This window comes from Arenibacter sp. F20364 (assembly GCF_023015905.1).
Taxonomy (GTDB): Bacteria; Bacteroidota; Bacteroidia; order Flavobacteriales; family Flavobacteriaceae; genus Arenibacter.
The window spans coordinates 57672-143287 of the sequence record NZ_JALKBD010000015.1; the positions used below are offsets into that span (position 1 = coordinate 57672).

62 protein-coding genes and 1 tRNA gene (1 of these 63 only partly in view) are annotated in these 85616 nt (G+C 40.2%); 35 read left to right on the top strand and 28 right to left on the bottom strand.

What is annotated here, in order from left to right; all coding sequences use genetic code 11:
• Both MWU84_RS13610 and MWU84_RS13615 read left to right on the top strand, forming a co-directional pair.
• Window positions 1-71, top strand: the end of a protein-coding gene (locus tag MWU84_RS13610; RefSeq protein WP_246902165.1) for a protein adenylyltransferase SelO. The gene continues 1498 nt to the left of window position 1, outside the view; 71 of the gene's 1569 nt are visible here — the last part of the coding sequence; its start codon lies off the left edge, out of view; the stop codon is at window positions 69-71.
• A gap of 28 nt (window positions 72-99) precedes the next feature.
• Window positions 100-351, top strand: coding sequence for a peptide methionine sulfoxide reductase (locus tag MWU84_RS13615; protein WP_246902167.1), 252 nt, complete (start codon window positions 100-102; stop codon window positions 349-351).
• Between the two features lie 72 nt (window positions 352-423).
• Here MWU84_RS13615 and MWU84_RS13620 read toward each other — a convergent pair whose 3' ends face one another.
• Window positions 424-2592 carry a carboxy terminal-processing peptidase gene (locus tag MWU84_RS13620; protein WP_246902169.1) on the bottom strand — a complete coding sequence of 723 codons (2169 nt, stop codon included), beginning with the start codon at window positions 2590-2592 and terminating at the stop codon, window positions 424-426.
• A 355-nt stretch (window positions 2593-2947) separates the two neighbouring features.
• Between MWU84_RS13620 and surE the strand changes: the two genes are divergently transcribed.
• From surE to MWU84_RS13645, 5 genes are all read left to right on the top strand, one after another.
• Complete coding sequence (gene surE, locus MWU84_RS13625; protein ID WP_246902338.1) at window positions 2948-3727, top strand: 5'/3'-nucleotidase SurE; 780 nt, start codon at window positions 2948-2950, stop codon at window positions 3725-3727.
• Complete coding sequence (locus MWU84_RS13630) at window positions 3720-4001, top strand: hypothetical protein (protein ID WP_246902172.1); 282 nt, start codon at window positions 3720-3722, stop codon at window positions 3999-4001. Before surE ends, MWU84_RS13630 begins: the two co-directional genes overlap by 8 nt.
• 48 nt (window positions 4002-4049) lie before the next feature.
• A complete protein-coding gene (gene lpxB, locus MWU84_RS13635) occupies window positions 4050-5174 on the top strand; it encodes a lipid-A-disaccharide synthase (protein ID WP_246902175.1) in 1125 nt (374 codons plus the stop codon).
• A 186-nt stretch (window positions 5175-5360) separates the two neighbouring features.
• Window positions 5361-5921 (top strand): C40 family peptidase, encoded by a 561-nt coding sequence (locus MWU84_RS13640; RefSeq protein WP_246902177.1) that lies wholly within the window; start codon window positions 5361-5363, stop codon window positions 5919-5921.
• Window position 5922: 1 nt separating this feature from the next.
• Window positions 5923-7944: a ComEC/Rec2 family competence protein gene (locus MWU84_RS13645; RefSeq protein ID WP_281502558.1), complete on the top strand. Its 2022-nt coding sequence runs from the start codon at window positions 5923-5925 to the stop codon at window positions 7942-7944.
• Between the two features lies 1 nt (window position 7945).
• Here the strand turns inward: MWU84_RS13645 and MWU84_RS13650 are convergent, their stop codons facing one another.
• The 3 genes from MWU84_RS13650 to MWU84_RS13660 all read right to left on the bottom strand — a co-directional run bounded on the left by MWU84_RS13650 (window position 7946) and on the right by MWU84_RS13660 (window position 13611).
• The gene (locus tag MWU84_RS13650; RefSeq protein ID WP_246902182.1) at window positions 7946-9730 is read right to left on the bottom strand and encodes a peptide MFS transporter; all 1785 of its coding nucleotides are present in this window, start codon (window positions 9728-9730) and stop codon (window positions 7946-7948) included.
• A 151-nt stretch (window positions 9731-9881) separates the two neighbouring features.
• Window positions 9882-11414, bottom strand: coding sequence for an oligopeptide:H+ symporter (locus MWU84_RS13655; RefSeq protein WP_246902184.1), 1533 nt, complete (start codon window positions 11412-11414; stop codon window positions 9882-9884).
• Entirely contained in the window at window positions 11404-13611 is a 2208-nt protein-coding gene (locus tag MWU84_RS13660) for a S9 family peptidase (RefSeq protein WP_246902186.1), read from the bottom strand. Before MWU84_RS13660 ends, MWU84_RS13655 begins: the two co-directional genes overlap by 11 nt.
• Before the next feature lie 220 nt (window positions 13612-13831).
• Between MWU84_RS13660 and MWU84_RS13665 the strand changes: the two genes are divergently transcribed.
• The gene (locus tag MWU84_RS13665; protein ID WP_246902188.1) at window positions 13832-15154 is read left to right on the top strand and encodes a hydroxymethylglutaryl-CoA reductase, degradative; all 1323 of its coding nucleotides are present in this window, start codon (window positions 13832-13834) and stop codon (window positions 15152-15154) included.
• Complete coding sequence (locus MWU84_RS13670) at window positions 15151-16074, top strand: GYDIA family GHMP kinase (RefSeq protein WP_246902190.1); 924 nt, start codon at window positions 15151-15153, stop codon at window positions 16072-16074. The genes MWU84_RS13665 and MWU84_RS13670 overlap by 4 nt, the downstream gene beginning before the upstream one ends.
• A 112-nt stretch (window positions 16075-16186) precedes the next feature.
• On the opposite strand, the gene MWU84_RS13675 is transcribed toward MWU84_RS13670, so the two are convergent.
• The 7 genes from MWU84_RS13675 to MWU84_RS13705 form a co-directional block, all read right to left on the bottom strand.
• A complete protein-coding gene (locus MWU84_RS13675) occupies window positions 16187-18304 on the bottom strand; it encodes a peptidylprolyl isomerase (RefSeq protein ID WP_246902192.1) in 2118 nt (705 codons plus the stop codon).
• 105 nt (window positions 18305-18409) lie between these two features.
• Window positions 18410-19702: a hemolysin family protein gene (locus MWU84_RS13680; RefSeq protein ID WP_281502559.1), complete on the bottom strand. Its 1293-nt coding sequence runs from the start codon at window positions 19700-19702 to the stop codon at window positions 18410-18412.
• A gap of 2 nt (window positions 19703-19704) precedes the next feature.
• Window positions 19705-19908 (bottom strand): hypothetical protein, encoded by a 204-nt coding sequence (locus MWU84_RS13685; protein WP_187581110.1) that lies wholly within the window; start codon window positions 19906-19908, stop codon window positions 19705-19707.
• Complete coding sequence (lptC, locus tag MWU84_RS13690; RefSeq protein WP_246902194.1) at window positions 19901-20509, bottom strand: LPS export ABC transporter periplasmic protein LptC; 609 nt, start codon at window positions 20507-20509, stop codon at window positions 19901-19903. The genes MWU84_RS13685 and lptC overlap by 8 nt, the downstream gene beginning before the upstream one ends.
• 1 nt (window position 20510) lies before the next feature.
• Window positions 20511-21881 carry a hypothetical protein gene (locus MWU84_RS13695; RefSeq protein WP_246902196.1) on the bottom strand — a complete coding sequence of 457 codons (1371 nt, stop codon included), beginning with the start codon at window positions 21879-21881 and terminating at the stop codon, window positions 20511-20513.
• 37 nt (window positions 21882-21918) lie between these two features.
• Window positions 21919-23181 carry a hypothetical protein gene (locus MWU84_RS13700; protein ID WP_246902199.1) on the bottom strand — a complete coding sequence of 421 codons (1263 nt, stop codon included), beginning with the start codon at window positions 23179-23181 and terminating at the stop codon, window positions 21919-21921.
• Complete coding sequence (locus tag MWU84_RS13705) at window positions 23182-23910, bottom strand: type III pantothenate kinase (RefSeq protein WP_246902202.1); 729 nt, start codon at window positions 23908-23910, stop codon at window positions 23182-23184. It abuts the gene before it with no gap.
• A gap of 101 nt (window positions 23911-24011) precedes the next feature.
• On the opposite strand from MWU84_RS13705, the gene MWU84_RS13710 reads away from it, so the two are divergent.
• Window positions 24012-24084: transfer RNA gene (locus MWU84_RS13710), tRNA-Phe, on the top strand.
• Window positions 24085-24215: 131 nt separating this feature from the next.
• Here the strand turns inward: MWU84_RS13710 and MWU84_RS13715 are convergent.
• From MWU84_RS13715 to MWU84_RS13735, 5 genes are all read right to left on the bottom strand, one after another.
• Entirely contained in the window at window positions 24216-25355 is a 1140-nt protein-coding gene (locus MWU84_RS13715) for a sialidase family protein (protein ID WP_246902209.1), read from the bottom strand.
• Window positions 25356-25439: 84 nt separating this feature from the next.
• The gene (locus MWU84_RS13720; RefSeq protein ID WP_246902211.1) at window positions 25440-27110 is read right to left on the bottom strand and encodes an FAD-dependent oxidoreductase; all 1671 of its coding nucleotides are present in this window, start codon (window positions 27108-27110) and stop codon (window positions 25440-25442) included.
• A 47-nt stretch (window positions 27111-27157) separates the two neighbouring features.
• Entirely contained in the window at window positions 27158-28840 is a 1683-nt protein-coding gene (locus tag MWU84_RS13725) for an FAD-dependent oxidoreductase (RefSeq protein ID WP_246902214.1), read from the bottom strand.
• Window positions 28841-28941: 101 nt separating this feature from the next.
• Window positions 28942-29967, bottom strand: a complete 1026-nt coding sequence (locus tag MWU84_RS13730; RefSeq protein ID WP_246902216.1) for a metallophosphoesterase — start codon at window positions 29965-29967, stop codon at window positions 28942-28944.
• Window positions 29968-30012: 45 nt separating this feature from the next.
• The gene (locus MWU84_RS13735; RefSeq protein ID WP_246902218.1) at window positions 30013-31578 is read right to left on the bottom strand and encodes a glycoside hydrolase family 32 protein; all 1566 of its coding nucleotides are present in this window, start codon (window positions 31576-31578) and stop codon (window positions 30013-30015) included.
• A gap of 160 nt (window positions 31579-31738) precedes the next feature.
• Between MWU84_RS13735 and MWU84_RS13740 the strand changes: the two genes are divergently transcribed.
• Complete coding sequence (locus MWU84_RS13740) at window positions 31739-32461, top strand: energy transducer TonB (protein ID WP_246902220.1); 723 nt, start codon at window positions 31739-31741, stop codon at window positions 32459-32461.
• Between the two features lie 61 nt (window positions 32462-32522).
• Here the strand turns inward: MWU84_RS13740 and MWU84_RS13745 are convergent, their stop codons facing one another.
• Window positions 32523-33425 carry a metallophosphoesterase gene (locus MWU84_RS13745; protein ID WP_246902227.1) on the bottom strand — a complete coding sequence of 301 codons (903 nt, stop codon included), beginning with the start codon at window positions 33423-33425 and terminating at the stop codon, window positions 32523-32525.
• Between the two features lie 210 nt (window positions 33426-33635).
• On the opposite strand from MWU84_RS13745, the gene MWU84_RS13750 reads away from it, so the two are divergent.
• Complete coding sequence (locus MWU84_RS13750; RefSeq protein ID WP_246902229.1) at window positions 33636-36005, top strand: GAF domain-containing protein; 2370 nt, start codon at window positions 33636-33638, stop codon at window positions 36003-36005.
• A gap of 16 nt (window positions 36006-36021) precedes the next feature.
• On the opposite strand, the gene MWU84_RS13755 is transcribed toward MWU84_RS13750, so the two are convergent.
• Entirely contained in the window at window positions 36022-37212 is a 1191-nt protein-coding gene (locus MWU84_RS13755) for a Pycsar system effector family protein (RefSeq protein ID WP_246902231.1), read from the bottom strand.
• Between the two features lie 54 nt (window positions 37213-37266).
• Here MWU84_RS13755 and MWU84_RS13760 point away from each other — a divergent pair, with 54 nt between their 5' ends.
• Window positions 37267-40974: a metallophosphoesterase gene (locus MWU84_RS13760; protein ID WP_348647873.1), complete on the top strand. Its 3708-nt coding sequence runs from the start codon at window positions 37267-37269 to the stop codon at window positions 40972-40974.
• Between the two features lie 31 nt (window positions 40975-41005).
• Here the strand turns inward: MWU84_RS13760 and MWU84_RS13765 are convergent, their stop codons facing one another.
• The 5 genes from MWU84_RS13765 to MWU84_RS13785 all read right to left on the bottom strand — a co-directional run bounded on the left by MWU84_RS13765 (window position 41006) and on the right by MWU84_RS13785 (window position 50925).
• Window positions 41006-41863 (bottom strand): hypothetical protein, encoded by an 858-nt coding sequence (locus tag MWU84_RS13765; RefSeq protein ID WP_246902236.1) that lies wholly within the window; start codon window positions 41861-41863, stop codon window positions 41006-41008.
• Window positions 41864-41926: 63 nt separating this feature from the next.
• On the bottom strand, window positions 41927-42823 hold the full coding sequence (locus MWU84_RS13770; protein WP_246902239.1) for an AraC family transcriptional regulator: 897 nt from the start codon (window positions 42821-42823) through the stop codon (window positions 41927-41929).
• Between the two features lie 71 nt (window positions 42824-42894).
• Complete coding sequence (locus MWU84_RS13775) at window positions 42895-44241, bottom strand: vanadium-dependent haloperoxidase (RefSeq protein ID WP_246902247.1); 1347 nt, start codon at window positions 44239-44241, stop codon at window positions 42895-42897.
• 83 nt (window positions 44242-44324) lie between these two features.
• Complete coding sequence (locus tag MWU84_RS13780) at window positions 44325-47576, bottom strand: VCBS repeat-containing protein (RefSeq protein WP_246902249.1); 3252 nt, start codon at window positions 47574-47576, stop codon at window positions 44325-44327.
• Complete coding sequence (locus tag MWU84_RS13785; RefSeq protein ID WP_246902251.1) at window positions 47569-50925, bottom strand: VCBS repeat-containing protein; 3357 nt, start codon at window positions 50923-50925, stop codon at window positions 47569-47571. The genes MWU84_RS13780 and MWU84_RS13785 overlap by 8 nt, the downstream gene beginning before the upstream one ends.
• A gap of 424 nt (window positions 50926-51349) precedes the next feature.
• On the opposite strand from MWU84_RS13785, the gene MWU84_RS13790 reads away from it, so the two are divergent.
• Complete coding sequence (locus tag MWU84_RS13790; protein ID WP_246902259.1) at window positions 51350-53002, top strand: solute:sodium symporter family transporter; 1653 nt, start codon at window positions 51350-51352, stop codon at window positions 53000-53002.
• A gap of 787 nt (window positions 53003-53789) precedes the next feature.
• Here MWU84_RS13790 and MWU84_RS13795 read toward each other — a convergent pair.
• Together MWU84_RS13795 and MWU84_RS13800 are read right to left on the bottom strand one after the other, a co-directional pair.
• Complete coding sequence (locus MWU84_RS13795; protein ID WP_246902267.1) at window positions 53790-55361, bottom strand: RagB/SusD family nutrient uptake outer membrane protein; 1572 nt, start codon at window positions 55359-55361, stop codon at window positions 53790-53792.
• Between the two features lie 10 nt (window positions 55362-55371).
• Window positions 55372-58494, bottom strand: a complete 3123-nt coding sequence (locus MWU84_RS13800) for a SusC/RagA family TonB-linked outer membrane protein (RefSeq protein ID WP_246902269.1) — start codon at window positions 58492-58494, stop codon at window positions 55372-55374.
• 429 nt (window positions 58495-58923) lie between these two features.
• On the opposite strand from MWU84_RS13800, the gene MWU84_RS13805 reads away from it, so the two are divergent.
• From MWU84_RS13805 to MWU84_RS13830, 6 genes are all read left to right on the top strand, one after another.
• Complete coding sequence (locus MWU84_RS13805; RefSeq protein WP_246902271.1) at window positions 58924-59943, top strand: LacI family DNA-binding transcriptional regulator; 1020 nt, start codon at window positions 58924-58926, stop codon at window positions 59941-59943.
• A 160-nt stretch (window positions 59944-60103) separates the two neighbouring features.
• Window positions 60104-60757 (top strand): beta-phosphoglucomutase, encoded by a 654-nt coding sequence (gene pgmB / locus MWU84_RS13810; protein ID WP_246902273.1) that lies wholly within the window; start codon window positions 60104-60106, stop codon window positions 60755-60757.
• Between the two features lie 107 nt (window positions 60758-60864).
• On the top strand, window positions 60865-63180 hold the full coding sequence (locus MWU84_RS13815; protein ID WP_246902275.1) for a glycoside hydrolase family 65 protein: 2316 nt from the start codon (window positions 60865-60867) through the stop codon (window positions 63178-63180).
• Window positions 63181-63380: 200 nt separating this feature from the next.
• Window positions 63381-65171, top strand: coding sequence for an alpha-amylase family protein (locus MWU84_RS13820; protein ID WP_246902277.1), 1791 nt, complete (start codon window positions 63381-63383; stop codon window positions 65169-65171).
• Between the two features lie 17 nt (window positions 65172-65188).
• Window positions 65189-65941 carry a glycerophosphodiester phosphodiesterase family protein gene (locus tag MWU84_RS13825; RefSeq protein ID WP_246902279.1) on the top strand — a complete coding sequence of 251 codons (753 nt, stop codon included), beginning with the start codon at window positions 65189-65191 and terminating at the stop codon, window positions 65939-65941.
• On the top strand, window positions 65941-67230 hold the full coding sequence (locus tag MWU84_RS13830) for an NAD(P)/FAD-dependent oxidoreductase (protein ID WP_246902281.1): 1290 nt from the start codon (window positions 65941-65943) through the stop codon (window positions 67228-67230). The genes MWU84_RS13825 and MWU84_RS13830 overlap by 1 nt, the downstream gene beginning before the upstream one ends.
• 7 nt (window positions 67231-67237) lie before the next feature.
• Here MWU84_RS13830 and MWU84_RS13835 read toward each other — a convergent pair whose 3' ends face one another.
• Window positions 67238-67966 carry an MIP/aquaporin family protein gene (locus tag MWU84_RS13835; protein ID WP_246902283.1) on the bottom strand — a complete coding sequence of 243 codons (729 nt, stop codon included), beginning with the start codon at window positions 67964-67966 and terminating at the stop codon, window positions 67238-67240.
• Window positions 67967-67979: 13 nt separating this feature from the next.
• Window positions 67980-69479 carry a glycerol kinase GlpK gene (glpK, locus tag MWU84_RS13840; protein WP_246902285.1) on the bottom strand — a complete coding sequence of 500 codons (1500 nt, stop codon included), beginning with the start codon at window positions 69477-69479 and terminating at the stop codon, window positions 67980-67982.
• Window positions 69480-69683: 204 nt separating this feature from the next.
• On the opposite strand from glpK, the gene MWU84_RS13845 reads away from it, so the two are divergent.
• A complete protein-coding gene (locus MWU84_RS13845) occupies window positions 69684-70235 on the top strand; it encodes a DUF1697 domain-containing protein (RefSeq protein WP_246902288.1) in 552 nt (183 codons plus the stop codon).
• Between the two features lie 64 nt (window positions 70236-70299).
• Here MWU84_RS13845 and MWU84_RS13850 read toward each other — a convergent pair whose 3' ends face one another.
• A complete protein-coding gene (locus tag MWU84_RS13850; protein WP_246902290.1) occupies window positions 70300-70773 on the bottom strand; it encodes a TspO/MBR family protein in 474 nt (157 codons plus the stop codon).
• Between the two features lie 94 nt (window positions 70774-70867).
• Here MWU84_RS13850 and MWU84_RS13855 point away from each other — a divergent pair, with 94 nt between their 5' ends.
• From MWU84_RS13855 to MWU84_RS13920, 14 genes are all read left to right on the top strand, one after another.
• Complete coding sequence (locus tag MWU84_RS13855; RefSeq protein ID WP_246902292.1) at window positions 70868-71950, top strand: diphosphomevalonate decarboxylase; 1083 nt, start codon at window positions 70868-70870, stop codon at window positions 71948-71950.
• A gap of 266 nt (window positions 71951-72216) precedes the next feature.
• Window positions 72217-73155 (top strand): mevalonate kinase, encoded by a 939-nt coding sequence (locus MWU84_RS13860; RefSeq protein WP_246902294.1) that lies wholly within the window; start codon window positions 72217-72219, stop codon window positions 73153-73155.
• Between the two features lie 11 nt (window positions 73156-73166).
• A complete protein-coding gene (locus MWU84_RS13865; protein ID WP_246902298.1) occupies window positions 73167-74072 on the top strand; it encodes a geranylgeranylglycerol-phosphate geranylgeranyltransferase in 906 nt (301 codons plus the stop codon).
• A 74-nt stretch (window positions 74073-74146) separates the two neighbouring features.
• Window positions 74147-74989 (top strand): pseudouridine synthase, encoded by an 843-nt coding sequence (locus tag MWU84_RS13870; RefSeq protein WP_246902300.1) that lies wholly within the window; start codon window positions 74147-74149, stop codon window positions 74987-74989.
• A 641-nt stretch (window positions 74990-75630) separates the two neighbouring features.
• A complete protein-coding gene (locus MWU84_RS13875; protein ID WP_246902302.1) occupies window positions 75631-76107 on the top strand; it encodes a GNAT family N-acetyltransferase in 477 nt (158 codons plus the stop codon).
• The gene (locus MWU84_RS13880; protein ID WP_246902304.1) at window positions 76104-77516 is read left to right on the top strand and encodes a BNR-4 repeat-containing protein; all 1413 of its coding nucleotides are present in this window, start codon (window positions 76104-76106) and stop codon (window positions 77514-77516) included. Before MWU84_RS13875 ends, MWU84_RS13880 begins: the two co-directional genes overlap by 4 nt.
• A gap of 26 nt (window positions 77517-77542) precedes the next feature.
• Window positions 77543-78517, top strand: coding sequence for an NAD(P)-dependent alcohol dehydrogenase (locus MWU84_RS13885; protein WP_246902306.1), 975 nt, complete (start codon window positions 77543-77545; stop codon window positions 78515-78517).
• 10 nt (window positions 78518-78527) lie between these two features.
• Window positions 78528-79064, top strand: coding sequence for a Crp/Fnr family transcriptional regulator (locus MWU84_RS13890; RefSeq protein WP_246902308.1), 537 nt, complete (start codon window positions 78528-78530; stop codon window positions 79062-79064).
• Window positions 79065-79121: 57 nt separating this feature from the next.
• On the top strand, window positions 79122-79673 hold the full coding sequence (locus tag MWU84_RS13895; RefSeq protein ID WP_246902316.1) for a DinB family protein: 552 nt from the start codon (window positions 79122-79124) through the stop codon (window positions 79671-79673).
• A 322-nt stretch (window positions 79674-79995) separates the two neighbouring features.
• Window positions 79996-80469, top strand: a complete 474-nt coding sequence (locus MWU84_RS13900; RefSeq protein WP_246902318.1) for a (2Fe-2S)-binding protein — start codon at window positions 79996-79998, stop codon at window positions 80467-80469.
• A 35-nt stretch (window positions 80470-80504) separates the two neighbouring features.
• The gene (locus tag MWU84_RS13905; protein ID WP_246902320.1) at window positions 80505-82679 is read left to right on the top strand and encodes a molybdopterin cofactor-binding domain-containing protein; all 2175 of its coding nucleotides are present in this window, start codon (window positions 80505-80507) and stop codon (window positions 82677-82679) included.
• A gap of 118 nt (window positions 82680-82797) precedes the next feature.
• Window positions 82798-83229, top strand: a complete 432-nt coding sequence (locus tag MWU84_RS13910) for a putative quinol monooxygenase (RefSeq protein WP_246902321.1) — start codon at window positions 82798-82800, stop codon at window positions 83227-83229.
• Between the two features lie 426 nt (window positions 83230-83655).
• On the top strand, window positions 83656-84231 hold the full coding sequence (locus tag MWU84_RS13915; protein WP_246902324.1) for a DJ-1/PfpI family protein: 576 nt from the start codon (window positions 83656-83658) through the stop codon (window positions 84229-84231).
• 151 nt (window positions 84232-84382) lie between these two features.
• The gene (locus tag MWU84_RS13920) at window positions 84383-85183 is read left to right on the top strand and encodes a penicillin-binding transpeptidase domain-containing protein (protein WP_246902325.1); all 801 of its coding nucleotides are present in this window, start codon (window positions 84383-84385) and stop codon (window positions 85181-85183) included.
• Window positions 85184-85616: the final 433 nt, after the last annotated feature.

The following is an 85616-nucleotide window of genomic DNA, read 5'->3' on the forward strand; positions in this document are numbered from 1 at the left end:
AATGGTTCGCGAAACGACCGGAATGGGCAAGACACAAAGTAGGGTGTTCCATGCTTTCCTGTAGTTCCTAAACCCGGATACCATTAACTTCTTGGCACTATGCTATCAACAAAAATTAAAGCCATTCCATTGGGTTACTCCTCCGTCCTATTTCGGAACAAAAAATATGCCCTTACCCGTACCGATTTTAATAAGGGCAAGAGTATCAAGATTTATGCAGAGGAATTGGGCGGCAACGATTTTATAAGTTTTAACTTTTATCATTCGGAAAAGGTAGAAAAATTAAACCCCTGTGAAATGACGGCAGAAAAGGTGATCGACTTTTTGAATAATCACCTCTTGCTACAATAGGCATCACCAAAATGAACTTCATAAAAAAACCTGCTCTATGAGCAGGTTTTATCTTCTTATTGCTATCCACAATTAACCTTTTACACTGGCCAATTTAGAGTTATTTATATTGCTAATTTTTAAATCCTGTAAAACGTTAACAGCTTCCTCTACATATACATCCTTGGCCAAATCCTTATGCCAACGGTCGCGCTTTTCCCTTAAAACAGAATCCTGTGTGAATAATTCTTTTTCATACTGCAAGGATTCAAATGTCAGATGGGAATCATAATCCGATATCTTTTTGAAATACTTGGCCTTTTCTTTATCCAGTTCCAATCCCTTCTTATATTCCTCATATTTCAAAGAAACTACAGTTTCATCCTGCGCTTTTTTGATCCATTGTGCATTTTCTTCGATTAATCCTATCTGAGGATTCTGTGCCATTCTTTTAGTGCTGCTGGCGATGGTAGCCTCATAATCAATATAGCCTTCCCAAGGGGTGTACTCCGCCGGGGAGATTTTATCCCAGGTTAGCGGATTTTCCTGATCCCTTTCCCCAAGATCAATATAACTATAACGATCTGGAACAACAACATCGCTCTTAACACCTTCCAATTGGGTTGACCCCCCATTAATTCTATAGAATTTTTGGGTAGTAAGCTTTATAGCTCCAAGATCTCCGTGCTCATTGCCCCTTACAATATTCTCCAAGGGGATAACATTTTGAACCGTTCCTTTCCCAAAGGTCTGTTTACTACCGATAACCACACCTCTTTTATAATCTTGCATGGCTGCGGCCAAAATCTCAGAAGCAGATGCCGATAATTCATTAACCAAAATTACCAAAGGTCCATCCCATTGTATACGTTCATCCTTGTCATTATAAACCTCAGGTTTTTTATCGGTAGACCTAACCTGTACAATTGGTCCGTCCTTAATAAACAAACCAGCCATTTCAACAACTGTTTTAAGAGACCCTCCACCATTATCACGTAGATCTAGGATTAGTCCCTCGGCTCCGGCCTGTTTTAATCTTTCCACTTCTTGGGCCACATCCGTAGCGGCATTTCTTTCATTATAGTCCTCAAAATCCACATAAAATTTAGGTAAATTTATGAGTCCATATTTTTGATTGCCCTTTATGATGGCGGCAGATTTGGCATAAGACTCCTCCAATTCAACTACATCACGGGTGAGGGAGATTACCACAAGGGAACCATCCACCTTTCTAACCGTCAAATCTACTATAGTACCTTTGGGGCCTTTAATAAATTTAATGGCATCATCTAAACGCATACCTACAATATCGACGGGTGTTTCGCCATTTTGTCCTACTTTCAAAATCTCATCACCAACTTCCAACTGCTGATCTCTCCATACCGGCCCACCGGATATAATCTCTACTATTTTAGTCTGATCTTTTTTCTTTTGCAATCGGGCTCCAATACCTTCAAATTTACCGGACATACTGGTATCAAATTTTTCCTTGTCATCTGGAGCAAAATAGAATGTATGAGGATCAAACACCTCAACTATAGTATTCAGGTATTGTACAAACCAATCTTTACGTTCAAGGTCATCCACAAAATCGAAGTAATCATCCAAGGTATTTTTGGTAGATTCCCTGGCAGCCTTTTCAGCTTCTGCAGGGGTTAATGGTTCCGCAGTGCTGTTTTCCTCGGCCACGGCATCAAATTCATCACCCTCTGTAGCGGCTATGGCAGATTCTTTGTTCAAATTCAGTTTGGAATCATAAGTTCCCAAAGTGGCATATTTTAACTGCTTTCTCCAGCGCTCCTTAAGATCTTTACGGGAGTCCACATATCCTTGTCCATCATAATTGATCTCAATGGTCTCATCCACTTTGTAGTCAAAAGGTTCCTCCAAAACCTCCTTATAAATTTCTTTGGCGTCGTCCATTCGCATCAATAAGCGCTGGTAGACCATATCAAAAAAAGTTATATCTGTATTCTTTATCTGATCATCCAATTGAAACTTGTATTTTTCAAATTCCTGAATGTCACTTTCCAAAAAATATCGTTTGGTGGGATCCAAAATATCCAAAAAGCCTTCGAAAACATTAACGGAAAAATCATCGTTAATATCCTTTGGCTGATAATGGCCTCGTTCCAAAACATAAGTGATAAGGTCCAATAACAATTTGTCCTTATCATCGGTTTCAAATGATTTGTTTGTAAAACTGCATGAAGCTACTGCAACAAGCATTACAATTAATGCGTAGGCTAAATTTCTTTTCATCTATTCTTTTTTATTATTTTTCCACATTTGGGGTGTTTTTTAAAACAAAAATCACCCCTCCCTTTTGTAAACTTGTAATCATCTAAAATTAATCAAACCACCACTGCAATCCAAGTTTTGCCATATAAAAGTGGTCTAACATGCCAATTACCCTAAGATAACGAAAAAATCGTGCCATATTATACCTATATGTCATTAATCTTTTGTTAATATCTCAATTGTCCAGGACAATCCCAAAGGTTGGAGCTAAAGTTCAATTTCCATAAATTCAGGGCGAAATTCCAATATTTACCCTTCTTAATTGAAAAAGCGATAATAGATTAAAAACGTATTTTTGCAGCATAAATTATATACCATGACGAAACCTTTGATCCTAGTCACGAATGACGACGGAATTACAGCTCCCGGCTTAAGGGCATTGATACGATTTATGAAGGAATTGGGAGATGTGGTGGTAGTGGCCCCGGACAGTCCACAATCGGGAATGGGGCATGCCATAACCATAGACAACACCCTCTACATAAAAAAGCTCAATGCAGATTTGGACAACGGCTCCATTGAAGAATACAGTTGCAGCGGAACGCCGGCCGACTGTGTAAAACTCGGGCTGCAGGAACTCTTGGGCAGAAAACCAGATCTTTGTGTAAGTGGTATTAACCATGGATCCAATTCCTCTATCAACGTGATTTATTCGGGCACCATGAGTGCAGCTATAGAAGCCGGTATCGAAGGAATTCCCGCCATAGGTTTTTCCCTATGTGATTATTCCTGGAATGCTGACTTTGAAGCCAGCAAGGAAGCAGTCCAAAAAATAGTCCGGGAAGCCCTATTAAATGGTATCCCCAAAGGGGTTGTACTCAATGTAAATATTCCCAAAACCGACAATATGACACCCAAGGGCATAAAAATATGCAGACAGGCACGTGCTAATTGGAAAGAAAAATTTGACAAAAGAACCAACCCCAGTGGCAAGGAATATTATTGGCTAACCGGAGAGTTTGAACTGTTGGACAAGGGAGAGGATACAGATGAATATGCCCTGTCCCAAGGATATGTTTCGGTAGTCCCCACCCAATTCGACTTAACGGCCCACCATGCCATTCAACACATAAACAATTGGACACTAAATGATTAAAAAAGAAATATTTATCGGATTAATTGTTGGTATCATTGCCAATACCATTGGAACCTTACTGTATATAATAATCTTTTCGGATTTAGGCATTGTAGAAACATACCATGCTGCAGTTCAGGAGGGACACGTAGGCAGTTTATTAGCCTTAGGGGCCATCCTAAATTTGGTTGCTTTTTTTGGTTTTTTAAGATTACGTCGCGATTATAGGGCCAGGGGTGTTATGATAGCCACCCTTTTGACCGCTATGTTAATATTGTATTATAAAGTTTTTTAGGTTCCCGATAATGGCGGCACAACACAATAAACCACAGAAACTAAACGGATGAAATACTATATCATCGCTGGGGAGGCATCAGGGGACCTACATGGGTCCAACCTCATTAAAGCCATCAAAAAAAAGGACTCGGAAGCGGATATACGTTGTTGGGGTGGCGATTTAATGAAAGCCGCAGGAGGTAGCCTGGTAAAACATTACAAGGAAATGGCCTTTATGGGCTTCCTCGAAGTCATAACAAATATTAATCAAATTTTCAAAAATATCGCCTTTTGCAAGGAAGATATTAGCGATTTTAATCCAGACGTAATAGTCTTTATAGATTATTCCGGGTTTAATCTTAGAATAGCCTCTTGGGCAAAGAAAAATCATTTTAAAACCAATTACTACATTTCTCCACAAATATGGGCCTCTAGGGAAGGAAGAATCCATAAAATTAAAAGGGATATCGATGCAATGCACGTAATTCTTCCTTTTGAAAAGGAATTTTATGAAAAAAAGCATCACTATCCCGTTAATTTTGTTGGCCATCCGCTTATAGACGCTATCGGGGATATTCCCAGGACAGCCGATAAAAAATTTAGGGAAGGGAATAATTTAGATTTGCAAAAGCCTATTATTGCTTTATTACCGGGGAGCAGAAAACAAGAAGTTCAAAAAATGCTTACCCTCATGTTATCGGTAACCGAATCTTTCCCGGAATATCAATTTGTAATTGCAGGGGCACCCAGTTTGGATGTGGAGTTTTATCAGCCTTTTCTAAAATCGTCCCAGGTAAGTTTAATTTCCAACAAGACCTATGATCTATTAAGTCTGTCCTATGCTGCCTTGGTTACCAGCGGGACCGCCACCTTGGAAACGGCACTTTTTAAGATACCCCAAGTAGTCTGTTACCGGGCCAATTGGATCTCCTACCAAATTGCAAAAAGAATCATAACCCTAAAGTTTATTTCACTAGTAAATTTAATAATGGACAAAGAGGTTGTGAAAGAGCTTATCCAAAACGATCTGAATACCAAAAACCTGACCAAGGAGCTCGACAAAATTTTGAACGGCCCCGAAAGAAAAAAGCAGTTTGAAGCCTATTACGAATTGGAAAAAAAACTTGGAGGCAAGGGCGCCAGTGAGAAAGCAGCATCTTTAATTGTCCAAAGCGCCCAATTGGATCATTAAAATAATTTACACTTGAAGGTACATTTGCCCTCCATTTTGACTATAATGAAACTGCCGACCCAAGCTTGAAAAAAAGGAATCAATGGCGATTTAACTTGAGGTGATTATAAGGGTTTTCCGAAAAAAATGACGGATTTGAAATTAATTATTTAAATTTGATATCCAAGAGCACTAACTTTTACTTGGATGATTCAAAGATTTCTTTCTTTATTCCTAATTATTTTGCTGGTTGGCTGCGGTGCGGCCAAGAATAAAAATGCCTCACGCGAAGAAAGGAAAATAACTGTTGAAGCTTCGGAAAAACCAACCGAGATAAAAGGTGAAACGCCTTTGGGCAGGGAGTCAATAAGTAAACCACTTGCAAAAAAAACCCAACAAATCATAAATACAGCCCTTACATTTTCGGGCACACGCTATAAATTCGGAGGTACTACCAACAATGGCATGGATTGCTCGGGCCTGTTATACGTAGCCTTCGGTGAACACGATATTCAATTGCCAAGAGCCTCTTATCAAATGGCAGAGGAAGGTCAAAAAATAAATTTGAAGGAGGTTGACAAGGGCGACCTACTTTTTTTTGGAACCTCCAGAAGAAAAAACAACATAAACCATGTAGGCCTGGTGGTCCAGGTAGATGGGGATGATATAAAATTCATTCATTCCACCTCGTCCCGAGGTGTTATAGTTTCCTCTTTGCAGGAGGGTTATTGGAACTACGCCTTTATCAAGGCGGCCCGGGTCCTGTAGCATGCGATTGCTGCAGTTTACGGCCGTAAAGCTCACCTTATGCCTAATCTGTGGAATTTTAATTGGATATTACCTACGTCCGCCACTTCCACTATCTTTTTCCATAGTTTTTGTTTCAATAATCCTATTGGGAATTATTTTTGTAAATAACAAAAAAGCTCCCTCACTACTTTTCGGAATTTTAACCGGATTTTTAACTATAGCCATTGGCATATTTAGCCTAAGCTTAAGTGAATCCAAAAACATTGGCCAGCATTACAGCCAACAATTGTCGGAAGAAAATAGGCTCTTTACTTTAAAAATTAGAGAAGTTTTAAAACCTAATAGCTATTCAGATAGATATGTAGTCCATATTAAAAGCATGGACAGCTTACAGGTTTCAGGCAAAGTACTATTGAATATAACGGCGGATTCCTCTGTTAGATCTCTTATGGCCGATGACGAAATAGTAATTTTCACCAACCTCCAAACCATTCACCCTCCATTAAATCCACATCAGTTCAATTATAAAAAATACCTGTCCAACATAGGAATTGAACATCAGGTAAAACTTGCAAGGGACGAGTACTATGTAAAGCCCCATGCTACCACTACCCTCTTTGGAATGGCTTACAAAATAAGGGATCGCATCATTAAAAAACTAAAAAAAGAGAATTTTGGCGCCGAAGAATTGGGTGTTATACAAGCCCTTCTCCTTGGCCAGCGAAATGAGATTACACCCGAAATTGATGCGGATTACAAGGAGGCGGGAGCTTATCATATCTTGGCACTGTCAGGTTTGCACATTGGGATTCTTTTGGGATTGCTCCATTTTATATTGCGGCCCTTGGAATTCCTTCCAAAAGGAAGAACCATAAAGTTAGTTGTTATTGTCTTGCTTTTATGGGCATTTGCCCTCTTGGCAGGACTTTCCGCTTCTAATCTAAGGGCAACAACCATGTTTACCTTTGTAGCCTACGCCCTTTACCTAAACAGGCCTACAAGTCATTTTAATATCTTGGCATTGTCCCTATTCTTTATTTTATTACTGTTGGATCCTTTACTTATATTTCAGGTAGGATTTCAACTAAGTTATGCCGCAGTTTTTGCCATTGTTTGGATATACCCCTTATTACAAAGACTCTGGACCCCACAATACTGGTTTACAAAAAAAGGATGGGAGTTGGTTTCCGTAAGTATTGCGGCCCAACTGGGAGTATTACCAATTAGCCTATATTATTTTCATCAATTCCCAGGATTATTTTTGGTTTCAAGTCTGTTGATACTTCCTTTTTTGACCTTTATTTTAGGGTTCGGAATATTGGTTATAGTACTGTCACTGACCAACAGTTTACCCTCTGTACTGGTAACTATATACGATACGGTTATACGCTGGATGAATTCAATCATTGGGCTGGTTGCCCGGCAGGAAAACTTCCTTTTCAGGAATATTTCTTTTGATGCCATTCAATTAATTCTCAGCTATGGTATAATCATAACAATGGTCTTGGTTTTCATTAAAGCATCCTACCAAAGGGTCATCGTATTCCTGGTAATTATCCTTTGTTTTCAAGCCTATGTTTTGAATATTAGGCACCTCACTCAAAACAAAGAATCCCTAGTAATAGGACATATTGCAAGAAATAGTGGTATAATCCATCAATCAGGACAAAAAATTACGGTTTTTGCCCACGATCCAAAAGCCACAACTAGAATGGCCAGCGATTATGCCATTGCCCAAAACACCATAGAATTGGAGCATCGACCTATAATAAACAGCTATCTAATTGGAGGGAAGAGAATGGTTATTCTGGATAGTACCAATATGGAACTTCCAATAAATTATGAGGTATCTACCTTAGTATTGACCCAATCCCCAAAAATAAATTTTGAAAGGCTATTGGATTCAATTTCGCCAAAAATTGTTATTGCTGATGGCAGTAATTACAGAAGTTATATAGAATTATGGAAAGCGACATGCTATAAGAAACAGCTCCCATTTCACTATACGGGCGAAAAGGGTGCCTTTCTATTTGAATGGTAAATTATCTAATGCCGTGCATTAATTTTTTTAGGAGTGGGTTTAAAATTATCGAAATAAGACCAACTCCTACGGGCACTAGGGTAAAAATTAAAAAGAACGTCCCCATGGAATATTGCTCGGAAATCCTATCGATCATTCCGCCCATAGTTCCTGCCGCCTTGTTACCAATGGCAATGGCCAAATACCATATCCCAAACATAAAACCTATCATACGTGCCGGCACAAGCTTGCTTAAATAAGAAAGCCCTACCGGGGAAATACACAACTCCCCCATGGTATGTAACAAATAGGCCAAGATCAAAAATATCATACTCACAGAAGCGGTCTGTGCACCAGAAGGGATCCCAGAGGCGCCATAGGATAACACAGCAAAGCCCAATCCCAATAAAATAAGGCCTATTCCGTATTTCATGGCAGCACTGGGATTAAATTTACTTTCCCACCATCTGGAAAAAAAAGGTGCCAGGGTAATAATAAAGAATGAATTTAGAATGGCAAACCATGAAGCGTCTACCTGATTTCCTTCTTGGGAAAACTTATCGACCAATCTAAAAATGACTAATACCCAAAGCCCAAGAAATGCGACGGCCAAAGTAATATTGGATAAGCCTATGCGATTAAAGGTCTTTTTGGCCAACAATACCAAGACCCAGCTTATAATCATCAAGGGAACCGTTGTCAACAAAGCATCCACTATCTTAAAGATCATGGCCGACTGGCCAACGAGGTCCCTGTTGGTGTAATCCCGTGCAAATATGGTCATTGAACCCAATGACTGTTCAAAAAAAGCAAAAAAGAATACCGTAAAGAACCCAAAGATAGACACGGCAATAATTCGGTCCCTTACCACCGGAAGGTATCTAGCTATCCTAGCAACCAATAGTATTAGAAACAAGGCCAGGGAGAACAAAATAACTACATTGGTGCCACTTAGGCCTCCTAGACTAAACGGGGCCAAACTGCTTCCTTGTATTTTTTCAAAGGGATCGTTAAATAAATAGAGTAGCCCGCCAACAGAGGATAAAACCATCAAAACCTTATCGAAAGGGCTAAAGGGATTCAATTTGGTTTCTACCTCTGTTTCCACTTGCTTCCCTACACTATTTTCCGCTTCATTCACAGATAGTACGGTTTCCTCTTTTTTATGGGGTTTACCTCCAATATCACCAAACAGATCCTTTGCCAGCCAAAATTGGAGCATGCCAATTAGCATAAAAAAACCTGCCAAACCAAACCCCCAGGACCAACCATAATTTTCGGCCAAATACCCACATAGCATCATTCCAAAAAAAGCCCCGGCGTTAACACCCATATAAAATATGGTATAGGCCCCATCCTTTTTGGACTCTTTTCCATGGTACATTTCGGAAATAATGGAAGTAATATTGGGCTTAAAGAACCCCGTTCCAACAATCAGAAGTAAAAGGCCCAGATAAAAAGATGTTGTAGTTTCCAGCGCCATAGCCACATGGCCCAAGGTCATTATTAAACAACCAATGACCACTGCCACCCTATACCCGGTAATCTTATCCGCTATATACCCACCGATTATAGGGGCCAAATATAGAAGGGAAGCATAGGTTCCAATCAAAGCCAGGGCGTGTTCCCTAGGCCATTCCCATCCAGGATTATCACTTATAATGGGAGCCGTTAAAAACAATACCAGTAAAATTTTCATCCCGTAAAACGAGAAACGCTCCCACATTTCAGTGAAAAATAATACAAATAGCCCCGCAGGATGCCCTAGTACCTTATCCTTAAAAAGATTTTCAATATCGGTATTCATATAAAGGATGATTTTAGTATTAATGGATTGGCTATTCCAAATTAAGAAAGACGCCCATTAGGCTAACCAACCATAGAAATGCTTTATAAATAGCTAACACAATACCTGCCTAATATACATAAAAATCGCTGGTTAACCGGCGATAATATTCTTAGTGCACATTGCCCATAAGGCGCTTCATCAACGGTGCTGTGACCAAAACGATCAAAGCCGCTCCCAGTGCATATTCGGCTATAAGCTCAAAACCGTTAATATAGGTTTCAAGTGATTCAAAGCCGCCAACATTAGCGTCATCGCTTTCAACAGCCAACTGTTTCCCAATAAAACCAACCACCTGAAAAGCAAACGCCGAGGATAGAAACCAAACCCCCATCATAAAAGCTACAATTCTTTTTGGCGACAGATCCGTAATTTTTGATAAGCCTACTGGCGACATTAACAACTCACCCACGGAGATAAGAAAATACATAATCAGCAGATAGCTAAAAGGAACCATACCATTCTCATCTGCACTACCTCCACTTAGTGCCAAAATGTAAAAACTGATACCGGCAAAAGCCAAACCCAATCCAAATTTATAGGGAGTACGTGGATTTAATTTCTTCTTGGCCAAATAAGTAAACAATAAGGAGATGGGAATGGACAGGATTATAATGTACATAGAGTTAAGCGCATTGGTCTGTGCTGCATCCACAATACTGAGGTTCACATTACGTTCTGCAAAAAGAGTAATCACACTTCCCGATAATTCGTGAAAACCCCAGAAAATAGTCATAAAAAATGTAATCAAAACTGCCATAAAAAGTTTCTTACGTTCATCCAATGTGGCTTTATACATAATATACCCCATATAAAACAAGATGGATATCCCCACCATTTTAAAAATGACATTCACAATATTCTGATCCCCAAAAAAACTTCCTTCTTCGCCCAAAGGACGATAGGAAGACAAGAGGATAGCGATTACTGGTGCCGCGAGACAGGCCAATAAGGGAACCAATACTTTTTGCTTTACTCCAACAACTTTCCTCTCCAATATTTCCTGGCTAGGAGCCATCCCCTTGTCACCGAAAACATTTTTACGAATCCCGCTCCAGAAGAAAATCAGTCCCGTCAACATCCCTATACCGGCAAGACCAAAACCATAATGCCATCCGTACTCGCTGCCCAGCCACCCACAAAGTAAGGGAGCAGCAAATCCGCCAATATTAATCCCCATATAGAAGATGACGAATCCCGAATCCTTTCGGGTATCTCCTTCTGGATACAGTGAACCCACAAAGGTTGAGATGTTGGGCTTAAAAAACCCATTGCCCACCACTATTAGAGCCAGGGCCAGATAGAAAGCCACATTGTGTTCCACCGCAAGTACAAAATGTCCAAGGGCCATTAAGATACCTCCAAGAAAAATTGATTTCCGCATTCCGAGAATAGTATCCGAAATGCGACCTCCCACTACGGTAGAAGCATATACCAAGGAGCCATAAGAAGAATAAACAGCGGCGGCGGCATAATCACGTTGTGCCAATGCTTCAAAAATCACATTGACCATATAAAGTGTAAGCAGGGCCCGCATTCCATAAAAACTAAATCGCTCCCAGAGCTCGGCAAAGAAGAGGTAAAACAATCCTTTGGGATGTCCAAACATCTGTTGTTCCTCCATAAATTCGGCTTTAGTTTCCATTTGTCTGTTGTTTTTTGTTGTTATTGGTTTCTTCTAAATAATCTATCAAAAAATTGGTCATTTTTGTATACAGATGCAGGCGGGTGTTGCCTCCAAATATGCTGTGATTTTTATCTGGGTAAATCGCCCAATCGAATTGCTTGTTGGCCTGTACCAAAGCTTCTACCATCCTCATCGTATTTTGAACATGCACATTATCATCCGCTGTGCCATGAACCAATAAATACTTGCCTTTTAAAAGTTCGGGATAATTAAACGGGGAGTTTTCATCATAACCCTTAGGATTTTCCTGAGGTGTACGCATAAAACGCTCCGTATAAATGGAGTCATAGAACCTCCATGAGGTCACTGGTGCCACAGCAATGGCCATTTCAAAGGTATCATTCCCTTTTAACAAACAATTGGTAGACATAAATCCTCCGTAACTCCAGCCCCAAATCCCAGTCCTTGACTCGTCAATATAAGGCAATTCACTTAATTTTTTGGCCGCAGCTATTTGATCTTCCACCTCGTACTTCCCTAATTCCATATAGGTCACTTTTTTAAAATCTGCTCCTTTATATCCAGTGCCCCTTCCATCTACACATACCACAACATACCCTTCATTGGCCAACATCTGAAACCAATAGTCGTTAGTGCCCATCCAGGTATTGGATACAGATTGCGAACCCGGACCACTATATTGGGTCATAAACAGGGGGTATTTTTTAGTAGGATCGAAATCATATGGTTTTATCATCCACATATTCAGCTCATTGCCATTAATGGCGATGGTAGAAAATTCCTTTGAATTAATCCTATAATCTTCCAATTTAGATATTAACCCTTGGTTATTTAATATATCCTTTACTTTTTTACCATTCAGGGCATCATGTAAGGTATATTCCGGGGGAGTGGATGCATTGGAGAACGAATTGATGAAATAGGTGAAATCATCACTAAAATCGGCAGTATTCTGCCCTAATTTGATAGTCAGACGCCTTTTATTCTTTCCATTACTACTTACACTGAACACATCTCTATTTATAGATCCATTTTCAGTAGATTGATAATAGATCAAATCTTCTTTTTGATCATAACCATAATACTTGGTTACTGCCCAAGGGCCTTTGGTAGCTTGATGCATTAATTTGCCGTCTACATCATACAGGTAAATATGTCTAAAGCCATCCTTCTCACTAGTCCAGATAAAGCTGTCATCCGCCAAAAAAGTAAGATCATCAGTAACGCTAACATAGGCATCATCAGTTTCCTCCAGTAAAATACTACCGGTATTATTCTTTGCATTTACAGTATACAACCTTAGTTTGTTCTGATGGCGGTTCAAGGTCTGAACACTTAGATAGTTGGGGTTGTTCTTCCATTTTATTCTAGGGATATAGTATGGATCGTCCAAATCAACCTCGGTCTTACCGTAAGTGTCCATATTCACTATATGCAGTGAAACCCGGGAATTGTCCTCCCCTGCCTTAGGGTATTTAAACACCGTCTGGGTCTGATAAAGATTACTGCCGTAAACATCCATGGAAAATTCCGGAACTTTGGTTTCATCGAAACGTATGAAAGCCAATTTGGACCCATCTGAGTTCCATTCAAATGCCCTTACAAAGGCAAATTCCTCTTCATATACCCAGTCCGTTATCCCGTTGATGATCTTATTCTTTTCCCCATCCACAGTTAGCTGTTTGGTTCTATTGGCTGCTATGTCCAAAACGTAAATATTGTTATCCTTAACGTAGGCCACTTTGCTACCATCGGGAGACAGGGTGGGTTCTTGTATTTTAAAATCGGAAACACTGGAAATTTTTTTTGATTTGAGATCGTAGACAAAGAAAAAACCTAAAGTTGACCGCCTAAAAATAGGTTCAACTTCTGTGGCCAAAACTATTTTGGATTCATCTTCACTAAACTCATAAGAAGTAAAATATGGCACCGAACTTGAAGAAGAAACTATGGTTTCCAGTTTTTTTTGGGTTTTGTAGTCATACTTTTCAATAGAGGAAGTAGCTCTCTCCCTGTCCACACTTAAAATGGTATAGTATTTTCCATTTTTCATGGATCGTAATTTATCCAAGCCGTCAACACGAAAGGTGCCGTCATAAATCTCTTCCAAAGAGATCTTCTTGTTTTGGGCCAAAAGCAATGAAAAACTGTTAAGGATAAATAGCAACAGAAATAATAAGGGGGTTTTTCTCACAAATACTAATGTTTAATTAATATATAATAGATTGAAAACACCTGAAAACATTTCAGTATTTTCAAAAATTTATTCAAATCTCCAAGATTACTAAAAAATTCACATAAGTGAGTTCTATAAAGTAAAAAAATAGCATTTTTCACTTCTTTTATGGCCGTTTTAAGATATCCAATGTTTTGACGCCTTATTACTATCTTTGCACAAAGAAACCAATAGTTCAATGACCGCACCTATAGAAGGATTTTCCAAACTGACCAAAGAGGACAAAATTAACTGGATTGCCCAACATTACACCCAAAATAGTGAGCGAACCGTTGCCATCTTAAAACAGTATTGGAACCCTGATGAAAAATTACAAAATTTACATGATGAGTTCATAGAAAATACCATCACCAACTTTTATTTACCCTTGGGTATTGCCCCCAATTTTCTCATAAACAACAAACTTTATGCCATCCCAATGGCAATTGAAGAAAGCTCCGTAGTTGCAGCTGCAAGCAAGGCCGCAAAATTTTGGCAGACCCGCGGTGGATTTAAGACTACCGTTTTGGGTACTGAAAAAGTAGGGCAAGTACATTTTATGTATCATGGCAGTGTAGAAAAACTTACCGGCTTTTTCAAGTTTGTGAAGCCTAAATTGATCAATAGTGTTGCTTCCATTATTAAAAACATGGAAAAACGAGGTGGCGGAATCAAGAACATTCAACTTCGGAATAAAACTTCGGAATTGGAGGGCTATTTCCAATTGCACTGCACTTTTGAAACATTGGATGCCATGGGTGCCAATTTCATAAACTCTTGTTTGGAAGGGTTCTCCCAATGCTTAAAAGAGGAGGCCCAACATTATGGTCCATTTACGGCAGGGGAGAAAGATATGGAAATAGTCATGAGTATTCTCTCCAATTACATCCCAAACTGTGTGGTTAAGGCAGAAGTTAGTTGTCCGGTTACAGATTTGAAGGGCCACCACGGAATTTCCGCAGAAGATTTTGCAAAAAAGATGGTGCGTGCCGTAAATATTGCAAAAGTTGAACCCTATAGGGCGGTTACCCATAACAAAGGAATCATGAACGGAATAGATGCCGTAGTTTTGGCTACAGGAAATGATTTTAGAGCCATAGAAGCAGGGGCACATGCGTATGCCTCCAAGGATGGACGTTATACCAGTCTTACGCATGCGAGTATAGAAAATGGGATTTTTAAATTTTGGATAGAGATTCCCTTAGCCCTGGGAACTGTGGGTGGCCTAACCAATTTGCACCCACTGGTAAAACTCGCCTTGGAAATCTTACAAAATCCTACGGCAAATGAACTCATGCAAATAGTAGCCGTAGCCGGACTGGCCCAAAACTTTGGCGCAGTGCGTTCCTTGGTAACAACGGGTATCCAACAAGGGCATATGAAAATGCATTTATTGAATATATTGAACCAATTGGGGGCTACGGAAGAAGAAAAAATAAGCTTGGTGGACTATTTTAAAAAGCATACGGCCTCCCACAGCGCAGTAGTGGTCGCTTTTGAAGAGTTGAGAAATAAAAAATGACAAAACAATATTACAGCAATGGCAAGCTCCTTATAACGGGAGAATACTTGGTTTTGGATGGCGCCCAAAGTTTAGCGGTACCCACCCTATACGGACAATCCCTATCGGTAAAAGAGAATGAGGACACTCTGCTGACTTGGAAAAGTTTGGACGAAAAAGGAAAGCCCTGGTTCGAAAGTATTTATTCATTGGAGGGGTTTAGTGATGTTTCCAAAATTTCTGTTTCTGATGAAGCATCAACTATCTCGGGTATCCTCAAAAAAATTCTTTTGGAAGCTAGAAAATTAAACCCAAGTTTTTTATCAGACTCCCAAGGGTATGAAGTTACCACGGCATTAAACTTTCCAAGAGAATGGGGCTTGGGATCATCATCCACTTTGATCAACAACATTGCCCAATGGGCTCAGATAGATGCCTACGCACTACTTTGGAATGCCTTTTCTGGTAGTGGGTACGACATAGCCTGTGCTCAAAACAACAGCCCTATTATTTACCAATTAAAAAATAACGGCCCTAATGTACAGTCAGTAACCTTCAACCCCCCATTTAAAAACGACCTATACTTTGTACATCTGAATCAAAAACAGAACAGTCGGGACGGTATTGCCCAATACCGCAAAAAAGACTTCAATACTTTTTCCTCCATATCCCAAATTAATAGCATTACCCAACGCATATTGACCTGTACACGCCTATCCCAATTTGACAAGCTCATTAAAAAACATGAGGCAATTGTAAGCGAGATCCTGGGAATGCCAACAGTTAAAGAACGATTGTTTCCAGATTACAAGGGTGCTATTAAAAGTCTAGGGGCCTGGGGTGGCGATTTTATACTGGCAACAGGTAACAAAACTACTCCAGATTACTTTAAGGAAAAAGGGTATACCACTGTTATCCCTTATGTAAAAATGGTCAAATAATCCAAATACCCAATGGGCAAGACCAATATTATTGCCATGAAACCATTTAACCAAAAACAATAATGCCTCCCAAAAAAGGAGGCATTATTGTTTTTGGAGCACTAAGGTTCCACTAATAAAATGTTGCTCTTTTATCTTCTATCGTAGAAGATTCCTTTAAGGCATTGTAAACCGCGAAGTTTACTCTTCCAGCAGCACCAGCCTGTAAATTCTTGGCATAAGTACTGTAGTTATCCAATTTAGCAGCTTCTTCTTTTTTGGCGACAGTTAACATATACACCCCACTATCTCCCTTTATTAAATCAGAGGTAGCTCCTTGCTCCATCGCAAAGGCAGTACCAACAACAAAGGCCTCGGATCCAGCACCTGGAATAATAGGTGACTTCATTGTCAAAGCCGTAGCTGTAGAAGCTATAACATTATTATCCGTGGCGAAACTATCCATAGTTTTACCTTTATTGGCTTCTATGATCTGTGCCGCCTTTTTTTCCTTTCTCAATTTTGGAAGAACCAAAGCCGATGCATCTTCAACGCTCATAAGTCCTTCAGCATACTTCGCAGTCAATCGCACAACGGCATAACCATTATTTATATTGAACCTTTTAACCTCTCCCAATTTAGTATCTTCGTTAAAAGCCCATTGAACAATGGCACGCTGGGCAGAAAGTCCTGGAAGATTTTCATCCATTTCCTTGATCTTATTTACCGGTCTAACCACAAAATTACTTTCCTTGGCAGCTACCGCAAAATCCTTATCCGAGATAGTTTCCATTTCAAATTTGGTGGCCTCGGTGAACAAGGTATTGATAGTTTCTTCGGAAGGCTCTATTTCCCTTGCCAAGGTGGCAATTTTTACAATATCCTGTTTGTCATCTATCTTAACGATATGGAATCCAAAATCTGTCTCTACCAAACCTATGGCACCCACTGGATTACTAAAAGTGAAGTCGTTAAATGGCGCTACCATTACCCCTTCTTGATTATATCCAAGGTCACCACCTTGGGGCGCTGAAGGTCCGTCTGAATTATCCCTGGCCAATTCTGCAAAAACAGTATTCGCTTTCTTTGCCTCAGCCAACAATTCCTTTGCTTTTTTCTCGGCCTCCTCCTTGGTTCGGGCAACCTCCGGATTGGCACGTTGAGCACCTACATAGGATATTAGGATGTGACTGGATTTTACAGTACCATTTGCCTTTCTATCCATCATTTTGGAAACCTTAAAGTAATCCCCATCACGATAAGTACCAAAAATACTTCCCTTTTCCAAAGACATAAGCGTATCTGCAAATTTGGCGGGCAAATCTTTCTTGGCTTTATAAATAGTGTCAAATTTTGTATCCGAATTTCTATCCAAAAAGGCCATCATATCAGTAGTACTGGTAAAACCTCTAATGGTATCGTTTGCGTCCTTTTGTGCATTGTATTCCACACGGTCCTCCAAAAGTTTTGAAATTTCTTCCTTTACCGCATTTTCATCTTCCAACGAAGCTTTTTCTTCAAAATAGACAAATTCTACATCCCTAGCCTTATCTTGTTTATAGTCTTTCTTATGTTCATTGATATAAGCCTCAATCTCTTTCTTGGTAACCGCTATGGAAGAATCGGCTATTGAAGTGTAGGGCACACGTACATACTTGATATCAACTTTATCATTCGCCAACTTATAATCCAATTCCCCCTCTTTCAATGTTGAGCCAACACCTGCTTTTATAAGATTAAAATAAGTCTGCTCCTTTGCATTTTGAATGATGGCCTGCTCATCCTGTAACCATAAAGCGTAGCGATTTGGATTGTTTGCTTTCCAATCTGCTACGGCTTCCCTAAACTTATTCTCATCAAAAACACCACTCGCATTCTGAAATTCAGGATTTTGAACATAAGAAGGAATCGTCTTTATATAGTTTATTATCTGATCCTGTTCTATATTGATACCCAACTCCTCAAATTGCTGACCAAGAATGGTATTTCTGACTTCCCTATCCCAAACCTGATTGACCAATTGCATAGAAGAGGCTGTAGGGCCGGCCATTCTAGAATAGGCCTCCACATCCCTTCTAAATTGATCTATGGAAATTTCATCCCCATTAATCTCTGCCACGGAAGAACCAACCTTTCCACCACCCAATTCATTACTACTGAACACACCTGAAATTACAAATGCGAACAAAGCCAAACCAATGATTAAAATTAAAACGGTAGTTCGTTTCCTTATATTCTCTAAAATTGCCATTATGTAAACTGTTTAAATTTATCCCGTTACTATCGGGAGGCGAAATTACTACTTTCTTTTGAAATAATAAAAACTAAAAAAAACCAAAAAAAATCCCTCAAATGCCTATTCATCGTCCAGCACTACCAAGGATACCATATCTATTTTATTACTTGAAACTTCCAACACTACAAAAAGGAAATTCCCGATCTTAATTTCGGAGTTTTTTTCTGGAATCTCCCCGGTTTCATTAATGATCAAGCCTCCCAAGGTTTCGTACTCATCACTTTCTGGAAGTTCCAACTTATATTGTTCATTAATATAATCTACTTCCAACCTCCCAGAAAACTTAAAGGAATTTTCATTCAGCTGCTCCTCATGTAAATCGGTAGTATCATGTTCATCCTCTATATCGCCAAAAAGCACCTCCACAATATCCTCCACGGTCATAACCCCCGAAGTACCCCCATACTCATCCAGAACAACGGCAATACTTTTCCTTTTTTTGGTCAGAATATTAAGAATATCATTTATGAGCATTGTTTCCGGAACAAACTCCACGGGAAGTAGGATACTTTTTACGGTCTTAGGCTTTTTAAAAAGTTCATAGGAATGCACATATCCAATAATGTTGTCTATGGTATCTTTGAACACCAATATTTTGGAATAGCCCGTTTCGGTAAAAAGCTTTGCCAAATTTTTTGGTGTTTCATGAAGTTCTACCGCGGCAATCTCCGTTCTAGGAACCATTACTTCCCTAGCTTTTACCCCTGAGAACTCCAGAGCATTCTGGAAAATTTGTATCTCGGAATCCACCTCATCTTCCTTTTCTACAGCTTCCATTTGCTCGGTAATATAATCTCCCAATTCTATTTTACTAAAGGCCAATTGCACCTCATCCCCATCTGTCTTAAAGAGCACCTTAAGAATTATATCGGAAATCCAAATAACGAAATCCGATATTACTGAAAATAATACATAGAAAATATAGGCAGGTATTGCCAACAACCTTAGCATTGTGTTGCTATAAATCTGAAATAATACCTTGGGCAAAAACTCAGCGGTCAACAAAATAATCAGGGTAGAGATAACCGTTTGGGTCACCAGGCTAAAATCTGTAAGCATTAAACTTAAAAAGCTGCCGGGGGTCGACTCGATTCCCTCAAATAGGCTCATAAGAAGATCTCCCATAAAAAGTCCGTAGACCACCAAGGCAATATTGTTCCCAATAAGCATGGTTGCGATGAACTTTGAAGGTTTCTTGGTAAGGCGGGTCAGCACTTTCGGCATCAAACCGTCCTGCTTTTTTTCTATCTCTATGTGAATTTTATTGGCAGAAATAAAGGCGATTTCCATTCCCGAGAAAAAAGCGGAAAACAGCAAGGAAATAACAATGATAATGACAATATATGCCTCCAAGATTACTGTTTATTGTTTTTTTGACGCTCTTCGAACCTTTTTCTATAGGTTTTTTTAAAAATGAACATCCCTATGGAAACTATCCCAAAGAAGACAAATAAATAGGCCCTTTGCCTATCTATGTTCCATTGCTCGTAAATTTCAAAAGCCGACACTACGGCCACTGCCAAATAAAGGTATTCGGTATATCTTAAAATCTTAATCATTCGTCTTTTCTTTTATACTCATATAACCATAGGTCTTATTAGCGTTAAAAAAACTAAAATCCCTATTAAAGTCCATTCCCTCACCGTCCATTATGGTTCCTTCCTCCGGATTGGTGTATTTAAATTTCTGTTGCGTAAAAATCCAATCATTGGTTCTATCCCAATATAATTGCGGTGCCTCCAATTTTTTACCGTCACTGGTTTCAATGACCACATTACCTTGCAAATCTATTAAATTAGTACTTGAATAAATAATGCCGTAATCTGCAGTAACCGTACTTTTTTCTCCTTTTTCATCAAAAAACTCTACAAGGAGTCCTTCCGGGAAGGCATAATAAGGAAAGACCAAATTATTAAAATCATCACAAATTGGACCTTTTAGTACGGCAATTACACGCGCAGAAACAACACCTTCATTTTTTTCAAGTTCGTCGGTCTCCGTATAAGTTAAGGTAAAATCCTCTGCAATAGCACCTGGAAATATCTTTTTTATTGCTTCGTCACCGACTCTCTTATAATTGTCGGCACAGGAATAAAAAAGCATTGCCATAGAAAAAACTATGGCAATGCTCCTTAAATTATATAAACCTTTTTTTTTCATCTTATAGGTTGGGCACTTTTACACTACCTCCTACCCAACAAGAGAAACTAACTGTTTTACCGGCCATACCGGAATTAAATATATCCGTTTTGGACGGTGCCTTGGCACTGTAACTTGCCGCAGCCTGACCAGCCCTACCACTTAGGGCGGGATCTACACGGCCTGCCTGGCGAGCCAAATCAGCAGCTTTCCAATAGATAGCCCTTTTCTCAAAAGGAGTGCTACCACATTCATTGGCGCTACCGGCATACAAACTTGCAATCAGCAAATAAGCCTTACCATTGGACGGGTTGGCATCAATTGCCTTTTGGGCATAACTTCTGGCAGTGGACTTACTACCTCTTCTATAGCTTGTAGCAATTTTATAAGCGATGTTCGACTTTTTTCTGGAATCTGTCTCCAACTCCAATGCCTTATTGAAATCTGCAAGAGCACCACTATTATCCCCTGCATTATTCTTAAGGGCACCAGCATACATATATGCACTGGCGGAAGGCTCCATGGCCAATTGTACTTCAAAAAGCTTTTTGAACATTGGATCTTCGGTACACTCTTTACTGTACATTCTTCCAACAGCTCTCTTAATCCAGGTTAAATCTCCTTTTTTTGAATCAAAATTCTTTTCATACAAAGGAATTAAGTTTTCGCAGTTTGCCAATGCACCTAATTTGCTATCTATACTTTCAGCTATTTTACCATAGCTTTCAGAATAACTATTGTAAGAACTCAGCTGTCTCTTCTCTTTGGAAGTCAAAGTACCGGCATCTTCCTTAGGTAGAAGCTTATTGATAACCTCAGTAAGTTTCTCGTTTTCTTCATCGATCTTTTCGGTGATATTGTCGTATTTTTCAAATACCTCCTCCAATTCTTTTTTACCTGCACTATTTAAATCAACCAAGCTGGAGAAATATAAATACAAGGCTTTAGGGTTTTTAAAATTCGCCCTATCCTCTGTAAAGGCTTTGTCTAGCTGAGAATAGATTTCATCATCGGTAATCATCTTCTCGTCATACTTCAACAATACCTTATCAATAATGGTCTCCGCAACATCTGTCTTTGCAGGAAAGTATTTGGCCCTATTATCGTATAATTCCATTAAAGCATTGATATTCGCAGTTTTATCGGCTCCTGTTGCTTTAGCCAGCCTATCTTTTAGTATGCGCTCACCATATAATATATTGGCCCAGTTTAATGTAGGGCAATTGTCATATACCATTTTCCATGGTGTATAAGCAGCCTCATAATTCTTAACTTTTACATGCTCTGTGTAAATGGAAAGATTGGTCATACACTCCGGGTTTTGAGCTTGAGAATGCCCTAAACCCACAAATCCCATGGCGGCTATCGCTGTGATGTAGAGTTTCTTTTTCATCTGTCTGTTTATTTTAAGGTGGTTAAAGTAATAATTTTTAATTAATTTTTCTTGGTATGAACCATTTATCGTTTAAAGATAGGCCCACATTAACTTTGAAATAACTTTCCTCTACTAAATCCCCGTATTTGGTTCCTCTTTTTCCAAGTTCAAAGCCAAGGTTAATATTTGAAAGATTACGACCCAGTGGTAAACCCATTCCAAAAGTTATGCCAAAATCATTTATCTCCCTATTATCTACCACTATTCCCGATTTGGAGACCTTTGCTCCTGCCCTAAAGGTCACTCTTTTTAAATAACTTGTAAAAGAGGCATAATCAGGGATATAATATCCCCCCAGTCTAAAGGTCTCGGCATTTTGGTACTCCAAATTACTGGCAGGCGAAAGCTCATTTTCAAAAGAGCTTAATTCCTGAAAACTGTACTCTGCCCCTAAAAACCATTTCTTATCCTGGCCATAACCCACGCCCAATGTGGCGGTCGTTGGTATTTGTACTCCTGTGCGCGCCAAACCCTGTGCTGCCAAATCCACTTCAATAACCTCAATATCAATGCCACTCACTGTAGAAAAAGAACCTATTGACCTAGTATTCTCAGATACCAAATTGGCCTGAGTATTTACTATAACACTGGTAAAAAGAGTATGTTTTTCGTTGATGGCCGGTGTAAAACTGGCTCCAAAATTAAAATCGAAGCCTTTGATCCTAGATTCTATCCTATTGAAAGAACCTAATTGTACGTCTTCAATAGTCTGGTAACTATTGATATTCTGATTCCCAAAATTAAAATTACTGGTAACTCCTAAACTCAAATTCTTAAAAAGTTCATAGCCCAAAGAGAAATAAACTCGGTTTAACCCTCCTTCACCATTGAACGATTCCGAAACTAGTCCTTGATCGGTAGTTCTTTCCGATTGAAAATTATACCCCACGGAAGAATACGGCATAATTCCAAAACCCATTCCAAAACCTTTGCCCAAATTAAAGCCCAATGACAAATAGTCTAAATTTGAAAGGGAGGCATTTTCTTTGGAATCGTTGGTTTCAAACCTGTACTCTTTACGGGAAAGTCCCGCTGTGTAGGTTGTTAACCGCAGCTTACTATATGCAGCTGGATTATTAAGGTTGATATGAATACTATCCGTATAAACACTCAACCCACCCATCATTTGATTCTCCACTGTGCCGGTAGCCTTTAAATCCCCAACACCGAAATAAGAATATGGGGAAGCAGTACTATTCTGAGCATATATGCTTACCGAAGTTACGCATAAAATTGCAATAATAAAATTTTTGATCATCTAGCGCTTGTTGTATTCTAACAAATGGTATAACCCCAACAGGAGAAATTTAGAATGCGCAAATATGGTATTTTTTAATCGTTTTGACAAAAATTGAGCATCACCTCCTGTTAAAATAACTGTTAAATCGACAAATCTACTTCTATATTGATCAATAACCCCGTCAATTTCATTGCAAATACCATTGATCACACCACTATGCATACTAGTTTCAGTAGTGTTTCCAATAATATCCAAAATTGGTTTTTTTTTCAACAAAGGCAATTTGGAGGTTTGCTCGTGCATGGCCCTATACCTCATTGCTATTCCGGGCGAAATGGCACCGCCCAGATATTCTCCATAATCGTTAATGGCATCATAGGTAACGCAGGTACCTGCGTCTATGACCAGGGTATTTCCTTTGGGATTATGATAAAAGGCAGCTGTTGCCAGGGCAATCCGATCTACCCCAAGAGTCTGTGGGGTAGCATAGGAATTTTTAAAAGGGGTTTTAGAATTGTAACTAAGTACATGAACTTCACAAAACACGCATAACATGGCTATTTCCTCATGGCTCATCCCTCCAACATTGGAAACAATGGCATTTTGAATACGGAAGTAGTCCTCAAAAATAGATTTCACATTTTTTGCAAAATCCGTTTTAGGAATTTTTCGATAGGAAATAATTTTACCATTTTCGAAAACCGCCATTTTTACTAGGGTATTACCCACATCTACGATCAAGTTCATACTGTAAAGATCAAAAAACTAAAAAAAACAAAAGCCTTTTTTTTCATTTTTGTTTGTATATCATAAAATTGAAATTATATTTGCACCCGCTTACAGCGTTTGGTGCCTTAGCTCAGTTGGTAGAGCAATGGACTGAAAATCCATGTGTCCCTGGTTCGATTCCTGGAGGCACCACCTCAAAAGCCCTTGATTTTCAAGGGCTTTTTTTATTTTCACCCCTTTTTATAGCATTTCCGTTATAGCCGATTGCCTCAATTATAAAAACACATTTGTATTATCGGACTAAAATTGACCCAAGAAGATGTTTACGGCCCTAAGAGTTCCTTTATGCCGAAGGACTCCCAAACTATCCCTTCATAGGCGCTTTCACGCCCACCTTCGTATAAGATACCAATATTTTCCCCATCAATTGGGGTTAAATCGGAATAAGCGGAAGGCCCTGGGAATATTTGTTTTTCAATAGGCCAAGATTTCCCATCATCCTTACTTAGTCTGAGTGTCATATTCACCCTATTTTTATCATCGGCCGGATTGGCAAAAAGGGAATATACCCGATCTTCCACACCAAAGCGCAGAGTGCTGGCCTGACAGATAGGCTCCACCAAAGTCTCATGATGACGCATATCTTTCCATGATTCGCCACCATCACTACTGTAGGCCAATTGCCTACTGTCCATATTTCTATCATAATTCCGCATGTTTAGCATAAGGCTATGATCGGAAAGTTCTACCACTTCACATTCGTTAACCTGATCACGCGGGCTGACACCTCCCAGTTCCCATGAAGCACCATGATCATCGGAATAAATGGTGTGCGAGTAATACTTTTTGCTAACGGCCTCGATATGATCGCATGCTATAACCAACCTGTCCTTATACTTACCTCCAAGAATTTGGATTCCAGACCCTGGTCCCGTAGCATACCATGTCCAATTGGGCAATTTTACATCCGAGGTGATTTCTTTGGGACGACTCCAGCTTTTGCCATCATTGCTAGATTTCATCAGAAATACCCTTCGCGTATCCTTACTCTTTTGGGCAATAATGTCCGGTTCATGATCCGACCCCAGATTCCATGTGGATAGCAAAAAAATAGCACCGGTAGTACGATCTACAACTGGAGAAGGGTTTCCGCAAGTATTGCCTTCATCCTGCCAAAGTACTTCCAATTTGCCCCAAGTTTTTCCTCCATCCGTTGATCGCTTCATTACCAAATCTATATTGCCCGTATCACTACAACCATTTTTTCTACCCTCCGCAAAAGCCAGCAAAGTGTTACTATTTGTTTTAACTACAGCGGGAATACGAAAACAATTATAATTTTCCTGGCCTCCTTCAAAAATATAATTCAATGGTTGTGCACCCTCCAACTTTTCTTTTGTGGATTGGGCCAACAGGGAATGGACCCATAAGGCAAACATGACGCAAACTAAAAACCGTTTCATTAATGTGTTAGAATAAATCATTCCTTTTTTTTAAATTCAAAAAATTAGCATCAAAATTATGGCCCATGCATACATGGCCCAACTTTATTCCAGAATTTGACCCTTAGCCAATAAAAGGCCCCTCAATTTATCATAGTCCACTTCCTGTACCGTAGTCTGAGCATCAATTGCCAATACAGCTGCAGTAGCGGCCGACTGTCCCAATATCATAAACACTGGCTCCATACGGATAGAACCAAAGGCAATATGGCTCGAAGATACACATACTGGAACCAGTAAATTTTTACATTCGTCCTTTTTTGGAACCAAAGAGCCATAGGAAATGGTGTAAGGCCCATTGGTACTTACCCCTATATCCCCTTCATTCTGAACAAACCCATCCGGCTTAATATAGCGTTGCACATTGTGCGAATCCATGGTATACGATCCCATACCAATAGAGTTTGGAGTTGGACTTTTCTTAAGAAGTTCGTTTTCGGTCATCACAAATTCCCCGATCATGCGTCGCGCCTCCCTAACATAGATCTGATGTGGCCAGTTGCCATTATCAGTAAATTCATCCTTTGCCAAGCCCCATTTCTGCATTTCGGTCTGCAAATCCCCGGGCACCCTAGGGTCGTTGGCCACAAACCAAAGTAAGCCCTTTTGGTAATTTTCATGCTCCATTATGATTTCCTTTCTTCTTTCGTAGCTTGCCTCTGGATAATCATAGTTCATACCTATATTATCGCTGCTCAAGGGTCCGTGGTTGTTGGTATCCGTTTTATGGTTGGGGACCGCATCAAATTTCTCGAACCAATCCTTTCTTCCTGTTTCGAAGACCCTCGCCAAGAGTTCATAATTCAAGGGATCATAGTCGTCCGGTTTTGGAAAAGGGATTCTATTTTCAGGATGATTGGTCATGCACATACGGAAACAATAGGCCTGGATTTTATCATCTCCGCTATACTTTTCACCTGGGTCCTCTCCCGACACCCTAGGCAGGAGGCCGCTGCTTGGGTCGCCCGGGACTCTATAAGGAGATATATCGGATTGAAACCAATGCTTATGGTGCAATACCCCCGTTTGTACCCCGTTCCACTCCTCACCATAGACTTCTTTACCTTCACGGCCAACGTGATAACTTACGCCAGCCGCAGCCATAAGATCCCCTTCATAGGTAGCGTCTAAAAATATTTTGCTGGAATAAGTCTTCCCGGACAAGGTAGTTATAGATACAATCTTACCGTCCTTCATCGCTACCCCCTGCTCCCTATTAAGCCATTCATTCCGGTCTACCTGTATCTCTTCTTCCCTTACCCAGTCCTCGAACACCTTTTCGGCAACATGTGGTTCAAAGATCCACATGGTCCTATTCTCGCCGTCCATGGCAGGAGTACCCTGACCTTTATTGCCGTACTCCTCTTTTTTTTGCCAAACCCAAGCCTCATCTGTGCTATAATGATTCCAAACCCTTTGGTAGAACTCGCGCGCAAGTCCCCCAATAACACTCTTGTCACCTGTATCGGTAAAGCCCAAGCCCCCAGAAGACAATCCTCCCAAATGCACATCAGGGGATACCACTATTACCGATTTTCCAGATCGCTTTGCTTCCACTGCCGCGGATATCGCAGCGGAGGTGCCCCCGTAAATAATGATATCAGCAGTAGCGATAGGTATCCTATTTTTTTCCGATTGTTTACAACCCATTGGCCCCATAAATCCCATTATTACCAAAAGGAGGGTCAAATATTTAATCTTACTGCTTTGCGTCATTATATTTGGTCTTTGAATTTATTATCTAGAAAATAGGAAGGTTAATTTTATTTTAATCTTTGTCCATCTTTTAAGAGCTGCTCCTTTAGTTTAACATATGGCACATCCTGAACAGTGGTATTCCCATTAATAGCCATGGCTGCTGCCGTGGCCGCTGACTGTCCAAGAACCATAAACACTGGCTCCATACGAATAGATCCAAAGGCAATATGGGTAGAACTAACACATACTGGGACAATTAGATTGTTACATTCCCCAGTTTTTGGAACCAATGCACCATAGCTTATGGGATAGGGCTTAAAGCCGTGGGCCTCCACATTGCCCTCGTTCTGCACATATCCGTTAGCATCCACATAGCGCTGCACGTTGTGCGAATCCATACCATAGGCAGCCAAACCTATGGCGTCCTCGGCCACTTTTAAGGCCTCACAATTGTGTTGTGTCATCACATAATCACTGATCATCCGTCTGGCCTCGCGGACATAAAGCTGTTGTTGCCACCCGTCCGCTCTCTCAAATTCATCCTTGGAAGTTCCCCATCTGGAGGCTTCTTCACGCACCTCTTCCGGTATTCTTGGATGATTGGCCAAAGTCCACATCAAACCCATCTGATAATTCCGGTGGTCTTCGATGATTTTTTCCCGTTCGGCATAGGAAGCATTGGGGTAGTCATAATTCTTACCGATATAGTCTGTAGAAAACCCAAACTTGTTGTTCGTATCCGTTTTTCTATTAGGCATACTGGAGTTGATCCAGGGCAGTAACGAATTGCCATAGCTGTACATCTCCCTTATAGGCCCCTTTCTAGCTTCGTAATTCCTGAACAGCAGTTCATAATTCACCTCATCATAATTTGCCGGCTTTTGGAATGGAATACGGTTTTCTGGGTGGTCCGTTAGGCACATTCTAAAACAGTAGGCCTGAATTTTATCATCCCCTGCCCCCTCAAGCCCTGGTTTTTCGTTCACATTTGGTAAAAGCCCAGATGAAGGATCGCCCTTTACCACATACGGATCTACCCCTGGAATAAAATTGTGGTTGAACGCATTTCTGGAGACAAGACCTGTCAATGATGTATTTATGCTATTGGCCTGTACCCCGTTCAAGGTCTCTCCATACTGATCATTGCTTTCCCGACCCACGGCATAGGTAACCCCTGCTGAAGCCATCAAATCTCCCTCATAAGTGGCGTCCAAAAACACCTTTCCTTTGTAAGTCCTACCACTTTCCATGGTAATCGATTCAATCTTGCCATTTAGCTTTTTAACCCCGGATTCCCTGTTCAACCTTTCGTTGTATACCATTTTAATTTTCTCCTTGTCCATCATGGCCTTATAGACAGAGAGTGCCGCTGAGGGCTCGAAGGTCCACATGGAAGCCTCTCCGGCCTCGGTACGTGTCTGACCGCCATCCAAATAATCCGACTTTTTCTCCCATTTCCAGTTTTCAGGATCATCGTAATATTTTTTGATGTTCTCATAGAACTCCCTCGAAATCCCGCCAATGGCCTGCTTGTTGCCAATATCGGTCTGGCCAAGTCCTCCAGTGGTCAGTCCACCTATGCGATTGGTAGGCTCTATAAGCACTACGGACTTGCCCATTCTACTACTTTGTATGGCAGCGGATACCCCGGCAGAAGTACCCCCATATATGACAATATCATACTTTTTGGTTTGACCATTTACTACTATGGTCACAAAACTCAATAACAAACACCAGATTAATTTCATAGACTTATTTATTACTTTCTTCAGGGACTATTAAACAAATATCTCTGCCCTCCAAATTTTACATATGGCACAACTAAAACTAAAATTCCATTAATAGTAAGCTAAAATATTAGGGATCGGTCCTTTGGTGCCAAGGGTAAAAAATTAACATCCAAATAACCGCCACTAGCATTATCGTCGGTTACTATTTGCGGTTTCCCTTTAATTGATTCTATTGAAAAACGATGTATATGACCCGAAAATACCCCCAACAGATTTGGGGCGGAGAACACCGCCTTATGAAAATCAAAGGTGGTTTTGGAATGCCCGGTTTCCGGCCATCTCAATCGTCTTTCAATCTCAAAATTCTCATCTGAGGAAGCTCCCCAATCCGGATTGCCACATCCAAAAGAAATGGACTTCCCGGGGGCGTACATAGGGATATGCACTAAAAGCACCAACGGGACACCACTAGAAACCTGTTCTTTAAAAAAGGCCAACTGCTCTGTATTTATTTGATAGGTCGAGTTGTCGATCGCCAAAAACCGAATTCCCTTTACTTCGTAGGCCGCCATCAATGGATGTTTCCCCTGGTATAACGGCAACAATCTTTCCTTGATCCATTGATCCCTCAAATCTTCGAGTGTTCCCTCTATGCCCTCATAATGCCAATCGTGATTGCCAGCGACATAGATATAGGGGATGTTCACTTCTTTTAATTTGGCCGCTACCCATTCGATAGCCGCTTCAGACGGAAAACTAAAAATATCACCGATTAAAGTGATTAGATCAGCCTTGGATTCCTTAGCGAAATTCAGGGCAGCTTCAAATGCCAATTCAGGATTGGTCGTTTCCCCTGTTTTAAAGTGCTTAGTTTGATTATAGGCCTTGGCCATACGCCCACTATACATCTTGTAGGGAACGCCTCGCTCATCGTCTTTAAAAAGGTGGGTGTCAGCTATATGGACAATCTTAACAGCCTCTTTAACGTCTTCTGAAAAAAATTGAAGCTTATTCTCCTCTACCGTAACACAAAACTGGATGTCTTTTTCGGAGGACCGTGCAGATTTGTCATTTGCTGAATACTTGGTTAGTCCTAACCCAATTGAAGCTGTAGCGGCATTTTTAAAAAATAATCGGCGTTTCATCTGAAAAATACATTTATTGACTAAATCTAAAGGTATCGATTTAATTTACCAAATGGATTTTATTCCATTAATGGCAAATCCATTCAATTCCAAAACAGCATCTCTAGGGTTGGAAATTACCAAATTCTTATAAAATTCGTTCGGAAAGATCTGGGCGGTCATCACATATTGCCCGTTGTTTATAAAAACCTCTACAGACGACCAGTCCATGAGGATTCGAACTTCATATTCCCCCTTGGGCAAATTGGTTATGGGCATGGTTTGAACATTTTTGGCAAAATCCTGGTCGAACGAGGTTTTTCCCGAACGTGACCTATCCAAAACAAACTGTTGATTTGGGCCATCGAGAACCAAATTCAGATTCTCGCCCAATCCATTTTGAAACTCCAGATTGAAGGACCTTGAGGCAGTTTTAAATAGTACTTCGGAACTATTAAAATGATCGAAACTCAAAGTCTTGACCGAATTTTCATTTAGCGATATTTCCTCTTCGATACCCAAAACGGGAATTTTGTCAAAATTCCCCAAGGGATAGTTAATTAATTCTACCCTATCCTTAACGCTACGCAAGGCGAGTTTTCTAGGCACTGTCATTGCACTACGCCATTTTTCCGTGGGCGTCTCCTGGGCATAAGCCCAATTACTCATCCAACCAATAAAAATCCGGTCATCATTAGGCCCATTGTTATAGGTTACCCCAGCGTAATTATCGGTGCCCCAATCTATCCACTTATCCTCTTTTTGATCACTTGTAAAGGTTCTGCCATCAAAATCTCCTATAAAATATTGAGTTCCGCTGCCGCCATTTGGGGCTCCTGGGTTAATGCTGATCAAGAGGACCCACTTTTCCATATCCGTACCATCCACCTTTAAGGGGAACATGTCTGGACATTCCCAAACACCACCATGTGCTCCCTGTTCCTTTCCAAACTTGCTTACCATGATCCATGCCTTTAGGTCAGTTGATTGCCAAATTTGAAGGTGGTCTCCTGCTACCAATAACATGGTCCAATTATTTTCCTTTTGGTTCCAAAAAACCTTGGGATCCCTAAAATCCCTATAACCAGGGTTCTTAATGACGGGATTTTTATCATATTTGACCCAACTATCCCCATTATCCAAGCTATAGGCAATCCCTTGGGTCTGGAAATCGTCTTGTCCTGCTTCTGCCGTTTCGGCATTGTGATAGGTATATATGGCAACCAATGGAGGGTTGTCCTTGGTCCCCAACCCAGAGGAATTATTAGAGTCTAGGACAGCACTTCCAGAAAAAATATATCCATGTTCATCAGGGAAAAGTGCAACAGGCTTATTTTTCCATTTTACCATATCCTTGCTTACTGCATGTCCCCAATGCATGGGACCCCAAACAATATCCTCTGGATAATATTGGTAAAAAAGATGGTACACCCCTTGGTTATATACCAAGCCATTGGGATCGTTCATCCATTTTTCCGGTGGCGAAAAATGGAATTGAGGTCGGTAAGCTTCCTTATAGAGGTCATTTACGGCCCTATCACTACTGATCGGCGCTACCTTCTTCCCATCCTTGCAGGACAAAAGAGCCAATCCTAGAACAAACCAAAATATTCTTAGATGGTATTTTTTCAAAATCTGCAGTTTTTATTAAAAATAACAAAAATATACCCAATCAAAACATGGTGAATAACGGATTTAACCCTATTTATCTATAAAATTCAAGACAAAACTGATTTATGTCATATGAATTGGTCAATATTCTTTATAACTTAATGTATCAAATTACTGTGTCATGGAAACAAAAAAATATCCACGGGCAGATTTAAACAAAAAAAGTGGCCTTTTCTTTGTAATTGGTCTGACCTTAGTACTATTTCTTGTATGGAGAGCGTTGGAGTTAAAAACGTATCCCAAGGAAAATGTGGCCATTGAGCAGTTGACGGTAACGGATTACCTGGAAGAAAAAGTACCGGTTACTGAAATATTGAACGTTCCGCCTCCTCCTCCTCCAGCAGCCCCAGAAGTTATAGAAATCGTAGAGGATGTTGCCGAAATTGAGGAAACGGTGATTCAAAGTACAGAAATTAATCAGGAGACAATAGTGGAAGAGGCACCATTGAAAGTTGAAGATATAGCCGTAACGGAGGAAGAAGAGGAAGATATTGAAGTACCTTTTGCCGTTATAGAAAATGTTCCTGTTTTTCCGGGCTGTGAAGAATCTTCAAACGAAGCCCAAAAAGCTTGCTTTCAGAAAAAAATACAGGAACATATCATGAAGCAGTTTACCTATCCGGATGTTGCAGTGGAGTTGGGCATTGAAGGCAAGGTATTCGTCCAATTTATTATCGACAATAACGGATATATCACCAATATAAGAACTAGGGGGCCGGACAAATTATTGGAAAAGGAAGCCAACCGGATTATTGCCGCATTGCCACAAATGACGCCAGGAAAACAAAGGGGTAGGGCCGTAAAAGTTCCCTATACCATTCCAATTACCTTTAGGCTTCAGTAATCTGGGAACAACACGATTATATACATATTCTATGTTAATCAATTCCATTGGCTAAGCAAGTTTAAGGCCGTACTTTCGTGTAGTTGATCAGCTGCTGAGGACCTTCCAGTAAAACCCGAACAATTTGCAAGGTACCATCATCCTTGGTAGCTATCTCCCATTTTATGAGGGCAATGGTCCCTTTCTGAATTTCCAGCCCCGTAATACTTCGGGGATGAACGCAACTACCATCATTAAAAAAGGGAATATCCCCAGGATTGGGAAAACGAGGCCTGTGGGTATGGCCCGCTACAGTCAATATTTCATTCTTGGCCAAAATCCATTTTTTTATTCGCTTTTCAATTTTGATAAGCTCCTTATAGTTTTTTGCGGGACTAGTGGGATCGGCAATGCCCCATACCTGTAAAGGTTTCCATAAAACACGCACTAGAAATCTGCCCCAACGCCAGAAAGTGTAGTTCCACCAATCCGCTTGGTGCCCATGAATCAGAAAAACTTCTTGTTGACTAATTTTATGCTTTAAAATTATGGCTTCATGGAAGTTTATATCCTCAAACAATTCCTTGTTACAGTCCTCTATTGGTTCAAAATAAGACGATAGGTTCTTCTGTACATAAGTGGGATCCTTATAAACCATGTCATGATTTCCCCATATCATATGGAGTCTTTTTTCCATATGGAATTGCTTTAAAAGTTTGTACACGTTCTTATGTGCATTAAAAATGGAATCAAAGCTAATATTCTCCCATAGTTCATCGCCATCCCCCAATTCACAGTAAGTAAACCCCTCATTAAAGTAGTGTCTCAGGGCATGAAAATAAATATTGCGGTTATTGGCAAATTCGTCGGCAAAACTACTATCTCCCCTATGGCAATCGCTGAACAGTATAATTTTTGAAGTATCGTCAAAAGAAAGGGTCTTGGCATTTTTATAAGCTCTGGACAATCTGGTAAATGAAGACATTTCTTTTAGGTTAAAAGTTAATACTTTTTTTAGTTTAGGGATTAAGGTTGAACTAAACATCTTTGGGAGTATTCCCAAACTAGTCGTCCAACAGTAATTAAATAGGATAAATATCCAAAAAAAAAGAAGTCTTTTCCAATATGGCCCAAAAAATGAAAGAATGCATTTTCTTTTGTAATTTTACGGTCCAAACTTGGACTAAAGATAACAATGAAGGGATTTACGGATAAAATATCACCGTTGGAGCATCATATAAGCTTTGATAAATTATTGAAGCAATATGACGATATGGCAAATAGCGAGGATACTTTTCTTGTCTCCAAGGCTAAATATATATTAAATGCCCAAGCTCCTTTCCCGGAACTCCGTGATGGATTTACGGATATATCCTTATTGGAAAAACACAAGGATGTAATACAGATCATCTTGCAAGATCTTTTTTCCCAGGTTCTGACCAACAATGAAATAAAAACTGCCTCCACACCTTATACCAACGTTACTTTTAATTCCAGTAAACGTTTTGAGCGAATTTTGGAAGAAGCAGGACCAAACTTTACTCCGGAAATAAGGAATCAGGAAGAGGGGGTAAGTTATATTATGTCCTGTGTAGTAATCCTAAACTTTTATTACGGATTTAAGTTAGATTTTAAGAGGCCCTTTTTTTATTATATCCCCGATGCAAAAGGAGTAATGAAACATTACAGGATTTTGTACAATGCGGATTTCATAGATATCTTACCCAACGGAAAACCCCCAGAGATTACAGAAGATGATGTAAATGAGTTATTGAAAAATTTTGAAAATGTGGAGCTTTGGAAACAAAAAATTCCACCCAATAGTTTTATCAGTAAAGGTTTTGTAATATCCAACATGTTCGATGTTACCGCGGAACATTCAATTTCCGAGATAAAATCGAGCCTGATCATTAATGACAAAACTGGCGGTAATTTCATTCAAGGTGTTGAAAATACCTTTAAATCTTTATTTGGATTGCCCAATATGCGTATAGGGTTTTCCATTTACAATTCCCATGACAAACAATTTGAAAATGTAGCCATAATTGGGATGTGCAGTTTTATTTTACAAAACAAGCAGGTGGAGACATGCAATGAATCGCTTTGTAAGGAATCTTATCAGAAACTAATAGATCAGAATAGCTACTTTGTAATTTCGGATGTAGATAAATTTTTTAAACTCTCCGGTGGTATAGCGCCTTATAAGGGTTTGCACGACCAAAAAATTAAGAGCGCCCTTTTTGCCCCCATTGCAAAGGAAGGGAAACTGTTGGGAGTATTGGAATTGGTATCCGATAAGGTAAACGACTTCAATAATGTTAATGCCCAGAAATTGGACGACGTTGTCCCCTATATTGTATCAGCGGTTTTACGATCCTTGGAGGAAGAGGAGAATTTAATCGATGCTGTAATACAAAATGAATGCACCTCTGTTCATCCGTCCGTTTACTGGAAGTTTAAAGAGGAAGCAAAACGCTTTATACAGGAAGACACAGAGGGGCTGCAACCCTCTTTTCGTGAAATTGTCTTTGACGAAGTATATCCATTATATGGACAAGTGGATATCCAAAATTCCTCGCAAGAACGGAATTCGGCCATACAAAGGGATCTTATGATCCAGTTGTCCGAAATTAAAAATATAATGACCGAGGTTTGGCAAAAGTATAGTTTGCCCATTTACGAAGAACTCATATTTAGAGTGGACAACCATCTTGAAGAGATCAAGGAGATCCTGCATACCAATAGCGAACAGGCCATTTTTGATTTTGTCCAAGAAGAAATAAACCCCGTTTTTGCACATATCAAAAAATCAGATACCCATATCCAAAATCTATTGGTTTCCTATGAGTCCAAAATAGATAAGGGAACCCGTTCCTACTACGATCATAGAAAAAATTATGACCAAAGCGTAATGCTGATCAACAAAAAGTTGGCTTCGGTAATCGACAAGAAACAGGAAGAAGCACAAGAGATGTATCCCCACTATTTTGAGCGTTACAAGACCGATGGCGTAGAACACAATATGTACATAGGGGATTCTATTACAGGAGCAAGGCCGTTCGATCTACTTTACCTCAATAATCTTAGGTTATGGCAGTTACAGGTTATTTGTGAAATGGAAAATAAGCACTATGACCTCAAATCCAAGCTGCAGGTACAATTAAACGTGGCATCCCTTATCTTAGTCTATAATGGCTCGCTGTCCATTCGTTTTAGGATGGACGAGAAACGTTTTGACGTCGACGGTACCTATAATGCCAGATATGAGATCATAAAAAAACGAATCGATAAGTCTTACATTAAAGGAACCAACGAAAGATTGACCCAGGCAGGTAAAATTGCCATTGTTTATTCCCAGAAAAAGGATGAATTGGAATATCTACGTTATATCAGGTTCTTAAAATCCAAGGGTTATTTTAGTGGAAAAATAGAAATTGTTGAATTGGAGGGGCTCCAAGGGGTTTCGGGCTTAAAGGCCATTAGGGCTTCCATTCTTTATAAATCACATAAAGAAAAAGACAAGACCTATACTTACGAGGACTTAATGGAAGAGCTGAACAATTAATCTGTTTTATTTTTGTTCATATACCCCTATCGGGCCCAAAATACTTAAAGGCTACAACAAAGGCAAAAACGGAAATAATCATTCCAATAATAAAAATAGTATAGGTCCATCGAAGTATTTTATATTTCCTATTCAATACCAATCCAAGATAATACAAATCCTTGGTCAAAGAGGAATAGATATAATCCTTATCCTGTACCAATTCGTTAATGGCCCATTGGTAATCCTCGAGCTTCATTTTGTGAAAATTTCCAAAGAACAGCAAATTTACCTTGCGTTGCTTTACATCGTCCTTGGTAAACTGACCTTGGGTAACATTTGGCCTTGTGGCAAGAACAGCAAGTACCATTGACACAACGCTGAATAACACAAAAATAAGTGTTGGGTAAATCAGATAATTGTTCGAAGGGTTGTCCAGTTTGGTCATGAGGTTGGACAGCACCAAAGAAATAATAATGGCATTTACCGAGAGTAGGATATTGGCCTTGGTGTCAGCAATATCACTCAACATTAAATGATTTTTTAGAGTTACCCTAAACAAGGTCTGTATACCTCTATCTGGACTTTCACTCTTATATTTCGCCTTTAATTTTTCCTTTTTTGCTAAATTTTCCTCGGCTTTATTACCCTTTATAAGCCTTCTTAAATTTTTATTCTTTTCATCCTGCCAATTCTGAAGGGCATAATCGGTATAAAATCGCTGTTCCGTTTGGAACATTTTTAGATTCGCGTCCCGCCACTCCTTTTGCGTATAGGTTGCCAACCCTAAATTATCCAATTCCTCCCGTAATAACTCTGAAGTTTCCAAATAGCTCTTCTTCCCAAAATGGGAACAATCGGCATCCCTGATAATTTCCTCCAACAAGTTTTGGGGCTCATAGAACCTTTTCGTTGCCATAATTAGGCTACAAATACTATCTATCTTCTTTTGGTCGTAATTCTGTGTTGCCAAAAATTCCCGGGCTATAACACAGCTGGTCTCCTCGTGGTTCTCCGAACCTTTGGTATACCCGGTATCATGTAACCAAGCCGCCAACAATAATCTTTCATTTTCATCCTCCCCCAGTTTATAAAAGTTCAATAATTCTTTAGTACTTTTAACAACCCGCCGGGTATGACTCAAATTATGGTATAAATAACTGGAGTCTAATTTATTGGATAATAAATCAACAACAAAATTTTCAGTTTTTTCGAGAATTTCCGACATAAGAGTTAATTATGACTCACAAATTACAAAATTTTGATTTCTAAACTGATGAACATGAGGAAACATTACCTACTTATATCCATACTTTTTCTTTTGGTAGGCTGTGCCACATATAAAACAAAATATGCGGAAGATGGTATTTCAAGGCCTATATCCGGAAAGAGCGAATTATTACACACTTTTTATTTGATAGGTGATGCCGGAAAATCTCCTATGGATGACCAGAGCGATGCACTAAAAGCCTTTCAAAAGGCATTGGGCAAAGCCAATAAAAATAGTACTGCCCTATTTCTGGGGGATAATATCTACCCTGCGGGAATGCCAGACAAAAAGGATTCTACCCAAGCCTATTTGGAAGCCAAAAACAATCTTGATGCGCAACTGGAAACCCTGGCCCAATTTCAGGGCAATCCTATTTTTATTCCTGGGAACCATGATTGGTACAATGAAGGTCTCGAAGGACTGGAAAGGCAACAAAAATATATACAGAAGAAATTAAAAAGCAAAGAGGTCTTTTTTCCGGAAGATGGCTGCCCCATTGAGAAAATTGACATCAATGATCAAATTGTCGTTATTGCCATTGATACGGAATGGTACTTGACCAACTGGGACAAACACCCCACTATAAACGATAAATGCGAAATAAAGGATCGTGAAACATTTTTTGAGGAATTGGAAAGCCTTATCAAAAAAAACAGGGACAGGACTACCATTTTGGCCATACACCATCCCATGTTCAGCTATGGACCGCACGGCGGACAATACTCGGCAAAACTTCATTTAAACCCAGCAGGGGGCAACTTTCCATTCCCTATTTTAGGTTCTTTTGTAAACCTAATAAGAAAAACAAGTGGTGCCTCCTATGCCGATCTTCAAAACAAAAGATATACGGAATTAAGGAATCGCGTGATAACCCTGGCACAGTACTCGGATAAGGTTATATTGACTTCAGGACACGAACACACCCTTCAATACATTGTGGAGGACAACACTCCCCAAATCGTTAGTGGTTCCGGTTCCAAAGAAGGGGCCACAAGATTGTTGAACGGCTCTAAATTCTCCACAGGTAGAATGGGCTATGCCGAATTAAAGGTATACCATGATGGCTCCTCCGAGGTCCAATATTTTGGCGTTGGCCAAAATTACGATCCGGAACCCTTATTTTCCTCACAGGTACTACCTCCGGATAGAGACGAAAAATATGTGTTTAACGACAAAGATTTTCCAAGGGAGATAAAAGCATCTGTTTACTCCCCGGAAGAGATCGACAAAAGTAAATTTTTCAAAACTATTTGGGGCGAAAGATATAGAAAGTATTACGGCATTGAAGTTAATGCGCCTACCCTTCGATTAGACACTGTTTTTGGCGGTTTAAAACCGGTCCGAAAAGGTGGCGGCAACCAATCCAAATCCTTGCGGCTAGTTGATAATTCCGGAAAGGAATACGTTATTAGGGCAGTTAAAAAAAGCGCAGAGGTATATCTTCAGGCCATGGCTTTTAAGGATAAATATGTTATTGGCGAATTTAAGGACACCTATACCGAAAAATTTTTAATGGATTTTTATACCGGAGCACTACCCTACGGTCTTCTTACCGTGGGCACCCTTTCCGATGCGATAGACCTTTATCATACCAACCCTAAATTATACTACATTCCAAAGCAAACTGCCCTAGAGGAATTTAATGGGGAGTTTGGGGATGAACTTTATATTATGGAAGAGCAGGTGGGCGACGGCCATGGAGATTTGGGCAGTTTTGGTTATGCCAATAAAATTGAAAGTACCTGGGACATGATCGACAAAATTAAACGGGACGAAAAATATGTGGTGAATACGGATAGGTACCTAAGGACCCGATTATTTGATATGGCCATGGGCGATTGGGATCGACATGACGACCAATGGCGCTGGGGAGAAATTAAGGATAAGGAAACAGGAAAGATTGTTTTTGAGGCCATTCCACGAGATCGGGACCAAGTGTATTCCATCTGGGGAGATGGGGCGTTAATGAGCGTAGCTACAAGAATAATTCCTGCCCTAAAGATGATGGAGGGATTTAATAAGGACATTAGGGACGTTGAAGCCTTTAATAAAAATGCTTACGGCTTAGATGTAACTTTATTGGCAGAAACAACCAAGGCTGACTGGGAGAAACAACTGCAATTTATTCAGCAAAATCTTACCCCTAATGTCATTGATAAGGCTTTTGAGTCCTTACCAGAGGAAATTTTGGACGAAAACATCCTTGGTTTGAAAGAAATTCTCATATCCCGAATAAAGAACCTCCCCAAAATTGCAGACAATTACTATACGGCACTTAATAAGTATGTCGTTATCAAAGGCACCGACAAGGATGATTGGTTCGAAATTAACAATTTGTCGGATCTGGAAGTGGAGATCAAAGCCTTTCGCAATATAGATGGAGAAAAGGAAAAGCTATTTTTTCAAAAGAAATTCAGCAGCGATATAACAAAGGAAATTTGGATCTATGGTTTGGACGATGATGATATTTTTGAAGTTGCTGGCGCAAAGGGCAACAAAATCAAAATTAGACTTATTGGGGGACAGAACAACGATATTTACGACATTTCCGGAGGGACCAATACTTGGATATATGACTATAAAACCAAAAAGAATACATTCAAGAAAATAAAGGGAGCAAAGCTTAGACTTACCAAAGATTATGAAACCAACACCTATCAGCCGCTTAAACTAAGGAATAGTACCCGGCAGATAGTGCCGACCATCGGATTTAACCCAGATGATGGAATGAAGCTTGGTTTCAATGCTGCAAATACTTTTTATGGATTCAGACAAAACCCTTACACTACCCAGCACCAATACAATGCCGCCTACTATTTTGCAACCGATGGCTTTGAATTGGGCTACAAAGGAGAGTTTGCCCATTTTGTAGAAAACTGGAATTTGGAATTGGCCGCCCGTTTTACCAGTCCTAATTTCAGCGTTAATTTTTTTGGAATTGGGAATGAAACCGAAAATTTTGATGACACTTTGGAGATGGATTACAATAGGGTAAAAATTCAAAACTTAAGTTTTTCTCCCTCCTTGATATGGCGAGGACAGTTGGGAGCAAAATTCAGAACTGGTATTTTGTTGGAAAGTTTAGAAGTAGAAGAAACCGAAGATAGGTTCGTGAACACCTTTTATCTGGCCAACGGGGAAGAGAATAGGAATAGTTTTATTGGAGTAGATGTGGAATATACTTACGAAAATTTTGACAATAACGCCTTCCCCACCATGGGAACGGCAACTGGATTAATATTGGGATACAAGGCCAGTTTAGAGAACCAGGGGCAGGCATATGCCTATATTGTTCCCAGTCTTTCTTTTGATCATAAATTAGTGTCGAACGGCAGATTGGTCCTTGCCACCAAATGGAAAGCACATTTTAATTTGGGCGATGAATACGAATTCTACCAGGCCGCCAGTATTGGTGGAATAGATGGACTCAGGGGCTATAGAAATCAACGCTTTTCCGGCAAGACCAGTTATTACCAAAACACTGACCTTAGATACAGCTTAAAGAGATTAAAAACTGGACTACTGCCCGTTACGGTGGGAATTTATGGCGGATTTGATTATGGCAGGGTTTGGACACCCAACGAAAATTCCGATCAATGGCACAACTCCTATGGAGGAGGTTTTTTTCTTAACGGAGCGGATATCATGACCGCCAGAGTAGCCTTGTTCAATAGTGTTGACGGCCCAAGGTTTTCCTTTGGTATTGGTTTTGGATTCTGATGTACAACTCTAGCTTTTTTTTACACTTGGGTTAGTTGCTTAACGCGAAGGAATAAAGATTTCTTCCCGTTTTTCCCGACTCCTCGTCCGACAGAAATAATGTGTTATTATTAGTAAAAGAAACGGATTCCAATTGCGTATAGACCCCAAGATCTATGGTTTTTAAGCTCCCGCCGGAAAAGAAATTGTCCATTACAAAATCGGTAAATACCCATAAAGTCCCATTTCCCAAAAGTACTATGGTCTTACCATCAGGAGATATATCGGCAGAAGTTACTTGCCTGTTTTTCTTTCCTTTGGGCGGAACAAATGAACCCAAATATTGGGCTTCATGATTTCCCTTTATAGCGGGCACCTTATACAATAATGCTTCCCCGTTAAAAGGTTGGGTCCTGTTTTTGGTAATGATATAGAAGTTGTTTTGGTAATAAAAAAATGCCTCGGCATCATAAAGTAATTTATTCCTTTTGGGAGGAAAATGGGTCTGTTGAGGGTAATTGAACTCAATCTTTTCCGCTTCAAGATAATCGCCCTTTTCCAAATTGGGATCGGGAATTTTATATATGGTCAAATTCTTCCTGTCATTGCTATTATTTCCAAAATCCCCTATGAATACATTACTCCCATCAGTGGCCAAATCCTCCCAATCACGATTTTTAGCATTTTTTACTTTTAATTCCTTTAATAGATCCCCTTCGTAATTTACTTGATAAATCTTGTCGGGATTACCTCTATCCATAATGAACCACACTGTGGAGTCCTTGGCAGGGACCATTCCCGAATTCTCGGTTAATTTATGGGGAAGTTTGGTAACATAGGTCAGTTGTCCATAATTACTTGCACAGCTAACTATGGTTCCCAAGAGCAACAATAACAAGTATTTTTTCATCCAATTAAAATTTAATTTTTTAGGTCGGCCAGTAAAAATAACCCTGTTTATAATCCCTTCCTATTATTCTTTTAAGGGCATATATATTTCCGCTACCCATTCAAGTTCATTACCCCCAAAATTTGGATTGCTAAAAAATACCTCCACCGGCCTTTCCGTTACCTCCATTCCATTCTTTTTGGCATAGTCCAACAAGGCGTACCATGCACGATCAGAGGTAATATAATTTCCATTGTATATCGCCTTTAACCCCTTAAAGCCATTAAAATTCTTATACTTTATGATATCATTTTTCGGTAGGCTATCACTTTTAATAATTGGATAACAAAAATTATAGGAAATACTGTCCATCTCCCTGTTCCAATCTGTAATTTCCAGAAATGGCCTTCCATTCAATGCCACATTATTATCTACCAGCACTGTACTTAAAATAGGATAATTCTGCATCATCCCCTTTGCTTTTCCAATCTGCGAGGCCTTAATTGGGATATAGGCGCAATAGGTTTCGGGAAGCTGTTGTTGGGTATCCAGAACGGTGACCTTAAATTTTTCCAAATGCTCATTTAGGGCATTGTTAAAGTCCAAAATGGTTCTTTTGGTCCGTTTTTCGAAATTGGTATCGAAAAAAGGAATCTTCAACCTGTTCTCCAGGCTATGATCCGCATCCGAAATGTAAATCTTTATCTTACTTGTAGAATCATTAACAGGAGTTATTTTCCATTGATATTGGTATATTGAATCGTTAAACTTTAATTGCTGCTCAATATTTAAAAAATCCTTTTCATGCAATAGTACGGTATTCGTATTGGTATTGCCCCATAATTTAATACTCTGATTAATGGTTCCGGGAAATGTCTTGGATATAATGGAAACCGAATAATCATAAGGCTTTAGAAACAGATACCAAACCAAGGATAATAGAAGAAGGAACGCTACGAAATAAACAATTTTGTTTCTCACTAATTGTAATTTTTACTGGGTAATTAATCTTGAAACCTTCAGAAAAGTCGATAGGAATCCAGCCAATGATACTACTTGGACGCCAATACCTTGTCCCCGTTCATTTGCAGTTTGTCCACAATAAATTTACCTAATTTCCTGCCCTGTTCTACCCCTACTTCCACTGCCGCCCTATAATGGATACCACCATACATTCGGCTTATTGCGGCTTCATCCGCTGCCTGATTAAAGGAGGTAAAACTTCTAACCGGTAAACCATAGGGTATTTCGGTATCGTCATCAAACGCAAAATTATCGCCAAAAATATTGGTCAAGGCCGTAGCTGCCGCCCCTGAAACCACGGAATGACCACTGGTATACTCAGGAAATGGTGGTGTTTGTAGGACCGGTGCCCAATTTTCATCAATATATTGATTTATTACAGTTTCAGGTCGTATTAAATTGGAACGGTATTTTTCGTCCCAACAACTGATAAAGCCATCGGCTATGGCCATTGAAGTTTTGGTGTAGGCATATACTGTTTTGTCAAAATCCGAGTTTGTTTTTTCACAAGCTATTTTGGTAATCCCGATCCAATGTGCCCCTGGAGTTATTTTTTTTGTTGCGAACATTAAATGGCCCCTAGTGACGGACACATAAGGATTACAATCCCAAAATTTCGCAATAGCTATCTCTTCCGAGGTGTCCCCTTTTGCGGTGATTTCCATACTAATATCGTAGACCTCCTTTACTTCCCTATAAAAGTCGGAACTCTTATCCATGGAAAATGCAGGGGGTGGGGCCGGCACAAATTGATTGGCAGAGTCAATCACAAAAGGCCTTATTTTACTCCAATGAGGTTCTATCCCATCCATATAAGCCGGTGGGGTTGGCTGCCAACGAGAATTGTCATCAGTATTAATAGTAAACTTGGGCATAGTCCTAGTCTGCTTATAGTTATCCTTGTCCAACCAATCCACGATATGTTTTACCACCGCCAAACCGTATTCTTGGGAATTGCTGAAGATGGTCATGTTCTTATTTTGCCAATCTGCATACAAACTATCGCGATGCATTTCAATTTTATCCTCCGAAAAAATTAAGCGCTTGCTTATTTCCATGTGCGCAATTAGGGCTGCCATTTGATAATTGATAGGCTTGTCCTTCGAAGGTTCTGGAATAGGGGTCAAATCGGTAACCTGCCCCACCAGAGAACGATAATCCTTGTTGTTAAGGGCTACAATTTCGTAGGCCGCAATATTGGGATACGCAAAAATTCTACTGGCCACTGGAGGCGAAAAAATATCGTGGATCATCACTTCCGTGACCTTATGTATGGAATTATGTAGATCCTGGGAAGTAATTACTATAGGCTCCTCCTTTTTGTTGCACGATATTACGACTGCAAATAATACTAATAATCTTAAATATAGTTTCATCTTAAATTTATGTCAAAATAATTTTTACTCTCTTTCTAACCCTTAAAAATTCATAGTAGAACCTGCTAGGCCATTTTAAAATATTATTGGTCCATGGTATAAACCTGAGCCTTGTCATCATTAAAGGTGACCAAGAGAAAGGGCTTACCGTTCAAATCTATGATATTCATATGTCTTACAGATTTAAGCTCCAGTTCCAACCCTAATTTGTTACCCAAAATTACATCATTTTTATTCTTTATCATTGCCCCTGAAAAGGAATCCAATCTCCCGTGATATGGCTTAATACCAAAATAGTTCCCCGCAGCCAGAATTTCCGTATTCCCGTCTTTATCAAAGTCGAACTCCAAGAATGCCCTGATAGGGGCAACCTGTAATTCGGACTTAAAGGGAACAAACGAATATTTTCCGCCATTGTTCTCCAAATAACCGGATTCTAGTGTATTTACCTCAAGAACGGTACTATTCTTAAGGGAATTTTCATCTAATATTTCTTCTATGGGTTTACCTGCAAAGGCCTTATAGGTCAAAAATTTCTTTCTAAGGCCAACCATTTGGCTAGATAGTTCATCCAATCCTTCCAAGGGATAATATGTGCCGTTTTTTTCAGTGGCTATAATGGTCTCTGTACTTCCGTTCTGGTCAAAGTCCGAATAAAACATTTTCATTGGATATTTATCCGAGGCCTTAAACTTGGTATTGCCTCCCCAATTTCCAAGTAGATAATCCAAGTCTCCATCCCTATCCATATCAAATGGGATTATACACTCCCAGAGGCCATTATAAGGGCGGTCGAGAGGCGTAATTTCCTTAAGGTTACCATTAGTAGTGTTCAAAAAGAATTTTGGAGACATCCACTCACCTACTACAATTAGATCCAATACGCCATCATTGTTTAAATCGGTCCATACCGCATCAGTGACCATACCTACCTTTTGCAGCTCCCTATTTTCCGCTATGGAGAATTTTCCTTTATCATTTCTTAGTATATAGGAATTAGGGACATTGCCAAAATCGTTCGTTGTAGCATTATTGCCAATAAACAGATCCAGGTCCCCATCATTGTCAAAATCACTTTCCCGTATTACCGCCGCATTTTCAAAATATTCAGGCAGAAAAGAAGTCACAAAACCACTACTATCTTGAATATAATAACTATCCAATAAGGGAGGCATTTCATCATAAAAATCCCCTCCACCTGTTCCAACAACCAGATCGCCCCTATTGTCATTGTTCAAATCCGCTATTACAGCAGAAATATCTTCCTTTATGGAGTCATTGGCAATATTCGCGATTCTCTTTTCCAAATAGGTAGTATCCCCTTGTAGAAATATTCTGGACGGAATATATTTGGAACCTCCAAAGAACAGATCTTCTTTTCCATCACCATTCAAATCACCAATAGCCACTGCCGGACCACGATCCGATATCTGATAGGGGATCAATTTTTGTCTGTTGATGTCCAAATAATTGTCTTCGATATGTGTAAAATCGATGCCCAGGTTGCCGGCAACCTTATTGAATATCTTATTGGAAGAAGGCCTTAGCGAACTGTAACTGAAAGGCTTTGTGTTCTCAGGGGAAACCAACAAGGTCTGATTGGTTGCCACTTCTGTTAAGACTTGAAAGGTCTTATCAGGCCAAACAATTTTTAGGGAATCTACCGTATTTTGTTTGCCAAAACCAAAATGGAGCATAGGTTCCGAAGAAGCTTGGAAACCTCGAACAGTATACAGTTCCTTGTACTGTAATCCCCCATTTAGATAAGCAAAAACCTTGGTGCCAATACCAAGTTTATTTTTGGCCTTATAATTAAACCTGAGTTTTAAATAACTAGCCTTGGTGTCCGTTTTGTTGATGTACAATGCTGTTGGACTGTTGAGGGTACTGGTTATCAGATCCAGATCACCATCATTGTCCAAATCTGCCATGGCCGTTGCCCCGGAAATCAGGGTGTCCTTCACCGTCCAAATGCCAGACATATCCTTGTATTTCATGTCTTTCCCGCCTTTAAAAACAGAATTATGGGTCACCCCGGAAGGCATCATATTCAGCGCTTGTTGGTCCACAAGTTTTGTATTGCTCAGCTTATTTCTAATTTGTTCGTCCGATGCAAATTTTATAAAGTCAAGGTCGTTGGGCCTTTTGGGAATCCCGTTGGAAATAAAGATATCCTGCTCCCCATCTTGGTCATAATCACCAAATAATGCACTCCAACTCCAATCGGTCGCCGCAATTCCGCTTTGGATCGCCGTTTCCGAATAAGGTGTATTATGTTGGTTTACAAACAACATATTCCTAGAATATTGGTAGTGATAACCAAAACGTTCCACCCTTAAAATCTGAGTTTGGGTAAGATCATCACCTTCTGAAGACTTAAGTACCTTTTCATCTTCGGGGAGCATGTCCAAAGAAATAAGATCTGGCCAACCATCGTGGTTAATATCGGCAACATCACTCCCCATAGAAAATTTGGTGGTATGGCCAAAATAGTTGCGCAATTGCTCAGAAAATGTTCCATTGCCGTTGTTGATATAATAATAATCGTCTTCGTGAAAATCATTACCAACATAAATATCCGGATATCCGTCCTGATTAAAATCGGCAATAGCGATGCCCAGTCCGTATCCGTTGGCACCACCATAAATACCCGCATCCGCGCTAACGTCCACAAATATACCTCCATCATTACGCAATAACTTGTCTCCGGACTGGGCATTTCTCTTATTCCTTACTTCGGCCTTCCCGTATGACTGTTGGGTATGCACCGCATGGTTTAGTAGATACAAATCCAAATCCCCGTCCAGATCATAATCCAACAAAGCCGCGGAACTGCTATAGGTATCAAAATCGAGACCATATTGGGCCGCACTCTCGGTAAACGTTGTGTCCCCATTGTTTATATACAGCTCGTTTTGTCCATTAAAACCATTTATCCCTACCACGGCGCAAACGTAGATATCCAGCAATCCGTCCCCATTAATGTCGCCCATTATGGCTCCGGTATTCCATGTACTCTCCCCTGATACACCTGCAGTTTGGGTAATATCCTTAAACTTTAACCCACCTTCATTTAAGTATAATTTATTTTTAACCTGGTTTCCTGAGAGGAAAATATCGGGCAATCCGTCCCCATTTATATCCCCTGTGGCGACTCCTCCCCCATTGTAGAAATACAAATAGTCCAGAATGTTCAGGTCATCGGATTCTGTAACGGTATTTTGAAATTCGATTCCTGTATTGCTGGGCAATGGGTTCCTGAAAATTTCACCTTCCTTTTGGCCGCAACCTATGAGAACCACTGTGCATAAAATGTATAAAGCAAATCTACTCATCAAGCGCAAATACTTTTGGTTTGTTATCATTTATGGCAGCGATGACGAATCGTTTTCCATTTTTGTCATTAAACTGTTCAATTTGCTTCACCTCCTCCTTAATAAAAAACCCGCTTTCATCATAATTCTGCCATTCAAAGTCCAGTTTATCATTTCCTAAAAGAACACTGCCAAAATTGGCGTCCAATCGCGAGAATTGAGGTTTAAATTCAAAATTATTACCCCCCATTATAAGGTCTAAATAACCATCATTATTAAGGTCGGCACAAGTTATTCCACAAACACAGGACAATTGAATACGTCCCGGCAATTTTTTGATGGTGAATTTCCCTCCTCCTTCATTAATAGCAATCACAGATTCCTGAATGGTACCCTCCTTGACAATGGATTTATCAAAAATTTCTCCAGAAAAGAGTTCTCCGATCGTTTTTTTAGCATATTCGGAAGACTTGAGATTTTGTTTTTTCAAGGCAACCATTTGAGTCGTCAATTCCTTCTTTTGATGAATAGGATAGTCCTTTCCTTCAAAATTACGAGTGGTAATTTGTTCAATGGTCCCATTATTATCAAAATCATTGACCCACAGTTTCATAGGATTCTCTCGGGAGCAGGAATAGGGCACATTATTTCCCTGATTTCCTAAAATCAAATCCATGTCCCCGTCATTGTCCAAATCCTCGGCACTAAGTGTATTCCACCATCCGGTTAGGCTGTCCAATGCAGTATTCATTTTGGACATTCTCTTACCGGAATTCTTATAGATTACAGGCCTTCCCCAATCTGCTACGGTAATTAGATCTTTCTTTTTATCGCCATCCATGTCTTCCCATATAGCGTCCGTGACCATGCCCGCTTGTTTGGTGTCGTAAGCCAGACGTTCTGTAGCGTCTATAAATGTTCCATCTCCCTTGTTTTCCAAGAATAAATGGTCCGGATCCAAACCGTAATTTCCCACAACACTCCTAGAACCTATAAAGACGTCCATATCCCCGTCATTGTCAAAATCGTTGGGTGCTATTACGGCAATATTTTTAAAGGTACTGGGCAAAATTTCGGAAGAAGCTTCAAAACTACCCTTACCGTTATTAATATACAGCCTTGCTCTATAGAATTTTTCATCCCCTACCTGATTACCGGCATTTCCTACCATAAGGTCCATATCCCCATCGCCATCTACATCCAAAAAGGCCGCGGCCGTATCCTCCAGTGTCACATCCTTTTCAAAGGCCTTTTGATTGGTAGCCGTCAATTTCCCATTGCCATTATGAAGGTAAAGCACTCCAGCTTGTTCAGCACCACCTCCCACAAAAATGTCTTCATTACCATCACCATTAACGTCGGCCACAGCCAAAGCCGGTCCATCTTGGGAGAGCATTTTTGAGATCAGTCCTTCGTAATCGAAGTCATTGTAATTATTCTCTTTATGCACCAATAATTCGGAATTGCCCAATTCTTTTAGAAGTGGATTCACTATGTTCTTATTATTGGGAACAAATATATCCAGAGCCTCGGAATTTTTAAGGGTAAGGAACTGATTGGTTTTGATATTATTGAATTTCTGGGTCCGGTCATCGGGCCAAATTACCTGCATTGAATCTATGGAAGTATTCTTTCCCAAACCTATGGTCATAATATAGTCTACAGAGGATTGAAACCCTCTAGAAGGCATTAATTCCTGCACTATTACCTGGTTGTCAAAATAAAGTTTAACGGTGGTTCCTATGGCAAATTTATTCTCACCGCTACCTTCAAACTTTAATTTAAGATAATTGTTTCCCGGCTTTTTTTCGCTATGGTTCTCGTATAAAAAGGCTTCCATATTAACATTGTTGACCACAATATCAAGATCCCCATCGTTATCTAGATCACCATATGCCGCTCCATTGGACATACTGGGCAGTTCCAAGCCCCATTTCTTGGTTTCATTGGAAAATGTAATATCTCCATTGTTCCTATACGCGTAGTTGGGTTGGGGAGCTATAGGCATTTTGTCTATAATGGAATCTATAGATTGCTTCTCCCCTGTGAGCGCCATATTTTGAATGATTTCGTTGGCAAAAAAGTCAACAAAATCCAAATCCGTCAAATCGTGATTTATACCATTGGTAATGTATATATCCTTTAAACCGTCATTGTCCATATCGAATAGAAGTCCAGCCCAGCTCCAATCGGTCTTGGCAACCCCACTGTAATAGGCCACTTCGGAAAACGTATTGTTCCCATTATTCAACTGCAAAGTATTTTGAATGTACTGTTGATAGAAATCCTTGCTCTGTTTTAATTTAAAAACGTTGTAGCCTTCAAACTCCATAACCGATTTTACCCTTTGATCCCCTTCCGGTAGCATATCCGTGATGAAGATGTCCGCATAACCATCATTATTTATATCGGCCATATCTATACCCATTGCAGATAAACTTAAATGGGAGGTCCATTGTTCAATTTCTTCCTTAAAGGTGCCATCTTTTTGATTGATATAGAGATAATCCCTTTCGTAAAAATCATTTGACACATAGATGTCGGGATAGAGATCCCCATTGATATCACTCACCATTACCCCAAGTCCAAAGCCTATTAAACTTCCATAAATACCGGCTTTTTCACTTACATCCACAAACTTGCCGTTGTCATTTCTCAAAAGCATATCGCCCACACCCTTGAAGATATCCGGAACTCCCGCCCAATCTTGGGCCCTAACCTCGCGTTGTTCGGCATATCCCAAGCTACTAACGGGTACATTACTATTATTCAAGATATAGGCATCCAGATCCCCATCCTTATCGTAGTCAAAAAAAGTGGCGTGGGTAGAAAACCCGGTTTTGGCCAAATTATATTCCGCTGCCTTCTCGGTAAAGGTAAGATCACCATTATTTATGTACAGGTCATTGTCATGGTTATTCCCCTCCATATTTCCTGCATTACTTACATAAAGATCCAATAAGCCATCATTATTAATATCTACCATGGTCACTCCTGTGGACCAAGGCTTATTGCCTTGAACTCCAGCTTTTTCAGATATATCTTCAAATTCAAGGCCTCCTTTGTTCAAATAGAGCTTGTTGGCGACCATGTTCCCGGTGAGATATATATCGGGAAGGCCATCATTATTGATGTCGCCGATGGCTACCCCACCTCCATTATAAAAATTTCGGTATTTAAAAATGTTGAAGTTTTTCTGGTTTACCACCTTGTTCACAAAGTCGATTCCTGTTTTTTCGGAGGCCAATAAGGAGAATAATGTCTCCTCTTTTATTTCAGATGCTTTATCTACTTCTTTTTTTTGGGAACAAGAACCCAACGATAATATTACCAATAAAATAAGGCTTACCCTTATATTAAATCTACCCATAAATCTTTGTGATTATTTTTAAAGACGGTCCTAAATACATATTAAATGTAGTCTACGCCGTTTTACCAAATTAAAATTAAGTTCATTTTCCGACAATTTTTTTCAGTCACTCAGAAAAGTAAATTCCAATAAAAGATTTGGTCCGAAAAAACGCTGTTATCGACCACCAATCGCAAAATTTAAAAACGTTTTGGAAACCAGTATTCAAAGGAAAAAACCAACATTTAAATATTAGCGCCAAGATAATTAAAGTTCAATAAATTACAGGTGCCGGAACTGTTAATATTGATATTTTTTTGCGTTTTACTGATATAATATTGATATATTTTTAAAGTGCATTTTGTGATAAATCAAATATACATGCCATATATTACAAATAATCCAATATATTTAGCCCAAACAACCAATTAAACTCCATATTATAATGTTAGGAATTCTTTCTTTCATAGGCTTTACCCTTTTAGTTGCCCTTATTGCTTACCTGGCTACCCGAAAAACTGATGAAAATTCCTCTGACGGCTATTTCTTGGGAGGCAGAAGCCTTACCGCCGGTGTAATCGCAGGTTCTTTACTTCTTACCAACCTTTCCACGGAACAAATTGTTGGACTTAATGGCAGTGCCTATACCGATGGTTTGTCGGTTATGGCCTGGGAAACCTTGGCGGCCATTGCCATGGTAGTAACAGCCGTTTTTCTCTTGCCCAGGTATTTAAAAGGTGGACTAACCACTATTCCCCAATTTTTGGCGAAGCGGTTCGATGTTACCACGAAAACCATTACTTCAGGTCTGTTTTTAACGGGCTATGTCGTAGTACTTTTGCCCGTTATCCTCTATTCTGGATCGGTAGCGATCAGTGGCATGTTCAATGTTCCTGAACTTTTAGGCGTTTCCGAAACTTCGGCTTTAGTAATTTGTATTTGGGGGATAGGAATCATAGGTTCCATATACGCAGTTTTTGGAGGCTTAAAGGCAGTGGCAGTTTCGGACAGTATTAATGCTGTTGGCCTGATTATTGGCGGAATCCTGATACCTATATTTGGTTTGATGGCCATTGGTGACGGCAACGTGCTTACAGGTCTTGATAATTTAATTACCTCAGATGCCGCAAGGTTCGATTCTACGGGGGAGCGCGGACAGGAAGTACCTTTTTCTACAATTTTCACAGGAATGATGCTGGTGCAACTTTTTTACTGGGGAACCAACCAACAGATCATTCAAAGGGCCTTGGGGGCCAAAAATTTGGCCGAGGGACAAAAAGGATTATTGTTGGCCTCTTTTTTAAAAATTCTGGGACCCTTAATTTTGGTTCTCCCCGGTATGATAGCCTACTATTATTTTGATGGTGGCTTGTCTTCCAGTGACCTTGCCTATCCAGAATTGGTCAGGGCCGTACTGCCAAAGCCGTTGGTCGGATTTTTTGCGGCCGTATTGTTCGGGGCAATTTTAAGTTCGTTTAATAGTGTTCTCAACAGTTCTGTTACCTTATTCGGAATAGATATCTATAAGCAGCATATTAATCAAGAAGCATCGGAAAAAACGGTAGTAAAATACGGAAAGATATTTGGAATTTGTTTGGCCCTTGCAGCTATGTTTATAGCACCTATGATTGCAAATGCGGGAAGTCTGTTCAATTACCTACAGGAAATAAACGGTATATACAGTATCCCTATTTTCACCATTATCGTAGTAGGATATTTCACTAAAAGGGTTCCTGCCATTGCCGCAAAAATTGGTATTTTTTCTGGCTCAATATTGTATATAATAAGTCAATTTATACTTAAGGGCCAGTTTATAGAAAAAGCGCTGGAAGCGGCTAAGGCTTCAGGCGTTAGCGATCCAGCAGCGTTAAAATTGGTGGAAGCCGATGCCTACCCACATTTCCTGCACGTGAATGCCATTCTCTTTTTGTTGAACGCAGGCATCATGTTGCTTATAGGGAAGTTTTACCCTAGAAAAGATGCCTTTGAACTGGAATACACCAAGCAAGTTTCCATTGAACCCTATAAATATGTAAATCATGTAGGGATCGCTATCTGCGTCATCGTAATTGGAATATATATTTATTTTGCCAAATAGTTTCGAATCAATTTCAATAGTACTGTCTGAACTAGAAAACGATGGTATAAACTATCCCCAAGTTTGTGTACTGTTCATTTTTTGCATCGCCAAAAAAACGGACTAAAATCCCGATAACTATCGGGAGTAGGCTAATTTTTTTAAATTCTTTAAATCCACGTACTTTCCACGGCCGCACCGCCCAATGTGGAAACCACTTGATTTAAGACGAAATTGAAAATAGGCCGTTTTTTTGTTCCGTCAACCATTGGCCATTATCACATACCGTTGTAAATTGCTTTCAAAGCCTGTCGTTGGGTCGGTCTTCTTCCATAGTGGAGGTGTCATGGCCGTAAAGAATTATTGAAGCCTTGGAAATAATTTAGGCCATGGCATCGGTCCTTAAAATCCCGAGATTTTAGGAGCCACATAATGAAGAAGGGGCTTTTCTCCCGCCTGCCGGCGAGGCAGGTTTGTTTCGTTTTATTCATTCCCTTTCTATTTTAGAATAAGGTATTCATGAACCTCCTGCGTTGGTTTCATTGGACAGCAAAGAAATCGGAGATTCACTAAAACAGATAAAAAACAATAGAAATCACTTGAGTAAAATGAAAGAATAATTTCAACATATGTTCTAGGCGGTTCATTCCAATAAATAGAACCAATAAAAAAAGATAATTTTTGCCTGAACATAACAATTAAGTATGATCCCAATAATCTTACAATAGGACTAAATAACTTTACCACATAAAAAAGAGGGTTGTTCAAATGAACAACCCTCTTTTAAATAACTACCTAAACTAAATTATTAATATCCTGGATTCTGAACCAAATTGGGATTGGAAAGCAAAGCCGTTTCTGGAATTGGGAAAAGATTTAAGTTGGGATCTCCCGTTACTTCCTTCAATGACCAAGGTGCTGTAAATTTATCAAATCGAACCAAATCGTTCCTTCTCCAAAATTCTATATACAACTCACGCCCTCTTTCTGCCAAAAGCTCATCTTCGTTAACACTGGCCAAGTCTGGAGTATTGGCTCTTGTTTGACGCAGTTCATTTACCATAGCAGTAGGGTCTCCCCCAATGCGCATCATCGCCTCTGCTTTCATCAAATGGGCATCGGAATATCTAAAAAGTATTTGATGCCTTCTAAAAGAGTTCACTTCACCACCCTCATTTGTAACATCATATGGATGGTACTTAAGAATACGCATACCTACAGCTTCCCCATTACCCACCAAAGATGGTATTTCTTTGGTCAATATTAAATCTCCACCTTGTCTGTTTTTCAATTTGGTTCCATCTTCATTATACTGTTGGTTAATTAAAAAACCGTATCCAAGACCTAAATTAATATTATCGGCATTGGTAGCATCTGGCACCCATCCTCTACGTTCCTCTTGGCCATCACCTACATAGTTAGAATTAGGGGCACCTTCAAAAGAATCATAGAATTCTGCCAAGGTAGAAAACCCGTTCCACCCCCCACCAGTATTGTCAGGTGAGTTCATATTGTAATGCATACTGTTCCAAATTCTAGCGCCAATGTCGCTCTTTAAATAAAGTATGGTCTCTGAATCGTCTGCAGATTCAAATATCTTAAAATAGCCAGATGTTTCTATATCAAAGCCTAAGTCTTTAATATCATCTACAAGATCTATCACCTTTTGCATATTGGCGTTATCAACGGCACCCCCATTATATATATGGGCATTTAAGTACATTTTGGCCAACAAGAAATTTGCCGCCGCTTTGGTAGCGTTCGCTGTATTGGCGGTACCTGGACTACCATCGGGCAAGCCTGGCAGTGCTTCCATTAAATCTGACTCCACAAAGCTGAAAACTTCACTTCTTGTCAACACTCTTGGATTAATTTCAGGACCTTCATCTACCTCCCTAAAAGGTACGGAACCGAAAAAGTCCATAAGAAAAAACATATTGAACGCCCTAAGAAATTTAGCTTCCGCCAATACTTCTGCACTCGGGCTACTTTCTATAATCTCACTTGCACGAAAAACATTTTGATTCAAATTGTTCCAGGCATTTTTAATAAATAAATGCGCAGGGGTCCAAGTGTGGGTATGCAACTGTCTCCAAATCCCGTTATCACCCCAATCGGTTCCCCGTGTTGGAATCAACAACTCGTCCGTTGTTACTTCGGACATGGCGTACATGGTTTCCTGGGTTTGAAAATCAGTACCAACCTTATTGTATAGGTCACTTAGTGAGGAGGCCGGATTGGCCACTGGTGTAAAACCACCACTAGTGGCCTTACTTATGATCGAATCCGTTTCTTCTATCTCCAGATCGGTGCAGGCTACAAGGCCTACCAACACAAATATGGAGCCGAAAACGGGTTTCATATATTTTTGTATGTTCATAATGCTATGATTAAAAAGTTACGTTAAATCCTAATGTGTATGTTCTTGGTCTTGGGAAGGCACTATAGTCTATACCTGCAATTGGCAAACCATTCAATAGGGCAGCACTAGCCGGTGCTACACTAACCTCCGGATCAAGACCGGAATAATCTGTAATTACAAAAAGGTTCTGACCTGTAAGACTAAGTCTCATAGACTTGAATAAGCCATCTTTTAAGGGAACGTCATAGGAAATGGATGCTGTTTGCAATCTTACAAAATCTCCTTTTTCCAAGAATCTGGAGGAAACAGAAGCTTCCGCAAATCTACCTTCCTGTCCTGCCAATTCCACCACATTCTGTGTTACGTTATTACCACTACCGATGGCACCTCCTGTAAAAAAGGCGTTAGCCGTATTGTTGTAAATATAGTTTCCAAACTGACCGTTAAAATACATTGATGCGGACCAATTTTTATAATTTGCCGAGGTAGAAAAACCTCCCGTGAAATCTGGAAGCGCACTCTTACCTAGAAACTGTTGGTTATCCACACCTCCCTCATGAACGGGGTTGCCATTTGCATCGAAACCTGTAAACTTCCTTAAATAGAAGGAATACAAAGGTTGTCCTGACGCCAAGCGTTGGGCAAAAGCGTTGGACAATCCTGCACCACGAATGGTACCCGCCGCAATCTCTCCATCGAAATCCGTAATTTCGTTTTTATTGTAGGCTACGTTAAATCCAGCGGTCCAGCTATAGTCTTCTCCTTGTAAAATATCGTAATTTAGGGAGAATTCACCTCCTTGGTTAAGAACAATGGCATCCAAATTCTGGAAAAAAGTGGGCTGAGGGGAAGGCTGGGCCGCTTCTATATTAAGCAGTAAATCCCTTGTTTCCTTTCGGTACACATCAATAGACCCATTAAAGCGATCATTGGCAAACCCAAAATCCAGACCTACATTATATTGGGTAGTTTCCTCCCATTTCAAATCGGGATTGGCAAATTCCACGGTAGAAATACCTGGGACACTTACCCCTCCTCCATCACTAATATTTGGATCCCCAAGGGTTGCAATGGAATAACGTTCCCGTCTAGCGAAACGGCCATATCCCAAACCATCCTGGTTCCCGGTAATACCGTAGCTCAACCTAAGTTTTAAGGTAGACATGGCATCGCCCATGAAATCTTCTTCGTTTATTTTCCAGGCAAAAGCCGCTGAAGGGAAAATACCATATCGGTTATTTTCACCAAAACGTGAAGAGCCATCGGCCCGGACCGTTGCAGTAAACAAATACTTATTTGCTAGGCTGTAGTTGGCCCTGGCAAAAAAGGATTGTAATTCATCCGTATTGTCAAAAGTATTGGTAAAAATGGATTTTACCGGAATACTAACCTCTCCTAGGCGGTCTGAAACCGGCTCTGGAAAAAGTCTGTTCACAAAAAGATCGGCATCACCCCCGGACGCATAGCCATATTGCTGATAGGATCCGGTAATCATGGATTCAATCTTGCTAGCCGCGTCATTTAAATTCCTGGCCATGCTGTTTAAATTGGTTGTGGAATAACCCCAACCTTCAACATTTCTTTGTTTGGTATTAAAATCTTGATAAGAGAAACCTCCCAGCACATCCAATACCGAATTATCGAATTCTTTTTTGTAGGACAATGTCAATTCCAATAGACTATTCTCCAAATCAAGGTCGTTTATGGCGCCTCTACCATTTCCACCAGCTCCTCGGGACACGTTAAAAGACTTACTGCCCAATTCAGCTTCACGTGTGGAGTTGGATTTATCGTACCCCACAGTAGCCTTGGCCGTTAAGTCTTCCACAATATCGTAGGAAGCTGAAAAATTAATCAGAAAACGATCGGTGTAGGTTAAACTTTGCCAGTTCTCCAATAAGTTCAAGGGATTGATCCTATCCCCGGGATTGAATGAACTACTAGCGGGCCAAGTAGGATTGGCAGAATAAGCCGAACCCAACATATCACCAGTAGAACCCGCACTACCACTCAAAGGTGGTGCCTCGTCATTTACACGGGAAATTGTACTTTGTAGATCCAACCTTAACTTATCATCTAATAACCTCTGGGAAAGATTTATCCTTCCAGTGACCCTCTCTTGTGAGGATTTTGGCACTATCCCGAATTGTTTCCCATAATTAAAGGTTGCCCTTACGTTACCTGATCCATAATTTTGGGAGTAAGCCAAGTTATTATTGGTCGAAGATGAATTTCTGGTGACCAACGATTGCCAATCCGTATCATTTCCTAAATCTGTTGCGCTTCCGCCAAAGGCAGAAACAGCAGATAAGAACTCGCTTCTATTCAATAAATCGAACTCATTGGCCGGTGATGAAAAACTTAGATCAGAAGAAAACTCCCAAGTACCCCCCTGTGCTCCACCTTTACCACTCTTAGTGGTAATGATAACAACTCCATTGGCACCTCTAGATCCATAGATAGCCGTTGATGACGCATCCTTTAGGATACTCATGCTTTCAATATCATTTGGATTCAAAAAGCTAAGTGGATTTCTGGCAGAACTAGAACCCACACCTATATCCGTACCTTCAGAGGAACTACCTCCGGAAGGAAGTGGAACACCATCCACAACGAATAATGGATCGTTATTGGATCTAACTGAAGAAGTACCCCTGATCCTAATTGAAACACCAGAACCAGGTTCCCCACTACCTTGGGAAATTTGAACCCCAGCGGTCTTACCCTGAATTAATTGTTCGGGAGATGATATTACCCCTCCGTTAAAGTCCTCGGAAGTAACCGCGGAAACAGCACCTGTAGCGTCCTTTACCGTAGTGGTTCCATAACCAATGATAACCACCTCGGCCAATGCCTGTGCATCTTCTTCCATCATAATATTAATGGTCGTTTGATTGCCTACTGCCACTTCCTGCGTTTTGTAGCCGATATAGCTAAAAACTAGAATAGCGCTGGCATCCACATCGCTTAAGGTGAAATTACCATCAAAATCTGTCTGTGCGCCATTGGTAGTTCCTTTTACAACGACACTAGCTCCCGGTAAGGGACCAGTAGCATCAGATACCGTACCTGACACTTCTTGAGCTGAAGCTAGTCCAAAACACAAAAATGTTCCAAATAGCAAAAAGCTCTTAAGTAATTTAAGATTCATACATTGTTAGTTTTAATTGAGTTAAATAATAATTGAGTTAAATAATTGCTTATAATTCTAGTTTTAAATTCGAATATAAATAATAAAATATCCATTTATTGTTATATTCATAAATTTAACGTCTAAAAAACACCTAAAACGTTTTCGTACAATTGCGCTTTTCGGAATATCAAATCAAAATGGCTAATTACATATTTTCGCCCCTTTGAATTTCCAAATAAATAGTACCATACAAATATACTGCAATTTTATATTCAATGGTATTTTGATTAAATCATATACTATTTTAACATTTTACAAAAATTGATTTCACTCCTAACCTTAATATATTACATTTACATCTTGTAATTAAATATTCCAATTTGTGCCAATCAAGTACAAATGCTTTTGTACTTTTAGTAGTATATTGATTTGAAAAAAAATTCAATTTTGAAAAGAAAAATAACCCTCAAACATATTGCAAGGGAATTAGGGGTTTCCATTTCTACGGTATCCAAAGCCTTGAAAAATAGTGAGGAAATTGGATCGGACACTAAAGAAAAGGTCCAGGCTTTTGCAAAATTATACAATTACAAGCCCAACAATATTGCCATCAGCTTAAAAAATAAGCGCACCAAAAACATTGGGGTAATAATTCCAGATATCGTTCATCATTTTTTTACCACAGTTTTCAGGGGAATAGAAAAATACGCCAATGCCAAAGGTTATAATGTAATCGTATGTGTCTCCGATGAATCGTTCGACAAGGAAGTCATAAATATGGAATTGCTTGCCAATGGAAGTATAGACGGGTTTATTATGGCCCTCTCCTCGGGCACTCAATTAAAAAATGACTATAACCATTTAAAGGAAGTTACCGAACAAGGGATACCCTTAGTTTTATTTGACCGGGTTGCAGAGGATATAAAATGCGACAAGGTATACATCAATGATAGAAAAGGCGCTTACAACGCAGTAACCAAATTTATAAATGACGGAAGAAAAAGAATTGCTCTAATCACTACAGATGACTATATAAGTGTAAGTAGGGAAAGAGCCGTGGGCTATACCCAGGCATTGTCCGACAATGGCATTGTATTTAACGAAAACCTAATACTCAAACTTCCTTCTATGGAAATAGATGAAAAAATGATCGAGGATTTTTTTAAAAGGGAAAAAGTAGACGCCGTACTGAGTGTTAATGAAATATTTGCCATCCACAGTATGCGGTTGGTACAAAGTAAAGGCCTAGAAATTCCAGAGGACATTTCCTTTATAGGCTTCACAGATGGACTTTTGTCCAAATACGCCTCTCCTGGATTGACCGCTATTGCCCAACACGGGGAACAAATGGGGGAAATAGCGGCAGAAATACTTATAGAAAAAGTAGAAAATGATATGGAGGAGGAAACATTCGTTACCAAGATTTTGGAACCCACCATAATAGAACGTGGATCAACAGTCAACTAGGACCCACATCACTTAATTGCTAGGCAAGAATTATTCAATTACTGAGGGAAATATAGAAATATTGTAGACCGCCTAAAACTATTATAAGCCTATAGGACTTCATTAACAAGAATCTCGTCTTCCTATGATCGGGCCAAATTTTAATCAATATCTTAAACCAATGAAGAAAATAGGATTTATATTCGATTTGGATGGTGTTATCGTAGATACCGCCAAATATCATTACCTGGCCTGGAGAAAATTGGCCAATGAATTGGGATTTGAATTTACAATAGAGCAAAACGAACTTTTTAAAGGGGTAAGTCGCAAAAGATGCCTGGAGATCCTATTGGAAATTGGGAAAATCAAGGCATCACAAGAACAGTTCAACGGATGGTTGGTGGAGAAGAATGAGGATTATTTATCCCTAATAGAAAAAATGGACGCATCGGAAATATTGCCCGATGTACAAAGGGTACTGAAGTTCCTTAAAAAACAGAAAATGCCAATAGCCTTGGGGTCTGCCAGCAAAAATGCACGCCCGATTTTGGAAAAAGTAAAATTAATGGATTATTTTGATGCTATTGTGGACGGCACCCAAGTAACCAAAGCCAAGCCCGATCCAGAAGTTTTTTTGTTGGCCGCAGCACAAATGGGGGTAAATCCCAAGGAGTGTGTGGTCTTTGAAGATGCGGTTGCCGGAATAGAGGCCGCCAACAATGCAGGAATGTTGAGCATAGGCATTGGGGAGGAAAAAGTACTCTCCGAGGCAAAATTTGTTTTCGCAAATTTTACGGAAATTGATGATGTCTTCCTAAACCGGCTAATTGAATAAACCCTACGATGAACATTGACAATAATTAATTAATTTGGTGTCCTCCCAATTAGAATCTGACACAAAAACACCTAAGCCCATTACAATAACCGAGAAACACTAGCACAATGAATCAAGATTATATAAAGCCCGATAACTGGTCTATCATAGAAGAAGGATTTGAACAAGAAAGAGTAAAATCCTCGGAAAGCTTGTTCAGTCTTGGAAATGGTGCCATGGGGCAACGCGCCAATTTTGAAGAGAAATATACCGGGCCCACTTTTCAAGGAAGTTATATTGGAGGAGTATATTACCCAGATAAAACACGTGTAGGCTGGTGGAAAAACGGCTATCCCGAATATTTTGCCAAAGTATTGAACGCTCCTAACTGGATTGGCATCAATGTTCTTATCAATGGGGAAACTTTGGATCTCAATACCTGTAAGAGCGTAGCGGATTTTCGTAGGGAAATAAACATGAAAGAAGGCTGGTATATCCGGAGCTTCAGGGCTACTCTGCCCAATGATACAATAATTGAGGTAAAGATTACCCGATTCCTGAGTTTGGACTTTGATGAAGTAGGTGCCATTAAATACCAAATTACGGCCATCAACCAGGATAGCTCAATTGCTTTTCACCCCTATGTTGATAGTGGAATTACCAATGAGGACACCAATTGGGACGACCAATTTTGGAATACCACAGGGGTTAATTCGGACGGGTTTCAAGCTTTTATTGAGGCACATACCCTGAAGACCAATTTCGCTACCTGTACGTTTATGGAATCCAGAATGTACCATAACAATGAAATAGAAAAAGAAAAACCGCTAGAAGCCATATCGGATACAAATATTGTACATCTCTTTAAAAAGGACATAAAAAAAGGGGACACCCTATCACTGATAAAATTTGGGGGATATACGGTTTCCACGAACCATAGGGCCCATGAATTGATCTTGGCCGCCAAAAGTGTTTTGCACAAGGTGACGGAATTAGGTTTTGAGGCCCTATTGGAGCAACAAAAGAAATCATGGTCCGAAATTTGGGAAATGAGCGATATTACAATTGATGGTGATGTAAAGGCACAACAGGGAATCCGCTTCAATATTTTTCATTTGAACCAGACCTATTTGGGCAAGGATTCCAGACTTAATATTGGCCCCAAGGGATTCACAGGTGAAAAATACGGCGGAAGTACTTATTGGGATACCGAGGCCTATTGTATTCCCTTTTACATGGCCACCAAGAATAAAAAGGTGGCAAGAAACTTATTGACATATAGGTACAACCATTTGGAAAAGGCCATTGAAAATGCCCAAAAATTAGGTTTTGTAGATGGTGCAGCCCTCTACCCCATGGTAACCATGAACGGGGAAGAATGCCATAACGAGTGGGAAATAACATTCGAGGAAATTCATCGGAATGGTGCCATTGCCTTTGCCATTTACAATTACTACCGCTTTACAGGAGATTACACCTATATCCCGGAAATGGGCTTGGAGGTCTTGATCGGTATAGCCCGTTTTTGGCATCAAAGGGCCACCTTCTCCTCTCAAAAAAACAAATATGTTATTCTAGGGGTCACAGGTCCAAACGAATACGAAAACAATGTAAACAATAACTGGTACACGAATTACATTGCCAAATGGTGCTTTAATTATGCCCTTCATGAACTGCAAAAAGTAAAAGAGGGATATCCGGACGACTATAATCGAATTATTGGAGTCACCAAACTGTCTGAAAAGGAAACCCAGGACTGGAGCAAGGTGGCCAAAAATATGTACTTCCCATATGATGAAAAATTAGGCGTTTATTTGCAACAAGATGGTTTTTTGGACAAGGAACTAATCCCCGTAAAAGAATTGAACAAAAAAGATCGACCCATAAATCAGAAATGGAGCTGGGACAGGATTTTAAGGTCGCCTTACATTAAACAGGCAGATACACTTCAAGGATTTTATTTCTTTGAAGACCACTTTACCATAGACGAACTGGAAAAACATTTCGACTTTTACGAACCCTTCACGGTGCATGAATCCTCCTTATCCCCATGTGTCCATAGTATTCAGGCTGCAAAGTTGAACCGAATGGACCAAGCTTATTCCTTTTATCTACGTACATCCCGATTGGATTTGGACGATTACAACAAGGAAGTCAAGGAAGGGCTACATATTACATCCATGGCCGGAACCTGGATGAGCATAGTGGAAGGTTTTGGGGGTATGAGAATTTTGGAGGACAAACTGTCCTTTACCCCAAGAATCCCAAAGGAATGGAAATCCTTCTCCTTCAAAGTAAATTTTAGGGATAGAATTTTAAAGGTAAAGGTTTCGGAAAAGGAAACCACTTTTGACTTGGAAGGCACCAACGAAATGTCCATTCGTGTAAACGGAAAACGTGTAGTTTTAACTCCTGGCAAGAAAACCTATTCTCTGGCCAACTAAACCCAGGGCAATGTTAAGAACATTTAAAAAATGAATGATTGGGATAATTTTTAAAAAACTTTGATCGATAGCGCTAAAACTCACTGCAGAAACAAAAATTTTCGAATAAATTAACCTAAATTCCAAAAACAAGTGCCAATATTGCAGTGAAAAGCTTTACAAAACAGCCTTAGTGTTTTGTTCCGAAAAGAAAGCACAAAATGAAAGAGACCACTGAAATTCGAAAAACAGTAGTTTATCAAGTATTTACCAGATTGTTCGGGAATACCAATACCACCAATAAACCTTGGGGCACCATAGAAGAAAATGGGGTGGGCAAATTAAGTGACTTCACACAAAAGGCTTTAAAAGAAATTAAGGATCTTGGGATAACCCATATTTGGTATACAGGTATTCCCCACCACGCCCTTATCAGGGATTATTCCGCATATGGCATCTCCAATGACGACCCGGATATTGTTAAGGGCAGGGCGGGTTCGCCCTATGCCGTAAGGGACTATTACAGCGTTAACCCAGATTTGGCCAACGATCCGAGAAATAGAAATTCGGAGTTCAAAGACCTATTGACCAGGAGCCATAAGGAAGGTTTAAAAGTTATCATAGATATTGTTCCAAACCATATTGCCCGAAAATATGAAGGTAATAATAATCCCAAAGGGGTAGTGGATTTTGGCACCAATGACAACACCGATGTTGTCTATGATAAGAACAATAATTTTTACTACAATCCGGGGGAATCCTTTACCGTTCCTGATTGGCGGGACGGCTACCTTCCCCTTGGCGGAGAAGAATATAATATTCCCGGTGGCAAATTCACTGAAACCCCCGCAAAATGGACCGGAAATGGTTCCCGTTTGTCCAAACCCGATTTTAATGATTGGTACGAAACGGTAAAAATTAATTACGGAATTAGTCCGGATGGACGTTGCGATTTTGCATCGCTGCCAGAAGATTTTGGCCACAAAAACTTTTCTGAACATTTTGAATTCTGGAAAGGCAAAGAGATCCCCGATTCCTGGATAAAATTTAGGGATATTGCCCTTTTCTGGTTAAATGAAGGAGTGGACGGATTTCGCTATGACATGGCCGAAATGGTTCCAGTAGAATTCTGGAGCTTTATGAATTCGTCCATAAAAATGAAAAAACCAGATGCATTTTTAATGGCAGAGGTCTATAATCCACAGCTGTACAGGGATTACATCTTTAAAGGAAAAATGGACTATCTCTATGACAAGGTAGAATTTTATGATTCCTTAAAACATATTATGCAGGGCCATGGGTGGACAGACCATATCCCTGTAGTCCAAAACGGGCTCATGGATATTGAGCACCAAATGTTACATTTTCTTGAGAATCATGACGAGCAGCGTATTGCCTGTCCCGAATTTTTGGGTAATGCCGAAAAAGCCAAACCGGGCATGGTAGTATCCGCCACCATAAGCACCTCGCCTACCATGATCTACTTTGGACAAGAAGTTGGCGAACCAGCCGAGGAAAGTCCTGGATTTGGTTCCCCGAGTAGAACTTCCATCTTCGATTATGTTGGGGTCCCCCACTTTCAACGTTGGATGAACAACAAAAAATTTGACGGGGGGCAACTCTCCACAAAAGAAAAAGAATTAAGGACTTTTTATAAGAATTTGCTCAATTTCACCATTAATAGCAGTGCCTTAATGGGAAAATACAAGGATATTCATTTTTATAATAAAGACTATACGGAATATTACAATCACCGGGTTTTATCCTTTGTTCGATGGTCAAAGAACGAAAAACTCATTGTTATTTCTAATTTTGATGCCGGTCAAGCCTTTGGATTTGATTTAAAACTCCCAAGGGAAATTATTAAGGAATGGGGGCTACAGAATAGTACCTACCTTGTAAAGGACGAATTGTTCGGGGAAAAGGAATTATCCTTAAATGTCGAAAATGAAATTGGCCATATAAGAATTGACATACATCCCTTGGAATCATTAATTTTAAGTTTAAAATAGATTTTTAGCATTACATTATGAAAACATCATCAGTAGTAGGATCTTTTTTCTTGTTTCTATTAATTTTAAGTTGTGACAATATGAACAAACCCTTGGTTATTGGCCACAGAGGTGCCATGGGGCATGAAACGGAAAACACCTTGGCTTCTATTGAAAAAGCAATAGAACTTGGCGTGGATATGATAGAAATCGACGTCTTTAAAATAAAAAGTGGGGAAACTGTGGTTTTCCACGATGAAGATGTGGAAAGACTAACGGATAGTATTGGTAATATCGAGGATTATAATTTTGAAGACCTTCAGAAATTAACCCTGATCGGCAACCATAAAATTCCAACCCTACAGGAGGTGCTGAATGTTATTGATAAAAAAGTTCAATTAAATATTGAGCTCAAGGGATCCAATACAGCAGACAGGGTCAACTTTATCATGAATTACTACATAAAAGAAAAAGGCTGGCCGATTGACAAATTTATTATTTCCAGTTTTAAATGGGACGAGCTTCAGGCAATGCGTGCGCTGAATACCCAAGTCCCTATTGCCATCCTCGTATTTGGTGATCCATTGAACGCTTTGGAAATTGGAAAAGAACTGCAAGCGGTTGCTATAAATCCATATTTTGAAGACTTAACCCTTGAAAACGTCAACGAGATTAAAAAGGCCGGATTTAAAATCTATCCATGGACCGTAAACGAACCCGAAGAAATTGAGGCTGTAGAAAGATTGGGAGTGGATGGTATAATTACCAATTATCCAGAACGCATAAATTAATGTTAGATGTACTTGTTTTAGGAGGAGGTGCAGCAGGTTTTTATAGCGCCATACACATAGTAGAAAGCAACCCTAATTTAAAAGTAGTCATCTTGGAACGAGGCAAAGAAGTGCTCACCAAGGTAAAAGTATCCGGTGGGGGGCGCTGTAACGTTACCCACGCTGAATTTGACCCAAAGGAACTTGCCAAAAATTATCCTAGGGGAGAAAGGGAACTAGTAGGGCCGTTTCACTCCTATTGCAGTGGCGATACCATGGCCTTTTTTGAAAAGCGGGGCATACAATTGAATATTGAAGCCGACGGGAGGATCTTCCCGGCCTCCAACTCCTCCCAAACCATCATTGATTGTTTTCTAAATGAAACGGACCGACTGGGAATTAAAGTTCTCAAGAACAGTTCCATTGTTGGGATAACACCCCTTGGCGGAAATACGGGGACGGGGAACTACGCCTGGGCAATCAAAACAATTCGAAATACCTACAAAGCCAAAAAAATATTGGTTGCTACGGGCAGCAATCCTAAAATATGGGAATTATTGAGGCAAATGGGGCATACTATCATAGCCCCTGTACCTTCTCTTTTTACCTTTAATATTGTAGATGAAAGAATAACCGGCATACAAGGGGTTAGTACCAATGCCAGCATCAAGATAATTCCCTCCAAAGTCAATAACGGAAAATTTAATGCGGCCCTTAAAAAATATTCCATCCACGCCTCAGATCTAGAATCCGAAGGCCCGCTTTTAATAACACACTGGGGAATGAGTGGCCCAGGCATATTGAGACTATCCGCTTGGGGAGCACAGTTATTGCATGAATTAAATTACAAGTTTACCATAAAGATAAATTGGCTACCCGCCTATCATGAAGAAGGACTCTTACGACAACTTCAACAAATAGAGGAAGTTGAAGGAAGGAAAACCATACTTAGGACCAAAGCCTTTGATCTACCAAAACGGTTATGGGGCAGTCTGGTAAAAGCATCGGGCATTTCAGACAACGATAAATGGGCAGATATCTCCAAGACCCAATTACAACAATTGTCGAAACAGTTAACAGGTTCCAAATTTAGAGTAGATGGAAAAAGTACTTTTAAGGAAGAATTTGTCACTGCCGGAGGGGTAGACTTAAAGGAAATAAACTTTAAGACCTATGAAAGTAAATTGCTCCCAAACCTCTATTTTGCCGGAGAAGTGATCAATGTAGATGCCATTACGGGCGGATTTAACTTTCAAAATGCCTGGACCGGGGCATTTATTGCAGCCCAGGCAATTGCCAGGCCTAAATAAGCGGCCATTAACTCAATAATAACATCAACAAGGCGGCCAATGTAGCCCCAATAAAGGGGCCTACAACTGGGATCCACGCATAGCCCCAATCGTTACCGCCTTTTCCTTTTATTGGCATAATTGCATGCATTATTCGCGGTCCCAAATCCCTTGCCGGATTAATGGCATAGCCTGTGGTTCCTCCCAAAGAAAGCCCAATAACCCATACTAAAAAGGCAACGGGAAGTGCTCCTAACGACCCTAGACCTATAACGGTTTCCGTATCCGTTATAGAGGCGTCCGTAAAATAGAGCACAACAAAAACCAGGACAAAAGTGCCCACTACCTCACTAAATAGATTGTTAATAGGATTTCTTATGGCCGGAGCCGTGCAGAATATGGCTCTTTTGGCGTCCTTGTCGTCCGTGGCATCAAAATGATCTTTGTAAAAGAGCCAGACGATCAAAGCGCCTAACATAGCCCCTATAAACTGACCCAAAATATAGATGGGAACCAAGGCCCAATCAAATTTTTCGGCAACGGCAAGTCCCAGGCTCACGGCGGGATTTAGATGTGCGCCGCTATACGGTGCGGCTACCGCCACCCCAACATAGACCGCCAGCCCCCAAGCCGTAGTAATGACCATCCAGCCAGGATCGTTAGATTTTGTTTTGTCAAGAACTACGTTGGCAACAACCCCGCCCCCTAAAAGGATCAGGAAAAAAGTGCCAATGATTTCAGCAATAAATGGAGTCATAGTTGGTTTTTATTTAATCGTTTAGTTTGGACCAATATTCTACGGCATCAATGGCCCTGTACCAGCCTTTAATATTTTGTTCTATTTCTTTCCTTTCCGTGGTGGGATTAAAATTGACATCGGTTTGCCAAATTTCCTGAATTTCCTCAAGACTCTCCCAGAATCCTACCGCCAAACCAGCCAAATAAGCAGCTCCCATGACCGTGGTTTCTATCACTTTTGGACGTACGGTGGCCGTATCAAGAACATCGGCCTGAAATTGCATCAGTAAATCATTTACGGTAGCTCCCCCATCGACCCTTAATTCTTTTATAGAAATTTTAGAATCCGCTTCCATAGCCTTTAAAACATCCATGGTCTGAAAGGCAATGGATTCCAAAGCTGCCCTAGCAATGTGCGCGTCCGTACTGCCTCTAGTAAGCCCAAAAATACTTCCCTTGGCATGCTGGTTCCAATATGGTGCTCCCAAACCGGCAAAAGCAGGAACTAAATAAACTCCTTCCGTACTGTCTACAGAACCAGCCAGTTTTTCTACATCTTCTGACTTTTTTATAATCTTTAAGCTGTCCCTCAACCATTGTACTACGGCACCAGCTATGAAAATACTTCCTTCAAGGGCATATTGGGTTTTTCCTTTTATGGACCAGGCCACTGTAGTTAGCAGATTATGTTCAGAAACAATTGGCTTTTCCCCTATATTCATTAACATAAAACATCCAGTACCGTAGGTGTTTTTGACCATTCCTGGCTTGGTGCACATTTGGCCAAATAGAGCCGCTTGCTGATCTCCTGCAATTCCGGCAATTGGGATTTTACTCGCAAAAAAATTGGGATTGGTATGCCCGTAAACCTCACTGGACTCCTTAACTTGGGGCAACATACTTTTCGGAATGGTAAAAAGCTCTAACAACTCATCATCCCATTCCAATGTATTTATATTGTAAAGCAATGTTCTAGAGGCATTGGTAACATCGGTAATATGCAGTTCTCCCTTGGTCATGTTCCAAATTAACCAAGAATCTATGGTTCCCATTATTAATTCCCCGGCATCTGCCTTTTCTCGGGCCCCCTGCACATTGTCCAAAATCCATTTCACCTTGGTCCCTGAAAAGTAGGAGTCGATCACCAAACCGGTTTTTTCCCTTATCAGCTTGGATTTTCCCTGTCTCTTTAACTCATCGCAATAGTTGGAAGTCCTTTTATCTTGCCAAACAATGGCATTATACACTGGCTTACCAGTATTCCTATCCCAAACCACTACCGTTTCCCGTTGGTTTGTAATTCCTATAGCCGCTATATCGGCTCCATAAATTCCCTTTTTAGTGGTGGCCTCTGCGGCCGTACTGGCTTGGGACGACCAAATTTCCAAGGGATCGTGCTCAACCCAACCCGGTTTCGGAAAATATTGGGTAAATTCCTTTTGGGCCACCGAAACGATGTCACCTTTTTTATCAAAAACAACGGAACGGGAGCTCGTTGTACCTTGGTCCAATGCTAATATATATTTTTCCATATTGGTAGGTTATCTTTTAAAATGGGTATCAAGATAACAAAATATAGGCACTAAAATTGAAAAATTAATAACCAGAACCTATAGATTTAAACAAAAGTGTTTATTGGCACCAATCCAAAAAGTGGTGGTTATGCCATAAACCCCCGAATATCTCCATTCCAAAATATTGTTATTTTTATCCATCGGTAGTAAAAAAGGGTAAAGATGACAAACTATATTGTACTTCTTAGGGGGATCAATGTAAGTGGACAAAAGACAATTAAGATGTCCCAGTTAAAAACAATGCTGGAATCCTTGGATTTTTCTGCGGTAAGCACCTATATACAAAGCGGTAATATTGTTCTAAAAAGTTCAGTTTCATCTTCCAATGAAGTTTCCAAAATCATCAAAAATGGTATATACAAGGCTTTTGGCTTTGAGGTCCCTGTTTTGGCCTTGACCCTGCCTGAGCTTGACGAAATCCTTAAACAATCCCCATTTAGGACACTCTATGAATCAGAATCGAAAAAATGGTACTATGTGATCTTGCAAGAAACTCCCAACAGGGAATTGATCCATAGTCTACAACAGCAACAATTCCCCAGTGAAAGGTTTATAATTACCAATAGCTGTGTCTACCTAAGTTGTGACCAAGGCTATGGCAAAACAAAATGCGACAATAATTTTTTTGAAAAAAAGCTTCAGGTGACCGCCACCACAAGAAACCACAGGACCATGATAAAGTTGTTGGAAATGGGGAGTCAAATCAGTACGTAAATGTACAATAATCCCAATAGACTTTTCATTTACCGCCAACAATACACGTCACCGAAAAAAAATATTAATTCAATTCCCAAATCTTATAATTAAGGGCCGTGGCAAAACATACCCAAAGCAGGTACGGAATCAATAACAAGGCGGCAGTTTGGCTCACCACTTTAAACCATTTTATAGTAAAAATCAACAGCACCAACAAATTAAGTATAACCAGTAAAGCGCCAAACGGATTCTTGAATCCAAAGAAAATTATACTCCAAAGTGCATTGAACAACAACTGTATCCCAAAATGATATAAGGCCGTTTTTACCCAAATATGATAAAACCCTTTTGCCCAAACAATTCCTGCAGCAACACCCATAAGAATATAAAGTAGGGTCCAAACTGGGGCAAAAATCCAATTGGGCGGATTAAAGCTGGGCTTGTTCAATTCAAGATACCAACCATCGACCGAAGATTGCGTTGCAAAACTGGACAAAAATCCAATCATTAGGCAAACGGCTACAGAAATTGCGATATAGGTAAGTTGCTTTTTCAAAGGTTGGTTGTTAATGCCCTAAATTAACAATTTATTTTAACAGGATCTACTGCAAATCTCCTTAAAAACTATCTTTGCACAAATTGTTTCCATTATGACCGAGAAAGACTTTATCCCTTCCCCTTACACTACAGGCAAGACAGAAGGAAAAGTTACTTATAAATCGCCCAGTAATATTGCCTTAGTGAAATATTGGGGAAAAAAGGAACATCAGATTCCCGCAAACCCATCCATTAGTTTTACCTTGGATACCTGCGCTACCACTACAACGGTCAGCTATAAAAAATTGGAAGATACAGCATCCGACTTTTCTTTTGATCTTCTTTTCGAAGGTAGACCCAAAGAGGATTTTAAGCCCAAAATAAGCACTTTTCTCAAAAGGACCGAACCCTATTTACCCTTTATAAAGGACTATCATTTTACCATAGAAACCTCCAATTCATTTCCCCACAGTAGCGGTATCGCCTCCTCGGCCAGTGGTATGTCGGCCTTGGCACTATGCCTCATGGAGCTTGAAAGAGAACTAACCCCAAATATGGATACGGATTTCTTTAACAGAAAGGCTTCGTTTTTGGCACGATTGGGATCTGGGAGTGCCTGCAGGAGTATCCATGGAAACCTAATGCAATGGGGAGCACACAAGGATACCCGGAATAGCTCCGATCTTTTTGCCATTAAATATCCTTATAAGGTGCACCAGGTGTTTAAAAATTTTCAAGATACCATCCTTTTGGTAGATAAAGGTTCCAAACAGGTGAGCAGCAGTCTTGGCCATAATTTAATGCACGATCACCCTTTTGCGGAAAAGCGGTTCGATCAAGCGCATAAAAATCTGACCAAATTAAAAAAGGTTTTCGAGGAAGGAGATTTATCGGAATTTATCAAAATCGTAGAAGGTGAAGCACTCACCTTGCACGCAATGATGATGACGAGTATGCCATATTTTATATTGATGAAACCCAATACCTTGGAGATTATCAATAAAATATGGGCTTTTAGGGCCTCCTCCAAAACCCACGTTTGTTTTACCTTGGATGCAGGGGCAAATGTACATGTCCTATATCCAGAAAGGGAAAAGGAAAAGGTTTACCAATTTATTAATAATGAGTTGGTTGCATATTGTGAAAACGGGCAGTATATTTGCGATCAAATTGGTAATGGAGCGGAAAAGCTGTAATTTGAAAGTAAAAAATGAATAATTAATAGTGATATTTTGCGTTGATTATTATCTGTGGGAACACTCTTAAAACCAAAAGTTTTGATTTTACCATTAATATAATAGTTCTTTACAAAAGATCGACATTTGCCCGTACGGAAAATGTTACTATAAAATTCTAAATTGAAAAAATATTAAGTTTATTGGAGTATATCTTACAAACATTAAAACTATAATTATAAGTTATAGATTATTAATTTTTAATTATTTATTCTTATCTTAAAGAAATGAAAGGACCACTTTTTTACTCTAAAATTCTACTTTTTGGGGAATATGGGATCATTAAGGATTCCAAAGGACTTTCTATACCCTATAACTTTTTTAAGGGGGCATTAAAATCCAAGAACAAAGATTCGGAAGAGGCAAAGAAATCGAATGCCAGCCTAAAAGGCTTTGCGGAATATTTAAAAAACCTTCAACAAAAAGACCATAAATTGGTAACATTTGATCTTGAGGCCTTGAATAAAGACTTGGCCAATGGTATGTATTTTGACAGTTCCATTCCACAAGGATACGGTGTGGGCAGTAGTGGTGCTTTGGTAGCGGCCATCTACGATAAATATGCCATTGAAAAGATCACCGTTTTGGAGAATCTTACTAGGGAAAAATTACTGAAGCTGAAGACTGTTTTCGGAAAAATGGAATCCTTTTTCCATGGTAAATCTTCGGGATTGGACCCTTTGAACAGTTATTTAAGCCTGCCTATTCTGATAAATTCCAAGGATAATATAGAATCGACCAGTATTCCTTCGCAAAATTTGGACGGTAAGGGAGCCGTTTTCCTTTTGGACAGCGGTAGCACAGGGGAAACCGCCCCGATGGTCCATTTGTTTATGGAGCAAATGAAACATGAAGGCTTCCGTGCCATGCTTAAAGATCAGTTTATTAAACATACGGATGCCTGTGTGGAAGATTTTATAAATGGGAACGTAAAATCGCTCTTCGGGAATCTAAAACAATTGTCCCATGTAGTCTTGGATAATTTTAAGCCCATGATACCTGCAGAATTCCATAAACTCTGGAAACAGGGAATTGACACCAACGACTACTATTTAAAACTCTGTGGCTCTGGAGGCGGAGGTTATATTTTAGGATTTACCGAAGACCTCAACAAGGCTAAAAAAGCGCTGAAAGGCTATAATTTGGAAGTGGTATATAACTTCTAAACATCTCCCTTATGCTTAGTAGAAGGAATAAGCTCTTACTATTAAAGTTTCTGAGCCTGTTTTCTGTGGTCAGAGGATACAATATTCTCATGATCATATTGGCTCAATACCTGGCCTCCATCTATATTTTAGCCCCTGATTTACCCTTGCGCAAGGTTGTTTTTGACGGCAATCTGTTCGTAATTGTACTCAGTTCGGCCTTGGTCATTGCTGCTGGTTATATCATTAATAATTTTTACGATGCCGAAAAAGACCTGATCAACAAGCCTCGTAAAAGTATGTTGGACCGCTTGGTTAGCCAACGAACCAAGCTCACCACCTATTTTGTACTAAATTTTCTTTCGGTCTTTTTTGCCAGCTATGTTTCTTTTAAAGCTGTTGTATTCTTTTCTGCCTATATTTTTGGAATTTGGCTTTATTCCCATAAGTTGAAAAAAGTACCATTTTTGGGCAATTTTGTTTCTGCTACCTTGGCAATAGCCCCATTTTTTGCGGTTTTTGTGTATTATAAGAATTTTGATACCGTAATTTTTGTCCACGCACTATATCTTTTCCTATTGATATTGGCCCGGGAAATGATCAAAGATCTGGAAAACATTGCGGGTGATATGGCCCAAAACTACAAGACCATTCCCATAATGTACGGGGCAAAATTCTCTAAGACCTGCATAGCCGTTTTAATAGGACTAACCCTACTGCCGGCCTTTCTCTTGATCGAATATTTTGATGTTGGCTATATGTACCTTTATTTCATAGGGTGCATTTTTTTGCTTTTGGGTTTTTTGATCCTTTTGGTAAAATCCAACAGCAAAAAACACTACGTTTGGCTGCACAACATTCTAAAGTTGATCATTACACTGGGAGTATTCAGTATTTTATTGATCAACGTTGATCTGGTATTGAACAGAATCCTCTAAGAATCACTAATAACCGCTAGATTAGCTTATACATACGATTTCCTTTGCTACCTTTGCAATAAATTATAGTACATATGAGCAGGTCAGATTCCAATAACGACAAAAAAGCATCAGGAAGACAAGGGGGCACTTTTAGAAAAAAAAGCCATGCACGGGGTAACGCGCCTATAAGAAAAAGAACGGAGGCAAAGGCACCTTCGGATCCCAATGTAATGCGCCTTAATCGTTATGTAGCCAACTCTGGCGTATGCTCACGTAGGGACGCTGATATTTATATCTCTGCCGGAAATGTCACCGTAAATGGCAAGCCTATAACTGAAATGGGCTACAAGGTTAAATTGACCGATGAAGTAAAATTTGATGGTCGTTTGCTAAATCCGGAGAAAAAGGAATACGTACTACTAAACAAACCCAAGGATTTTGTGACCTCGCCAAAGGATGAGCGCGGAAAAAGAACCGTAGCCTCCCTAATTTCCAGTGCTTCCAAATCCAAACTTTCGGTAGTGGGGAGAATGGATAAGAATACTACCGGACTATTGTTATTTACCAATGACGGCGAGATGACAAAGCGACTTACCAAGCCAAAAAACGGACTTCGTAAAATTTATCATGTAGAACTTAATAAAAATCTAAGGGGTGAAGACCTAATTAAGATCAAGGAAGGTATTTCTATAGATGATAGTGTGGTTAGGGTAGATGACGTAAGTTTTATTGAAAATTCACCCAAGCGCGAAGTAGGCATTGAACTTAAGAGTACCCGTAACAAAATTGTACGCCGAATTTTTGAAGAATTGGAATATGAGGTTATAAAATTGGATAGGGTAGTCTATGCCGGACTTACCAAAAAAGATCTTCCACGTGGACATTGGAGACATCTTACCCCTCAGGAAGTCATCAATCTAGGGATGATCAAATAAGGTAAAAGTCCTTCCCAAATCCTTTCAAAAGCCTTATTTATTCCTTTATTGGGCACATCCCATTTTTTATTTCCAAAAGTGGTGCGGGCCGGGCTTTATGGTACCCCAATCTCGGCTTGAATTTTGTTTCCTGAATAATGTGGCAAGCTGCTTTTGATTGAAGGGATTTTTCGTTACGACTGCACTTCAAACTATCTGTTGTAGTCCCGGCTGTGCAAAGTCTCCAGACTTTGCACTTCATAAACCCATTAGCGCAAAACAACTAGCTTTTCGTTGCAATCCCTTCCGTCTTCCCCTCCTTTTGTCGGCGAATCCACCTTCCCTTATCTAAGGGAAGGAACCTTTTGTGATCGTCATTACAAGTCTACAGCGCAGCACAGCAAGCTGATTTTAAAAGAAGGGATTGCTTCATTACGGCTGCACTTCAAACTATCTGTTGTAGTCACTTCGACAGAGTCCCTTTTTCGGACTCCCGATATCTCTAGATGCCAATAGGTCTCGACCGGACAACTTCAATCAGGGATGTTCAATATTGTTGATTGCTAATTGTTGATTGCCCAAAGTAAAACCTTGAACCAATAATGGATGAAAAGGAATTGCTATATTAGATATCTTATTTAGGGATTTTAATCCTAAAAGCCGTGTCCTTTAAAGAAACAATGATCGAAAAAATAGACCATTCCCAAATTTCCAATGCTGAAAAAATTCATAAACTTTTTCAAGCATCCTACAGCAAAGAGGCCGAATTATTAGGTGTTACGGATTTCCCTCCTTTAAAGAGAAGCATTGTAGATTTTCTAAATAGTGACACCCTTTTCTACGGGATATGGAAAGACGGTGTTTTGGCCGCTACAGTTGAAATAGACCTACTTGAAAACACGCTTGATATCTGCAGTCTAGTAGTACACCCAAAATACTTTAGACAGGGCATAGCCCAAAAACTATTGCTGTTCCTTGAAAACTATGACGATTCGGAGACCCTTATTGTGGAAACCGGTTGGGCCAATGTACCGGCAATAGCTTTGTACAAGAAGTTTGGTTTTCATGAGACAAGTCAATATACAAATACCGGAGGCATCAAAAAAATAGGCTTTAGCAAATCAAAATTGAAAAAATGACAGGTATTAAAACTCCAATAGACTTGAACTTATTAACCTTCATTATTGCTATTTCTTTTGTTACAAATACCTTCGGCCAGAGTCTGACCAATACTAAGATCAACGGTTATAAGGGCATTTGGTTCCAATTAAATCAGAAGTACGAGTATGGGGACAAATACTCAGGGGCATTGGGCACCTACACCGCAAAGCATGTGCCTTTGGCCATTTACGCACCCGAAGTTGACAAAACCTACTTTGTCTATGGGGGCACTCCTTCAGAAGATCAACGTTACCTCCTTTGTATGATCGGGGAGTTTGACCATAAAACCGAAATGGTTTCCAAACCTACGGTAGTCTATGATAAAAATGGGGTAGACGACCCCCACGACAACCCCTCCATATTAATCGATAATGCTGGGTATATTTGGGTATTTATCAGTGGAAGGGGCACTACTAGACCAGGTTTCAAATACAAAAGCAAGATACCATATTCCATAAAGGAATTTGTGCCGATTACGGAGGAGGAAATGACCTATCCACAACCCAGGTATACCGATTTTGGCTTTTTTCATTTTTTTACAAAATATACAGGGGTGCGCCAACTCTATTTCGAGACCAGTAAGGAAGGAAGCAATTGGACTGAGGATACCTTGCTTGCCGCCATCCCGGAAAAAGAAGGGGAAAAGTCCGGTCACTATCAGGTCAGCGATATTTATAATGGTAAGCTTATGGGCACCTTCTTCAATAGGCACCCCAATGGCAATGTGGATAAAAGAACCGACCTGTATTATATTCAATCAATGAACTTTGGCTCCACTTGGACCACCGTCAGTGGTATAAATACCACAGTACCCCTATTGGATTTGGCCAGTCCAGCCAAGGTGGTAGACTACGCATCCCAAGGAAAAAATGTTTATCTAAAAGATATGGGCTATGATGCCAAAGGCAATCCGGCATGCCTATATATAAGAAGTAACGGACACGAACCTGGTCCAAAAAGTGCCCCTTACGAATGGTGTATCACAAAATGGAACGGGAAAGAATGGCAAACCCATGTGGTGACCACTTCTGACCATAATTATGATATGGGCAGCCTTTTTATAAGCGATGATGATTGGAAAATTGTGGGTCCCACAGAGAAAGGCCCACAGGACTGGGGCGTTGGTGGCGAATTGGCCCTCTGGCAATCCACGGACCAAGGGAAAACATGGAAAAAGACAAAAGACTTAACGGAGAACAGTACCTTAAGTCATTCCTACGTACGCAGACCCGTAAATTCCAAGCCGCCATTTTGTTTTTTCTGGGCCATTGGACATTCGCACCAACTAAGTAAGTCAGAACTGTACTTTGGAAATTTCGAGGGCGACATATGGAAAATGCCCTATAATATGACCGAAGAATATGAAATGCCAATTAAGGTCAAATGATTAACTTAGGGCATCAATAGAACCAAATGAAAGCTATAATATGTGAAGCCTATGGTCCTCCCGAAAAGGTAGTTAAGATAACCGAAAGGCCAACACCCTCACCCAAGGACAATGAGGTCCTCATAAAGATCAACGCCACTGCCGTGAACGACTACGACTGGAGCTTGGCTTTGGGCAAGCCTTATTTGATCCGATTAATGTTTGGTCTTCTTAAGCCCAAACAAGGACTTTTGGGAATGGAATTGTCGGGCACCATTGTAGCCCTGGGTGCAAAGACCGCAAAATTTAAAATTGGGGATGCGGTTATGGGAGACACCTCGGAATATGGATTTGGTACCTTTTCTGAATATATCAGCATCAATGAAAAGGCGGTAATCCCGAAACCCCAAGCTTTAAGTTTTGAAGAAGCCGCAGCCATTCCACATGCCTCCTGTTTAGCATTACAGGCCTTAAGGGACATAGGGCAAATAAAGGAGGGTCAGAAAATTCTGATCAATGGCGGTGGCGGTGGTGTAGGGACCATCGGCCTTCAACTGGCCAAACTTTATAATTGTGAGGTTACCGGAGTGGATTCCCAAGAGAAATTGGCCATGATGACATCGCTCGGTTATGATCATGTAATAGACTATAAAAAAGTAAATTTCACCAAAGCGGGGGAAACCTACAACCTCATCCTGGATTGTAAGACCAATAAGGCTGCCCTCTCCTACCTAAAAGCCTTAAAACCTAATGGAAAATATGTGACTATTGGCGGCAAATTGTCCGGTTTATTACAAATACTGCTGTGGGGCAAGATTATACCACTATTCTCTTCCAAAAAATTAAAGGTACTCGCCTTAAAATCGAACTTTGGTTTGGAATATATCTGTGAACTATTGGAACAGGGAAAAATCAAATGCCAAATAGATGGTCCGTATCCTTTGGAAGATGCAGTGCGATTGATCCAATATTTTGGAGATGGAAAGCATAAGGGAAAAATAGTAATGAACATCAACCCCTAATCCACAAAAAATGAATCCTATTACCGACCTCGTTGGGAGCATAGAACGTAAAGGGTTATGGACCAAACACCTGGAACTGGACAGGAACCAATTTTTAAAGATACAGGGCAGCATACACACCAACCTCTACTGGGTGGTGCAGGGAAGTTTAAGAATTTATGTGGTGGAGGAAAATGAGGAACACACCATTAGGTTCGGCTATACCCATAATTTCATAGCCGCGCTGGATTCCTTTTTGGATGAGAAACCTTCCGATCTCTATATACAGGCACTAAAAAAAACCACCGTTAAAGTCATTGACAAGGCCACTTTTATGGAGTTTATGCAATCCTCCCCAGAAAATAGTACCACCTGGCAACTAATGCTGGAGCAATTGGTATTACAGCAGATGGAAAGGGAACGCGATATTTTGACCATGTCTCCCTTGGAAAGGTATAAACGGGTTCTGAAACGTTCTCCCCAACTCTTTCAGGAAATACCGCACAAATACATAGCCTCCTATTTAAGAATGACCCCTGAAACGCTTTCCAGGATTAAAAAATCTTGATTTCGATCAATGTTTTAAAATAATTAAATGCCAAATTTTGCCATAAAAAATAAAGTCATGCTTTCTAAGAATTTATTGCAGGATTTGTTGGAGCGTACACAGGAAATTAAACATAAGGCCGAAGGCTTCAAAACCTTGCCCTTGGAAACCTTGAACTGGAAATCCTCCCCTGATAGTTGGAGTATTTTGGAATGTTTGGAACATTTAAACCGTTATGGGGATTACTATATTCCCGAAATTGAGAAGCGGATAACAGCATCCCAGTACAGGCCTGCGGAAATATTCAAAAGTGGCTGGTTGGGCAACTATTTTGCCAATGCTATGCTTCCCAAGGAAAAGCTGAACAAAATGAAAACCTTTACCTCCATGAATCCCAAGGGCAGCAGCCTGGACAAGGAGGTGATCACCAAATTCATTGCCCAACAACAGGACTTAATCAATGTATTGAAACTGGCTTCACGGGCTGACCTCACAAAAACCAAAACGGGCATATCAATTTCCAAATGGATCAAACTTAGGGTGGGCGATACCTTTAGGGTAGTCATCTACCACAATCAACGCCATTTGGACCAGGCAGAACGAGTATTGATGGAGGCCGGTAGGCAGTAATAAATAGAGATTGAAGATAAAACCCTAAGCCGCTGCGCAAAGTCTCCTAACTTGGCACTACTGCGGCGGCGATGTGCCCGCCTTTGTCCAAAGACTGACGTCTTATGCCTTCCAACCTCTCCGACTTCGCATTTCGCGGAGCTACCTCCCTTTGCAATTCGACTATGCTCAGTACAGGTCTACAGGGAGGAGCTTTTGTTAAGCACCCCATTTAACTATCAATATTCAGTATTGAACCTTGCATATTGAACCCCAAACTTCCCCTATTTAAATATGCTTGAACTTCTTTTTTTTGTATCTTAAGCATAAATCTTTCCTTCCCATGGCAAATTTTACGTTGGATATCAATAATAAAAGACATGAAGTGGAAGTGGCCAACGGCACTTCCTTGCTCTGGGTGCTTCGGGAACATTTGGGCCTTACGGGAACCAAATATAGCTGTGGCATTGCACAGTGCGGTGCTTGCACCATCCATATCGATAACAAACCCATGAAGGCCTGTATATTGCAGGTAGACGATTTTGCCGATGGACAAAAGATCAAGACGATAGAAGGTTTATCTGAAAAAGGGGATCATCCAGTACAAAGGGCTTGGATTGAAGCACAGGCGCCACAGTGTGGTTATTGCCATTCCGGACAAATAATGCAGGCCGTTGCCCTCCTAGAGGAAAACCCTAATCCCACTAAGGAAGAAATAAAAATATATATGAACGGTATCCTATGCCGTTGCGGTACATATTTACGAATTGTCAAGGCCATTGAATTGGCTTCTAAAAGTAACGTTTCCACAATCTGATCTAGATCCATTTTTTAAACAAAAAAAACCATGTGATGTCTTCAGTGCCAAAAATTGTAAATAGAAGGGAATTCCTAAAAACTTCCAGCGGAGTGGCACTTTTTATTGGCGTCTCAGGAATTTTACCACAAATAATTTCATGTAAGGATACAAAAGGAATTAAGGAACAATTACAGAAACATGATATTACGGCTTGGGTACAAATCACCGAGGACGGGGAGATAACCATTTATAATCCGGCGGCCGAAATGGGACAGGGATCTATGACTGCCCTACCTCTGATATTTGCAGAAGAGATGGACGCGGATTGGTCCATGGTAAAGGTTGAGTTCTCACCTCAGGAAGTGGCCGTATATGGTTCAGAAGGATGGGCACCGGGCAGTAAGCTCATGTTTACCGTCGGGAGCCGATCTACCAATAGTTATTATCCAGTAATGCGTAAGGCGGGGGCACAGGCCAGATACGTCTTACTGAACAGTGCTGCCAAACACTGGGAAGTACCCATTTCCGAGCTTTCTTCGAACAACAGTACTGTACTTCACGCTGCCACAAATAGAAAAATAAGCTACGGGGAATTGGTACCGGTATTGGCAATGCCCGAGATCATACCGGATTTTAGCCCGGAACAATTAAAAAACCCTAAAGACTTCCAACTCATAGGTAATACCATTCCACGAGTCGAAATTCCCGCTAAAGTTGATGGTACGGCACAATTTGCAATAGACATTAAATTGCCCAATATGGTCTATGGAGTTTTGGAAAGGGGAACCCTTCACGGCGCCAAACCCACCTTGACCAATGAAAAAGAAATTTTGGCCATGGACGGCATCCTAAAAATAATCCCATTCGATTATGCCATAGGATTGGTTGCAGACACCTTGGAAAAAGCCTTGGAAGCCAAAAAATTGCTAAAAATTGAATGGGGAGATGCCCAAGCCATTGGCTACAATTCGCAAGAAATATACCCCACCTATGAGAAAATCGCCGGTCAAAGACAAACCGGAAAAGTAGTTCAAGAAATAGGGGATGTAAATGCCGCTATGCGTTCCGCGACCAAAAGCTATATGGCCGATTTTAAGAACGACTATGTTTACCATGCCCAAATGGAACCCCTAAATGCGATAGTGCAGGTCTCGGCCGATTTAAAAAGCGCCGAAGTTTGGGTGGGCAGTCAACAGGGGGTAGACCCTAAACTAGGTGTACCGGACCTTTTGGGAATTCCACATGAAAACGTAAACATTCATTTACAATATTTGGGAGGGGGATTCGGCAGAAGGAGTATGAACGATTTTGTTATTGAAGCTACCTTGCTTGCCAAGGAGATAGCACCACTTCCTGTTAAATTGATATGGACAAGGGAGGACGATATGGGCTATGGTACCTTTCGCCCCTTATCACTTCAAAGAATGACCGCCTCCGTGGACAAAAACGGTGATATAAGCGGTCTCTCCCATTCTGTTGTAGGGGATGGCGGAAATCTTGTTGCCAGCGGGTCCAGAAATGACCATTATAACATCCCCAACCAGTTGGTGGAATGGAGGGAAGCATCCCATGGCGTACGTTTAAAACACTGGCGTGCCGTAGGGCACGGCCCCAATAAGTTTGCCATTGAGTGTATGTTGGACGAAGTGGCATTGGGGCAGGGAATAGACCCCATAGAACTCAGAAGAAAATTAATGGTAAAATCGCCCAGGGCCTTGGCCACTTTGGAAAGAGCCTCCGAAATAGCAGATTGGAATACCCCATCCAAAGAAGGTAGGGCAAAAGGGGTGGCCTTTGTAGTACATGGATCGCTTGGCACTGGAATCTGCGAAATTTCTGTGGATAGAAGTACTGGAAAGATCAAGGTGCACCAATTTTGGATCGCCTTGGATGCTGGGATCGTTGTACAACCAGACAATGTCAGGGCGCAAATGGAAGGAGGCATCATTATGGGGATGAGCAGTGTGCTCAAAGAACAGATTACTATTGAAAATGGAAGGGTACAGCAATCCAATTTTCACGATTATCAATTGCTGCGGATGCAGGACATCCCTGAGCGTATTGAAACGGACTTTATAGCCTCTGCGGAAAGACCTGAAGGGGTGGGCGAAACGGCAACGCCCATGGTAGCCTGTGCCATAGCCAATGCTTTTTTACAATTAACAGGCAAACCTTTAAGGCACTTGCCCTTTACTCCAGATCGGGTACTGCAGGTGTTAAATAGCTGAGCCAAAACCAAAAACTTTTACCAATAACCCCCTGCACCCCACCCAGATCGTATTAAGAACATTAGCTGCTATTTCCTTGGGTACGCATGCCCAGAACCAATGATTAAAAACTACCGTCATGAGAAATAAGAATAGCTACTTAAAGATAATTTTAAAAGGTCTAGTCCTTTTTGGGCTAATAAGTTGCTCCTTCAAAAAGGAGAAAGAAATAGACCGGTATATGGAACAATTGGAAAAAGACAAGGAGCTCGTTGTGCAATTGGCGGAGCTGGAAATAGATCCCAACCAACTGGAATCGTACTTGGCACTACTGGAGGAAGAAATACGGATATCGGTTAGGAAAGAGCCTGGCGTATTGTCCTTCTATGCCATGACGGACAAAGAGCAACCCAATAGAATTACAATAATAGAAATATATGCCAGTCCAGAAGCCTATAGCACGCACATTACATCTCCCCATTTTTTAAAATATAAGAACGGCACTCTCAAAATGGTCAATTCCCTAAAACTCACTAGAACCGATCCAGTGGTATTTGCAGCGAAAAATTAGCCATGATTCACCTTTAACTCCCCAAATGGCTTCATTGGAATAAAAAATAATACGATAGCTTTACTCCCCTATATAAAATTGCCTTTTGCATCAGTGCACATTGCACTTCTAAGATTTCTCCTATCCCCGTCTGCCAATGGCAACCCTTTTTAAACCTTCACCTTGAACCCCTTATAATGCCAAGGAAACAACAAAAGTGTATTAAAAGAAGGTTAATTTTTAAAAAACCATTCCATTATAAACACCTCCACCACAGTATGTTACATTTTTACGCTAAATTATTTTGAAAATAATAAAGGCTTAAGCAAACCAAATATTCACTAACTTGAAGGGTGAATTCTAAGTATAGGGCAACCAGCCTTCTTTCTTAGGATCTTAAGTACCGATAAAACAGCACAAATAATTTTTTAACCCTAAATAATAACAATGAAAAAAGTATTGTTTTTAACTGGAGATTTCACTGAAGATTATGAAACCATGGTCCCATTTCAAATGTTGGAAATGGTAGGATACACCGTACATACCGTTTGCCCGGACAAGAAAAAGGGGGACATCGTTAAAACGGCCATACACGACTTTGAGGGCGACCAGACCTACACGGAAAAGCCAGGCCATAATTTTGCTTTGAATTACAGCTTTGCAGATGTAAATGTGACCGATTATGACGGATTGGTAATTGCCGGGGGAAGGGCTCCGGAATATTTGAGATTGAACAAAAAAGTGCTGGAAATTGTACAACACTTTTTCACCTCCAACAAGCCTGTTGCCGCTATCTGCCATGGTATCCAAATTTTGACAGCTGCAGGTGTTGTAAAAGGAAGAAAACTTACCGCCTACCCTGCTGTGGGGCCCGAAGTAACCTTGGCGGGAGGGGAATTTCAATCCATTCCGGTAGACGGGGCATATGTAGATGGCAACCTGGTTACCTCCCCAGCCTGGCCTGCCCACCCAAGTTTTATAAGGGAATTTTTAAAAGTAATGGGCGCTAAGATCCAAATATAAAGAGTTTAAATATTAGTGACCTAGATCCAAAGGTTTTGGGACTTGCAAAATAGTAAATATCCAATAGGCCCACTTGTTTAAGTGGGCCTTGCGGATTTAAGAAAACGAGCACACAATATCCTTTTCAACATATTTATTTTATTAGGAAACAATGAAAAAAATAGTTCTTTTGGCTGCTGTTTTAAACTGCAGTTTTTTCTTCGTATTTGGTCAGGAGGAGCTGTCCACACCCTTTAAAGATTGCAATATAAAAGGAAGTACAACCATTTATGATTACCAGGCCAAAAAATGGATTTCAAGTGATATTGAGGATAGCCACAAAGGAACTTTGCCCGCTTCCACCTTTAAAATCATCAACACTTTGATCGCCTTGGAGACCGCTGTGGTTAAAAATGAAAATGAAATAATAAATTGGCCGGGGGCAACGGACACCATCAAATACGGTTATCGCCCAGATATTTATCACGATATGTCCATGAAAAAGGCATTTAAAACCTCAGCGGGATGGGTATATGTAGAATTGGCAAAAAAAATAGGAAAGAAAAAATACAAGCGATATTTGGAGGCCTCCAATTATGGCAATGCCGACCTGTCCATAAGCGATGACGATTTCTGGAATTTTGGAGGTTTGGCCATTTCTCCTGCCAATCAGATAGCCATTTTAATCGGGGTGTATGAGGAAACCCTACCCTTTAAAAAGACTTCCTTTCAGGTCTTAAAAGATATGATGGTAGAAGAACACACAGCAGACTATACTTTACGCACCAAAACCGGTTGGACCAGGGAAGGAGGCAAAGATACCGGCTGGTGGGTGGGTTATTTGGAACGAGGTGATAATGTGTATTTTTTTGCTACCCGATTGATTAAAAATAGGGCAGATAAAAATTCCGAATTTGGTGCTTGTAGAAAAGAAATCACCAAGAACATCCTTCGGCAATTGAAGATGTTGTAATAAGTTTCTTAAGATAGGTCAAGCCTACCGCCTGATACGTCAATGTAATCACCTGCTTTGCGAAGTCTCCTGACTTCGCAATTCTTATAACAATATGGCTTTACAACCATCCTTCGTTTTCAATCCCTTCCGTCTTCTCCTCCTATCGTCAGAGAAGCCACCTTGTCCTCCCGCCGAAAATGCGGGACAGGCTTAACCAAGGGAAGGAGCCCTTTGCATTCGGGAATGGACATTTGATAAAAAGACCTAGGCTGTGCGAAGTCTCCCGACTTCGCACTTCATAACACTGATCAGCACAGGTCCAAAGGAAGGAGCCTTTTTTTGTCATTGCGAGCCAATCTGCCGACTAGGCAGGCGCAGCGCGGCAATCTGTCAATTGTTTGAGGAGATTGCTTCGTCGCCATAGCTCCTCGCAATGACGGATTGATTTTGA

What these genes read in the sequence shown, in the direction of transcription:
- MWU84_RS13615 (WP_246902167.1), top strand. Translation starts at nt 100, where the DNA reads ATGCTATCAACAAAAATTAAAGCCATTCCATTGGGTTACTCCTCCGTC.
- MWU84_RS13620 (WP_246902169.1), bottom strand. Translation starts at nt 2,592, where the DNA reads ATGAAAAGAAATTTAGCCTACGCATTAATTGTAATGCTTGTTGCAGTA.
- surE (WP_246902338.1), top strand. Translation starts at nt 2,948, where the DNA reads ATGACGAAACCTTTGATCCTAGTCACGAATGACGACGGAATTACAGCT.
- MWU84_RS13630 (WP_246902172.1), top strand. Translation starts at nt 3,720, where the DNA reads ATGATTAAAAAAGAAATATTTATCGGATTAATTGTTGGTATCATTGCC.
- lpxB (WP_246902175.1), top strand. Translation starts at nt 4,050, where the DNA reads ATGAAATACTATATCATCGCTGGGGAGGCATCAGGGGACCTACATGGG.
- MWU84_RS13640 (WP_246902177.1), top strand. Translation starts at nt 5,361, where the DNA reads ATGATTCAAAGATTTCTTTCTTTATTCCTAATTATTTTGCTGGTTGGC.
- MWU84_RS13645 (WP_281502558.1), top strand. Translation starts at nt 5,923, where the DNA reads ATGCGATTGCTGCAGTTTACGGCCGTAAAGCTCACCTTATGCCTAATC.
- MWU84_RS13650 (WP_246902182.1), bottom strand. Translation starts at nt 9,730, where the DNA reads ATGAATACCGATATTGAAAATCTTTTTAAGGATAAGGTACTAGGGCAT.
- MWU84_RS13655 (WP_246902184.1), bottom strand. Translation starts at nt 11,414, where the DNA reads ATGGAAACTAAAGCCGAATTTATGGAGGAACAACAGATGTTTGGACAT.
- MWU84_RS13665 (WP_246902188.1), top strand. Translation starts at nt 13,832, where the DNA reads ATGACCGCACCTATAGAAGGATTTTCCAAACTGACCAAAGAGGACAAA.
- MWU84_RS13670 (WP_246902190.1), top strand. Translation starts at nt 15,151, where the DNA reads ATGACAAAACAATATTACAGCAATGGCAAGCTCCTTATAACGGGAGAA.
- MWU84_RS13675 (WP_246902192.1), bottom strand. Translation starts at nt 18,304, where the DNA reads ATGGCAATTTTAGAGAATATAAGGAAACGAACTACCGTTTTAATTTTA.
- MWU84_RS13685 (WP_187581110.1), bottom strand. Translation starts at nt 19,908, where the DNA reads ATGATTAAGATTTTAAGATATACCGAATACCTTTATTTGGCAGTGGCC.
- lptC (WP_246902194.1), bottom strand. Translation starts at nt 20,509, where the DNA reads ATGAAAAAAAAAGGTTTATATAATTTAAGGAGCATTGCCATAGTTTTT.
- MWU84_RS13695 (WP_246902196.1), bottom strand. Translation starts at nt 21,881, where the DNA reads ATGAAAAAGAAACTCTACATCACAGCGATAGCCGCCATGGGATTTGTG.
- MWU84_RS13700 (WP_246902199.1), bottom strand. Translation starts at nt 23,181, where the DNA reads ATGATCAAAAATTTTATTATTGCAATTTTATGCGTAACTTCGGTAAGC.
- MWU84_RS13705 (WP_246902202.1), bottom strand. Translation starts at nt 23,910, where the DNA reads ATGAACTTGATCGTAGATGTGGGTAATACCCTAGTAAAAATGGCGGTT.
- MWU84_RS13715 (WP_246902209.1), bottom strand. Translation starts at nt 25,355, where the DNA reads ATGAAACGGTTTTTAGTTTGCGTCATGTTTGCCTTATGGGTCCATTCC.
- MWU84_RS13720 (WP_246902211.1), bottom strand. Translation starts at nt 27,110, where the DNA reads ATGACGCAAAGCAGTAAGATTAAATATTTGACCCTCCTTTTGGTAATA.
- MWU84_RS13725 (WP_246902214.1), bottom strand. Translation starts at nt 28,840, where the DNA reads ATGAAATTAATCTGGTGTTTGTTATTGAGTTTTGTGACCATAGTAGTA.
- MWU84_RS13730 (WP_246902216.1), bottom strand. Translation starts at nt 29,967, where the DNA reads ATGAAACGCCGATTATTTTTTAAAAATGCCGCTACAGCTTCAATTGGG.
- MWU84_RS13740 (WP_246902220.1), top strand. Translation starts at nt 31,739, where the DNA reads ATGGAAACAAAAAAATATCCACGGGCAGATTTAAACAAAAAAAGTGGC.
- MWU84_RS13745 (WP_246902227.1), bottom strand. Translation starts at nt 33,425, where the DNA reads ATGTCTTCATTTACCAGATTGTCCAGAGCTTATAAAAATGCCAAGACC.
- MWU84_RS13750 (WP_246902229.1), top strand. Translation starts at nt 33,636, where the DNA reads ATGAAGGGATTTACGGATAAAATATCACCGTTGGAGCATCATATAAGC.
- MWU84_RS13755 (WP_246902231.1), bottom strand. Translation starts at nt 37,212, where the DNA reads ATGTCGGAAATTCTCGAAAAAACTGAAAATTTTGTTGTTGATTTATTA.
- MWU84_RS13760 (WP_348647873.1), top strand. Translation starts at nt 37,267, where the DNA reads ATGAGGAAACATTACCTACTTATATCCATACTTTTTCTTTTGGTAGGC.
- MWU84_RS13765 (WP_246902236.1), bottom strand. Translation starts at nt 41,863, where the DNA reads ATGAAAAAATACTTGTTATTGTTGCTCTTGGGAACCATAGTTAGCTGT.
- MWU84_RS13775 (WP_246902247.1), bottom strand. Translation starts at nt 44,241, where the DNA reads ATGAAACTATATTTAAGATTATTAGTATTATTTGCAGTCGTAATATCG.
- MWU84_RS13780 (WP_246902249.1), bottom strand. Translation starts at nt 47,576, where the DNA reads ATGAGTAGATTTGCTTTATACATTTTATGCACAGTGGTTCTCATAGGT.
- MWU84_RS13785 (WP_246902251.1), bottom strand. Translation starts at nt 50,925, where the DNA reads ATGGGTAGATTTAATATAAGGGTAAGCCTTATTTTATTGGTAATATTA.
- MWU84_RS13790 (WP_246902259.1), top strand. Translation starts at nt 51,350, where the DNA reads ATGTTAGGAATTCTTTCTTTCATAGGCTTTACCCTTTTAGTTGCCCTT.
- MWU84_RS13795 (WP_246902267.1), bottom strand. Translation starts at nt 55,361, where the DNA reads ATGAACATACAAAAATATATGAAACCCGTTTTCGGCTCCATATTTGTG.
- MWU84_RS13800 (WP_246902269.1), bottom strand. Translation starts at nt 58,494, where the DNA reads ATGAATCTTAAATTACTTAAGAGCTTTTTGCTATTTGGAACATTTTTG.
- pgmB (WP_246902273.1), top strand. Translation starts at nt 60,104, where the DNA reads ATGAAGAAAATAGGATTTATATTCGATTTGGATGGTGTTATCGTAGAT.
- MWU84_RS13815 (WP_246902275.1), top strand. Translation starts at nt 60,865, where the DNA reads ATGAATCAAGATTATATAAAGCCCGATAACTGGTCTATCATAGAAGAA.
- MWU84_RS13820 (WP_246902277.1), top strand. Translation starts at nt 63,381, where the DNA reads ATGAAAGAGACCACTGAAATTCGAAAAACAGTAGTTTATCAAGTATTT.
- MWU84_RS13825 (WP_246902279.1), top strand. Translation starts at nt 65,189, where the DNA reads ATGAAAACATCATCAGTAGTAGGATCTTTTTTCTTGTTTCTATTAATT.
- MWU84_RS13830 (WP_246902281.1), top strand. Translation starts at nt 65,941, where the DNA reads ATGTTAGATGTACTTGTTTTAGGAGGAGGTGCAGCAGGTTTTTATAGC.
- MWU84_RS13835 (WP_246902283.1), bottom strand. Translation starts at nt 67,966, where the DNA reads ATGACTCCATTTATTGCTGAAATCATTGGCACTTTTTTCCTGATCCTT.
- glpK (WP_246902285.1), bottom strand. Translation starts at nt 69,479, where the DNA reads ATGGAAAAATATATATTAGCATTGGACCAAGGTACAACGAGCTCCCGT.
- MWU84_RS13845 (WP_246902288.1), top strand. Translation starts at nt 69,684, where the DNA reads ATGACAAACTATATTGTACTTCTTAGGGGGATCAATGTAAGTGGACAA.
- MWU84_RS13855 (WP_246902292.1), top strand. Translation starts at nt 70,868, where the DNA reads ATGACCGAGAAAGACTTTATCCCTTCCCCTTACACTACAGGCAAGACA.
- MWU84_RS13860 (WP_246902294.1), top strand. Translation starts at nt 72,217, where the DNA reads ATGAAAGGACCACTTTTTTACTCTAAAATTCTACTTTTTGGGGAATAT.
- MWU84_RS13865 (WP_246902298.1), top strand. Translation starts at nt 73,167, where the DNA reads ATGCTTAGTAGAAGGAATAAGCTCTTACTATTAAAGTTTCTGAGCCTG.
- MWU84_RS13870 (WP_246902300.1), top strand. Translation starts at nt 74,147, where the DNA reads ATGAGCAGGTCAGATTCCAATAACGACAAAAAAGCATCAGGAAGACAA.
- MWU84_RS13880 (WP_246902304.1), top strand. Translation starts at nt 76,104, where the DNA reads ATGACAGGTATTAAAACTCCAATAGACTTGAACTTATTAACCTTCATT.
- MWU84_RS13885 (WP_246902306.1), top strand. Translation starts at nt 77,543, where the DNA reads ATGAAAGCTATAATATGTGAAGCCTATGGTCCTCCCGAAAAGGTAGTT.
- MWU84_RS13890 (WP_246902308.1), top strand. Translation starts at nt 78,528, where the DNA reads ATGAATCCTATTACCGACCTCGTTGGGAGCATAGAACGTAAAGGGTTA.
- MWU84_RS13895 (WP_246902316.1), top strand. Translation starts at nt 79,122, where the DNA reads ATGCTTTCTAAGAATTTATTGCAGGATTTGTTGGAGCGTACACAGGAA.
- MWU84_RS13900 (WP_246902318.1), top strand. Translation starts at nt 79,996, where the DNA reads ATGGCAAATTTTACGTTGGATATCAATAATAAAAGACATGAAGTGGAA.
- MWU84_RS13905 (WP_246902320.1), top strand. Translation starts at nt 80,505, where the DNA reads ATGTCTTCAGTGCCAAAAATTGTAAATAGAAGGGAATTCCTAAAAACT.
- MWU84_RS13910 (WP_246902321.1), top strand. Translation starts at nt 82,798, where the DNA reads ATGAGAAATAAGAATAGCTACTTAAAGATAATTTTAAAAGGTCTAGTC.
- MWU84_RS13915 (WP_246902324.1), top strand. Translation starts at nt 83,656, where the DNA reads ATGAAAAAAGTATTGTTTTTAACTGGAGATTTCACTGAAGATTATGAA.
- MWU84_RS13920 (WP_246902325.1), top strand. Translation starts at nt 84,383, where the DNA reads ATGAAAAAAATAGTTCTTTTGGCTGCTGTTTTAAACTGCAGTTTTTTC.